This window comes from Azospirillum aestuarii (genome assembly GCF_016632405.1).
Lineage (GTDB): Bacteria > Pseudomonadota > Alphaproteobacteria > Azospirillales > Azospirillaceae > Azospirillum > Azospirillum aestuarii.
Genome location: NZ_JAEPIV010000002.1, coordinates 562481 through 673790 on the forward strand (window position 1 = coordinate 562481; position 111310 = coordinate 673790).

At 70.0% G+C, this 111310-nt stretch carries 105 protein-coding genes and 1 tRNA gene (2 of these 106 cut by a window edge); 58 read left to right on the plus strand and 48 right to left on the minus strand.

The features are described 5' to 3' along the window. Both JJL56_RS07280 and JJL56_RS07285 read left to right on the plus strand, forming a co-directional pair. On the plus strand, positions 1 to 57 hold the 3' end of the coding sequence (locus JJL56_RS07280) for an ATP-binding protein (RefSeq protein ID WP_200484759.1). 3558 nt of this gene lie to the left of the window's left edge; 57 of the gene's 3615 nt are visible here — the last part of the coding sequence; the start codon falls outside the window, past its left edge; its stop codon occupies positions 55 to 57. 87 nt (positions 58 to 144) lie between these two features. Further along, entirely contained in the window at positions 145 to 2550 is a 2406-nt protein-coding gene (locus tag JJL56_RS07285) for a PAS-domain containing protein (RefSeq protein ID WP_200484762.1), read from the plus strand. Between the two features lie 9 nt (positions 2551 to 2559). Here the strand turns inward: JJL56_RS07285 and JJL56_RS07290 are convergent, their stop codons facing one another. From JJL56_RS07290 to JJL56_RS07300, 3 genes are all read right to left on the minus strand, one after another. Beyond that, on the minus strand, positions 2560 to 3921 hold the full coding sequence (locus JJL56_RS07290; RefSeq protein ID WP_145622977.1) for an NAD(P)/FAD-dependent oxidoreductase: 1362 nt from the start codon (positions 3919 to 3921) through the stop codon (positions 2560 to 2562). A gap of 236 nt (positions 3922 to 4157) precedes the next feature. Beyond that, positions 4158 to 5537 (minus strand): ATP-binding protein, encoded by a 1380-nt coding sequence (locus JJL56_RS07295; protein WP_200484765.1) that lies wholly within the window; start codon positions 5535 to 5537, stop codon positions 4158 to 4160. Position 5538: 1 nt separating this feature from the next. Then, the gene (locus JJL56_RS07300; protein ID WP_145622979.1) at positions 5539 to 6264 is read right to left on the minus strand and encodes a response regulator; all 726 of its coding nucleotides are present in this window, start codon (positions 6262 to 6264) and stop codon (positions 5539 to 5541) included. Positions 6265 to 6450: 186 nt separating this feature from the next. Here JJL56_RS07300 and JJL56_RS07305 point away from each other — a divergent pair, with 186 nt between their 5' ends. Further along, positions 6451 to 7029: a Spy/CpxP family protein refolding chaperone gene (locus JJL56_RS07305; protein ID WP_200484766.1), complete on the plus strand. Its 579-nt coding sequence runs from the start codon at positions 6451 to 6453 to the stop codon at positions 7027 to 7029. A 75-nt stretch (positions 7030 to 7104) separates the two neighbouring features. Here JJL56_RS07305 and JJL56_RS07310 read toward each other — a convergent pair whose 3' ends face one another. Then, positions 7105 to 8127, minus strand: coding sequence for an NAD(P)/FAD-dependent oxidoreductase (locus JJL56_RS07310; protein ID WP_200484768.1), 1023 nt, complete (start codon positions 8125 to 8127; stop codon positions 7105 to 7107). A 210-nt stretch (positions 8128 to 8337) separates the two neighbouring features. Here JJL56_RS07310 and JJL56_RS07315 point away from each other — a divergent pair, with 210 nt between their 5' ends. From JJL56_RS07315 to JJL56_RS07355, 9 genes are all read left to right on the plus strand, one after another. After that, entirely contained in the window at positions 8338 to 8775 is a 438-nt protein-coding gene (locus tag JJL56_RS07315; protein WP_200484769.1) for a hypothetical protein, read from the plus strand. A gap of 33 nt (positions 8776 to 8808) precedes the next feature. Continuing rightward, entirely contained in the window at positions 8809 to 9321 is a 513-nt protein-coding gene (gene tsaE / locus JJL56_RS07320) for a tRNA (adenosine(37)-N6)-threonylcarbamoyltransferase complex ATPase subunit type 1 TsaE (protein WP_200484771.1), read from the plus strand. Beyond that, positions 9318 to 10331, plus strand: a complete 1014-nt coding sequence (locus JJL56_RS07325) for a phosphotransferase (protein WP_200484772.1) — start codon at positions 9318 to 9320, stop codon at positions 10329 to 10331. Before tsaE ends, JJL56_RS07325 begins: the two co-directional genes overlap by 4 nt. A 2-nt stretch (positions 10332 to 10333) precedes the next feature. Further along, positions 10334 to 11113: a nucleotidyltransferase family protein gene (locus tag JJL56_RS07330; RefSeq protein ID WP_200484774.1), complete on the plus strand. Its 780-nt coding sequence runs from the start codon at positions 10334 to 10336 to the stop codon at positions 11111 to 11113. A gap of 114 nt (positions 11114 to 11227) precedes the next feature. After that, complete coding sequence (gene addB, locus JJL56_RS07335) at positions 11228 to 14206, plus strand: double-strand break repair protein AddB (protein ID WP_200484776.1); 2979 nt, start codon at positions 11228 to 11230, stop codon at positions 14204 to 14206. 151 nt (positions 14207 to 14357) lie between these two features. Continuing rightward, on the plus strand, positions 14358 to 17828 hold the full coding sequence (gene addA / locus JJL56_RS07340; protein WP_200484778.1) for a double-strand break repair helicase AddA: 3471 nt from the start codon (positions 14358 to 14360) through the stop codon (positions 17826 to 17828). Between the two features lie 211 nt (positions 17829 to 18039). After that, positions 18040 to 18363, plus strand: a complete 324-nt coding sequence (trxA, locus tag JJL56_RS07345; RefSeq protein WP_035669691.1) for a thioredoxin TrxA — start codon at positions 18040 to 18042, stop codon at positions 18361 to 18363. Between the two features lie 321 nt (positions 18364 to 18684). Further along, positions 18685 to 19581: a transcriptional regulator GcvA gene (gene gcvA, locus JJL56_RS07350; RefSeq protein ID WP_145622985.1), complete on the plus strand. Its 897-nt coding sequence runs from the start codon at positions 18685 to 18687 to the stop codon at positions 19579 to 19581. Positions 19582 to 19687: 106 nt separating this feature from the next. Next, complete coding sequence (locus JJL56_RS07355) at positions 19688 to 19885, plus strand: DUF1127 domain-containing protein (protein ID WP_145622986.1); 198 nt, start codon at positions 19688 to 19690, stop codon at positions 19883 to 19885. Between the two features lie 9 nt (positions 19886 to 19894). On the opposite strand, the gene JJL56_RS07360 is transcribed toward JJL56_RS07355, so the two are convergent. Then, on the minus strand, positions 19895 to 20368 hold the full coding sequence (locus tag JJL56_RS07360) for a low molecular weight protein-tyrosine-phosphatase (RefSeq protein WP_145623343.1): 474 nt from the start codon (positions 20366 to 20368) through the stop codon (positions 19895 to 19897). Between the two features lie 97 nt (positions 20369 to 20465). Between JJL56_RS07360 and cobB the strand changes: the two genes are divergently transcribed. Beyond that, a complete protein-coding gene (gene cobB, locus JJL56_RS07365) occupies positions 20466 to 21212 on the plus strand; it encodes a Sir2 family NAD+-dependent deacetylase (RefSeq protein ID WP_186452796.1) in 747 nt (248 codons plus the stop codon). Continuing rightward, a complete protein-coding gene (locus JJL56_RS07370; RefSeq protein ID WP_200484780.1) occupies positions 21209 to 21799 on the plus strand; it encodes a uracil-DNA glycosylase family protein in 591 nt (196 codons plus the stop codon). The genes cobB and JJL56_RS07370 overlap by 4 nt, the downstream gene beginning before the upstream one ends. Positions 21800 to 21801: 2 nt before the next feature. Here JJL56_RS07370 and JJL56_RS07375 read toward each other — a convergent pair whose 3' ends face one another. Next, complete coding sequence (locus JJL56_RS07375) at positions 21802 to 22215, minus strand: metallopeptidase family protein (protein WP_041810830.1); 414 nt, start codon at positions 22213 to 22215, stop codon at positions 21802 to 21804. Between the two features lie 135 nt (positions 22216 to 22350). Here JJL56_RS07375 and JJL56_RS07380 point away from each other — a divergent pair, with 135 nt between their 5' ends. After that, a complete protein-coding gene (locus tag JJL56_RS07380) occupies positions 22351 to 22653 on the plus strand; it encodes a 4a-hydroxytetrahydrobiopterin dehydratase (RefSeq protein ID WP_145622989.1) in 303 nt (100 codons plus the stop codon). Between the two features lie 21 nt (positions 22654 to 22674). Here JJL56_RS07380 and modD read toward each other — a convergent pair whose 3' ends face one another. From modD to JJL56_RS07405, 5 genes are read right to left on the minus strand one after another with little or no spacing between them, the layout of a single operon-like run. Continuing rightward, positions 22675 to 23502, minus strand: a complete 828-nt coding sequence (gene modD / locus JJL56_RS07385; protein WP_200484781.1) for a ModD protein — start codon at positions 23500 to 23502, stop codon at positions 22675 to 22677. A 19-nt stretch (positions 23503 to 23521) separates the two neighbouring features. Continuing rightward, positions 23522 to 24511: a magnesium transporter CorA family protein gene (locus JJL56_RS07390; protein WP_200484783.1), complete on the minus strand. Its 990-nt coding sequence runs from the start codon at positions 24509 to 24511 to the stop codon at positions 23522 to 23524. Beyond that, complete coding sequence (gene folD / locus JJL56_RS07395) at positions 24508 to 25416, minus strand: bifunctional methylenetetrahydrofolate dehydrogenase/methenyltetrahydrofolate cyclohydrolase FolD (protein WP_200484784.1); 909 nt, start codon at positions 25414 to 25416, stop codon at positions 24508 to 24510. The genes JJL56_RS07390 and folD overlap by 4 nt, the downstream gene beginning before the upstream one ends. After that, positions 25409 to 25783: a DUF167 family protein gene (locus JJL56_RS07400; RefSeq protein ID WP_145622993.1), complete on the minus strand. Its 375-nt coding sequence runs from the start codon at positions 25781 to 25783 to the stop codon at positions 25409 to 25411. Before JJL56_RS07400 ends, folD begins: the two co-directional genes overlap by 8 nt. Continuing rightward, positions 25783 to 26067: a YggT family protein gene (locus JJL56_RS07405; protein ID WP_145622994.1), complete on the minus strand. Its 285-nt coding sequence runs from the start codon at positions 26065 to 26067 to the stop codon at positions 25783 to 25785. The genes JJL56_RS07400 and JJL56_RS07405 overlap by 1 nt, the downstream gene beginning before the upstream one ends. A gap of 206 nt (positions 26068 to 26273) precedes the next feature. On the opposite strand from JJL56_RS07405, the gene JJL56_RS07410 reads away from it, so the two are divergent. Then, a tRNA-Ala gene (locus JJL56_RS07410) sits at positions 26274 to 26349 on the plus strand. Between the two features lie 141 nt (positions 26350 to 26490). Here JJL56_RS07410 and JJL56_RS07415 read toward each other — a convergent pair. The 7 genes from JJL56_RS07415 to JJL56_RS07445 form a co-directional block, all read right to left on the minus strand. Further along, positions 26491 to 27528: a DMT family transporter gene (locus tag JJL56_RS07415; protein WP_145622995.1), complete on the minus strand. Its 1038-nt coding sequence runs from the start codon at positions 27526 to 27528 to the stop codon at positions 26491 to 26493. A 206-nt stretch (positions 27529 to 27734) separates the two neighbouring features. Beyond that, positions 27735 to 28424: an ABC transporter permease gene (locus JJL56_RS07420; RefSeq protein WP_145622996.1), complete on the minus strand. Its 690-nt coding sequence runs from the start codon at positions 28422 to 28424 to the stop codon at positions 27735 to 27737. A gap of 3 nt (positions 28425 to 28427) precedes the next feature. Next, positions 28428 to 29132, minus strand: coding sequence for an ABC transporter permease (locus JJL56_RS07425; protein WP_145622997.1), 705 nt, complete (start codon positions 29130 to 29132; stop codon positions 28428 to 28430). 93 nt (positions 29133 to 29225) lie between these two features. Further along, positions 29226 to 30062 carry a transporter substrate-binding domain-containing protein gene (locus JJL56_RS07430; RefSeq protein ID WP_145622998.1) on the minus strand — a complete coding sequence of 279 codons (837 nt, stop codon included), beginning with the start codon at positions 30060 to 30062 and terminating at the stop codon, positions 29226 to 29228. 121 nt (positions 30063 to 30183) lie between these two features. After that, positions 30184 to 30990: an ABC transporter ATP-binding protein gene (locus JJL56_RS07435; RefSeq protein ID WP_145622999.1), complete on the minus strand. Its 807-nt coding sequence runs from the start codon at positions 30988 to 30990 to the stop codon at positions 30184 to 30186. A gap of 139 nt (positions 30991 to 31129) precedes the next feature. Continuing rightward, positions 31130 to 32809, minus strand: coding sequence for a putative transporter (locus JJL56_RS07440; protein WP_200484786.1), 1680 nt, complete (start codon positions 32807 to 32809; stop codon positions 31130 to 31132). A 35-nt stretch (positions 32810 to 32844) separates the two neighbouring features. Next, complete coding sequence (locus JJL56_RS07445) at positions 32845 to 34524, minus strand: putative transporter (protein ID WP_145623001.1); 1680 nt, start codon at positions 34522 to 34524, stop codon at positions 32845 to 32847. Between the two features lie 379 nt (positions 34525 to 34903). On the opposite strand from JJL56_RS07445, the gene ccmA reads away from it, so the two are divergent. The 10 genes from ccmA to JJL56_RS07495 all read left to right on the plus strand — a co-directional run bounded on the left by ccmA (position 34904) and on the right by JJL56_RS07495 (position 43651). After that, positions 34904 to 35578, plus strand: coding sequence for a heme ABC exporter ATP-binding protein CcmA (gene ccmA / locus JJL56_RS07450; protein WP_200484788.1), 675 nt, complete (start codon positions 34904 to 34906; stop codon positions 35576 to 35578). Then, entirely contained in the window at positions 35575 to 36240 is a 666-nt protein-coding gene (gene ccmB, locus JJL56_RS07455) for a heme exporter protein CcmB (RefSeq protein ID WP_014238686.1), read from the plus strand. Before ccmA ends, ccmB begins: the two co-directional genes overlap by 4 nt. 400 nt (positions 36241 to 36640) lie before the next feature. Continuing rightward, entirely contained in the window at positions 36641 to 37360 is a 720-nt protein-coding gene (locus JJL56_RS07460) for a heme ABC transporter permease (RefSeq protein ID WP_094301558.1), read from the plus strand. A gap of 31 nt (positions 37361 to 37391) precedes the next feature. Next, positions 37392 to 37610, plus strand: coding sequence for a heme exporter protein CcmD (gene ccmD / locus JJL56_RS07465; protein WP_145623003.1), 219 nt, complete (start codon positions 37392 to 37394; stop codon positions 37608 to 37610). Next, positions 37607 to 38062 carry a cytochrome c maturation protein CcmE gene (ccmE, locus tag JJL56_RS07470; protein WP_145623004.1) on the plus strand — a complete coding sequence of 152 codons (456 nt, stop codon included), beginning with the start codon at positions 37607 to 37609 and terminating at the stop codon, positions 38060 to 38062. Before ccmD ends, ccmE begins: the two co-directional genes overlap by 4 nt. Before the next feature lie 56 nt (positions 38063 to 38118). Then, positions 38119 to 40110: a heme lyase CcmF/NrfE family subunit gene (locus JJL56_RS07475; protein WP_145623005.1), complete on the plus strand. Its 1992-nt coding sequence runs from the start codon at positions 38119 to 38121 to the stop codon at positions 40108 to 40110. Between the two features lie 13 nt (positions 40111 to 40123). After that, positions 40124 to 40660 (plus strand): DsbE family thiol:disulfide interchange protein, encoded by a 537-nt coding sequence (locus tag JJL56_RS07480; RefSeq protein WP_014238694.1) that lies wholly within the window; start codon positions 40124 to 40126, stop codon positions 40658 to 40660. Positions 40661 to 40683: 23 nt separating this feature from the next. After that, positions 40684 to 41157, plus strand: a complete 474-nt coding sequence (locus JJL56_RS07485) for a cytochrome c-type biogenesis protein (protein ID WP_145623344.1) — start codon at positions 40684 to 40686, stop codon at positions 41155 to 41157. Beyond that, positions 41157 to 42599 (plus strand): c-type cytochrome biogenesis protein CcmI, encoded by a 1443-nt coding sequence (ccmI, locus tag JJL56_RS07490; RefSeq protein WP_145623006.1) that lies wholly within the window; start codon positions 41157 to 41159, stop codon positions 42597 to 42599. Before JJL56_RS07485 ends, ccmI begins: the two co-directional genes overlap by 1 nt. Before the next feature lie 122 nt (positions 42600 to 42721). Continuing rightward, positions 42722 to 43651 (plus strand): DMT family transporter, encoded by a 930-nt coding sequence (locus tag JJL56_RS07495; RefSeq protein ID WP_145623007.1) that lies wholly within the window; start codon positions 42722 to 42724, stop codon positions 43649 to 43651. Between the two features lie 4 nt (positions 43652 to 43655). Here JJL56_RS07495 and JJL56_RS07500 read toward each other — a convergent pair whose 3' ends face one another. Continuing rightward, on the minus strand, positions 43656 to 44084 hold the full coding sequence (locus JJL56_RS07500; protein ID WP_145623008.1) for a YkvA family protein: 429 nt from the start codon (positions 44082 to 44084) through the stop codon (positions 43656 to 43658). A 156-nt stretch (positions 44085 to 44240) separates the two neighbouring features. On the opposite strand from JJL56_RS07500, the gene JJL56_RS07505 reads away from it, so the two are divergent. The 3 genes from JJL56_RS07505 (at position 44241) to JJL56_RS07515 (ending at position 46970) form a co-directional block, all read left to right on the plus strand. Then, positions 44241 to 44645, plus strand: coding sequence for a rhodanese-like domain-containing protein (locus JJL56_RS07505; RefSeq protein WP_200484789.1), 405 nt, complete (start codon positions 44241 to 44243; stop codon positions 44643 to 44645). 1 nt (position 44646) lies between these two features. After that, on the plus strand, positions 44647 to 45081 hold the full coding sequence (locus JJL56_RS07510; protein ID WP_109071831.1) for a VOC family protein: 435 nt from the start codon (positions 44647 to 44649) through the stop codon (positions 45079 to 45081). 218 nt (positions 45082 to 45299) lie between these two features. After that, positions 45300 to 46970: a methyl-accepting chemotaxis protein gene (locus JJL56_RS07515; RefSeq protein WP_200484791.1), complete on the plus strand. Its 1671-nt coding sequence runs from the start codon at positions 45300 to 45302 to the stop codon at positions 46968 to 46970. Between the two features lie 87 nt (positions 46971 to 47057). On the opposite strand, the gene JJL56_RS07520 is transcribed toward JJL56_RS07515, so the two are convergent. From JJL56_RS07520 to JJL56_RS07540, 5 genes are all read right to left on the minus strand, one after another. Further along, positions 47058 to 48293: an argininosuccinate synthase gene (locus JJL56_RS07520; RefSeq protein ID WP_035669763.1), complete on the minus strand. Its 1236-nt coding sequence runs from the start codon at positions 48291 to 48293 to the stop codon at positions 47058 to 47060. Positions 48294 to 48371: 78 nt separating this feature from the next. Further along, positions 48372 to 48683: a hypothetical protein gene (locus JJL56_RS07525; RefSeq protein ID WP_200484792.1), complete on the minus strand. Its 312-nt coding sequence runs from the start codon at positions 48681 to 48683 to the stop codon at positions 48372 to 48374. After that, a complete protein-coding gene (locus JJL56_RS07530) occupies positions 48683 to 48919 on the minus strand; it encodes a DUF805 domain-containing protein (RefSeq protein WP_094301545.1) in 237 nt (78 codons plus the stop codon). Before JJL56_RS07530 ends, JJL56_RS07525 begins: the two co-directional genes overlap by 1 nt. Positions 48920 to 48946: 27 nt before the next feature. Then, positions 48947 to 50116, minus strand: coding sequence for a dual-specificity RNA methyltransferase RlmN (gene rlmN, locus JJL56_RS07535; protein WP_200484793.1), 1170 nt, complete (start codon positions 50114 to 50116; stop codon positions 48947 to 48949). 78 nt (positions 50117 to 50194) lie between these two features. Then, complete coding sequence (locus JJL56_RS07540) at positions 50195 to 50758, minus strand: invasion associated locus B family protein (RefSeq protein WP_145623011.1); 564 nt, start codon at positions 50756 to 50758, stop codon at positions 50195 to 50197. 392 nt (positions 50759 to 51150) lie between these two features. Between JJL56_RS07540 and JJL56_RS07545 the strand changes: the two genes are divergently transcribed. Beyond that, positions 51151 to 51726, plus strand: a complete 576-nt coding sequence (locus JJL56_RS07545; RefSeq protein ID WP_145623012.1) for a sigma-70 family RNA polymerase sigma factor — start codon at positions 51151 to 51153, stop codon at positions 51724 to 51726. Further along, positions 51723 to 52397, plus strand: a complete 675-nt coding sequence (locus JJL56_RS07550) for a ChrR family anti-sigma-E factor (RefSeq protein WP_145623013.1) — start codon at positions 51723 to 51725, stop codon at positions 52395 to 52397. Before JJL56_RS07545 ends, JJL56_RS07550 begins: the two co-directional genes overlap by 4 nt. Before the next feature lie 74 nt (positions 52398 to 52471). Here the strand turns inward: JJL56_RS07550 and JJL56_RS07555 are convergent, their stop codons facing one another. Both JJL56_RS07555 and JJL56_RS07560 read right to left on the minus strand, forming a co-directional pair. Then, complete coding sequence (locus JJL56_RS07555) at positions 52472 to 53257, minus strand: class I SAM-dependent methyltransferase (RefSeq protein WP_200484795.1); 786 nt, start codon at positions 53255 to 53257, stop codon at positions 52472 to 52474. A 54-nt stretch (positions 53258 to 53311) separates the two neighbouring features. Continuing rightward, positions 53312 to 53896 carry an RNA methyltransferase gene (locus tag JJL56_RS07560; protein ID WP_145623014.1) on the minus strand — a complete coding sequence of 195 codons (585 nt, stop codon included), beginning with the start codon at positions 53894 to 53896 and terminating at the stop codon, positions 53312 to 53314. 116 nt (positions 53897 to 54012) lie between these two features. Between JJL56_RS07560 and JJL56_RS07565 the strand changes: the two genes are divergently transcribed. Further along, positions 54013 to 55122 carry an asparaginase gene (locus tag JJL56_RS07565; protein WP_145623015.1) on the plus strand — a complete coding sequence of 370 codons (1110 nt, stop codon included), beginning with the start codon at positions 54013 to 54015 and terminating at the stop codon, positions 55120 to 55122. Positions 55123 to 55230: 108 nt separating this feature from the next. Then, positions 55231 to 56469, plus strand: coding sequence for a class I SAM-dependent methyltransferase (locus JJL56_RS07570; protein ID WP_200484796.1), 1239 nt, complete (start codon positions 55231 to 55233; stop codon positions 56467 to 56469). Positions 56470 to 56574: 105 nt separating this feature from the next. Here JJL56_RS07570 and JJL56_RS07575 read toward each other — a convergent pair whose 3' ends face one another. Then, entirely contained in the window at positions 56575 to 57888 is a 1314-nt protein-coding gene (locus JJL56_RS07575; protein ID WP_200484798.1) for an ammonium transporter, read from the minus strand. A 546-nt stretch (positions 57889 to 58434) separates the two neighbouring features. Here JJL56_RS07575 and glgC point away from each other — a divergent pair. From glgC to JJL56_RS07595, 4 genes are all read left to right on the plus strand, one after another. Continuing rightward, positions 58435 to 59706 (plus strand): glucose-1-phosphate adenylyltransferase, encoded by a 1272-nt coding sequence (glgC, locus tag JJL56_RS07580; RefSeq protein ID WP_145623018.1) that lies wholly within the window; start codon positions 58435 to 58437, stop codon positions 59704 to 59706. A 79-nt stretch (positions 59707 to 59785) separates the two neighbouring features. After that, positions 59786 to 61264, plus strand: a complete 1479-nt coding sequence (glgA, locus tag JJL56_RS07585) for a glycogen synthase GlgA (RefSeq protein ID WP_200484975.1) — start codon at positions 59786 to 59788, stop codon at positions 61262 to 61264. A 142-nt stretch (positions 61265 to 61406) separates the two neighbouring features. Continuing rightward, positions 61407 to 63209 carry a translation elongation factor 4 gene (gene lepA, locus JJL56_RS07590; protein ID WP_145675786.1) on the plus strand — a complete coding sequence of 601 codons (1803 nt, stop codon included), beginning with the start codon at positions 61407 to 61409 and terminating at the stop codon, positions 63207 to 63209. A gap of 166 nt (positions 63210 to 63375) precedes the next feature. Further along, the gene (locus JJL56_RS07595) at positions 63376 to 64116 is read left to right on the plus strand and encodes an outer membrane lipoprotein (RefSeq protein ID WP_247891001.1); all 741 of its coding nucleotides are present in this window, start codon (positions 63376 to 63378) and stop codon (positions 64114 to 64116) included. 8 nt (positions 64117 to 64124) lie between these two features. On the opposite strand, the gene JJL56_RS07600 is transcribed toward JJL56_RS07595, so the two are convergent. Then, the gene (locus JJL56_RS07600; RefSeq protein WP_200484800.1) at positions 64125 to 64289 is read right to left on the minus strand and encodes a hypothetical protein; all 165 of its coding nucleotides are present in this window, start codon (positions 64287 to 64289) and stop codon (positions 64125 to 64127) included. A 144-nt stretch (positions 64290 to 64433) separates the two neighbouring features. Here JJL56_RS07600 and JJL56_RS07605 point away from each other — a divergent pair, with 144 nt between their 5' ends. From JJL56_RS07605 to JJL56_RS07615, 3 genes are all read left to right on the plus strand, one after another. After that, a complete protein-coding gene (locus JJL56_RS07605) occupies positions 64434 to 65354 on the plus strand; it encodes a LysR substrate-binding domain-containing protein (protein WP_200484802.1) in 921 nt (306 codons plus the stop codon). An 85-nt stretch (positions 65355 to 65439) separates the two neighbouring features. Then, positions 65440 to 66399: an SH3 domain-containing protein gene (locus tag JJL56_RS07610; RefSeq protein WP_200484804.1), complete on the plus strand. Its 960-nt coding sequence runs from the start codon at positions 65440 to 65442 to the stop codon at positions 66397 to 66399. Positions 66400 to 66555: 156 nt separating this feature from the next. Further along, positions 66556 to 68142, plus strand: coding sequence for a DUF3369 domain-containing protein (locus JJL56_RS07615; protein WP_200484806.1), 1587 nt, complete (start codon positions 66556 to 66558; stop codon positions 68140 to 68142). 31 nt (positions 68143 to 68173) lie between these two features. Here the strand turns inward: JJL56_RS07615 and JJL56_RS07620 are convergent, their stop codons facing one another. The 7 genes from JJL56_RS07620 to JJL56_RS07650 form a co-directional block, all read right to left on the minus strand. Next, the gene (locus JJL56_RS07620; protein WP_247889236.1) at positions 68174 to 68698 is read right to left on the minus strand and encodes a response regulator; all 525 of its coding nucleotides are present in this window, start codon (positions 68696 to 68698) and stop codon (positions 68174 to 68176) included. A gap of 526 nt (positions 68699 to 69224) precedes the next feature. Continuing rightward, positions 69225 to 71633 (minus strand): phenylalanine--tRNA ligase subunit beta, encoded by a 2409-nt coding sequence (gene pheT, locus JJL56_RS07625; protein ID WP_200484807.1) that lies wholly within the window; start codon positions 71631 to 71633, stop codon positions 69225 to 69227. 13 nt (positions 71634 to 71646) lie between these two features. Continuing rightward, the gene (gene pheS / locus JJL56_RS07630; RefSeq protein WP_145623027.1) at positions 71647 to 72714 is read right to left on the minus strand and encodes a phenylalanine--tRNA ligase subunit alpha; all 1068 of its coding nucleotides are present in this window, start codon (positions 72712 to 72714) and stop codon (positions 71647 to 71649) included. 122 nt (positions 72715 to 72836) lie between these two features. After that, on the minus strand, positions 72837 to 73208 hold the full coding sequence (gene rplT / locus JJL56_RS07635; protein ID WP_014238729.1) for a 50S ribosomal protein L20: 372 nt from the start codon (positions 73206 to 73208) through the stop codon (positions 72837 to 72839). A 21-nt stretch (positions 73209 to 73229) separates the two neighbouring features. Further along, positions 73230 to 73430 carry a 50S ribosomal protein L35 gene (rpmI, locus tag JJL56_RS07640; RefSeq protein WP_014238730.1) on the minus strand — a complete coding sequence of 67 codons (201 nt, stop codon included), beginning with the start codon at positions 73428 to 73430 and terminating at the stop codon, positions 73230 to 73232. A 169-nt stretch (positions 73431 to 73599) separates the two neighbouring features. Continuing rightward, positions 73600 to 74550, minus strand: a complete 951-nt coding sequence (gene pip, locus JJL56_RS07645) for a prolyl aminopeptidase (protein WP_200484808.1) — start codon at positions 74548 to 74550, stop codon at positions 73600 to 73602. Positions 74551 to 74680: 130 nt separating this feature from the next. Beyond that, entirely contained in the window at positions 74681 to 75517 is an 837-nt protein-coding gene (locus JJL56_RS07650) for a thermonuclease family protein (protein WP_247890971.1), read from the minus strand. Positions 75518 to 75802: 285 nt separating this feature from the next. Here JJL56_RS07650 and JJL56_RS07655 point away from each other — a divergent pair, with 285 nt between their 5' ends. Both JJL56_RS07655 and JJL56_RS07660 read left to right on the plus strand, forming a co-directional pair. Next, on the plus strand, positions 75803 to 77239 hold the full coding sequence (locus tag JJL56_RS07655) for a M48 family metalloprotease (protein WP_247889238.1): 1437 nt from the start codon (positions 75803 to 75805) through the stop codon (positions 77237 to 77239). 91 nt (positions 77240 to 77330) lie between these two features. Next, on the plus strand, positions 77331 to 79301 hold the full coding sequence (locus JJL56_RS07660) for an adenylate/guanylate cyclase domain-containing protein (protein ID WP_145623030.1): 1971 nt from the start codon (positions 77331 to 77333) through the stop codon (positions 79299 to 79301). Between the two features lie 120 nt (positions 79302 to 79421). Here JJL56_RS07660 and JJL56_RS07665 read toward each other — a convergent pair whose 3' ends face one another. The 5 genes from JJL56_RS07665 to JJL56_RS07685 form a co-directional block, all read right to left on the minus strand. Then, complete coding sequence (locus JJL56_RS07665; RefSeq protein ID WP_145623031.1) at positions 79422 to 80324, minus strand: RNA polymerase factor sigma-32; 903 nt, start codon at positions 80322 to 80324, stop codon at positions 79422 to 79424. Positions 80325 to 80597: 273 nt separating this feature from the next. Beyond that, entirely contained in the window at positions 80598 to 81413 is an 816-nt protein-coding gene (locus tag JJL56_RS07670; protein WP_145623032.1) for a hypothetical protein, read from the minus strand. A 199-nt stretch (positions 81414 to 81612) separates the two neighbouring features. Next, on the minus strand, positions 81613 to 82113 hold the full coding sequence (locus JJL56_RS07675; RefSeq protein WP_145623033.1) for a CarD family transcriptional regulator: 501 nt from the start codon (positions 82111 to 82113) through the stop codon (positions 81613 to 81615). A 319-nt stretch (positions 82114 to 82432) separates the two neighbouring features. Then, positions 82433 to 82765: a ferredoxin FdxA gene (fdxA, locus tag JJL56_RS07680; RefSeq protein WP_014238741.1), complete on the minus strand. Its 333-nt coding sequence runs from the start codon at positions 82763 to 82765 to the stop codon at positions 82433 to 82435. A 145-nt stretch (positions 82766 to 82910) separates the two neighbouring features. After that, the gene (locus JJL56_RS07685) at positions 82911 to 83834 is read right to left on the minus strand and encodes a LysR family transcriptional regulator (RefSeq protein ID WP_145623034.1); all 924 of its coding nucleotides are present in this window, start codon (positions 83832 to 83834) and stop codon (positions 82911 to 82913) included. Positions 83835 to 83964: 130 nt separating this feature from the next. On the opposite strand from JJL56_RS07685, the gene JJL56_RS07690 reads away from it, so the two are divergent. The 3 genes from JJL56_RS07690 (at position 83965) to JJL56_RS07700 (ending at position 86342) form a co-directional block, all read left to right on the plus strand. Next, positions 83965 to 85155, plus strand: coding sequence for a YbfB/YjiJ family MFS transporter (locus JJL56_RS07690; protein ID WP_145623035.1), 1191 nt, complete (start codon positions 83965 to 83967; stop codon positions 85153 to 85155). Positions 85156 to 85165: 10 nt separating this feature from the next. Then, on the plus strand, positions 85166 to 85780 hold the full coding sequence (locus JJL56_RS07695; RefSeq protein WP_200484810.1) for a DUF938 domain-containing protein: 615 nt from the start codon (positions 85166 to 85168) through the stop codon (positions 85778 to 85780). Positions 85781 to 85910: 130 nt separating this feature from the next. Further along, complete coding sequence (locus JJL56_RS07700) at positions 85911 to 86342, plus strand: CBS domain-containing protein (protein WP_247889240.1); 432 nt, start codon at positions 85911 to 85913, stop codon at positions 86340 to 86342. 73 nt (positions 86343 to 86415) lie between these two features. Here the strand turns inward: JJL56_RS07700 and JJL56_RS07705 are convergent, their stop codons facing one another. The 3 genes from JJL56_RS07705 to JJL56_RS07715 all read right to left on the minus strand — a co-directional run bounded on the left by JJL56_RS07705 (position 86416) and on the right by JJL56_RS07715 (position 90342). Next, on the minus strand, positions 86416 to 87147 hold the full coding sequence (locus tag JJL56_RS07705; protein WP_145623037.1) for a TerC family protein: 732 nt from the start codon (positions 87145 to 87147) through the stop codon (positions 86416 to 86418). 122 nt (positions 87148 to 87269) lie between these two features. Then, positions 87270 to 87701 carry an RNA-binding S4 domain-containing protein gene (locus JJL56_RS07710; protein WP_200484811.1) on the minus strand — a complete coding sequence of 144 codons (432 nt, stop codon included), beginning with the start codon at positions 87699 to 87701 and terminating at the stop codon, positions 87270 to 87272. Between the two features lie 130 nt (positions 87702 to 87831). Then, complete coding sequence (locus tag JJL56_RS07715) at positions 87832 to 90342, minus strand: helicase-related protein (RefSeq protein WP_211111062.1); 2511 nt, start codon at positions 90340 to 90342, stop codon at positions 87832 to 87834. Between the two features lie 172 nt (positions 90343 to 90514). Here JJL56_RS07715 and JJL56_RS07720 point away from each other — a divergent pair, with 172 nt between their 5' ends. Continuing rightward, positions 90515 to 92146, plus strand: a complete 1632-nt coding sequence (locus tag JJL56_RS07720) for a hypothetical protein (RefSeq protein ID WP_200484812.1) — start codon at positions 90515 to 90517, stop codon at positions 92144 to 92146. A gap of 292 nt (positions 92147 to 92438) precedes the next feature. Continuing rightward, complete coding sequence (htpG, locus tag JJL56_RS07725; RefSeq protein ID WP_200484814.1) at positions 92439 to 94328, plus strand: molecular chaperone HtpG; 1890 nt, start codon at positions 92439 to 92441, stop codon at positions 94326 to 94328. Between the two features lie 59 nt (positions 94329 to 94387). Here htpG and JJL56_RS32985 read toward each other — a convergent pair whose 3' ends face one another. Further along, a complete protein-coding gene (locus tag JJL56_RS32985) occupies positions 94388 to 95578 on the minus strand; it encodes an ATP-binding protein (RefSeq protein WP_200484816.1) in 1191 nt (396 codons plus the stop codon). A 103-nt stretch (positions 95579 to 95681) separates the two neighbouring features. Continuing rightward, on the minus strand, positions 95682 to 96623 hold the full coding sequence (locus JJL56_RS07735) for a transglutaminase family protein (RefSeq protein WP_200484817.1): 942 nt from the start codon (positions 96621 to 96623) through the stop codon (positions 95682 to 95684). Between the two features lie 192 nt (positions 96624 to 96815). On the opposite strand from JJL56_RS07735, the gene JJL56_RS07740 reads away from it, so the two are divergent. The 4 genes from JJL56_RS07740 to JJL56_RS07755 all read left to right on the plus strand — a co-directional run bounded on the left by JJL56_RS07740 (position 96816) and on the right by JJL56_RS07755 (position 98905). Continuing rightward, on the plus strand, positions 96816 to 97250 hold the full coding sequence (locus JJL56_RS07740; protein WP_035679968.1) for a Fur family transcriptional regulator: 435 nt from the start codon (positions 96816 to 96818) through the stop codon (positions 97248 to 97250). 161 nt (positions 97251 to 97411) lie between these two features. After that, the gene (locus tag JJL56_RS07745) at positions 97412 to 97654 is read left to right on the plus strand and encodes a hypothetical protein (protein WP_145623043.1); all 243 of its coding nucleotides are present in this window, start codon (positions 97412 to 97414) and stop codon (positions 97652 to 97654) included. A gap of 68 nt (positions 97655 to 97722) precedes the next feature. Further along, positions 97723 to 98406, plus strand: a complete 684-nt coding sequence (locus JJL56_RS07750) for an HAD family hydrolase (protein ID WP_145623044.1) — start codon at positions 97723 to 97725, stop codon at positions 98404 to 98406. 112 nt (positions 98407 to 98518) lie between these two features. After that, positions 98519 to 98905, plus strand: coding sequence for a response regulator (locus JJL56_RS07755; protein WP_145623045.1), 387 nt, complete (start codon positions 98519 to 98521; stop codon positions 98903 to 98905). Here JJL56_RS07755 and JJL56_RS07760 read toward each other — a convergent pair. Continuing rightward, positions 98900 to 99628, minus strand: coding sequence for an SAM hydrolase/SAM-dependent halogenase family protein (locus JJL56_RS07760; RefSeq protein ID WP_200484819.1), 729 nt, complete (start codon positions 99626 to 99628; stop codon positions 98900 to 98902). The two genes, JJL56_RS07755 and JJL56_RS07760, sit on opposite strands and share 6 nt — an antisense overlap. 243 nt (positions 99629 to 99871) lie before the next feature. Here JJL56_RS07760 and JJL56_RS07765 point away from each other — a divergent pair, with 243 nt between their 5' ends. The 5 genes from JJL56_RS07765 to JJL56_RS07785 are packed head-to-tail and all read left to right on the plus strand — an operon-like array spanning position 99872 to position 107296. Then, on the plus strand, positions 99872 to 100822 hold the full coding sequence (locus JJL56_RS07765) for a metal ABC transporter solute-binding protein, Zn/Mn family (protein ID WP_247890972.1): 951 nt from the start codon (positions 99872 to 99874) through the stop codon (positions 100820 to 100822). Positions 100823 to 100841: 19 nt separating this feature from the next. After that, positions 100842 to 101645 carry a metal ABC transporter ATP-binding protein gene (locus JJL56_RS07770; protein ID WP_247890973.1) on the plus strand — a complete coding sequence of 268 codons (804 nt, stop codon included), beginning with the start codon at positions 100842 to 100844 and terminating at the stop codon, positions 101643 to 101645. After that, positions 101642 to 102850 carry a metal ABC transporter permease gene (locus JJL56_RS07775; protein ID WP_200484820.1) on the plus strand — a complete coding sequence of 403 codons (1209 nt, stop codon included), beginning with the start codon at positions 101642 to 101644 and terminating at the stop codon, positions 102848 to 102850. The genes JJL56_RS07770 and JJL56_RS07775 overlap by 4 nt, the downstream gene beginning before the upstream one ends. After that, on the plus strand, positions 102847 to 103833 hold the full coding sequence (locus JJL56_RS07780; RefSeq protein WP_200484822.1) for a metal ABC transporter permease: 987 nt from the start codon (positions 102847 to 102849) through the stop codon (positions 103831 to 103833). The genes JJL56_RS07775 and JJL56_RS07780 overlap by 4 nt, the downstream gene beginning before the upstream one ends. Before the next feature lie 31 nt (positions 103834 to 103864). Continuing rightward, a complete protein-coding gene (locus tag JJL56_RS07785) occupies positions 103865 to 107296 on the plus strand; it encodes a PAS-domain containing protein (protein WP_200484824.1) in 3432 nt (1143 codons plus the stop codon). 7 nt (positions 107297 to 107303) lie between these two features. On the opposite strand, the gene JJL56_RS07790 is transcribed toward JJL56_RS07785, so the two are convergent. Then, a complete protein-coding gene (locus JJL56_RS07790) occupies positions 107304 to 107513 on the minus strand; it encodes a cold-shock protein (RefSeq protein WP_014238764.1) in 210 nt (69 codons plus the stop codon). A gap of 356 nt (positions 107514 to 107869) precedes the next feature. After that, positions 107870 to 109306, minus strand: a complete 1437-nt coding sequence (locus tag JJL56_RS07795) for a sigma-54-dependent transcriptional regulator (RefSeq protein WP_145623051.1) — start codon at positions 109304 to 109306, stop codon at positions 107870 to 107872. 296 nt (positions 109307 to 109602) lie between these two features. Between JJL56_RS07795 and coaBC the strand changes: the two genes are divergently transcribed. Both coaBC and dut read left to right on the plus strand, forming a co-directional pair. Next, on the plus strand, positions 109603 to 110859 hold the full coding sequence (gene coaBC, locus JJL56_RS07800) for a bifunctional phosphopantothenoylcysteine decarboxylase/phosphopantothenate--cysteine ligase CoaBC (RefSeq protein WP_200484825.1): 1257 nt from the start codon (positions 109603 to 109605) through the stop codon (positions 110857 to 110859). Next, a protein-coding gene (gene dut / locus JJL56_RS07805; RefSeq protein WP_200484827.1) for a dUTP diphosphatase crosses the window boundary here: on the plus strand, positions 110856 to 111310 show its 5' portion. It continues 40 nt past the right edge of the window; 455 of the gene's 495 nt are visible here — the first part of the coding sequence; it begins with the start codon at positions 110856 to 110858; the stop codon falls past the right edge of the window. The genes coaBC and dut overlap by 4 nt, the downstream gene beginning before the upstream one ends.

Below are 111310 nucleotides of genomic sequence, written 5' to 3' on the forward strand. Positions count from 1 at the left end.
GCCTACCCGGCGGTCGAATCGGCGATCCGCGCCCTGCGGATCGGGGAGGCGGTGTAGCCGGGAGAAAGGGCCGCACCACCCCGAAAGTGGCACCACTCCCGGCCCGCCTTGCCCCGCCGGGAGGCGTGGACTAGTCTCACCCGCGTGAACGTCCTGACCCGATCATACGCCTTCGCCGCGCTGGGGCTGGCGGTGGGAGTCGGCCTGATGGCCGGACCCTCCGGCTCGCCCGCCGTGCTGGGCTTTGCCGGCGTCCTCGGCGCCGCCGGCTTCGGCGGGCTGTTCTGGACCGGCAAGGAGCGCCGCCGCAGCGACCGGCTGGCGGCCGACGTGGCGCGCCTGGAGGCTTTGCTGGCCGCCTCTCCCCACCCCTGGTGCGCCTGGGACGCCGATGGCGCCGTCAGCGCGGCGCCGGGCTGCGCCGGGCTGCTCGGCGGGGCGCCGGGCCAGGACATCGCGGGTGCCTTCGCCGACTCCGACGCCCCTCGGGTCGCCGAGGCCATCCGCCGCCTGCGCGGCGGGGGCGAGGGCTTCCGAATCGAGGCGACGACCCGCAGCGGGCGGCGCCTGCTGCTGAGCGGGCGGCGGGCCGCCGGGCCGTCCAACGGAACGGAAGGCGCCGGGCATCGGGACGCCGGGCACCAGACCGTCGTCTGGCTGGAGGACATCACCGACCGCTGCACCGAGCGGGAGACGCTCACCCGCGGCCAGCGCGACGCCGAATCGGCCCTGGCCGAGCTGCGCGCGGCGGTGGACGCCCTGCCGCTGCCGGTGTGGCTGCGCGGCTCCGGACAGACGCTGTCCTGGTGCAACCGCGCCTACGCCCGCGCCGTGGATTCGTCCGACCCAGCCGCCATCCCGGAGAGCGGCAAGGAGCTGACCGCGGACGGCGCCGGGCGCGCCCTTGCGCAGCGGGCGCTGCACAGCGGGGTCGCCCAGTCGGAGCGGGTTTCCGCCGTCATCGGCACGGAGCGGCGCCTTCTGGAGGTTACCGAAGCCCCCCTGCCCGCCCCGGACGGCGGCGGCACGCTGGTCGTCGGCTACGCGCTGGACGTCACGGCGGCGGAGGAGCTGCGCGGCGAGTTGAACCGCCACCTCGCCGCCCACGCCGAGGTGCTGGAGCGGCTGGGTGCCGCCATCGCCATCTTCGGCGCCGACACGCGGCTGACCTTCTTCAACCAGGCCTACGCCCGGTTGTGGGACCTGGAGGAGTCCTGGCTGCGCAGCCAGCCCACCCATGGCGAGATCCTGGAGGAGCTGCGCACCCGCCGCCGCCTGCCCGAATACGCCGACTACCAGAGCTACAAGCGCGAACGGCTGAGCCGCTACACCCGCCTGCTGGAGCCGGTCGAGGAGCTGATGCACCTGCCGGACGGCACGACGCTGCGCAGCCTCGCCGCTCCGCACCCGCTGGGCGGGCTGATGCAGATCCTGGAGGACGTGACCAACACGCTGGCCCTGGAATCCTCCTACAACACGCTGATCGCCGTGCAGCAGGAGACGCTGGACAATCTGGCCGAGGGCATCGCGGTCTTCGGCGGCGACGGGCGGCTGAAGCTGTCCAACCCGGCTTTCGCCCGCATCTGGGACCTGGACGACGACGACCTGCTGGGCGAGCCGCACATCTCCAGCCTGTTCGAGCGGATGCGGCCCTTCCTGGAGAATGGCGGCGACTGGGACGGCCTGAAGGACGAGATGATCGGCGCGACGCTGGAGCGCGCCGTGCGCTCGGGCCGTCTGGAGCGGGCGGACGGCTCGGTCGTGGAGTTCTCCACCCTGCCGCTGCCCGACGGGGCGGTGCTGAACAGCTATCTCGACGTCACCGACAGCGCCCGGCTGGAGCAGGCGCTGCGCGCCTCCAACGCCGCTCTGGAGGCCGCCGACCAGTTGAAGAGCGAGTTCATCGCCAACGTCTCGCACCATCTGCGCAACCCGCTGAACGGCATCATCGGCTTCGCCGAGGTGCTGGCGAACCAGTATTTCGGGGAGCTGAACCCGCGCCAGATCGAGTATGTGAAGGGCGTCCTCAACGCGGGCGAGCGGCTGCTGGAGCTGATCGACGACGTGGTCGACATGACCAGCCTGGGGGCCGGGGTGACCACGCTGGACCGCGGCACCGTGGACGTGCCCGACCTGCTGGAGACGGTGGGCGAGCTGACCCGCGAATGGGCGCGGCGCGAGGGGCTGCGCCTCGACCTCACCGCCCCGTCCTCGCTGGGCGAGGTGGAGGGCGACGAGCGGCGGCTGAAGCAGGCGTTGTTCACCCTGGTCGTCGGCGCCATCCGCCACCCGCCGGCGGACCGCCGCATCCTGCTGTCCGGTGAGCGGACCGCCGGCGCCCTCGTGCTGACCGTGGGCAGCGGGGCCGGGCCGGGCGAGGCCGCCCCGCCCTCGCGCTACGACCGCAACGACCCGCGCGGCGCCGCGGCGCTCGGCCTGTCGCTGGTCCGCAACGTCATGGAGTTGCACGGCGGGCGGCTGGAGGTCGAGGAGTGGCCGGGCAACGGCACCCGCTTCCGCTGCGTCCTGCCGCTTCCCCCCGCCTCCTGACGTGCCCGGTCAGCCCTGACCGCGTCTCACCCCTCGAAAGGGCTCGGCCTTCTCCCCATGCGGTGACGTGACCGATTCCGCGACCGCCACCGGACGGTCGGTGGTGATCAGCCGCGCGCCGCGCTGATAGGTGGCCCAGCGCCACAGCCACTGCATGGTGACCAGCATCCGCTTGTGGAAGTTCACCAGCAGATAGACGTGGATGATCGCCCACAGCACCCAGGCGAACCAGCCTTTCAGCTTGCGCGTCCCGAAATCGAAGACGGCGGCGCTGCGCCCGACGATGGCGGTGTTGCCGCGGTTGCGGAAGCGGAAGGGCGCCAGCGGCTGGCCGCGCAGCAGGCTGGCCTCCAGCCCGCCGCCAAGATGCTCGCCCTGCTGCTTGGCGACCTGGGCCAGACCGGGCAGCGGCTTGCCGTCGTCGCCGGTCAGCGCCGCCGTGTCGCCCAGCGCGTAGACGTCGGGCACGCCCGGCACCGACAGGTCGGCGTTGATCGGAATGCGCCCGCTGCGGTCGGTCTCCACCCCCAGCCAGGACCCGGCGGGCGACGCCTTGACCCCGGCGCCCCACACGATGGCCCCCGCCGGGATGAAGCGCCCGCCGACCGTGGCGCCCTCCGGCGTGATGCTCTCCACCGCCTGCCCGGTCAGCACGACGACGCCCAGCTCCTCCAGCTTGCGGCGGGCGTACTGGCCGAGATCGTCGGGGAAGGTGGACAGGATGCGCGGCCCGGCCTCGACCAGCAGGACGCGGGCGGTGCGCGGGTCGATGCGGCGGAAGTCGCGGGCCAGCGTGAAGCGGGCCAGCTCCGCCACCGCCCCGGCCATCTCCACACCGGTCGGACCGCCGCCGACCACGATGGTGGTCATCAGCGCCTTCTGACGGGCTGGGTCCTCGGACATCTCCGCCTGCTCGAAGTTCATCAGCAGCCGGGCGCGTATCCGCCGGGCGTTCTCGATGGTTTTCAGGCCGGGGGCGATCTCCGCCCAGTCGTCGTGCCCGAAATAGCTGTAGGAGGAGCCGGTCGCCAGCACCAGCCGGTCGTAAGGGACGAAACTGCCGTCGGCCAGTTCCACCCGCTTGGCGGCGCGGTCGACGCCGGTCACCTCGCCCATCACCACGTCGATGTTGGGGTGGCGGCTGACGATGCGGCGGATCGGCTCGGCGATGTCGGCGGGCGACAGGGCGGCGGTCGCCACCTGATAGAGCAGCGGCACGAACAGGTGATAGTTGTTCCGGTCGATGATGGTGACGCGGATGTTCGTCCCGCCCAGGGCCTCCGCGCAGGCCAGCCCGCCGAACCCCGCCCCGACGATCACGACATGGGGGCGGCTGTCCACGGGCGCGGGGGTGCGGTCGATCTGCGGCACGGCGGCAACCTCCGGTCAAGACGATCCTGCACCGTTAAACGCCGATGCGCCGCCGATGTTGCGGTGCAATCCGGCGCCAACGGACGCCAATCGTTTCCCCCACCCTAACCCTCCCCCGCTTTGCAGGGGAGGGAACTGCCGCCCATTCGCACCAATCTCCCTCCCCTGCGCAGCGGGGGAGGGCCGGGGTGGGGGCAAAGCTTCCGAGATTGATGCCTGGGCGAAGTCCATGAGGCTCACCGCGGCAGGGTCACCGTCACCCGCAGCCCTCCCTCCGGGCGGTTTGCCAGCGCGATGTCGCCGCCGTGGCCGCGCACCACCGTGCGGGCGGTGGCAAGCCCCAGCCCCACCCCGCCGGTGTCGCGCGAGCGCGAGCGCTCCAGCCGGTAGAAGGGGGCGAAGACCTTCTCGAACTCCGCCTCCGGGATACCGGGACCGCCGTCCTCGATCTCGACCCGCAAATCCCCATCCCCAAGACACAGCCGCACGGTCAAGCCGCCGCCATAGGCGATGGCGTTGTCCATCAGGTTGGCGAAGGCGCGGCGCAGGGCCACCGGGCGCCCGTCCACCGTCGCGTGCGCCGGCCCCTCGTAGGCCGCCTCGTGCCCGGCGTCCACGCGGTCGTCGCACAGGCTCTGCAGCAGGTCGGCGAGGTCGAGCGGGCCGCGCGGCTCGTGCTTGGCGTCGTCGCGGGCGAAGGCCAGCGTGGCGTTGATCATCGCCGCCATCTCGTCGAGGTCGGCGAGCATCTTGCGCTGCATCTCCGGGTCCTCGACCAGCTCGGCGCGCAGGCGCAGGCGGGTCAGCGGCGTGCGCAGGTCGTGGCTCATCGCCGCCACCATCTGCGTGCGGTCAGCGACGAAGCGGGCCAGACGCGCCTGCATCCGGTTGAAGGCGCGGGTGGCGGCGCGCAGCTCCTGGGGGCCGGCTTCGGGCAAAGGCGGCGCCTCGCCGTCCACGCCCAGCCGCTCCGCCGCGTCGGCGAAGCGCGCGATGGGGGCGGTCATGCGGCGCGCCGTCCAGACCGAGACCAGGGCCACCGCCCCGACGATGCCGGCCATCCACAGCGCGAAGCGCAGCAGCCGGAACGGCCCCTCCAGCGGGTCGCCGCCGACGAAGGTCAGCCAGGACCCGTCCTTCAGCCCCACCGACAGCCGGACGTCGGTGCCCCAGCGGTGCTCGTCCACCGGGAAGGGGCCGGGCATCGGGCGCTCCCGCCGGACCTCGACCACCACGGCGCGGTCGGGATCGTCCAGCTCGCCGCGGATGGCGCGGCGCAGCCGGTCGAAGGGAAAGCCTTCGCGCTGGTTGGCGAAGCGCGGCGTCTCGGGGTTCCAGTCCACCCGCAGCACGGGGTCGTCGATCGCCTTCACCAACCGCCGCCGCTCCTGCGGCGGGGTGCTCTCCACGAGCTGGACGATGGCGGTGACGCGCTGGACGAGGACGCGCATGCTGTGGGCGGGCGGTCCCGGGGGACGGTCGGTGAGGTAGACCAGCGCGCTGACCGCCTGGGTCAGCAGCAGCGCCAGAACCACGGTCAGCACCAGCCGCGAGGCGATGCTGTCCGGCAGCCAGCGCCGGGCCACCAGCAGGCGGCTCTTGCGGGCGGTCTCCACCTCAGCCTCCCGTCACCGCCGGGGTGAACAGATAGCCGCCGCCGCGCACCGTCTTGATCATGGTGGGGTCGGCCGGGTCGGGTTCGATCTTGCGGCGCAGGCGGCTGACCTGCACGTCGATGGAACGGTCGAAGGGCACCGCCGAGCGGCCACGCGCCAGATCGAGCAGCTGGTCGCGGGTCAGCACCCGCTGCGGATGCTCCACGAAGGCGACCAGCAGGTCGTATTCCCCGGCGGAGAGCTGCACCAGCACCCCGTCGGGCGAGCGCAGTTCCCGCTTGGCGAGGTCGAGCGTCCAGCCCTCGAAGCCCAGCGTCTTGCCCACCGCACCGCCGGCCACCGGCGGGCCGGAGGCGCGGCGCAGCACGGCCTTGACGCGGGCCAGAAGCTCGCGCGGGCTGAAGGGCTTCGCCAGATAGTCGTCGGCCCCCATCTCCAGCCCGACGATGCGGTCCGTCTCCTCGCCCATCGCGGTCAGCATGATGACCGGCGTCTGCGCCGTCTCCGGCGTGGCGCGCAGGCGGCGGCACAGGCTCAGCCCATCCTCCCCCGGCATCATCAGGTCGAGCACGATCAGGTCCACGCGCGCGCTGTCCAGCGTGCGCATCATTTCCACCCCGTCCTTGGCCCCGGTGACGCGGAAGCCGTGCCGCGTCAGGAACTGCGACAGGAGGGTGCGGATTTCGCGGTCGTCGTCGACCACCAGCAGGTGAGGGGTGCGGTCCATGGAACGCATGATCCGACGCGCGGGCGCCGGGGTGAAGAAGAAATGTGTAACGCCACGTTACGGGGCGGCCGGCTGTTACACAGCGTTACCAATTCACGGAAGGCCGGACATCAACCGGATACGTTGCCGGCCCATTATCGGGGTCATCGGGAACGCAAGACCCCGTCGATAACAAGGAGCATCCCCATGAAACGCGCTATGATGACCACCGCCGCGCTGGTTCTCGGTCTCGGCCTCGCCGTGCCGGTCTTCGCCCAGCAGCAGCCGGGTCCCGGCGCCGGCCCTGGCCCCGGTCCGGACGGCGGCCGGCATTTCTCCCGGATGTGCGAGGACCAGGACGCCCGGCTGGCCGGCATGCTGGCCTACGCCGAGAAGAAGCTGAACATCACCGACCAGCAGCGCGCCGCCTGGACCAAGTTCGCCGACGCCGCGAACGCGAGCCAGAAGCCCACCCAGGACCTCTGCGCCAAGTACAAGGACCAGCCGATGCCCGCCGCCGCCCCGGCCCGGTTGGAGCGCATGGAGGCCATGATGTCGGCCCGCCTCGCCCAGCTTCAGCAGGTGCGCCCGGCACTGACCGACCTCTACGCCCAGCTCACCCCGGACCAGCAGAAGCAGGCCGACCGCTTCCTCGACCGCGCCGGGCACGGCATGATGGGCGGTGGCATGGGTGGTCCGGGCATGCGCCACCACGGTCACGGCCCGATGCACGGCGAAGGCCCCGGCCGCGGTCCGGGTCCGGGTAATGGCCCCCGCGGCGGCTGATCTCCTGCCTCCCGTCAGCCGCTGACGGAGCGGGCCGCCGGTACCCCCGGCGGCCCGTTTCCGTTTTCGGGACGGTCACTCGGCGCCGGGAACGCCCTTGGAGGTCGAGTATTCGAAGTGCAGCGCCTCGCCCGGATGGACCAGCGGGTGGATGGCGTGGGCCGCCTGCGCCGCCTCGGAGAAGCCGCAGAGGATCAGCTTCAGCTTGCCGGGATAGGTGGCGATGTCGCCGATGGCGTAGACGCCGGGGGCGCTGGTGGCGCAGCCGGGCAGGCTGACGCCGATGTGGCTGCGCTCCAGGTTCAGGCCCCACTCGGCGATCGGCCCCAGATTCATCGACAGGCCGAAGAAGGCGAGCAGCGCGTCGGCCGGCAGGTCCTTCTCCTCGCCGTCCAGCGTGGCGACGCGCACGGCGGAGAGCTGGCCGTTCTCGCCCACCAGACCGGAGAGCTGATAGGGCACCACCATCTCCACCTTGCCCTCGCGGACCAGGACGTCCATGCGGGCGACGCTTTCCGGGGCCGCGCGGAACTTGGGCCGGCGGTGGACGACGTAGACCTTCTCCGCCACGTCGGCCAGCGACAGCGTCCAATCCACGGCGGAATCGCCGCCGCCGGCGATGACCACGCGCTTGCCGGCGAAGTCCTGCTTGCGGCGGACCATGTAGAAGACCGACGTGCCTTCATACTGCTCCAGACCGTCCAGCGGCGGGCGGTTGGGGCCGAAAGCGCCGCAGCCGGCGGCGATGATCACCGCCTGGGTGTCGATCTGCGTGCCGATGCCGGTCTCCACCAGCCAACGCCCTTCCTCCGTGCGGGTCAGCTTCTCGACCTGCTGGCCCAAATGATAGACCGGGCTGAAGGGGGCGGCCTGCTCCGCCAGCTTGTCGATCAGGTCGGCGGCCTCGATCGACGGGTGGGCCGGGATGTCGTAGATCGGCTTTTCCGGGTACAGCGCGCTGCACTGCCCGCCCACCATGTCCAGCGCGTCCACCACATGGCATCGCATCTTCAACATGCCGCATTCGAACACGGCGAAGAGACCGACGGGGCCGGCGCCGACGATGACGACGTCGGTGCGATGGACGGTGTGCGACATGGGACGCGCTGCCTTGTGCAAACGGGGGAACGATGACGCCTTCAATTGTCCGGTTTCGCGCCCCCGGTCAACCCCGCCCTGCACGGGGAGAGCGGACGGCGCGCGCAAAATGGGTGCGGTCCCGCCGATTTCCTTCTGGGCGTGCGGTCGCGGTGGGGTAGGATTTGCGCGTTTTCCCCGTGCCGGAGCGGCCGCGATGAAGGACTGGCGATGAAGGAGCTGCGCTGCCTCGTGTTCACCGACCAGGAGGTCGTGAAGGCCGTGCTCGACCGCCGCCGCCGGATGCGCGAGCCGCTGCCCAACGGCACGGTCGGCAAGGTCACCTACCGCCCCGGCCAGCCCGGCGGCGGCGGGGTGGAGACGCTGATCCAGGTGACCGGGGACGAGGGCGACGACCGCAGCATGACCCTGCACGAGTCCGAGGTCGCGGCGGCGCTGGTGTCCTACTGCATGGGGCGCAAGATCCCCCTGCCCGTCGAGTCCGACAAGATGATCCACCTGATCAACGGCGCCCTGACGCTGATGATCACCATGAACTTCAAGAAGCCGCCGCGTCTGGTGGAGGACCGCAGCGAGGCGGCGGAGCCCGCCCCCGCTCCCTCCCCCTCCCCCGGCCCGGTGCCGCGCAAGGCCGCCTCCCGCCGTTGATTGCCGCCGCTGATATGAACCGCATCCCGTGACATGACCCAGACCGATTCCCCCAACGCGCGCGCCGTCACGCTGCCGAGCGAGGAGGCGACCGCCGCGCTGGCCCGCCGTCTGGCCGCGGCGCTGGCGCCCGGCGACCTCGTGGCCCTGCGCGGCGACCTGGGCGCCGGCAAGTCCGCCCTGTGCCGCGCCCTGATCCGCGCCGTGACGGAGGAGGACGCCGAGGTGCCGTCCCCGACCTTCACGCTGGTCCAGACCTACGACACCGACATCGGCCCGGTCTGGCATTTCGACCTCTACCGCCTGTCCGGCCCCGACGAGGTGACGGAACTCGGCTGGGACGAGGCGCGCGCCGAGGCCGTTCTGCTGGTGGAATGGCCGGACCGGCTGGGTCCGCTGCTGCCCGCCGACCGTCTCGACATCGCGATGAGCTTTGCCGGGCCGACCGAACGCCGCGCCACCCTGACCGGCCATGGCGCCTGGGAGTCGCGCTTGCACGCCCTCGACCTCACAGGACTGGGCCTTTCCGGACTGGAGGGGCCGTGACCGACCGCGCTTCGCAGATCGCCGCCTTCCTCGCCCGCCACGGGCTGGAGGGGGCCAAGCGGGAGCCGCTGGCCGGCGACGCCTCGGCACGCCGCTACGAGCGGCTGACGACGCCGGACGGCGGCACGCTGATCCTGGTCGACACCCCCGCCCCGGCGGAGGATCTGGTGCCCTTCATCGCCATCGGCGCGATGCTGGACCGGCTGGGCTTCTCCGTCCCCGCCATCCTGGCGGCGGAGGTCGAGGCGGGCCTCGCCATCCAGGAGGATTTCGGCGACGGCACCCTGACCCGCCTGCTGAACGCAGGGGAGGAGCCGCGCCCGCTCTACGAGCTGGCAACCGACGTTCTGATCGAGCTGCACCGCCGCTTCCCGGTGGAGGAGGCGGCCCGCCTGAACCTGACGCTCTACGACGCGGCCCTGTTCACCGGACAGGTGGCGCTGTTCGCCGAGGTCTACATGCCCGCGGCCACGGGAAAGCCCTTGTCGGACAAGGCCCGGTCCGACTTCGACACGGCCTGGGCCGCCGTCGTTCCGGAGGCCTGCGCCGGGCCGCAATCGCTGCTGTTGCGCGATTACCATGTGGACAACGTGATGCGGCTGCCGCGGCCCGGCCTGCGGGCGGCGGGGCTGATCGATTACCAGAGCGCCGGGCTCGGCCCCGTCGCCTACGATCTGGTGTCGCTGTTGGAGGACGCCCGCCGCGACCTGCCTGCTGGGCTGGAGGGCGTGCTGCTGGACCGCTACCGGGCGGCCTTCCCGGATCGCGACTGGGAGGCCTTCCGCCGCTCCTACGCGGTGCTGGGCGCGATCCGGCACACCCGCATCGTCGCCATCTTCGTGCGTCTGGCGTTGCAGCGCCGACGCGGCTATCTCCTACACTTGCCGCGCGTCTGGCGGCTTCTGGAAGGCCAGCTCGCCAAGCCCGAGCTGGCCCCGGTCGCCGACTGGTTTGCCCGTCATCTGCCGCCGGGAACCCGCGCGGAGCTTGTCGTTCCGGAGCCGGATTGATTATGTCGCCTGTCTCGAAGAAGACCCGTACCAAGACGCCGCCCGTGACAACCGCCCCCGCCAAGGCCATGGTGATGGCCGCCGGGCTCGGTCTGCGGATGCGCCCGCTGACCCTGGAGCGTCCGAAGCCCCTGATCCCGGTGATGGGCAAGCCGATGCTCGACCACGCGCTCGACCGGCTGGAGGAGGCCGGCGTGACCGCCGCCGTGGTCAACAGCCATTACAAGGGCGCGATGATCGCCGCTCATCTGGCGGGACGCATGGCCCCGGCCATCACGCTGTCGCCGGAGGACGAACTTCTGGAAACCGGCGGCGGCGTGAAGAAGGCGCTGCCGCTGCTCGGCACCGACCCGGTCTATGTGGTCAACGCCGACATCCTGTGGCTCGACGGCCCCTCCCCCACGCTGGCGCGGCTGGCCCGCCACTGGAACCCGGACGAGATGGACGCGCTCCTGCTGCTGATGGCGACCACCAAGGCGGTGGGGTACGAGGGGCGCGGCGATTACCACATGGACCCGCTCGGCCGGCTGACCCGGCGCGGCGAGATGGAGATCGCCCCCTTCGTCTACGCCGGCGTCCAGATCGTGAAGCCGGAGCTGTTCAGGCAGGACACCCCCGACGGCGCCTTCTCCACCAACCGCATCTGGGACCGCGCGCAGGAGGCCGGGCGCCTCTTCGGCCTCGCCCACGACGGGCTGTGGTTCCACATCGGCACCCCCGACGCGCTGGCCGAGACGGAGGAGATGCTGTCGATGAGCGACGTGTCGGTGGTCACCACCTGACCGGCCGCCGGACGGTCGTTTTGTGAGAATTTTTGTATTCCTTGACGCTTTGTGGTGTCATTGCCCCACATCTAGTATCCTCGCGCGTCCGACGATACAGCTTCCGGGGCAGGCATGAGCGGCAGGGCGGAGCCCAAGGTCTATTCGATTCCCATCGGCGTGTCCTTCGTGGACCAGCTCGCCGAGGGCATCCTGGACCGCGTGGGGAACGACCCGCTGGCGCTGGCCGGGGTGACCGTCCTGCTGCCGACGCGCCGCTCCTGCCGCTCGCTGCGCGAGGCCTTCCTGCGCCGCTCCGGCGGGCAGCCGATGCTGCTGCCGCGGATGAGCCCGCTGGGCGAGCTGGACGCCGCCTCCCTCAGCCTGACCTCGGCGGAGGAGCTGCCCGGCGTACCGCTGGAGCTGCCCGACCCGATCAGCGGGCTGAAACGCCAGATGATGCTGGCCCGGCTGATCCTCCAGGCGACCGGCGTGTCGGCCACCACCGCGCAGGCGGTGCGGCTGGGCGCCGACCTGGGGCGGCTGATCGACGCGGTGTGGACGGAGAATGTCGCCTTCGACCGGCTGGCCTCGCTGGTGCCGGAGGATTACGCCCAGCACTGGCAGGTGACGCTGGAGTTTCTGAGGATCGTCACCGAGCACTGGCCCGCCATCCTCGGCGCCAGCGAACTGACCGACCCGGCGCAGCGCCGCAACCTCGTGCTGGAAACGCAAGCCGCGCTCTGGCGGGCGGAGCCGCCGCAGGGGCTGGTCATCGCCGCCGGCTCGACCGGCTCCATCCCGGCTTCCGCCGACCTGCTGGCGGTGGTCGCCGCCCTGCCGCAGGGGGCCGTCGTGCTGCCCGGCCTGGACCTGGAGGCCGACGAGGCGAGCTGGGACGCCATCCGCGCCGACGAGGCGCACCCGCAACACGGCCTCGCCCATCTGCTCGACCGGCTCTCGGTCGGCCGCGCCGCCGTCCGCCGCTGGAACGACGCGGAGGAGCCGCGCGCGGCCCGCGCCCGCCTGCTCGCCGAGGCCATGCGCCCCGCCGCCACCACGGAAAGCTGGCGGGAGCTGGAGGGGCTGGACGCCACGGCCCTGGACGGGCTGACCCGCATCGACGCCCCGACGGCGGAGGAGGAGGCGTCGGTCATCGCCCTTCGGCTGCGCCACGCGCTGGAGACGCCGGGCAAGACGGCGGCGCTGGTCTCGCCCGACCGCAACCTCGCGCGCCGGGTCGCCATGGCGCTGACGCGCTGGGGCATCGCGGTCAACGACTCGGCGGGCCAGCCGCTGGTCCACACCGCGGTCGGCACCTATCTGCGGCTGACCGCCGAGCTGGCCGCCAGCCGCGCCCACCCGCTGGCCCTGCTGGCGCTCGCCAAGCACCCGCTGGCCGCCGGCGGGCACGACCCGGCGGAGTTCCGCCGCTCCGCCCGCGCGCTGGAGCGCATCGTCCTGCGCGGCCCCCGCCCGGCGGAGGGCTTCGCCGGGCTGATCGCCGCGCTGAAGGCCACCGACCGCTTCGACCACCCGGACCAGCAGGCCACCCTGCTCGGCTGGCTGGAGAAGCTGGAAAAACTCGCCGCCCCCTTCATGGAGGTGTTGTTCGGCGACGCCCCGCTCGTCGACCTCGTCCGCGCGCACGTCGCCTTCGCGGAGGCGCTGGCCTCGCGCACCGACGCGCCGGGATCGGAGTTCCTCTGGCGGCAGGACGACGGCGAGGAGGCCGCGACCTTCGTCCATGAGTTGCTGGAGGCGGCGGACGGTTTCCCCGCCGTTCCCGGCAAGGACTATCCGGCGCTGCTCGACGCGCTGATGGCGATGCGTCCGGTGCGCCCGCGCTTCGGCCTGCACCCGCGCCTCTACATCCTCGGCCCCATGGAAGCGCGCCTTCAGCATTTCGACCTGCTGATCCTCGGTGGGCTGAACGAGGGGACCTGGCCGCCCGACCCTGGCGCCGATCCCTGGATGTCGCGCCCGATGCGCCGCGATTTCGGCCTGCCCAGCCCGGAACGCATGGTCGGCCTGTCCGCCCACGACTTCACCCACGCCTGCGGCGCCGAGGAGGTCGTGCTGACCCGCGCGGAGCGGGTGGACGGCACGCCGACCGTCCCGTCGCGCTGGCTGCTCCGGCTGGAGACGGTGCTGCGCGCGCTGGGACTGGACGGGCGGATCGAGCTGGCCGGGGAGCCCTGGCTGGCCTGGGCGCGCGGTCTGGACGAGCCGGATACCGTGCGCCCCGTCGCCCCGCCGGAGCCGCGCCCGCCGGTGTCCGCCCGCCCGCGCAAACTGTCGGTCACCAAGATCGAGAAGTGGATGCGCGACCCCTACGCCATCTACGCCGAGCATGTGCTGAATCTCCGCAAGCTCGACCCGATCGCCGCCGATCCCGGCGCCGCCGACCGCGGCCAGTTCATCCACGCGGCACTCGACGCCTTCGTGAAGGCGTTCCCCGGCCACCTGCCCGACGACGCGCTGCACCGGCTGCTGGCGATGGGGCGCGAGTCCTTCGGTCCGCTGCTGCACAGCCATCCCGACGTCTGGGCCTTCTGGTGGCCGCGCTTCGAGCGCATCGCCGAGTGGTTCGTCGGGCAGGAGCGCGACCGCCGCCGCACCTTGAAGCCGCTCGCCACCGAGGTGTCGGGCGAATTGACGCTGAGCGGCCCCGCCGGTCCCTTCCTGCTGACCGCCAAGGCCGACCGCATCGATTCGGGCGGCGAAGGGCTGGTCCTGATCGACTACAAGACCGGCACCCCGCCCTCGACCCGCGAGATCGAGCTGGGCTTCGCCCCGCAGCTGCCGCTGGAGGCCGCCATGGCCGAGGCCGGCGGCTTCGCCGGGGTTGCGAAGAACCGGGTGGCCGAGCTGGCCTTCTGGCGCCTGTCCGGCGGCGATCCGCCGGGCGAGGAGAAGGCGGTGAAGGGCGACCCGGCGACGCTCGCCGCCGAGGCCCGCGCCGGCCTGGAGGAGCTGATCCGCCATTTCGACGACCCCGCCACCCCCTACCGCTCCTGCCCCCGCCCGGCCATGGCCCCGCGCTACACCGACTACGCCCACCTCGCGCGGGTGCAGGAATGGTCGGCGGGTGGCGATGGGGGTGAGGGATGATGGACCAGCGTTCTTGCCCCCACCCTAACCCTCCCCCGCTTTGCAGGGGAGGGCATCACCGCCCTCCCCTGCGCAGCGGGGGAGGGAGGGGACCCATGCGCCGCATGGGGAGGGTGGGAGCGACGAGCACCTCACACCCCACGACCCGCCCATGACCATCCTCGACTTCCCCGTCCGCGAACTCCCGCTGGACCCCAACGTCGCGCAGCGGCTCGCCTCCGACCCGCTGTCGTCGGTGTGGGTGGGCGCCTCCGCCGGGTCCGGCAAGACGAAGGTGCTGACCGACCGCGTGCTGCGGCTGATGCTGTCCGGCACCGCGCCGGCGCGCATCCTCTGCCTGACCTTCACCAAGGCGGCGGCGGCGGAGATGTCCATCCGCATCAACCGCACGCTGGGCATCTGGGCGACCCTGCCCGACGAGGCGCTGGAGGACCGGCTCGCCGACCTCTGCGGCGAGCGGCCGAGCGCCGAGACCCGGACCATCGCCCGGCGGCTGTTCGCCCAGGTGGTGGATTGCCCGGGCGGCATGAAGATCCAGACGATCCACGCCTTCTGCCAGTCGCTGCTGCGCCGCTTCCCGCTGGAGGCCGGGCTCGCCCCGCATTTCGAGGTGATGGACGAGCGCACCGCCGCCGGCCTGCTGACCGAGGCGCGGGACGAGGTGCTGCACGCCGGGCGCGCCGCCCCCGACAGCCCGCTCGGCAAGGCGATGGCCCGGCTGACCGCCGAGCTGAACGCCGAGGAGTTCGCCGACATCCTGGCTGAACTGGCCAGCGAGCGCGGGCGCATCCAGCGCCTGTTCGACAGCGTCCACGGGCTGCAAGGCGCGGTGGACGCGGTTCACGAGGCGCTGGGCGTGCCGCCGGGCATCACCGAGGCCGCGATCCTGCGCGACGCCTGCGCCGACCACGCCTTCGACGGGACGAGCCTGCGCGACGCCTGCCGCGCGCTGTCCACCGGCAGCAAGACCGACGAGGAGCGCGGAGTCGGCATCCAGAGCTGGCTCGACGCCGCGGACAGCCGTGTGCGCGCCTTCCAGATCTACGCCCGCCATTTCCTGACGGCGGAGGGCGGCGCGCGCAAGACCCTGATCACCAAGAAGCCGGCGACATCCTTCCCCGCCGCCCTGACGGCGCTGGAGCGTGAGGCGGAGCGGCTCGTTTCGCTGATGAAACGGGTTCGCTCGGCCGGAGTCGCCGCCTCCACCACCGCCCTGCTGACGCTGGCCGAGGCGCTTCTGAGCGCCTATGAGGCGAAGAAGAAAGCCAAGGCGCTGCTCGACTACGACGACCTGATCCTGTCGGCCAACGCCCTGCTGCGCGGCAAGGACGGCGTCCCCGCCGTGCCCTGGGTGCTGTTCAAGCTGGACGGCGGGCTGGACCACATCCTGATCGACGAGGCCCAGGACACCAACCCGGAGCAGTGGCAGGTCGTCGGCTCCATCGCCGAGGAGTTCTTCGCCGGTCTCAGCGCGCGGGACGGGGGCGAGACGACGCGCACCGTCTTCGCCGTGGGCGACGAGAAGCAGTCGATCTTCAGCTTCCAGCGCGCCGACCCCGCCGAATTCGCCCGCATGCGCCGCCATTTCCACACCCGCGCCAAGGCCGCGGAGCGCGACTGGCACGCGGTGGAGCTTGACATCTCCTTCCGCTCCACCGCCACCGTGCTGCAGACCGTGGACGCGGTGTTCCGGCTGGACAGCGCCAAGGATGGTGTCGCTTCCGAAACGAGCCCGGTGATCCGCCACCGCGCCTTCCGCCGCGGCCATGCCGGGCTGGTCGAGCTGTGGCCCCCGGTGAAGCCGGCGGAGGCCGCCGACCCGCCCGCCTGGGCGCCGCCGGTGGAGCGCGAGGCCGCCGATTCGCCGTCGGCCCGGCTGGCCGCAGTCATCGCCGACACCATCCGCGACTGGACCCAGCGCGGCGAGTCGCTCGAGTCGCGGGGCCGCCCGATCCAGCCCGGCGACGTGATGGTGCTGGTCCGCCGCCGCACCGCCTTCGTGACGGAGCTGGTGCGCGCCCTGAAGGACCGCGCCGTTCCGGTGGCCGGCGTGGACCGTATGGTGCTGACCGAGCAGCTGGCGGTCATGGACCTGATGGCGCTGTGCGACTTCCTGCTGCTGCCGGAGGACGACCTGACGCTGGCCACCGTCCTCAAGGGGCCGCTGATCGGGCTGACCGAGGACCAGCTGTTCGACCTCGCCCACGGGCGGCGCGGCACGCTGTGGCGGGCGCTGGTGGCGAAGGCGGAGGACGATCCCGCCTACCGCCCGGCCCGCCGCTATCTGGGCGCGCAGTTGGCCCGCACCGACTTCCTGGCGCCCTACGAGCTGTTCGCCGGGCTGCTGGCCGCCCCCTGCCCGGCCGATCCGGACGGGTCGGGTCGCCGCGCCCTCCTGAAGCGGCTCGGCCCCGACGCGCAGGACCCGCTGGACGAGTTCCTGGCCGTATGCCTCGCCTTCGAGAAGACCGAGCCGCCTTCCCTGCAGAACTTCCTGGCCTGGCTGGCGGCCAGCGAGGCGGAGATCAAGCGCGAGCTGGAGCAGGGCGGCGGACGTGTACGCATCATGACGGTGCACGGCTCCAAGGGCCTCCAGGCGCCCATCGTCTTCCTGCCCGACACGCTGGGCACGCCGACCCAGAGCCCGCCGATCCTCTGGCCGGACGAAGGCTGCGCCGTACCGCTCTTCGCCGCCCGCCGCTCGCAGGAGGACGCGCTGTGCGCCGAGGCGCGCGCCCGCGCCAACCGCCGCCGCGACCAGGAGTACAGGCGCCTGCTGTACGTCGCCCTGACCCGCGCGGAGGACCGGCTGTACGTCTGCGGCTACCAAGGGAAGAAGGAGCCGTCCGACGCCTGCTGGTACAAGCTGGTCGAGGCCGCGATGGGCGAGATCGGCGTGCCGCACCCCTTCGACTTCTCCACCCTCTGTCCAGACGGCTGGAGCGGCGAGGGCTGGCGGCTGGCCGACCCGCAGACATCCGTTCCCAAGCCGGACGGCGCCGGGGCGGGCCGCGTGCTGGCGGCGCAGGCCGCCCCGCCCTGGCTGACCGCCGCCGCCCCGGAGGAGCCGGAGCCGTCGCGCCCCCTCACCCCCTCCCGCCCGGACGGGGACGAGCCGGCGATGCGTTCGCCGCTCGGCGAGGATGACGGAGCGCGCTTCAAGCGCGGCCTGCTGATCCACCGGCTGATGCAGACCCTGCCCGACCTGCCGCCCGACGCGCGGGAGGCCGCCGCCCGCCGCTACCTCGCCCGCCCCGGTCACGAGCTGACGGCAGCGCGCCAGGATGAGATCGCAACCGAAACGATGCGCGTCCTGACCGACCCGCGCTTCGCCCGGCTGTTTGGCCCCAACTCCCGCGCCGAGGTGGAGGTGGTCGGTCTGGTGACCGGGCGCGCCCTGTCGGGCCGGGTCGACCGGCTGGTGATCGAGGACGACGCGGTGTGGATCGTCGACTATAAGACCAACCGCCCGCCGCCGGTCCGCGCGGAGGACGTGCCGCCCGTCTATGTCCGCCAGATGGAGGCCTACCGCGCGGCGCTGCGCGCCATCTACCCGGACAAGGCCGTGCGCTGCGTCCTGCTGTGGACCGACACCCCGGCCCTGATGGAGCTTCCAGCATGAGGCGCGCGCGATAGTCCGCCCGGGGAACTTTTCACCCCCGGCCGCGTTGCACGGGACGGCGGATTGGGTTGACGAGACCGCATTCGCGCCCCGGCTTGACCGGCGAGGGGGGTCGGTCATACATTTTGCCAAATTCCACCGATGAGGGATGGGTCCGCCGCCGGTGGAAAATCGGCGCGGCGGTGCCCCTGAACCCAGGCATAGAGGTCACATGAGCGATCCCATCAAGGTCACCGACGACAGCTTCGAGCAGGACGTGCTGAAGGCCGACGGTCCGGTCCTGGTCGATTTCTGGGCGGAGTGGTGCGGCCCCTGCAAGATGATTGCTCCCGCGCTCGACGACCTCGCCAAGGAGTATGGCGGCAAGGTCACCGTCGCCAAGCTGAACATCGACGACAACCCCGGCACCCCGACCAAGTACGGCGTGCGCGGCATCCCGACGCTGATGCTGTTCAAGAACGGCAACGTCGCCGCCACCAAGATCGGCGCCCTGCCGAAGACCGCCCTGTTCTCGTGGGTCGACGAGGCTCTCTGAGCCCCGCTCCCCTGGACGATCGAAAAGCCCCGCCCCTCCGGCGGGGCTTTTTGTTTGGGCACTGCAAGACCAATCCCCTCTCCCCTCCGGGGAGAGGGTCAGGGTGAGGGGGCAGCGTGGGCATCAAGCCCACGCCAGGGGATTGCCAAGGGGCAGCATGCCTCTTGGCGGTGCGCGGCAAGCGCACCGGCCCCCTCACCCTCCCCACGCCTACGGCGCGGGTCCCCTCCCTCTCCCCAGGGGGGCGAGGGCTCTTTGCTCCGGTGGTCGCGGGATATCCCCCTTGCGGCCAACCCGCCGGCACCGCAGACTGCACGGGCCATGGCCTACCGACTGCCGCCCCTCAACACCCTGCGCCTGTTCGAGGCCGCCGGCCGCCACCAGAGCTTCAAGGCGGCGGCGGAGGAACTGCATCTCACCCCCAGCGCGGTCAGCCACGGCATCCAGACGCTGGAGGAATGGCTTGGGGTGGAGTTGTTCCTGCGTGGCAACCGCAGCCTGTCGCTGACCCCCGCCGGCCACGCCTATCTGCCCCGCGTGCGCGACGCGCTGCACTCGCTGGCGCTGGCGACGGAGAGCGTGCCGGGCCGCGCGCCCAGCGGGCGGCTGTCGGTCAGCGCCGCCCCGACCTTCGCCCTGCGCTGGCTGATCCCCCGCCTGCCCGCCTTCCAGGAGCGTCACCCGGCGATCACGGTGGCGCTGGACACCGCCCACCGGGTGGTGGAGTTCCCCCGCGACGGCATCGACGCCGGCATCCGGCTGGGCCGCGGCGACTGGCCCGGTCTGGCCGTGCTGAAGCTGATGGAGGAGGACCTCGTCCCGGTGGCCGCCCCCGCCCTGGCGGCGCGCATCGCCTGCCCCGCCGACCTCGCCACCGTCCCGCTGCTCCACGTCGCCGACGTGTCGGAGGATTGGACCGCCTGGGCGGAGGCGGCGGGCCTGCCGCCGTCCGCGTTGGACGGCGGACTGAAGCGCGGGTTGCGGCTGGACGCGATCCACATGGCGGTGGACGCCGCGGTGCGCGGGCTGGGCGTCATCATCGGGCGGCGCCCGACCGTCGACCCGGAGCTGGCGTCCGGCCAGCTGGTCGAGGTGATGGGGCCGCGCCTGCGCGCGAAAAGCGCCTATTGGCTGGTCACCGCCCGCGACAGCCTGCGCCGCCCGGAGGTCGCCGCCTTCCGCGCCTGGATGCGGGCGGAGTTCGCCCAGGGGCGGTGAATAGGTTCGGGTGAAATCCGCTCACCCGACGATGAAAAGGTCCCGTTTGCCGGAGCGGAGGGGATGGCCCGATGCTGGTGCTTCATCGCACCCGCCGGAGGCCACCATGACGCTGCACGTCCTCCCTCGCACCGCGCCGCCACCGGCCCGCCGCCTTCGCGGGCTGCTGGGCTGGATCGCTCGTCTCCGCGAACAGAGCCGCCAGCGCGACGCCCTGCTGTCCCTGTCCGACCGCGAATTGCGGGACATCGGCATCACCCGCTACGACGCCGTCACCGAGGCGCGCAACCCCTTCTGGCGGTGAAGGTCGCGGTTACAGCCGGTCCCGCCGGATCGCCTCCAACAGCCCCTCGGCCCCGGCTTCGCAGAGGTCCAGAACCTCGGTGAAATGCAGCCCCTCGCCGTAATAGGGGTCGGGCACCTCGCGCTTCGGTGCGTCGGGGGCGTAATCGAGGAACAGGGCGACCGTCGACCGGCTGTCCGGCGGGGCCATGCGCCGCAACTGCGCCAGATGCCCGCCGTCCATCGCCAGGACGTAGTCGAAGTCGGCGAAGTCCGCCGCGGTCACCTTGCGGGCGCGCAGGTCCGACAGGTCCACCCCGCGGACCTTGGCGGCGCGCCGGCTGCGCGGGTCGGGTGCCTCCCCCACATGATAGCCGTGGGTGCCCGCCGAATCGGTGCTGATGCGGCTTTCCAAACCGGCTTGCCGAACCCGGTCGCGGAACACACCTTCCGCGGTGGGCGACCGGCAGATGTTGCCCGTGCAGACGAACAGGACCTTGACCATCCCGGCCTCCTCCCCTTTGGTTTCCATCTGTGCTTTACCGGCCCGAGATCTAGCAGCCGTTCCCCGAACCCGCCAGGGCGCCATGACCATCGCCAATATGACCGCCGCCATCACGACCATCGCCAACCATCTGAAACCGACCGACTCCATCGTCATCCTGACCGGGGCCGGCATTTCCAAGGAATCCGGCCTGGACACCTTCCGCTGCGCCGACGGCATCTGGGCCAAGGTCGATCTGGAGGACGTCGCCACGCCGGAGGGCTTCGCCCGCGATCCGGTGCTGGTGCACCGCTTCTACAACGACCGGCGGCGCGGCCTGCGCGATCCCGCGGTGCAGCCGAACGCCGCCCACGCCGCGCTGGCCGAGTTGGAGAGGCGCTGGGAAGGCGACCTGCTGCTGGTCACCCAGAACATCGACGATCTGCACGAACGCGCCGGGTCGCAAACGCTGATCCACATGCACGGGGAGCTGAACGCGGTCTTCTGCCGTCACTGCCGCAGCAAGGTGGAGCGCTGGACCGGCGACCTGTCGGTGGAGGACGTCTGCCCGTCCTGCGCCCGCAAGGGCGGCATGCGCCCCGACGTGGTGTGGTTCGGCGAAATGCCCTACCAGATGGAGCGGATCTACCGCGCGCTGGGCGCCTGCGACCTGTTCGTCTCCATCGGCACCTCCGGCAACGTCTACCCCGCCGCCGGCTTCGTGGCGGAGGCACGCAACGCCGGCGCCCTGACCGTGGAACTGAACCTGGAGCCGTCGGCGGGCGCCAGCCTGTTCGCGGATTCCGTCAACGGCCCGGCGACCGAGCTGGTCCCGGCCTTCGTGACCGAGCTGCTGAGCCTTTGACCGGCGATCTGGAGGACCTGTTCGAACAGGCCCGCGCCTGCCGGCTGTGCGCGGGGGTGTTGCCGCACGGCTGCCGCCCGGTGCTGCGTGGCAGCCCGTCCGCCCGCCTGCTGATCGTCGGGCAGGCGCCGGGCGCGCGGGTGCACGCCACGGGCATTCCCTGGAACGACCCGTCCGGCGACCGGTTGCGCCAGTGGCTGGCCATGGACCGTGACGCCTTCTACGACGAGAGCCGGATCGCCATCGTCCCCATGGGGCTCTGCTATCCCGGCACGGCGCCGAAGGGCGGCGATTACCCGCCGCGCCCGGAATGCGCCCCGCTCTGGCACCCGCCGCTGCGCGCCGCCCTGACCGGGGTGCGGCTGACCCTGCTGGTCGGCAGCTACGCGCAGGCCCACTATCTGGGAAACCGCCGCCGGCGCACGATGACCGACACGGTGGCGGCGTGGCGGGATTACCTGCCGGAGTTCCTGCCCCTGCCCCACCCGAGCTGGCGCAACACCGCGTGGCTGAAGAAGAACCCCTGGTTCGACGCGGAGCTGGTGCCCGCGCTGCGCCGCCGCGTGGACGAGGCTCTGGACGGGTGACTTTACCCCTCCATGGCCTCGATGCGCTCCATATCCTCGTCCGACAGGCCGAAATGGTGGCCGATCTCATGGATCAGGACGTGGCGGACGATGGCGAACAGATCCTCGCCCGTCTCGCACCAGTAGTCCAGGATCGGGCGGCGGTAGAGGAAGATCATGTCCGGCCCGCTGCGCAGGTCGGCGACGCTCTGCCGCGTCATATCGACGCCCCGGTAGAGGCCGAGCAGGTCGAAGGGGCTCTCCAACTCCATCTCGCGCTCGGTCTCCTCGTCGGGAAAATCCTCGACATGGATCGACAGATTGGCGATGGGGGCCAGGAGTTCCCGCGGGATCGTCTCCAGCGCGTCCTCGGCCATCCGCTCGAGGTCGGGGGTGGAGGGCGGAACGCTGTGGGTGTGTGCCGGTTTGCGCATCATACGGGGGAAGGTAGCGCCGCTTGCCGCCCAGGCCAAGCGGCGCTAAACCGGAAGGCAGGCCGGAACACCGATTTGATCCACAATCGATCCGTGCCCGTTACGCCTCGTACAGGCCAACCAACAAAGGGGGAAGGAATGTCGGACAAGCTGGTGGGTGCCAAGCGGCAGACCGCGCTGAAGGAACTGCACGGCTGGGCGGAGGTGCTGGAGCGCGACGCCATCCGCAAGACCTACCATTTCCCCGACTTCCCCGCCGCCTGGGGCTTCATGAGCCAGGTCGCCCTGCTGGCGGAGCGGCTGAACCACCATCCGGAATGGTTCAACGACATGGGCCGGGTGGAGATCATCCTGTGCACCCGCAGCGCCGACGGCCTGACCCAGGCCGATGTCGATTTCGCCCACCGCGTGGACCAGATCGCCCCGAACCGCGACCGCTGATCGTCGCGCGCCCGAAGCGCGTCACGCCGGTTCCAGAACCACCTTCACATCCGCCGGGCGCCCGAAGAAGGGGGCGGTGGTGACCAGCAGCGGGCAACCGGCGGCGGCGTAGGCCGCCGCGTTGTCCTCCGTCACGCCGCCCGCCGCAGCGACGATCGGCGGGCGCGGCAGGCCGCGCGTCGCCTCGACCACAGCGCGGGCCTCCTCCGGCGTGCGCTTCTCCAGCTGCAGCACATCGGCCCCGGCGCGGGCGAAGGCGATGGCGTCCGCCACCGTGTCGACCTCGACCACGATCTTCTTTTCCGGCGCCCGGCGGCGCAGATCGGCGATCCAGGATTCCGGCGATCCGGACAGGAAGGCGCGGTGTTCGGGGAAGACCAGGATCGTTTCCGACAGGCCCAGCCGGTGCATCACCGCCCCGCCGGCCAGCACCGCCTTGACCGACAGGTCTTTGGCGCCGGGAAAGTTCTTGCGGGTGCAGGCCACGGTCACGCCGGGGGCGGCCTCGACGATGCGGCGGGCGCGGGTGGCGATGCCGGACGCGTATTCGACCAGCGTCTGCGCCACCTTCCAGCCGCGGTGCAGGGCGCCCGCCGGGCCGTGCCCCTCCAGAAAGGGCGCCCCGGCCTCCACCGCCGCGCCGCTGGGCCGGACGGACGTCACCGTGCCGCCGGCCTTCTCGATCAGGTGGACAGCCTCCTCCGTCCCGGCCAGCACCATGGCGCCGCGCGCCGTGAACCGGATGCGCGCCGGGGCGGCGGCGATGCCCAGCGAGTCGGTGGTCAGGTCGCCGTAGGGAACGTCCTGGGCGAGAAGCGCGTCGAGCGCGGCATCGGACAGGACGATCATCGGCGATTCCCTTTTTCGGTTAAAGCCACCCGCGGCGGCGGAAGTACCAGAGCGGCACGACGGCGGACAACACCATCAGCACGATCGCCATGGGATAGCCGAAATCCCAGTCCAGCTCGGGCATGTGGTGGAAGTTCATGCCGTAGGCCGACGCGATCAGGGTCGGCGGCATCAGCGCCACGGAGACCACCGAGAAGATCTTGATGATCGCGTTCTGCTCGATGTTGATCAGGCCGAGCGTGGCGTCGAGCAGGAAATTCGCCTCGTGCGCCAGGAAGCCGGCGTGTTCGTTCAAGGACCGCAGGTCGCGCGTCAGGGTCTTCAGCGCCGCCTTGTGCTCCTTGGTCAGCCGCCCGGCGGCGACGGAGGACAGGAAGGCGACCAGCCGGTCCAGCCCGGCGAGGCTGTCGCGCACCTTGTGCGTCAGGTCGCCGGCCCGCCCAATGCCGCGCAGCACGTCCTGCAGCTCGTCCGGCTTCTTGGAGCTTCCGATCCCCTTGCTGTTCAGCGAGTCGGTGAAGATGCGCGCGGACAGCCCGTCGATGCGGGCGCCGATCAGTTCCAGCACGTCGGCCACCCGGTCGATGACCGCGTCCAGGATGCCCAGCAGCGCGTCCTCCGCGCTGGCCAGAAGCTCCGGCTGGCGACTGGTGCGCGCGGCGAAGGTGGCGACGGAGCGCGGCTCGGTGAAGCGAACCGTGATCATGTGCCGGGGGGTCAGGACGAAGGTGACCTCGCCCTGCTCCGGCATCGGCGAATCGGCCCGCGCGATCACGGAGGAGGTGAGATAGACGGCCTCCCCTTCCGTGTAGAGCTGGCTCGACGCCTCGATTTCCTTCATTTCCTCGCGCGTCGGCAGGTCGCAGCCGGTGACGGCGCCGACATGCGCGCGCTCCGCCTCGTCGGGGCGGAGAAGATCGATCCACACCGTGTTGGGCGGAAGCGGCTCGCCGAGGGCGAGCGGCTGCTCGACCACGCGGCCGCCCACCTGGGCGTGGACCGTGATCATGCAAGAGCCTCGGCGGGGACCGGCGCGCCGGCGGCGCGGCAGGCGGCGGCCAGCGTGTTCAGCATCAGGCAGGCGATGGTCATCGGCCCGACGCCGCCCGGCACCGGGGTGATGGCGCCCGCGACCTTCACGGCCTCGTCGTAGGCCACGTCGCCGACCAGCTTCGTCTTGCCCGGCTCGGTCGGATGCGGCACGCGGTTGATGCCGACGTCGATGACCACGGCGCCCGGCTTGATCCAATCGCCGCGCACCATCTCCGGACGGCCCACCGCGGCGACCAGGATATCGGCGCGCCGGCATTCGCCGGGCAGGTCCTGGGTGCGGGAATGGGCAACGGTGACCGTGCAGTCCTGCTGGAGCAGAAGCTGCGCCATCGGCTTGCCGACGATGTTGGAGCGGCCCAGCACCAGCGCCCGCTTGCCCTTCAAATCGCTGCCCAGCGTGTCGCGGAGCAGCAGCAGACTGCCCAGCGGCGTGCAGGGCACGATGGCGCCGGGGCTGCCGGTCGCCAGCAGGCCGGCGTTGACGACATGGAAGCCGTCCGCGTCCTTTTCCGGAACGATGCGGGCCAGAACCTTTTGGGTGTCGATGTGCTTGGGCAGGGGAAGCTGGACCAGGATGCCGTGCACCGCCGGATCGGCGTTCAGCCGGTCGATCAGGGCCAGCAGCTCCGCCTCGCCGAGGTCAGCGGGCATGTGGTGGTCGAAGCTGTTCATGCCGAGGTCGGCCAGGGCCTTTTCCTTGGACCGGACATAGACCTGGCTCGCCGGGTCCTCGCCCACCAGCACGACGGCGAGGCCGGGGGTGACGCCGTGGCTGGCCTTGAGCGCGGCCACCCCCTCCGCCACGCGGGCGCGCAGCCCCGCGGCGAACGCCTTGCCGTCGATGATCTTCGCCTCAGCCATCGCTCTTCCCACCATTACTGCTCACCGGGTCACCGGTCGCGGTTTCCACCAGCGCCGTCAGCCGGCGCATCAGGTCGGCCGGGTCGCCGGCCACATGGACAATCTTGTTCCGGTCGGTGGCGCCGGCCACCACCGTCAGGCTGGTCTTGGGCAGTTTCCACGCCTTGGCCAGCAATTTCACCACCGCCTCGTTCGCCTTGCCGTTCTCCGGCACGGCGGTGACGGTCACCTTCAAAACCGTTCCTCCGGACGCGGTGGCGGCCAGCCCGGCGATGGCGTTGCGCGACGCCTTGGGCGTCACCCGCAGCGCCAGCCGGACGCCGTCCGCCACGGCCTCGATGGGCACGGCTTCCGAAGGTCCGGGCATCAGAAGCGCGGCCAGTATTCCGCCAACAGGTTGCGGATGAAGAAGATCAGCAGGATCAGCGCGATCGGCGACAGGTCCAGGCCGCCCATGTTCGGCAGGACGCGGCGGATCGGACGCAGCACCGGTTCCGTGACCCGGTAGAGGAAGTCGCCGATGACATAGACCGCGCGGTTGCGGGTATTGACGACGTTGAAGGCCACCAGCCAGCTCAGCACCGCCGAAGCGATGAGCAGCCAAACGTAGAGGCTGAGAACGGTGTCGATCAGCAGGTAGAGCGCAATCATGCCCGGCCCGTCCCTTTATTGTCCGATTTTGCGGGGCACCCTAAGCACAAGCGGCGAGTGCTGTCCAGTGCCGCGCGGCGGGCCGCCATCATCCCCTTTGCCATCCCCTTCCGCGAACCGCCGATGCCCGCGATCGGGCGCGTTCAGAGGGCTTGACAGGCCTCCTCCGCATCACCATTATCCGCCGCACGCCGGTAACGGTGTGTGGGGCCGTAGCTCAGCTGGGAGAGCGACGCGTTCGCAATGCGTAGGTCGGGAGTTCGATCCTCCTCGGCTCCACCAATCCTCCTCAAGACATTGATGCGACACAGGAATTCGCCAGGAAGCGGCGGAATTCCCCGCGGTGTGACACCGCCTTGTCGCACGCGGCGTCGGCCGAATCTTCCTATTCTATTTAAGACGTTCGCCGATCCGGCCCCTGCCTCAGTGCCTGTGCGCGTGGTGGGCATCCGGAAAGTGGGCGTGCCGATGCCGCAGGCGCACGTGACGATGCCGGTGGGTGTGCGGCTCGGTCACCGGGCCATCGTGATGGTGCCGGTGGTGCTCGTCATGCACATGCGGGTGGTCGTGCTCCATCTCGTCATGGTCGTGCTCATGGTCATGGTCCTCGGTCAGGTGCAGCCAGACGCCGAGTCCCATTAGGGCCGCGGCCACGGCCAGCCCGACCGTCAGCGGCTCCCCGAAGATCGCCAGGGAGGCGATGCCCCCGACGAAGGGGGCCGTCGAGAAATAGGCCCCGGTGCGAGCGGCGCCGATGTGGCGCAGAGCGACCACGAACAGCACGAGGCTGACACCGTAGCCCAGCAACCCGACCAGCATCGCCGCCGCCGCGGTCGGCGCCGCGGGCAGGCCGTCGCCGAGCGCCAGGGCGATCCCGACATTGACGCTGCCGGCCACCAGCCCCTTGATCGTGGCGATGTCCGCCGGGTTCGCCAGGGACACCTTGCGGGTCAGGTTGTTGTCCACCGCCCACATCAGGCAGGCGGCGGCGACTGCGGCCGGTCCCCAGCCGCCGGCGATGTCCACCGTTCCGCCCCAGGACAGAACCGCCGCTCCCGACACGATGGCGACCATCCCGGCGACGAGGCGCCGGTCGACGCCCTCCCGGAAGACGAACCACGCCAGCAGGGCGGTGAAAACCCCTTCCAGATTGAGCAGCAGCGAGGCGGTCGATGCCGGCGTCGCCGTCAGGCCGGCCATCAACAGCACCGGTCCGGCGATACCCCCGGCAGCGACGGCGGCCAGCAGCCAGAGCCACTCGGCGCCGTGGAGGCCGCGTTCGCCGCGCTTCCGCGATCCTGTCAGCAGACGGACCAGCCCCAGCCCGATGCCGGAGCCGAGATACAGCAGGCCCGCCAGCATCCAGGGCGACAGGTCGTGGACCAGCAGCTTCGCCAGCGGCGTGCTGATGCCGAATAGGACCGCGGCCAGGATGGCGGTCATCGCGCCGGTTCGGGGCATAGCGCCTCGCACGCCTGTTGAGTGGGGGAAGAACCCTTGCCCCCACCCTAACTCTCCCCCGCTTCACAGGGGAGGGGACTGCCGCCGCTTCGCGAAATCCCCCTCCCCTGTGTCAGCTCTCGCGCAAACCAAAGGTTTGCGCTGACGCGGCAAGCGGACCATAGGTCCGCTGAGAGCGGGGGAGGGCCGGGGTGGGGGCCGGCAGCTTACCCCCGCGCCCGCAGGTACGGCGTCATGCGCCATTCCGCGTAGCGGATCAGGCGCGAGGCGAGGAAGTTCAGCAGCAGGTAGATGCTGCCGGCCACGATGAACACCTCGAACACCGCGAAGCTCTGCGCGATGATCTTGCGGGCGATGCCGGTGATCTCCAACAGCGTGATGGTGCTGGCGAGCGAGCTGGCCTTGACCATCAGGATCACCTCGTTGCCGTAGGCCGGCAGCATCTGGCGGATCGCCACCGGCATCACGATTCGCCGGAACAGCAGCGTGCGCGACATGCCACAGGCCCGCGCCGCCTCGATCTGGCCCTGCGGCACCGACAGGATGGCGCCGCGCAGGATCTCGCTGGTGTAGGCGCCGGTGTTCAGCGTCAGCGCCAGGATCGCGCACCAGAAGGGCTCACGCAGATAGATCCAGAGGAAACTGCTGCGCACCAGCTCGAACTGGCCCATGCCGTAATAGATCAGGAAGATCTGCACGAGCAGCGGCGTGCCGCGGAACACGAAGACGTAGGCAGCCATCAGCCGCTCGGTGACGCGGTTGCCGTACAGCCGCAGCAGCGCCACCGCGAAGGCCACCGCCGCGCCGAACAGCAGCGCCAGCCCGACCAGCTCCAGGGTCACCGGAACGCCGCGCAGGAGGGTGGGCACGCTGTCCCACATCAGTTCCCAGTTCATGGGTCAGGCCCTCCGCACGCCGCGATTGGCGTAGCGTTCCGCCCGCTCGAACGCCACCGTCGAGACGGTGGTGAGCAGGAGGTAGAGCACCGCCGCGGTGGTGTAGAACAGGAACGGCTGGCGGGTCGACCCCGCCGCCACATGCGACACGCGCATGATCTCGGCCAGCGCCGTCACGGAGATCAGCGCGGTGTCCTTCAGGGTGAGCTGCCAGACGTTTCCCAGCCCCGGCAGGGCGTAGCGCAGGGTCTGCGGCACCAGGATGCGGCGCAGGATCAGCCAGCGCGACATGCCGCAGGCGCGCGCCGCCTCGATCTGGCCGTGGGGCACCGCCTGGACCGCGCCGCGGATCACCTCCGTCGAATAGGCGCCGGAGATCAGCCCGACCGCCAGCACGCCAATGGAGAAGGCGTTCAGTTCGATGTAGCCGTCGTAGCCGAAGACCCGGCCAACGGCCATGACCATGCCGCTGCCGCCGAAGAACAGCAGGTAGATGACCAGCAGTTCGGGGACGCCGCGGACGACGGTGGTGTAGAGCTCCGCCACGCCGGTGAGGGCGAGGTTGCGGCTGAGCTTTGCCGACGCGCCGAGCGACCCGAAGACGAGGCCGAAGGCGAAGGCCGACACCGACACGGCGACCGTCATCGCGGCCCCGCCGAGAAGCTGGCCGCCCCACCCGTTCGGGCCGAAGGAGAGAAGTTCGAACATGCGCTCCGAAATGGGCTCCGAAATGGGCTCCGAACCGGGTTCCCCTCTCCACCCGACGGAGGAGAGGGGGACATCCCTTCACATGATGACCGGTTACTTGATCGAGATGTCGTAGCCGAAGTGCTGGGTGCTCAGCTTCGTGATGGTGCCGTCCTGGTTGGCCTCGGCGATGGCCTTGTTGAACAGCTCCTTCAGGTCGCCGTCGGCCTTGCGCAGGCCGACGCCCACGCCCTTGCCCAGCACGCCGCGCGCGAAGGCCGGACCGAACAGGGTCATGCCGTTGCCGGCGTCCGCCTTGAGGATGGCGTCCACCGCCGACCGGTCGCCGAAGATGGCGTCGACGCGGCCGGCGGCCATGTCGATGCCGGCGTTGTCCAGCTTGTCGTAGGTGCGGACCGCCACCTGCGGCAGAAGCTTCTCCATGAAGTTCGCCTGGATGGTCGAGGTCTGCACGCCGACCGTCTTGCCCTTCAGCGCGTCGGCCAGGGCGGCGATGGCGGCCTTCGGGTCGTCCTTGGACAGGTCATAGCGCTCGCCGGGGAAGGTCGCCTTGGCGAGCGGCGAATTCTTCATGGTGCCGAACATCGACGGCTCAGTGCCGTAGGGGCCGGCGAAGGCAATGACCTTCTCACGCTCGTCGGTGATCGACATCGCCGCCATGATGGCGTCGTACTTGCCCTGCTGGATGGCCGGGATCATGCCGTCCCAATCCTGGGCGACGATCTCGCACTCGGCCTTGATCCGCTTGCAGAGTTCCATGGCGAGGTCCGGCTCGAAGCCGACCAGCTTGCCCGACGGGTCCGTCGCGTTCCAGGGGGCGTAGGCGCCCTCGGTGGCGATGCGGATCTTCTTCCAGTCCTTGGCTTCGGCGGCGGTGCCGGCGACCGCCACAATGGCGCCGAGCGCCAGCGCCGCAACGATCTTCTTCACGGGAAAACCTCCTCTGTTCTGATGCCCTTATGGATGGCTCTTATGCTCGGGCAGGCTCTGAGGTTTACGGTTTTACAGCGCCAGTCAAGGGAATTGAGCGGGCCGTCCTCGCGCGATCGATTCAGCCGCCGCCGGACAGGTGGCGCGACAGGAACTGTCGCACGCGGTCCGATTCCGGATTGACCAGAACCCGGTCGGGCGGCCCCCGCTCCTCGATCCGGCCCTGGTGGAGGAACACCACCTCCGACGCGACCTCGCGGGCGAAGCCCATCTCGTGCGTCACGAGAATCATGGTGTTGCCCTCCTCGGCGAGCTGCCGGATGACCAGCAGCACCTCGCCCACCAGCTCGGGGTCGAGCGCGGAGGTCGGCTCGTCGAACAGCATCACCTTGGGCTGCATGGCCAGCGCGCGGGCGATGGCGGCGCGCTGCTGCTGCCCGCCGGAGAGCTGCACCGGGTAGGACTCGGCCTTGGCCAGGATGCCCACCTTGTCCAGCAGCTTGCGGGCGCGGTCCACCGCCTCCGCCTTCGGGACGCCCAGCACATGGACCGGCGCCTCGATGACGTTCTCCAGGATGGTCATGTGGGTCCAGAGGTTGAAGCTCTGGAACACCATGCCGAGCCGGGTGCGGATGCGGTCCACCTGCCGGGAATCGGCGGGGACGGTCTGGCCGCCGCGCGCCTTCTTCAGGCCGATGGCCTCGCCGCCGATGACGATCCGCCCCTCGTCCGGCACCTCCAGCATGTTGATGCAGCGCAGAAGCGTGCTCTTGCCGGAGCCGGAGGAGCCGATCAGCGTGATGACGTCGCCTTCGCGCGCGGTCAGGGAGACGCCCTTCAGCACCTCCAGCGGGCCGAAGCGCTTGTGGACATTCTCGACGAGGACGGCTTCGGGGGCGTGGGGATTCGTGGGCGGGTGTCGGTGCATGCGGGGCTTGTCGGCGGGGAGCGGTCTGGACCGGCCAACCATGGACGGTGCCGCTAGGCTAGACCGCCGGACAAACTCCCGCAACGCGGATTTTGCAGGCCTCGGGGCAACCGCGCGACGGGGTAAGCTGATGTGTTTTTCACCACAGCATCAGCACCAGAAGCTGCGGCGCCAGGATGCGCAGGCACATGGCCAGCGGGTAGACGGTGGCGTAGGCCAGCGCCGGCGCCTCCGATGCGACGACCGCGTTGGCGTAGGCGAGGCCCGGCGGGTTGGTCTGCGCCCCGGCCAAAACGCCGCAGATGCTGAGGAAGTTCAGCTTCATCACGCCGCGCGCCAGCAGCCCGGTCAGCAGCAGCGGCACCAGCGTGACCAGGACGCCCCAGGCCATCCAGGGCAGCCCGGCGCCGCTCGCCATCGTCTCGACGAAGCGGTCGCCCGACGCGATGCCCAGAACGGCGAGGAACAGGACGATGCCGATCTCGCGCAGGGCGAGGTTGGCGGCGGGCGGCATGAACCAGACCAGCGGCCCGATGTGGCCGATGCGCGCCAGGACGATGGCGGCGATCAGCGGCCCGCCGGCCATGCCCAGCCGCAGCGGCGCCGGCATGCCCGGCAGGAACAGCGGGATGGCCCCCAGCAGCGCCCCCAGCGTGATGCCGACGAAGACCGGGATCATCTCCACCGTCTGCAGCCGCCGTTCGGAGTTGCCGATGATGCAGGCGGCCGCCTTGAGGTCGTCGGGCTTGCCGATCACCGTCAGGATGTCGCCGAACTGCAGCTTCAGCGCGGCGTTGGGCACCAGCTCCACACCGGCGCGGTTGACGCGGCTGACCACCACGTCGCAGGCCCCCTTCAGGTTCAGCGCGGCGATGGACCTGCCCAGCACCGGGTTGGCGGTGACGACGATGCGCTCCCACCGCAGGTCGCTGCCCTTGGTGGTCAGCCGGACGTCGGCCTCGCGCCCCATCAGCAGGCGGACCTGCTCCAGCTTCGGGCGCGGGCCGACCACGTGCAGCACGTCGCCCTCCTCCAGCCGGGTGTCCTCGCCGGGCACGCGGAGCTGGCCGCCGCGCAGCAGCCGCGACGCGCAGACTCCCAGGCTCGGCAGCAGGGTCAGGTCGCCCAGCCGCACCCCGCGCAGGGCCGGGTTGGTGACGGCGATGTCCATGGTGTCGAGCGCCGCGACCTCGGCCCGGCGGGCGGCCTCGAAGGCCCTGGCCTCCTCCTGCGGGTCGATGCGGAAGACGATCCGCACCACCGCCATGGCCAGCAGGTTGCCGGCGATGCCGAAGGGATAGGTGACGGCGAAGGCCAGACCGGGCAGGGCCATCACCGCGGCGCTGGCCCCGACCTCCTTCAGCACCTGCTGCGAGGCGGCCAGCGCCGGGGCGTTGGTCACCCCGCCCGCGAAGACGCCGAGGCCGGAGCCCAGCGGCACGAGGTCGAACAGCACCAGGATCGCGGTCAGCAGGATGCTCGACCCGACCATCAGCAGCGCCAGACCGTTCAGCGCCAGCCCGGACTTCTTCAGCGCCGCGAAGAAGCCGGGGCCGACCTGGATGCCGATGGTGTAGACGAACAGGATCAGGCCGAAGTCGCGGATGAACTCCATCATCTCGGCGTTGAGCGTCACCCCCGCCTGCTTGGCGAAGTGGCCGACCGCGATGCCTGCGAACAGCACGCCGCCGATGCCCAGCCCGACCCCGCGCAGCCGTATGTGCCCGAGCGCCAGCCCCAGGGCCGAGGTGACGCCCAGCATGAACACCACGCGCGCGATCGGCGGCATGGCCAGAAAGAGATCGATGAGCGCGTGCATGGCCGCGTCTCCTCACGCGAGGACAGACCGCCCTCCTACCAGAGGAACAGGACGATCAACTGCGGCGCAAGGATACGCAGAAACATAACCATAGGGTAAACAGTGGCATAGGCGAGGGCGGGAGCCTCCGATGCGCTCATTGCGTTTGCAAATGCGAGCGCGGGCGGGTCCGTCATGCTGCCGGACAGCAGCCCGCAGATCGTCAGGTAGTTCTGCCGGGCGAAGGCCCGCGCGATGAAGCCGACGACGAGCAGCGGGATCAGCGTCACCAGCACGCCGCAGCCGATCCACAGCAGCCCGTCGCCGTGCACCAGCGTCTCCACGAAGCGGTCGCCGGACATCAGCCCGACCACCGCCAGGAACAGGACGATGCCGATCTCGCGCAGCGCCATGTTGGCGGCCGGCGGCATGAACCAGACCAGCGGCCCGATGTGGCCGATGCGCGCCAGCAGGATCGCCGCCACCAGCGGCCCGCCGGCCAGACCCAGCTTCAGCGGCGCCGGCATCCCCGGAATGTAGAAGGGGATGGAGCCGAGCAGCACGCCCAGCAGGATGCCGATGAAGACCGGCACGAACTCCACCTGCTGGAGCCGCCGCGCCGAGTTGCCCATCAGCGCCGCCACCCGCTGGAGGTCCGACGGCTTGCCGATGGCGGTCAGGATGTCGCCGAACTGGAGGTGCAGCGCCGGGCTGGGCACCAGTTCCACGCCGGCGCGGTTGACCCGGCTGACCACCACGTCGTAGGCGTCGGCGAGGTCGAGCTGGCCGATGGCCTTGCCCAGCACATGCTCGTTGGTGACGACCAGCCGGTCCCAGCGCATGGCGGTGCCCTTGGTGGTCAGGGTGATCTCCGCGGCCTCGCCGAGCAGGCGCTTCGTCGCCTCCAGCTTGACCCGCGGCCCGACCAGATGCACGACGTCGCCGGTGCGCAGGCAGGTGTCCGGGTGCGGCACCTGGAGCCGCCCCTCGCGCAGCAGGCGGGACACCATCACCCCCTGGTCGCCGAACAGCTCCATGTCGCGCAGCGGCAGGCCCATCGCCGACCGGTTGCGCACGGCGACGTCCAGCGTCTCCAGCGTCTCCACCTGGGCGCGGCGCTTGCGTTCGAAGGCTTCGGCCTCCGCCACCGGGTCGATGCGGAAGACGACGCGGATCAGCCCCATGGTGATGAGGATGCCGACGATGCCGAAGGGATAGGCGACGGCGTAGCCGAGGCTCGGCGTGTTGATCTCCGCCGCCGAGGCCCCGACCTCGCGCAGCATCTCCTGTGCCGCACCCAGCGACGGCGTGTTGGTCACGGCGCCGGAGAAGATGCCCAGCACCGCCGGCAGCGGCACCTCGCCGATCTCGTGGATCGCCACCGCCACCAGCACCCCCAGCCCGACCAGCGAGGCGGCCAGCAGGTTCAGCGTCAGGCCCGACTTCTTCAGGGCGGCGAAGAAGCCGGGGCCGACCTGCACGCCGATGGTGTAGACGAACAGGATCAGCCCGAATTCCCGCATGAAATGCAGGACGTGATGGTCGAAGGTCAGGCCCAGCGCCTTGGCGACGTGCCCCGCGGCGATGCCGGCGAACAGCACCCCGCCGATGCCCAAGCCCACGCCGCGCACTTTGATCTGCCCCAGCGCCAGCCCCGACGCGGCCACCACGCTGAGCATCAGCATGATGCGGGCGATGTCGGGAAGGCCGTTGAACAGGTCGATCAGCACGGTCATGGAAGGCACCCGGTCCGGTTGAGCATTGAGGGAGCAAAGGCGCCTATGAATGCCCGCTCCGCTTCGCCTCGGCAATGCCCTGGAATGGAAAGGGACATTCGTCGGATCAAAATTTCGCCACTTTCTGGCCCTAAACCGGAGGAAGCCTTACGGCGTCAAGTGGCTGGCCGGACCCGTGAACCCCTGCGGCCCGGCCCCTAAGCGACGATCAGGGCTCCGGTTTTCCGGCGCCCCCAGCCAGGCCCCGGCTGGATCGGCGGCCATCGCAAGAACCCCCTTGCGATGGCCGTTTCTTTTTGGGGCCGTTTCTTTTTGGCACCCGGACGGGCTGTGCTATAGCTCCCCCCGCCCCGTCCACCGCAAGAGCCCGCCCGCCGCCATGCCCGTTTTCGCCGGTTCCGCGCTGACCTGCCTCCGTGGCGACCGGCTGGTCTTCACCGGGTTGGACTTCCGGATCGCGCCGGGGGAGGCGCTGTTCCTGCTCGGCCCCAACGGCAGCGGCAAGTCCAGCCTGCTGCGCGTCATGGCGGGACTGCTCAAGCCGATCCGCGGCCGGCTCTCCTGGGACGATGTGGCGGTCTCCGACGACCCCGACGGCCACCGCGGCCGCATCCATTACGTCGGCCATCTCGACGCGGTGAAGCCGGTGCTGAGCGCGGTGGAGAACCTGTCCTTCTGGGCCACGCTGGGCGGTGCCGCCGACCCGCGGGGCAACGCGCTGAAGGCGCTGGACCGGCTGGGCGTGCCGCACATCGCCAACGTGCCGGGGCGCTACCTGTCGGCGGGGCAGAAGCGACGCCTGAACCTCGCCCGCATCATCGCCGCCCCCGCCGCCCTGTGGCTGCTGGACGAGCCGACCGTGGCGCTCGACCGCGCGGCCATCGCCCTGTTCGAGGGGATCATCGCGGAGCATCGGGCCGCTGGTGGCATGGTCGCCGTCTCCACCCATGTGGACATCGCCATGCCCGGCGCCCGTAACCTGCATCTCGACGACTTCACCCCCGTCCCCCACGACGAGGGCGACGACGTTTTGGAAGAGGAGGACGCGGCGTGACCCGCTTCCTGCGCCTGATCGGGCGCGACCTGCGGCTGGCGCTGCGCCAGGGGTCGGACGCCAGCATCGCCGTGATGTTCTTCGTTCTGTGCGTGGTGCTGTTCCCCTTCGGTGTGGGGCCGGAGCCGAACATCCTCGCCCGCATTGCCGCCGGGGTGATCTGGGTGGCGGCCCTGCTCGCCTCGTTGCTGTCGCTGGAGCGGCTGTTTCAGAACGACTACGAGGACGGCTCGCTGGAGCTGCTGTCGCTGTCCACCCTGCCGATGGAGGCGGTGGTGCTGGCCAAGACGCTGGCCCACTGGCTGGTGACCGGCCTTCCGCTGATCGCCGCCGCCCCGCTGCTGGCGCTGCTGCTGAACATGGACGCGGAGGGGTTCGGGGTGCTGGTGCTGACCCTGCTGGTCGGCACGCCGATCCTCAGCCTGATCGGCAGCATCGGCGCCGCGCTGACGCTGGGCGCCCGGCGCGGCGGCGTGCTGCTGTCGCTGCTGATCCTGCCGCTCTACATCCCCGTGCTGATCTTCGGCGCCGGGGCCATCGACGCCGCACTGAACGGCCTGACCCCGCGCCCGCATCTGCTGCTTCTGGGCGGCCTCCTGGCCGGCGCCTTGCCGCTCGCCCCCTGGGCCAGCGCCGCCGCCCTGCGTCAGGCGGTGGAGTAGGACCGGGATTCTCGACGGACAACGGAATCTTCACGAATTTGGACACGGATTTTTCCATGCGTGCCCGGCGAAAGGCCGCTCGAACGGCGAGCGCTGGGCAAGTTCAAAGAAAATCCGCGTCATCCGTGCTTGAATCCGGGAAATCCGTGTAAACCCCGTTGTCATCCAAGAATCCCGCCCCTCACACCGGGCCCCGGACTTTTTTGCCCATCCCACACCAACGTAGCATGGAAAGGCCGCGTCAACCCGTCGTACCGTCAGTGCGACAGGCCGCCGCACCGTCCTGAAAACACCACGGTGTGCGGCCATGTTTCCTGACCAAGATCAAGGCGAAACCCCTCGCGCTGGGGCATCACTGAGCTTATATCGTCCGCAGCACGACCAGAGGCCCATAGGTCCTATGCATCGATTTGCAAATCCTGCCCGCTTCCAGCGCCTTTCGGCGGCGATCCTGCCCTGGACGGCGGGGGCGACCGTGATCCTGCTGATCGTCGGGCTCTACATCTCGCTGATCGGGTCGCCGCGCGACTATCAGCAGGGCGACACCGTGCGGATCATGTACATCCATGTCCCCGCCGCCTGGATGAGCCTGTTCGTCTACGTCAACATGGCCATCGCCGCCGCCTGCGGTCTGGTGTGGAAGCATCCGCTGGCCGACCTGTTCGCCAAGGCCGCCGCCCCGGTCGGCGCCGGCTTCACTCTCATCTGCCTCGTCACCGGCTCGCTGTGGGGCGCGCCGATGTGGGGGACGTGGTGGGTGTGGGACGCGCGGCTGACCAGCGTGCTGATCCTGTTCTTCCTCTATCTGGGATACATGGCGCTGGTGAACGCCTTCGACGACCCGCAGCGCGGGACGCGGGCGGGCAACGTGCTGCTTCTCGTCGGCATCGTGAACGTGCCGATCATCAAATTCTCGGTGGACTGGTGGAACACCCTGCACCAGCCGGCCAGCGTCATCCGCATGGGCGGACCGACCATCGACGGGTCCATGCTGGTCCCGCTGCTGGTCATGGCGCTGGGCTTCACCGCCTATTTCATCACGGTGGTCCTGCTGCGCCTGCGGGCGGAGATCGTGCAACGCAAGATCCAGACGATGCGCCTGACCGAGGCGCAGGGCTGAGGCACGGGAACAGGCTGGGCCGGAGGCAAGGATGACAGAGTTTTTCGCGATGGGCGGCTACGCCGCGTATGTCTGGTCGTCCTACGCGCTGGCGGCGCTGGTGATGGTCGGCCTTCTGGCCGCCACGCTGAAGGCGCTGCGCAGCGCCGAGACGACCCTGAAGGCGCTGGAAGGCAGCCGCCCGCCGCGGCGGCGCCGGGCGCGCAACGGAGCCGCGGCGTCGCCCGCGGCGGAGGTTGGTGAAGGATGACCCGCAAGAAACGGCGCCTCTACATGCTGGGCCTCGCCCTGCTGGGCCTTGGCGCGGCCACCGCCCTGACGCTGACGGCGTTCGAGGACAACATCGTCTTCTTCTTCAGCCCGACGCAGTTGCAGACCCAGGACATCGGCGACCGCAACTTCCGCCTGGGCGGTCTGGTCGAGGAAGGCAGCGTGAGCAAGATGCCCGACGGGGTGACGACGCGGTTCCGCGTCACCGACACCGTGCACACCGTCGCCGTCAGCTACCGCGGCCAGCTTCCCGACCTGTTCCGCGAGGGCCAGGGCGTCATCACGGAAGGCCGCATGATCAACGGCGTCTTCCAGGCGCGCGAGGTGCTGGCCAAGCATGACGAGAACTACATGCCCCCGGAAGTCGCCGACGCGCTGAAGGAAGCGGAGCACTTCAAGGCGAATTCGAAGGAGCAGAAGCCCAGCTCGTGACGCTGACGGCTTCCTGACCCCTCTTCATCATTCCGTTTCAAGGGAGCATCGGGCCCGTGATTCCCGAACTCGGCCATTACGCGCTGGTGCTGGCGCTGTTCGTGGCGCTGGTGCAGTCCGGCGTCCCCCTGGTGGGTGCTGCCACCGGCAACGCCGCCTGGATGGGCGTCGCCCGCCCCGCCGCCATCGCGCAGTTGCTGCTGGTGCTGGTCGCCTACGGCGCCCTGACCTGGGCGCATGTGGTGTCGGACTTCAGCGTGTCGAACGTGGTCCAGAACAGCCACTCGATGAAGCCGATGCTCTACAAGGTGTCGGGCGTGTGGGGGAACCACGAAGGCTCGATGATGCTGTGGGTCGTCATGCTGACCGCGTTCGGCGCGGCGGTCGGGATCTTCGGGCGCAACCTGCCACCCTCGCTGAAAGCCCGCGTCATCTCCGTCCAGGGGATGATCGGCGTCGGCTTCCTGCTGTTCATCCTGATCACCTCCAACCCCTTCATCCGCGTGGTTCCGGCGCCGCTCGACGGCAACGACCTGAACCCGCTGCTCCAGGACCCCGGCCTCGCCTTCCACCCGCCCTTCCTCTACGCGGGCTATGTCGGCTTCTCCATCGCCTTCTCCTTCGCGGTCGCCGCCCTGATTGAGGGCCGCGTGGACCCGGCCTGGGCGCGCTGGGTGCGGCCCTGGACGCTGGCCGCCTGGTCGACCCTGACCGCCGGCATCGCGCTCGGCTCCTGGTGGGCCTATTACGAGCTGGGCTGGGGCGGCTGGTGGTACTGGGACCCGGTCGAGAACGCCTCCTTCATGCCCTGGCTGGCCGGCACCGCGCTGCTGCACTCCGCCATCGTGGTGGAGAAGCGCGACGCGCTGAAGACCTGGACCATCCTGCTGGCGATCATCACCTTCTCACTGTCACTGATGGGCACCTTCCTGGTGCGGTCGGGCATCCTGACCTCGGTCCACGCCTTCGCGGTGGACCCGGCGCGCGGCGTCTTCATCCTGGTCCTGCTGGCCATCGCCACCGGCGGCTCGCTGCTGCTCTACTCCGTGCGGGCGCCCAGCCTGAAGACCGGCGGCCTGTTCGCTCCGGTCAGCCGCGAAGGCTCGCTGGTGCTGAACAACCTGCTGCTGTCCACCGCGACGGCGACGGTCTTCATCGGCACGCTCTACCCGCTGTTCCTGGATGTTCTGGAGCTGGGCAAGGTGTCGGTCGGCCCGCCCTTCTTCAACGCCACCTTCATCCCGGTCGCCATCCCGATGGTGATCGCCATGGTGGTCGGCCCCTTCCTGGCCTGGAAGCGCGCCGACCTGCTGGGCGCCCTGACCCGGCTGTGGACGGCGGGCGTGGCGACCGTGGCCTGCGTCGCCATCGCCGCCTACGTCACCAACGGCGGCGGGCCACTGCTGGCGCTGGTCGGGGTCGGGCTGGCCGCCTGGGCCTTCTTCGGCTCGCTGGCCGAGTTCGCCGAGCGCATCCGTCTGTTCCGCATCCCGGTGAAGGACAGCTGGAACCGCGCGGTCAACCTGCCGCGCAGCGCCTGGGGCATGACCATCGCCCACGCCTCCATGGGCATCGCCATCGCCGGCATGACCGGCACCTCGGCGTGGCAGAGCGAGACCATCCAGGCGATGAAGCCGGGCGACAACGCCACGGTCGGCGCCTACGCCGTGCATTTCGACCGCGTCGGCGCGGTGCAGGGGCCGAACTACAGCGCCGAGCAGGGCGTCTTCACCGTCACCCGCGACGGCAGGCACATCGCCACCCTGGCGCCGCAGCGCCGCAGCTACCCGGTCACCCGCATGACGACGACCGAGGCGGCGATCCACACCACCTGGCTGTCCGACGTCTACGTCGCGCTGGGCGACCCGACGCAGAACGGCACGGCCTGGACCGTGCGGCTGTACCATCACCCGCTGGTGCCGTGGATCTGGATCGGCTCGCTGGGGATGATGCTGGGCGGGCTGGTCAGCCTGTCCGACCGCCGCTTCCGCGTCGGCGCCCCGGAGCGCCGCCGCGCCGCCAAGGGCAGCCTTCAGCCCGCCGAGTAAGGACAAGCCCACGATGCGCCGCCTGATCTACCTGTTGCCGCTGCTGCTGTTCGTCGGTGTCGGCGTGGCCTTCCTGCGCGGGTTCGACCGCGACCCGCGCGACATCCCCTCCGCCCTGATCGACAAGCCGGCGCCGGAATTCTCCCTGCCGCCGCTGCCGGGCCACAAGGAAGGGCTGTCCAACGCGACGCTGAAGGGCGACGTCACGTTGGTGAACGTCTTCGCCTCCTGGTGCATCCCCTGCAAGGCCGAGCATCCGATCATCACCCGGCTGGCCCGCGAGCAGGGCGTGACGGTGCGCGGCATCAACCACAAGGACAAGGCGGAGGACGCCATCGCCTGGCTCAACCGCAACGGCGACCCCTACGCCAGCATCGGCGTCGACTTGGACGGCCGCGTGTCCATCGACTGGGGCGTCTACGGCGTGCCGGAGACCTTCCTGCTCGACCGCCAGGGCCGCATCCGCTTCAAGCATGTCGGCCCCCTGACCCCGCAGGTGGTCGAGGAGCAGATCCTGCCCATGGTCAAGCATCTGCGGAGCGCGTCGTGAGAGCCCTTCTTTCCACGACCTTGATGGCCGTCCTGCTGGCGTTGACCCCGGTCACCGCCTCCGCCGTCCAACCCGACGAGGTGCTGAAGGACCCGGCGCTGGAGGGCCGCGCGCGGGAGATCAGCAAGGATCTGCGCTGCCTCGTCTGCCAGAACCAGTCGATCGACGATTCCAACGCGCCGCTCGCCCGCGATCTGCGCGTGCTGGTCCGCGAGCGGCTGACCGCCGGCGACAGCAACCAGCAGGTGCTGAGCTTCGTCACCGACCGCTACGGCGACTATGTGCTGCTGCGCCCGCCCTTCAAGGCGACGACGCTGTTCCTGTGGATCGGCCCCTTCGTGATCCTGGCCATCGGCGGCGTCGTGACGGCCCTGTACCTGCGCGGGCGGAAAGGGGCTGCCGCCGATGGCCCGATGACCGCGGGCGGCGACACCGCCCCGCTGACCGAGGACGAGCGGCGGCGCCTGGACGCCCTGCTCCGCAAGGACAAAGCCTGATGCTGTTCTGGATCGTCGCCGCCGCCCTGACGGCGGCCGTGGTGCTGCTGATCGTGCCGCCGCTGCTGAGGAAGCCCGAGGGAGCCGCCGAGGAGCGCGCCGCCTACGACCTGGAGGTCTACCGTGACCAGCTGGGCGAGCTGGAGCGCGACCAGGGCCGCGGCCTGATCAGCGAGGCGCAGGCCGCCGCCGCACGCGCCGAGATCGGCCGCCGCATGCTGGCCATCGCCGACCGCGGCAAGGGCGGTGCAAAGGCCGGCGCGAAGGGCAAAGTCCCCGCCGCCCGTGCCCCGCGCAGCGCGATGGCGCTGGCCGCCCTGCTGGCCGTCCTGCTGCCGCTCGGCACGCTGGCCGTCTATGGCAAGCTGGGCCGTCCGGAGCTGCCGGCCCAGCCGCTGGCCTCGCGCAATCTGGACCATGAGCGCGGCGGGCCGCCGAAGAACGTGCTGGCGGCGATGGACAAGCTGAAGGCCCAGCTCGCCGAGACCCCCGACGACCCGCAGGGCTGGGCCATCCTCGGCCAGGCCTACGCCAAGATGGGCCGCCTGCCCGAGGCCGCCGACGCGCTGGGCAAGGCGGTGGCCCTGGCCGGCGACGATCTGGAGCTTCTCGGCAGCTACGGCGAGGTCCTGATCTCGGCCAACGGCGGCACCGTGCCGGACGAGGCCCGCAAGACCTTCGACCGCGTGCTGGCGAAGGACCCGACGGAGCCGCGCGCCCGCTTCTACGCCGCGCTGGCCCGCTTCCAGGCCGGCGACACCAAGGACGCGCTGGAACGCTGGAGTGCCCTGCTCGCCGAGTCCCACGCCGACGCCCCCTGGGTGCCGGTCGTCCGGACGCAGATCGCGGAGGCCGCCAAGGCGCTGAACCTCGATCCGGCCAAGGTGACGCCGGAGCCCCTGCCCGCCCAGCAACAGCCGCCGGTCGCCCAAAACCAGGGCCAGAATCAGGGTCAGGGCCAAGCGCAGGGCCAGACCGAGGGCGAGGATCAGCAGCAGATGATCCGCGGCATGGTCGATGGGCTGGCCGCCCGGCTGGAGGCCAACCCGGACGATGTGGACGGCTGGCTGCGGCTGTCGCGCTCCTACGGCGTGATGGGCGAGTCGGCGAAGGCCATCGACGCCGCCCGCAAGGCGCGGGAACAGGCGCCCAAGCGGCCCGATGTGCTGATCGCCTACGCCTCCGCCCTGCTGTCGGCGGAGCCGCGGAGCAGCAAACCCGGCCCGATGCCGGAGGAGGCCGTCGCCGCGCTCCGTCAGGCGCTGGCGGCCGAACCCGACAACCGCGACGCGCTCTGGCTGCTCGGCCTGAACGCCGCCGGCGTCGGTCAGACCGCGGAGGCCACCGATCTGTGGACCCGCCTGCTGGCCCAGTTCAAGCCGGAGGAGCCGGAATACACGCTGATTCGCGCCCGCCTCGATTCGCTGAAGGCCGGCGGCTGATCCTCTCCCGAATGTCCCTTGCACCCTGGCCGGTCCGAAGAGCAGGATAGCGATGCACGCTGGGGTGGCGTTTCCGGCAATGGAGCGCCACCCGCAGGCCGATCCGCCAGGGACGCGACCGATTGCCCACCCACGCGCTCACCGCCAAAGGTCCCGCCACCGGCCCCGGCATGGCGGGAAAACCGCTGGAGGCGGCCTTCTGGATGCTGGGAGCCGCCCTGTTCATCGCCATCGGCAACGCGATGATCCGCCATGTCAGCGGCGAGCTTCATCCCTTCGAGATCGTCTTCTTCCGCAACCTGTTCAGCCTGATGTTCATGCTGCCTTGGATCGCGGCGGTGGGGCTGGGGCGGCTGCGCACCGGCCGGGCGGGGCTTTACGCCTCGCGCTCGGCGACCAGCCTGGTGGCGATGCTGTGCTGGTTCTACAGCGTCACCCACATGCCGCTGCCGGACGCCACCGCACTCAGCTTCACCATTCCCCTGTTCGTCACCGCCGGAGCCGCGCTGTTCCTGAACGAGACGGTGCGGGCGCGGCGCTGGGCCGCCGTCCTGGTCGGGCTGGCCGGGGTGATGATCGTCATCCGCCCCGACGACGCCACCCTGGACCCGACGATCCTGGTCATGCTCCTGCATTGCGTCGCCGCCGCCATAACCACGCTCCAGGTGCGGGCGCTGGCGACCTCCGACGGGGTGATGGTGGTGGTCGCCTACATGGGGCTGTTCCTGACCCCGATGGCGCTGGTGCCGGCCCTCTTCGTGTGGGAATGGCCGAGCTGGACGGCGCTCGGCTGGCTCGTCCTGCTGGGCGGCGTGCTGACGCTGGGGCAACTGGCGATGACCCGCGCCTTCAAGCTGGCACCGGCCTCGGCGATGATGCCCTACGACTACGCCCGCCTGCCCTTCACCGCTCTGCTCGCTTGGCCGCTGTTCGGCGAGGCCATGGACCTGTGGGGCTGGGTCGGCGCCGGGGTGATCGCCTCCGCCGCCCTCTACACCGCCCACCGCGACGCGGCGCAATCGCGGGCCGAACGGGGCTCTGCCAAGGCGTGAGCCGTCAGCCGCCAGCCGCGGTCTTCATTTCCGGAGGCTTCATCTGTTGCTCCTTGCGCAGGGCGGCGCGGGCGCGGTCCTCATGCTGGGGCTTCAGATTGGTCCGCACCGCATGGACGGCGGTGGCCAGCACCGCCGCGTCGTCGACGAAGCCGACCGCGATCAGCCAGTCCGGGATGGAATCCGCGGGCAGCACGAAATAGGCCAGCGCCGCCATCAGGATCGCCTTCGCCTTGAAGGGCGTCTGCGGGTCGGTCGCGCAGAAGAAGGCGGCCAGCGCCTGCTCCAGGAAGGGAATGCGGTGCAGGTTGGCGCGCAGCGTGTTCCAGAAGCGGCGGCGGACGTAGCGCTCGTTCCGCTCCACGCGGACGGGATCGATGACGGTCGGCAAAGCGGCGGCGGCTTCGGTGGTTCCGTCGGTGGCAGTCTGCATGGCTTTCCCTGGGCTCCCCCCGCACCGGCCGCCCTTCCCGGTGGACCGGGCGGGGCGGCCTGTTGCACAGTTGCGTAGAGTGACAACAGCGCAGACGCGCCAACGGTCCCGCCAAGGGTTCGACTACGGCCAAAGGGTCAAAAGGAGGAAACCGCCATGCCGATGAAGAAGGGCTACAAGGAGTTGCTGGCCGAAGCGAACGCCCGCATCCAGGCGATCACGCCGCAGGAGGCGTTGTCCCTGCACGGCGACCCCGACGTGGTCTTCGTCGACATCCGCGACCCGCGCGAGCTGACGCGCGACGGCATGATCCCCGGCGCCTTCCCGGCCACCCGCGGCATGCTGGAATTCTGGGTGGACCCGGACAGCCCCTATCACAAGCCGGTCTTCGCGTCGGGCAAGCGCTTCGTCTTCTACTGCGCCAGCGGTTGGCGCTCGGCGCTCGCCACCGACACCGTGCAGTCGATGGGGCTGGAGAACGTCTGCCACCTCGAAGGCGGCTTCAAGGGCTGGAAGGAGGCCGGACTGCCCGTCGCCACGGTCGAACGCAAGGAGAGCTGAGATGGAACAGCGAGTCAGCCTGATCACGCTGGGCGTCGCCGACCTCGCGCGCAGCCGCCGCTTCTACGAGGAGGGGCTGGGCTGGACCCCCTCCCCCGTCAGCCAGGACGCCATCACCTTCTACCAGCTGGGCGGCGTCGCGCTCGCCCTCTTCGGGCGGGAGGCGCTGGCCGAGGACGCACATCTGGCGGAATCGGGCCCGACCTCGGGCTTCGGCGGCATCACGCTGGCCCACAACCTGCGCAGCAAGGCGGAGGTGGACGCGGTGATGGCCCAGGCCGAGCGGGCCGGCGGACGCATCCTGAAGCCGGCGCAGGACGTCTTCTGGGGCGGCTACAGCGGCTATTTCGCCGATCCGGACGGCCACCCCTGGGAGGTCGCCTGGAACCCCTTCGCCGCGCTGGGCGAGGACGGGAGCTTCCGGCTGGAGGGGTGAGGAAGAGATCCCTCCTGCAATCTCTGCTCGAACAGACGCGGGAGGCGTCTGGCGCTGATCAGAGCAAGACACCGTCATGACCGTCATGGCGGTGTCGCTTGTTGATGAAAGTTGTAACTTTCAGGCGAAATATATATTCGCCAAAATGTAGCTTAATATTAATATGTTTCGCCCACGATGCAATGACCTGCAACGTCAACGCATCGTGGAATGAGCCGATGTCTACGGTCAAAGCACGCCTTTTGGTTGCCCTCTCTGTTCTGTGCTTCTTTCTTTTCGCGATTGCGGCCACCGGCTGGCTGGCCCTGGGGCAGGCGCATCGGGGCATGGAAACGGTGTTCAAGGACCGCGTCGTCCCGTTGCGCGACTTGAAGGTCGTTTCCGACATGTTCGCCGTCAACATCGTCGATGCCACGCACAAGGTGCGCGGGGGCGCCGAGACGTGGGAGAACGGTCTCAAGTCCATCGATGCCGCGCTCGGCGAAATCGCGACGCGCTGGTCGGCCTTCACGGCCACCTCGATGAACGCCCGCGAAAAGGAGTTGGCGAACGAGGCCGAGCGCCACATGGGCAAGGCGCGCGACGCCGCGACGACCGCCCGCAGGCTCATGCAGGCCAAAGATCAGGCCGCGCTGGACACCTTCGCGGTGTCAACGCTCTATCCCAGCATCGACCCGGTGGCGGCGGCCGTCGGAAAGCTGGTCGACCTGCAGTTGAAGGAAGCCGAGGCCGAATATGGGCGGACCAACGCCGCTTACGACGCCTCCCGCTGGATTTTGGGGATCGCGGTGCTGTTCGGCGTGATCGCCGCGGCCTTTGCCGTGACGACGACGCTGTTCCGCGTGGTCGGCCCGCTGCGCGCCATGGCCGAACTCATGCAGCGCCTCGCCAAGGGCGATCTCGGCATCACCGTCGACGGCACGGACCGGAAGGACGAGGTCGGCACGCTTGCCCGCTCGCTGGCGGTGTTCAAGGACTCCGCCGTCGCGAACCGCCGGATGGAGGAGGAGCAGCGCCAGGAGCAGGCTCGCAAGGAAGCCCGGCAAACGCTCGTGGAGACATACATCGTCGGCTTCGACAACACGGTGCACGCGACGCTGAAGATGCTGGCCTCCGCCGCCACCGAGATGCGCGCCACCGCGGAGTCCATGTCGTCCACCGCGGAGGAAACCAGCCGACAGGCGTCGACGGTAGCCGCCGCGTCGGAGCAGGCGACCACCAACGTCCAGGCGGTTGCCGGAGCCACCGAGGAACTGTCCGCGTCCATCACCGAGATCGGGCGGCACGTCGCGACCTCCACCACCATCGCCGGCAACGCCGTGGAGGAGGCGGCCCGCACCGACCAGACGGTCCAGGGCCTGGCGGAGGCCGGTCAGAAGATCGGCGAGGTCGTCGGGCTCATCAAGGCCATCGCCGACCAGACCAACCTGCTGGCGCTCAACGCCACCATCGAAGCCGCCCGCGCCGGGGAGGCCGGAAAGGGCTTCGCCGTGGTGGCTTCGGAGGTGAAGTCGCTGGCCAACCAGACGGCCAAGGCGACCGAGGAGATCGCCACCCAGATCCAGACCATACAGGGGGTGACCACCGAAACCGTCCGCGCCATCAAGACCATCGGCGGGACAATCGGCGAGCTCAACGGCATCGCCACCACCATTGCCGCCGCCGTCGAGGAGCAGGGGGCCGCCACGGGAGAGATCGCCCGCAACGTCCAGCAGGCCGCCCATGGCACGACGGAGGTGTCGGGCAGCATCGTCCAGGTCCATCAGGCCGCGGTGGAAACCGGGTCGGCCGCTTCCCAGGTGCTGTCGTCGGCCGAGGAACTCAGCCGGCAGGCGGAAACGCTTCGCCTGGAGGTCGAGCGCTTCCTCGTCAACATCCGGGCGGCGTAAGCGGACGCGCCGCACCACGCAGCCTTTGCCCGAAACGAAACGAGGGGGCCGAAGCCCCCTCGTTCCACATTCAAAACGGCTTTGCGCTTACTTCACGTTCGCCCGCGCCATCGCGCCGAGGCGCAGACGGAGCGCGTTCAGCTTGATGAAGCCTTCCGCATCCTTCTGGTTGTAGACGCTGTCTTCCTCGAACGTCACGTAGTCCATGCGGTAGAGGCTGTTCGGCGACTTGCGGCCGACGACCGTGACATTGCCCTTGAACAGCTTCAGGCGGACCACGCCGTTCACCGGCTCCTGGGTCTGGTCGATCAGCGCCTGGAGCGCCAGACGCTCCGGGCTGAACCAGTAGCCGCAATAGATCAGCTCGGCGTAGCGCGGCATCAGCTCATCCTTCAGATGGCCGGCGCCGCGGTCGAGCGTGATGCTCTCCATCGCGCGGTGGGCGGCCAGCAGGATGGTGCCGCCCGGCGTCTCGTACACGCCGCGCGACTTCATGCCGACATAGCGGTTCTCGACGAGGTCGAGGCGGCCGATGCCGTTCTCGCCGCCCAGGCGGTTCAGCTCGGTCAGCAGGGCCGCCGGCGACAGGGCCTTGCCGTCGATCGCCACGGCGTCGCCGCGCTTGAACTCGACCTCGACGTAGGTCGGGGTGTCCGGGGCCTTCTCCGGGGCGACGGAGCGGGTGTACATGTCCTCGAACGGCTCGACCCACGGGTCCTCCAGCGCCTTCCCCTCGTAGGAGATGTGCAGGAGGTTGGCGTCGGTCGAATACGGGGCCTCGCCGCGCTTGTCCTTGGCGATCGGAATCTGGTTCTTCTCGGCGTAGTCGATCAGCCGGGTGCGGCTGTTCAGATCCCACTCGCGCCACGGGGCGATGATCTTGATGTCCGGGCGGAGCGCGTAGTAGCCCAGCTCGAAGCGGACTTGGTCGTTGCCCTTGCCGGTGGCGCCGTGGGCCACGGCGTCGGCGCCGACTTGGTTGGCGATCTCGATCTGGCGCTTGGCGATCAGCGGCCGCGCGATCGAGGTGCCGAGCAGGTAGGTGCCCTCATAGAGGGTGTTGGCGCGGAACATCGGGAACACGAAGTCCCGCACGAACTCTTCGCGCAGGTCGTCGATGAAGATGTTTTCCGGCTTGATGCCCAGAAGCTCGGCCTTCTTGCGCGCCGGCTCCAGCTCCTCGCCCTGACCGAGGTCGGCGGTGAAGGTCACCACCTCGCATTGATAGGTTTCCTGAAGCCACTTCAGGATCACCGAGGTGTCGAGGCCGCCCGAATAGGCGAGCACCACTTTCTTGATCTGTTTGCCGGACGCACCGCTCATGGGACTACTCACGCGGATGGGGAAAAATATCGGTGCCGGACAGTAGCCCTACGGCAGGTGCGAATCAATCGGTCCCGCTCAATCCGTCCCGGCGTCGGCCGCAACGGTGCTCTCCGTGGCGGGGCGGGCGGGCGCCCGGTCCACGAAGGGCCAGCGGATGTAGGCGTAGAGCCACATCGCCAGGATGTCCGCCCCGTTGATCAGCAGCACCAGCGCCCACAGCGGGCTGCGCCCGCCCTTGGCCAGCACCCAGCCGCCGAAGATCAGCTTCAGCATCAGCAGGATCGCCATGACGAGGTTGGCCGTCCACGGGTCGGTGGACATGATCGCCGCCCAAGGCTGCCAATAGACGGCGTTGAGCAGGGCCACGACGGAATCGAGCATCTCCATCACGCGGCCCTCCGCGCCTTGCGCGGCCGCGCCGGCCCGTCGACAAGGACCCGCGCCGGCCAGCGCCGCATCGTCAGCAGGCCCAGCACGCCGACCAGCCCGATCACCGGCACGAAGATCACCAGCGCCCACCAGGGCGAGAAGCCCGCCCGGCGGAAGATGCGCATCAGCGGCCAGACCGCCGCGGCGTTGAACAGGAACAGGATCAGGCCGGGATCGACGGCAAACTCAGGCACGGAGCACTCCCAGGGATAGGTCCGGCCTTATCCGGCCAGCGCCGCGTCCTTCTCGGCCAGCACCTTCTCGATGGCGGCGCGGTCGGCGGCGGACAGGCGGACGGACGCGCTCTTCAACTGGCCGCAGGCGGCCATGATGTCCTCGCCGCGGGTGGTGCGGACGGGGCTGGCGTAGCCGGCGTTGTTGACGATGTCGCCGAAGACCTGGATCGCCCGATCGGTCGAACGCTCGTAGGGGGCGCCCGGCCAGGGGTTGAAGGGGATCAGGTTGATCTTCGACGGGATGCCCTCCAGCAACTTCACCAGGGCGCGGGCATCCGCCGGGCTGTCGTTGACGCCCTTCAGCATCACGTATTCGAAGGTGATGCGCCGCGCGTTGTTCAGGCCGGGGTAGGTGCGGCAGGCATCCATCAGCTCCTTCAACGGATATTTCCGGTTGATCGGCATGATGATGTCGCGCAGTTCGTCGGTCACGGCGTGCAGGCTGACGGCGAGGTTGACGTTCAGCTCCTCCCCGCAGCGCTTCATGGCCGGGACGACGCCGGAGGTCGAGAGCGTGATGCGGCGCTTCGAGATCGAGATCCCGTCGCCGTCCATGACGATCTTCAGCGCCTTGGCGACGTTCTCGTAGTTAAAGAGCGGCTCCCCCATCCCCATCATGACGATGTTGGAGAGCATCCGCCCGTCCGGCGGCGCCGGCCACTCGCCCAGCGCGTCGCGGGCCAGCATGACCTGCGCCACGATTTCCGAGGCGTCGAGGTTGCGCACCAGACGCTGCGTGCCGGTGTGGCAGAAGCGGCAGGTCAGCGTGCAGCCGACCTGCGAGGAGACGCAGAGCGTGCCGCGGTCCTCCTCGGGGATGTGAACGCTCTCCACCTCCTGCCCGTCGGGCATGCGCAGCAGCCACTTGCGCGTGCCATCCACCGACTTCAGGTCGCGCACGACCGTCGGGCGGGCCACGGCGTAGCTCTCCGCCAGCTTTTCGCGCACCGGCTTGGCGAGCGTGGTCATCACCGCGAAGTCGGTGGCTCCGCGGTGGTAGATCCAGTGCCAGAGCTGGCGGGCCCGGAATTTCTCCAGGCCGGCGGACAGCATTTCGGCTTCCAGCTCGTCGCGGGACAGGCCGACAAGGTTCTTGCGCCCGTCGGCGTCAACAGCCGGCAGGGCAAAGGCAGCAGCATGGTTGGAGGCGCTCATGGCCCCCTAAATAGGGCCATGAGCGTCCGGAGTCAAAAGACGAAACGAGGAACGGGCAAGTGAAAAGAGCAGCGCTGCTCAGCGCTTCACGCCGCAGGCCTGGTTGATGGCGTCGTAAGCCTGGGCGAAGCCGTCGGTGCCGTAGGTGTCGGTGGTTTTCGTGCCGCGGGCCGAAACACCCTTCACCACCATGGACTTGCCCTTGGCGTCGCGCATCGCGGCGGTGACGGCCTTGTCGGTGTCCGCGTCGCGCGCCCAGGCGGTCTCGCCGTCGGTGAACAGCTTGAAGGACTTGCCGGCCACGTCCAGCGTGGACTCGCTGTCCTTCTTCAGGGGGTAGCCGACGACGACGCTGACGACGTCCAGCGCCTTTTCCGCCGGGCGGTGGGTGACCAGCACATAGATGTCCCCGCGCTTGGCCGCGGCGGGTTCCTTCTTCTTGGGCTGGCTGGACAGGTAGCAGACCTTGTGCCCGCCCTCGTCGAAGGCGAAGGCGTTCCAGTCCTTGAAGGTCCCCAGCAGGCGCGGGTCGGCGGCGGCGGCCGTGTTGACCGTGGCGACGGCAAGCGTGGCGGCGAGGATCGGACCGGCCAGAAGCAGAGCGGCGCCGGCGGTACGACGGATGGTGCGGATGGGCAACATCGGTTGGCGAAGGCTCGAATGGTTTCGCGGACGGGTTCGGGAGTAGGCGGACCCTACCCCAATTCGGTGAGGCTTTCCAGGGCCGCCGCCCCATCCCGGCGGCGAAGTCACGGGTTGTTCCAAAGACCGGTCCTGCAATCGATCGCTCGATTTCGCATCGAAAGCCGGTGATCCGATGGGGGGCGGGGCGCGTAGAAGGCCCATCGAACGCCGGACCGAACACCATGCCCCCCTTGGCCGCCCGACCGCATGACGGTGCACACGACACGGAGAAGCGCCAAACACGCTTTGCAGCGGGGCGCTCCGCGCACCATGTGTTGCGGGGCTTGCCGTTGTGCGCGACGCCCCCGTGCGCAAAGACGGCGCCCCCGAAGACGTGCCCGAAGGCGTGGATGCAGGATCTCGGTTCCCCAGCCGCCGGCGCCGACCGGACGTTCGAAGACCTGCTGACCGCGGTCGGGCGGGACCGCGACCGCGCGGCCTTCGCCGCCCTGTTCGGCCATTTCGCCCCGCGGCTGAAGGCCTATCTGCGCCGCCAGGGCTGCGACGAGGGTGGTGCGGAGGAGTTGGTGCAGGACGTGATGCTGTTGGTGTGGCGCCGCGCGGAGACCTATGACCCGACCCAGGCGTCCGCCGGCACCTGGGTGTTCACCATCGCCCGCAACAAGCGGATCGACGCGCTGCGGCGGGAACAGCGGCCCGAGATCGACCCCGCCGACCCCACGCTGGTGCCCGACCCGGTGGAGAGCGCCGACGACGGGGTGGCGGCGCGGGAGACCGCCGGACGCCTGAAAGCGGCGCTGAAGACCCTGCCGCCGGAGCAGGCCGACCTGCTGAGACTGGCCTATTTCGAGGACAAGCCGCACAGCCAGATCTCCGTCGAGCAGGGCATTCCGCTGGGCACCGTCAAGTCGCGCCTGCGTCTGGCCATGGAACGGCTGCGCAAGGCCATGAGGGATTCCCGATGACCGTGCCCACCCACCATCCCGGCGACACCCTGCTGATCGACTATGCCGGCGGCGCTCTGGGCGAGGCGGCGTCGCTGATCGTGGCGACCCATCTGGCGCTGTGCCCCTGCTGCCGCCTGAACGTCGCCGAGATGGAGGCGGTCGGCGGCGCCCTGCTGGAGAGCATCGAGCCGGAGGAGGTCGATCCCGCTTGCCTGGAAACGGTGCTGGCCCGGCTGGACGACCTGCCCCCCCTGCCCCGCGCGCCACGGCCGAAGCTGGTCTGCCAGCCGGCCGAGGTGCCGCTGCTGCCCGAGCCGCTGCGCCGCTACGTCGGCAACGACCTGTCGCGCCTGCCCTGGAAGCGGCTGATGCGCGGCATGGACTGCTACGACATCCCGCTGGCCTCCGGTTCCGAAAGCCGCGGCAAGGCCCGGCTGATGCGGCTGGCGAGCGGCGTCGGGCCGCCCCACCACACCCACCGGGGGATCGAGCTGACCCTGGTGCTGGACGGCGGCTTCACCGACGATCCGGGCCAGTTCGCCCGCGGCGACTTGTCCGTCGCCGACGACTCCGTGCGCCACCGCCCGGTGGCCGACGAGGAAGGCTGCCTGTGCCTGGCGGTCACCGACGCGCCGCTTCGTTTCACCGGCGCGCTGGGGCTGATCCTCAACCCCTTCGTGACGTTCTGAGCGGGACGCCCGGCCGGTCCGTGCGACGGCCGGATTTCACGGGTGCAACGTGATGGAAGCGATCGTCAATCGCATCAGTCGATGCGCACGATGTTCACCGACCCGTCCGCCCCCTTGTCGAAGCGATAGCTGCCGCCCTGCGCGGCCATCTGGTTGAAGACCTCCACCACCCGCTTCGACCGGGCCGCCTGACGGGCGTGGAGGGCCAGCAGTTCCGGATGGACGAGCCCCATGCAGGACAGCGGCAGCCCTCGCCCCCGCATGGCGGCCAGACCCGGGTTGGCGGCGATGCCATCCGGACTGGCGAAGATCACCGTGTTCTGGCGGTACCAGAATTCGACGGACGGATCGGCCCACAGGATTGGCCGCAGGATGTCGAACGCCTCGTAGCCGCGGGACAGGAACTTCCCGGCCCAATGGCTCTGCCACTGCTCGTTGATGTGGCCCTTGCCCCCCTGGCCGGGGATGGCGGCCCCGAACAGCACCACGTCGCCATGGCGGCAGAGATCGTCGACGAAGCCTTCAGCACGCTCTTCCGGCAGATGCTCGGCCACCTCCAGCGACAGGACGAGGCCGAACCGCCGCCCCAGATCGAAGGGCTGCGACAGGTCGTGGGCGCGGAAGCGGGACGGATCGATGCGCAAACGGTCGCGGCGCACATAGTCGCCGTCCACCCCCTGGATGTCCGCGATCCCCGTCTCCGCAAAGGCCCTGAGGAAGGTGGCGACCCCGCACCCGACGTCGAGGACCGAGTCCGCCCCCACCCAGCCCAGCACCAGCGGCGCGATGACCCGCGCGGAGCGGAGCGACCCTTCCTCCTGGATGTCGTAGAAGCGGTCGTCGTAGAGCGGGTCGGACATAGAACGTCTCCTTCGCGGCGTGGCGGTTCCTGGACTGTGAAGCCTCGTTCCGGATCACTCGTCGTCGCGGACGATCACCGGCTTCTGGATGCCGCGCATGCGGCGGCGGCGTTCCGGGTTGCGCATGATCTGGCGGCCGTGCTGGTGATCGCGCAGCGGCTCGGTCGGGCCGCCGACGCGCACCGGGCGTTCGGCGAAGCGGCCCAGGCTGATCATCCGGTCGTACATCACCAGGGCGCCGGCCACCCCGACGTTGATGCAGAACTTCATCGGGATCTTCACGGTGAAGTCGCAGCGCTCCAGCAGCGGTTCGGACAGGCTGCCGCGCTCCGGCCCCAGCACATAGGCGGCGCGGGTCGGGTGGCGGAAGCTGGGCAGCTCCACCGCGTCCTCGGTCAACTCCACCCCGACGAGCTGGCAATCCTTGGGCAGGGCCAGATCGGCCACCCGGTCGTAGACATAGAGCGGCAGATGCTCCGACGCGCCGGACGTGTCCACGATGTGCGCCTCGTGCAGGTCGGGCTCCGGGTCGATGGCGAAGAAGAAGGAGGCGCCGAAGGCATGGGCGGAGCGCATCAGGTTGCCGACATTGCCCGGCTTGCTGATCCGCTCCACCCCGATGGCGAAATATCCACGCATGGCTGCACAATCACTCGTAGTTTCGGCCCGCGCATAGCGCGAATCGGCCGTGATCCGGCGGGTCCGACGGTGCGACACCTTGCCTCGCGCCCCGGAGAGAGGCAAGCTCTCCACCCATGAGCCACGACCATTCCTCCTGCTGCGGCGGCCACGGTGACCACCACGGCCACGCCGACCATCACACCCCCGCCGAGGGGCACGCCGACCTCTCCGGACCGCCGGAGGCGCCGATCCTCGTCGAGGTGACGCGTGGTGGCATGGTGGAATCCGTCCATCGCGGGCGCGCCTGCATCGTCGATTCCGACGGTCGTGTGCTGGCCCAGTGGGGCGACATCCAGGCGCCGGTCTACCCGCGCTCCGCCATCAAGGCCATCCAGGCGATCCCGCTGGTCGAGACGGGCGCGCTGGACGCCTACGAGTTGGGCGACCAGGAGCTGGCGCTGGCCTGCTCCTCCCACCATGGGGAGATCCGCCACACCCGCATCGCGGAGGCTTGGATCAAGCGCATCGGCCTGACCGTGGGCGATTACGAGTGCGGGGCGCATCTGCCGACCGACACCGAGACCGCCCACGAGATGATCCGCCACGGCGAGACGCCGACCGCCTTCCACAACAACTGCTCCGGCAAGCACGCCGGCTTCCTGACCACCGCCCTGCACAGGGGCGAGCCGACCAAGGGCTACGTCCGCTTCGACCACCCGGTGCAGCAGCGCATCCTCGGCGTGATGGAGCAGATGACCGGCCAGGACCTGTCCCAGGCCCCCTGGGGTGTCGACGGCTGCGCCATCCCGACCATCGGCATCCCGCTGGGCGCCATCGCCTACGCCATGGCCCGCATCGGCGACCCCAAGGATCTCCCCGACTCCCGCGCCGAGGCGGTGGCCCGCATCCGCCGCGCCTGGCGGTCGCACCCGCACCTGATCGCCGGCAAGGACAGCTTCGACACCGGCATGATGCAGGCGGCGGGCGGGCTGGTGCTGGTCAAGGGCGGGGCCGAGGGCGTGGGCTGCGCCGTCCTGCCCAAGCAGGGCCTGGGCATCGCCCTGAAGATCGACGACGGCACCCCGCGCGCCCGCGAGGTCGCCCTGGCCGCCCTGATCCGCGCCACCAAGGTCCTGTCGGACGAGCAATGGAGGCGGGCGGGCCAGCTCATCAACCAGCCGGTGACCAACCGCAACGGCCTGGAGGTCGGCGTGGTCCGCCCGGCGGAGGCTGCGGCGGGGTAAGGCCGGAGGGTTGGGTGGGGGCCGGCGCAACCACTCCCCAACTCCCCCACCCTCCCCCGCGATGATGCTATGGTCCGGCACCCGTCCACCTGACCGGTTGCCCGATCCATGAGCATCGACACCCTGCGCGCCCAGTACGAAGCCTTCCCCTATCCCGCGCGCAACCCCGCCGACGAGAAAAAGCGCCTGATCACCGGATCGCCCAGCCATCTGGACGAGGTGAACCACAACGTCTTCGGCGGGCGCATCGACCACGCCAAGCCCCTCAGGGTGCTGGTGGCCGGCGGCGGGACCGGCGACGGGACGATCATGATCGCCCAGCAGATGGCCGACGCCGGCAATCCGGGGCGCGTCACCTATCTCGACCTCTCCGACGCCGCGCGGGACATCGCCGAGGCGCGGGCCAGGGCGCGCGGGTTGAGCAACATCGACTTCCGCCGCGGCTCCCTCCTCGACCTCGGCGGTCTGTTGGAGGAAGGGGAGCCGTTCGACTACATCGACTGCTGCGGCGTGCTGCACCATCTGGACGAGCCGGCGGCGGGCGTCCGCTCGCTGGCCGGGGCGCTGAAGCCGGGCGGCGGGATCGGGCTGATGGTCTACGCGCCGTATGGGCGCACCGGCGTCTATCCCATGCAGGCGGCGCTGCGCACCATCACGGCGGACCTGCCGCCGAAGGAGCGGGTGGCGCTGGCCCGCCGGCTGATCGAGCGCCTGCCGACGTCCAACTGGCTGCTGCGCAACCCCTTCATCAACGACCACAAACAGGCCGACGCCGACCTCTACGACCTGTTGCTGCATTCCTGCGACCGGCCCTTCACCGTGCCGGAGCTGGCGGAGCTGGCCGCGGCGGGCGGGCTGGCCATCGCCGCGCTGGTGGACCCCCACCGCTACGACCCCGCCGTCTGGGTAAAGGACCCCCGCGTGCTGAAGCGGCTGGACGGGCTGTCCCGGCTGGAGCGCGCCGCCTGGGCCGAGCAGGTCACCGGCAGCATGACCAAGCACATCGCCTATCTCGTCCGTCCCGAGGACGCGGAGGGCGCGGTCGCCCGCCCGGACGGGCCGGAGGTGGTGCCGGTGCTGCGCGACCTCGACGGTGCCGCGGTGGCCAAGGGCCTGCCCCCCGGCGGCGTGCTGGAGGCCGAGCTGATGGGCGCGGTCGTCCCCATGCCCCTGCCCCGTCTGGCCGGGCCGATCCTGGCGCGGGTGGACGGGCGGACCAGCCTGGGCGCCATCCATCAGGCGGTGGCGGAGAAGGCCGGCCCGCTGGCCTGGGACGCCTTCCTGGCGCAGTTCGCGCAGCTGTTCACGGCGCTGAACGGCGTGGGCAAGATGTATCTGCGCCGCTGAGCGCTTCACGGGTTCTGACGTCAGGGCTCCGACATGAAAAATCCGCCGCCGGGAGGCCCCGGCGGCGGAAGTTCATGGAGGAAACAACCAGGCTGCAAAGGGTGCTTAGTGGATGGTCTCGCCGTGCAGGGCGAGGTCCAGGCCGTCGCGCTCGACGTCCTCGTCGACGCGCAGGCCCATCACCACGTCGATGACCTTCAGGATGATGAAGGAACCCACCGCCGAGTAGACGACGGTGGCGAGGATGCCGTAGACCTGCGTCCAGATCTGGCCGACGTTGCCTTCCAGGGCGCCGGCGGTGCCGCCGATGGCTTCCTGGGCGAAGACGCCGGTCAGGATGGCGCCGACGATGCCGCCCACGCCGTGCACGCCGAAGGCGTCCAGCGAGTCGTCATAGCCGAGGGCGCGCTTCAGGCCGGTGGCGCCCCAGTAGCAGATCACGCCGGCGGCCAGACCGATGACCAGGGCGCCGGTCGGACCGACGAAGCCCGAGGCCGGGGTGATGGCGACCAGGCCGGCGATGGCGCCGGAGATGATGCCGAGCACCGAGGGCTTGCCCTTGGTGGCCCACTCGACCAGCAGCCAGGACATGGCGGCGGTGGCGGCGGCGATCTGCGTGACCAGCATGGCCATGCCCGCACGGCCGTCGGCGGCCACGGCGGAACCCGCGTTGAAGCCGAACCAGCCAACCCACAGCATCGAGGCGCCGATCAGGCTGAGCACCAGGTTGTGCGGAGCGAAGTTCTCGTTCGGGTAGCCCTTGCGCTTGCCCAGCACGATGGCGGCGACCAGACCGGCCACACCCGCGTTGATGTGCACGACGGTGCCGCCGGCGTAGTCGAGCACGCCGTCACCCATCAGATAACCGCCCGGACCCCAGACCCAGTGGGTGATCGGCGCGTAGACGATCAGCGACCACAGGCCCGTGAAGACCAGCATCGAGGAGAACTTCATGCGGTCGGCGAAGGCGCCGGTGATCAGGGCCGGCGTGATGATGGCGAAGGTCATCTGGAAGACGACGAAGATCGTCTCGGGAATGACGCCCGACAGGCTGTCCTTGGTGATCCCGGCCAGCATGAACTTGGACAGGCTGCCGAAATACGGGGTGCCTTCGGTGAAGGCGATGCTGTAACCGGCGAAGAACCACAGGATGCTGACCAGGCAGCAGATCGCGAAGCTCTGCATCACGACCGACAGCACGTTCATCTTGCGGACCATGCCGCCGTAGAACAGGGCCAGACCGGGGATGGTCATGAACAGGACCAGCGCGGTGGCGACCAGCATCCAAGCCGTGTCGCCGCTGCTCAGGGTGGGCTCGGCCGCGGCGGCCGCATCCTGGGCCAGGGCGGCGGCAGGCAGACCGGCCAAGCCCAGAATCGCCGCCATCATCGGCGCGGCGAGAGTGAAGAGACGGCTCATCGAGGCTCCTCTTTATTCGAATGCTTCTGGCCCGGTTCGCCCCGTCCCCGGTACAGACGGGGCGGCGGAAAGGGGCCGTGTAGGCCGATTTGTCTTCAAGAAGCGTGCCAACCCAAAAGGGCTAGGAATCGCGGTGGTTGCGGCCTTTCGGATGACCGCAAAGCAGCATAGGCCCCGAGTCGCGGACCTTGAATGCTCAGAAATTGAGCAGAATGTTGCCTCTGTCGATGCCCCGCATTCTGGCGGGATTCGCCCGTGGATTGTGGACCGGTTGCCGTCCCCTCAGGCTCCGCACGCCCGTTTCCCGCGCGCTTGCCTGTTTCTTGTGCACAAAACTGCGTCCGAATTCCGCACAACCCTTGGGCAGACCCCCTATTTCCGGCCTGTTCCCCTCGGCCTATTGGCCCGCCCCGGTGAAATGTGGCACGGTCACGCTCTCTACCGGCGGGACTGGCGGGACCGCGGACAAGCGGCCCCCGCCCAGGCGTCTCCGCCGGACGCTTCCGGATGGCCGACGGCAAAAAAGAGAACCGAAAGGGGAGACAAATGCTCGACAAACGGGATCTGCGGCTGGCGCCGCGCCGCGCTGTGGCCCTCGTCCTGGCCGGTGGCCGGGGCAGCCGGCTGAAGCAGCTGACCGACCGTCGCGCCAAGCCCGCCACCTATTTCGGGGGCAAGTTCCGGATCATCGACTTCGCGCTGTCGAACTGCATCAACTCGGGCTTCCGCCGCATCGGCGTGCTGACGCAGTACAAGTCGCACAGCCTGCTGCGCCACCTGCAGCGCGGCTGGAACTTCTTCCGCGGCGAGATGAACGAGTTCTGCGACCTGCTGCCGGCGCAGCAGCGCATCAGCGAGACCGCCTGGTACCAGGGCACCGCCGACGCGGTGTACCAGAATCTGGACATCCTGCGCGACCACGAGCCGGAATACATCCTGATCCTGGCCGGCGACCACATCTACAAGATGGATTACGGCGCGCTGCTGCTCGATCACATCGCCAAGAAGGCCGACGTGACGATCCCCTGCATCCAGGTGCCGCGCGCCCAGGCCACCGGCTTCGGCGTGATGCATGTGGACGAGACGCAGCGTGTCATCGACTTCGTCGAGAAGCCCGCCGACCCGCCGCCGATGCCGGGCAACCCGGACAAGTCGCTGGCCAGCATGGGCATCTACGTCTTCAACGCGCAGTTCCTCTACGACCAGCTGGAGCGCGACTTCAACGAGCCGGGCTCGTCCCGCGACTTCGGCAAGGACATCATCCCCCATCTGGTGACGAGCGGGGCGCGGGTGATGGCCCACGACTTCGCCGACTCGGTGATCCTGAACGGCCATGAGTCCGAGCCCTACTGGCGCGACGTCGGCACCATCGACGCTTACTGGGAGGCCAACCTCGACCTCTGCCACGTGACGCCGCAGCTCAACATGTACGACCGCGAGTGGCCGATCTTCACCTACCAGGAGCAGCTGCCCCCGGCGAAATTCGTCTTCGACGACGAGAACCGGCGCGGCATGGCGGTGGACAGCCTGGTGTCGGGCGGCTGCATCGTTTCCGGCTCGCTGGTGAAGAACTCGCTGCTGTTCAGCGAGGTGCGCGTCAACTCCTTCAGCGAGCTGCATCAGGCGGTGGTGCTGCCGGACGTCGACATCGGCCGCCATTGCCGTCTGACCAAGGTGGTGATCGACCGCGGCGTGGTGATCCCCGAGGGGTTGGTCGTCGGCGAAGACCCGGAACTGGACGCCAAGCGCTTCCACCGCAGCGAGGGCGGCGTCTGCCTGATCACCCAGGACATGATCGACCGCCTGCCCAAGGACTGACCCTTCCCATCCCCCTTCGCCCCCCTGGGGCGAGGGGTTGGTGAGCAAGACCAAGAAGAAACCGAAAGACCCCGCCTCCATGCGCGTCCTGTTCGTCACGCCGGAATGCTATCCCCTGGTGAAGACCGGCGGGCTGGCCGACGTTTCCGCCGCCCTGCCCCCCGCCCTGAACCGCGCCGGAGCCGAGGTCCGCCTGCTGCTGCCCGGCTATCCGGCGGTGCTGAACGGGCTGACCGACCTGCAGCCGGTCGGCAAGCCCCTGACTGATCTGCCCGGCGGCGCCCCGGCGACGCTGCGGATCGGACGGATGCCGGACGGGGTGCTGGCCTATGTTCTGGACGCGCCGACGCTCTACGACCGCCCCGGCAACCCCTATCTGGGGCCGGACGGCAAGGACTGGCCCGACAACGCGGAACGCTTCGCCGCCCTGTCCTGGTGCGCGGCGGGCTTCGCGGCGGAGGACGGCCTCGATCCCTGGTGGCGTCCCGACGTGCTGCATGGGCACGACTGGCAGACCGGCCTGATCCCGGCCTATCTGGAGTTGCGCCCCGACCGCTTCGCCGGGCCGTTCCGGCCGGGCACGGTGACGACGATCCACAACATCGCCTACCAGGGCCTGTTCGGCGCCTGGATGATGAGCGACCTCGGCCTGCCGTCGGCCGCCTTCCGGATCGACGGGGTGGAGTATTACGGCGGCGTCGGCTTCCTCAAGGCCGGCTGCTTCTACTCCGACCGCCTGACCACGGTCAGCCCGACCTACGCCCACGAGATCCAGACGGCGGAGCACGGCGCGGGCCTGGAAGGGCTGCTCGCCACGCGGGCCGAGGCGCTGACCGGCATCCTCAACGGCGTAGACTATGAAATCTGGGACCCCGCCGCCGACCCGCACATCGCCGCCCGCTACGGCGCCGCGGACCTCGGCGGCAAGGACCTGTGCAAGGCCGACCTCCAGGCGACCTTCGGTCTGGACCGCCGGGCGGACGCCCCGCTGGCCGCGGTGGTCAGCCGCCTGACCGGCCATAAGGGGCTGGACCTGGTGCTGGAGGCGGCGTCGCAGTGGATCGCCTGGGGTGGCCAGCTCGCCGTTCTGGGCAGCGGCGAACCGGCGCTGGAGGCCGGCTTCCGCCACCTCGCCACTTGGTACCCGAAGTCGGTCGGCGTGCGCATCGGCTATGACGAGGCGCTGTCCCACCGCATCCAGGCCGGCGCCGACCTGTTCCTGGTGCCCTCGCGGTCGGAGCCCTGCGGCCTGACACAGATGTACGCGCTTAAGTACGGCACCCTGCCGCTGGTCCGCCGCACCGGGGGCCTCGCCGACACCATCGTGGACGCCAACCCGGCGGCGGTGAACGACGGCAGCGCGACCGGCTTCCAGTTCGTCAACGCCAACGTCCAGGAGCTGACCTGGGCGCTGCGCCGCGCCGCCACCCTCTACCGCAAGCCGGAGCGCTGGCACGCCATGCAGCAGCACGCGATGACCCGCGACTTCGGCTGGCATGGTCCGGCGGAGGAGTACATGGAGCTTTACCGAGCGGTGGCGCCGGTTCTGGTGGCGTAAAGGAGCGCGGGGCCGCCCCCCGCGTTTCCCGCGAAAGGAGTGGAACGGGGATGGGGCCTTTCCTTAGGGCCTGTCCACGCCGCCATTGCGCGCATCGTCCGTCCGCCCTATGTTCCGCCCCAAACCAGGGCTCCGGGCACCGATGACTGACCTTTCGCACATCCGCAATTTCTCGATCATCGCGCACATCGACCACGGCAAGTCGACCCTTGCCGACCGGCTGATCCAGCAGTGCGGCGGCCTCGATTCGCGCGAGATGCGCGAACAGGTGCTCGACAGCATGGACATCGAGCGCGAGCGCGGCATCACCATCAAGGCGCAGACCGTCCGCCTGCTCTACAAGGCCAAGGACGGGCAGCAGTACACGCTGAACCTGATGGATACGCCGGGCCACGTCGATTTCGCCTACGAGGTCAGCCGCAGCCTCGCCGCCTGCGAGGGCTCGATCCTGGTGGTGGACGCGAGCCAAGGCGTTGAGGCGCAGACGCTCGCCAACGTCTATCAGGCGATCGACAACAACCACGAGATCATCCCGGTCCTCAACAAGATCGACCTGCCGGCGGCGGAGCCCGACCGCGTGAAGCAGCAGATCGAGGACGTGATCGGCCTGGACGCCACCGACGCCGTGGAGATCTCGGCCAAGACCGGCCTGAACATCGACGCCGTGCTGGAAGCCGTGGTGCAGCGCCTGCCCGCGCCCAAGGGCAACGCCGACGGCGAGTTGAAGGCCCTGCTGGTCGACAGCTGGTACGACCCGTATCTCGGCGTGGTCATCCTGGTGCGCGTGGTGGACGGGCGGCTGAAGGTGAACCAGAAGGTCCGCTTCATGGCCGCCGGCAGCGCGCACGAGGTGGACCGCGTCGGCGTCTTCACCCCGAAGGCGCTGCTGACCGGCGAGCTGGGGCCGGGCGAGATGGGCTTCATCACCGCCGCCATCAAGGACATCACGCTGACCAAGGTCGGCGACACCATCACCGAGGACCGCCGCCCGGCGGCGGAGCCGCTGGCCGGCTTCAAGCCCTCCATCCCCGTGGTGTGGTGCGGCCTGTTCCCGGTCGACGCCGCCGATTTCGAGCGGCTGCGCGACAGCCTGGGCAAGCTGAAGCTGAACGACTCCAGCTTCCATTACGAGGCCGAAACGTCGGCGGCGCTGGGCTTCGGCTTCCGCTGCGGCTTCCTCGGCCTGCTGCATCTGGAGATCATCCAGGAGCGGCTGGAGCGCGAGTTCAACCTGGACCTGATCACCACGGCGCCGTCGGTGGTCTACAAGCTGCACATGACCGACGGCACGGTGATGGATCTGCACAACCCGGCGGACATGCCGGACGTGATGAAGATCGACCGCATCGACGAGCCGTGGATCAAGGCCACCATCATGCTGCCCGACGAGTATCTGGGCGGCATCCTCCAGCTCTGCACCGAGCGGCGCGGCCAGCAGATCGAGCTGACCTACGCCGGCGCCCGCGCCATGCTGGTCTACCGGCTGCCGCTGAACGAGGTGGTCTTCGACTTCTACGACCGGCTGAAGTCGATCAGCCGCGGCTACGCCAGCTTCGACTACCAGATGGACAGCTACGAGGAAGGCGACCTCGTGAAGATGTCGATCCTGGTGAACGCCGAGCCGGTGGACGCCCTGTCGATGATCGTCCACCGCTCCCAGTCGGAGCGGCGCGGCCGCCAGCTCTGCGAGCGGCTGAAGGAGCTGATCCCGCGCCAGCTCTTCAAGATCGCCGTGCAGGCGGCCATCGGCGGCAAGATCATCGCCCGCGAGAGCATCGGCGCGCTGCGCAAGGACGTGACGGCCAAGTGCTACGGCGGCGACATCAGCCGCAAGCGCAAGCTGCTGGACAAGCAGAAGGAAGGCAAGAAGCGCATGCGCCAGTTCGGGCAGGTCGAAATCCCGCAGAGCGCCTTCATCGCCGCCCTCAAGATGGGCGACGAATAAGCGGCGGCCTCGCGGCGGCATGACGGAAGGCGGGTCTGACGAGGCCCGCTTTCTTTTTGTCCGCCCGGCGCGGCGGATCAGCAGCCCAGAGCCCACAAAAAGTCGAATGACTCCCCGCGCGGAATCGCCTATCACCGCGATCAGGCTTCCAAACGGATGATGTCCCGTGACGCGCACTATCATGTTCGGCCTGCCCGCCGCCGCGATCGTCGTCGGCATCCTTGCAGGCTGCACCCCGAACTACTCGCCCAACACCTACGCCGCCACCGCGACCCAGCAGGCGAACAAGGTGGAGCGGGCGGTCGTCATCGGGTTCCGTCAGGTCAAGATCAGCACCAGCGGCACCGTCGGCGCCGTCACCGGCGGGGCTGCGGGCGGCGTGCTGGGCTCGCAGTCCGGCACCTTCGGCATCAACGCGGCGCTGGGCGCGGTCGGCGGCACGGCCATCGGCGGGCTGATCGGCACCTCGATCGAGCATGTGACCGGCGACACCACGGGCTGGGAATACATCGTCCGCAAGCCGGACGGCGAGCTTCTGTCGGTCACCCAGCGGGAAGAGAAGCCCATCGAGATCGGGCAGAAGGTTCTGGTCATCGCCGGCAACCAAGCCCGCATCGTCGCCGACTATTCGACGGACCCGGAGCCCGCTCCCGCCCTGAAGGACGTGGCGAAGGACGCCCCGAAGGACGCCAAGCCCGCCGAGACAATCGAGGCGAAGGAGCTTCCCGCCCCGCCCCCCGCGGAGGCCCCCGTGGAAGCACCGGCGGAAGCTCCGGCGGCCTCGGCTCCCGACAGCGGCGGGCCGGCGCCCATCCGCCTCACCCCGCCAGCAACGCCGGCTCCCGAGCCTACGCCGGCCGCCGAGGCCCCGGCGGACAAGCCCGCCGACGGCGCGCCCGCCACCTGACCCAGCGCTCACACCACCAGAATCGTCAGCAGCAGCACAGGCAGAGCCGGCATCCGCGGCAGCCGGAAGCGCCACGGCGTCGGCACTGCCACCGCCACCGGGCGGCACTCCTTCTCGCGGTCCAGCCGTCCGGCCGCCAGAACCACCGTCGTCATCGCGTCGAACACGCCCATCGCTCCGTCCTCCCAAGATTGGAGGGCACCCTGCGCCCGCAGGAAAAATCTTGGAAACGAATAGGCTTTATGAGGATCATCACAGATCGTGATGGTCCTTTCGCGCGTTGAACCCGCGCGCCCCCTCTGTTTGAATGCGTGACCATGCCGGCCAACCTCGACACCGACCTTCTGCGCGCCTTCGTCGCCGTCGCCGACGCGCGCAGCTTCACCCGTGCCGGCGACACGCTGGGCCGCACCCAGGCCGCCGTCAGCCAGCAGGTCCGCCGGCTTGAGGAGGTGGTGGGCACCCGCGTCTTCCAGCGCGACACCAAGAGCGTCCACCTGACCGAGCAGGGCGAGCTTCTGCTGACCTACGCCCGGCGGATGCTGACCCTGAACGACGAGGCGCTGGCCCTGATGCGCCGGCCCGCCACGCTGGCCAGCGTGCGCATCGGCACGCCGGACGATTACGCCACCATGCTGCTGCCCGGCGTGCTGGCCCGCTTCGCCGCCGCCTATCCCGACGTGCCGGTCGAGGTGATCTGCGACAACAGCCCCGATCTGGTGGCGGAGATCGACAAGGGCCGCTACGACCTCGCCTTGGTCACCCGCCACCCCGACAGCCGCAGCGGCGAGTTGGTCCGGCGGGAGCCGGTGGCCTGGGTCGCCCCGCCACGCTCTCCGGCGCCCGACGCCACACCCATCGAGCGCGAGGACCCGCTGCCGCTGGCCCTGTTCCCCAAGGGCTGCGTGGTGCGCGACCTCGCCGTGGCGGCGCTGGAGGGTATTGGGCGCGGCTGGCGCGTCGCCTTCATCAGCAAGAGCGTCGTGGCGGTGCACGGCGCCGTGCTGGGCGGGCTGGGCGTCACCGCCATGGAGAAATGCACCGTCCCGCCCAGCCTGCGCCGGCTGACCGCCGCCGACGGCTTCCCCGACCTGCCGGACATCGACATCGCGCTGCACCGCGCCCCCGGCATGGCCGCCAAGCCGGTCCGCCTGCTGGCCGAGGCCATCCACGATCTGGTGGGCGGGGAGCGGGGCGGACGGGCAGCGGGCGGGCTGACCGGCATTGCCGTTCCGTGACATCCGCACCGGCGCGCACGCGCCGGGTTGCCCCGGCGGGCCGGACCGATGCAAAATGGCCCCTCCTCCATGGGGGCCAACCGCCGTGCGCACGCGTTCCACCACCGCCTTCCGCGCCCTGGCGCTGCGGCTGATCCTGGCCACGGCGACGATGTGGTTCGCCCCGGACGCTGCCCTGGCGCAGAGCCCCGTCGCCATCGGCGCGCCGCTGACCGGCGAGGTGGTCCTGAACCGCGACATCGAGGTGCGCATCGGTCCCAACGCCGACGCCCGGATCATCCAGACCCTGCCGCGCGGCAAGGCGCTGAACGCGCTGGGCACGCCGCGCGGCACCAGCTGGACGGAGGTCGCCATCGGCGGCCAGCCCATCGGCTACGTGCCCTCCGACTCGCTGGACCCGGCGTTGATGGTGTCGCGCTCCATCACCGCCGCCATGGGTGCCACCGCCGCCGGGGCCAACGCCGGTGGGGCGCCCCCCTCGACCGGCAAGCCGCCGGTCATCCACCGCAGCGCCGCCGTGGTGCCGCGCAGCGCCTGGGAAATCGCCGCCCAGGTGCCGGCCCAGGGCTATGTCGTCGCGGCGGACGCCATCAAGGCGACGGAGATCCTCGACAACAAGAAGCGGCGGAGCTTCACCCTGCGCAAGGGCGACGTGGTCAGCCTGATCGATTCCGCGAACGGGCGGGTGACGCTGGGCATGCCCGGCCGGACGCGGGCGGTCGCCACGGCGGAGGGGCTGATCGGGGTGGTCGCCCCCTACCCGCTGCCCGGCATGCCGCCGATCGAGCCGGGGGCGCTGTTCGCCGCGCGGCTCGGCGAATATGTCAGCCACGCCGAGGGGCTGCGCGCCTGGCAGGAGTTCACCTACGGACCCGGAACGGCCTACCGCGACCTGCCGCCGATGGTCTGGCCGGTCTTCCGCGGCGCCCGCACCATCTACCAGATGGGCGTCGGACCCTTCACCCGGACCCAGGTGGACAACGTCTGCGGCGCGCTGGCGCAGCGCTCCATGGACTGCTGGGTGATCGAGCTGGAAACCTTCTGATCCCCACGCCGCTTTCCACCAAGCGAAACAGTCCCTGCGCTCAATGCGAATTATCGAGATTTTTCGTCGAAAATGCATCGATCGTGGCGGTAGGCGTGCGCGGCCATGCCATGTTAATCTTTGTTACTCCCGCCCGCTCCGCCCCAGGCTTTGCCCATGACCGACTCCGACGACGAGTTCCTCTTTCTGGACGACCAGGACGGCGACGGCAACGGCGATTCCGGGTCGCCGGCCACCGGGAACCGGTGGAAGATGATGATCGTGGACGACGAGCCGGAGGTGCACTCCATCACCAAGCTCGTCCTGGCCGATTTCTCCTACAAGGGCCGCTCCGCCCAGTTCATCTCCGCCTATTCCGCCGCGGAGGCGCGGACGATCCTGGAGCGGGAGGAGGACATCGCCATCATCCTGCTGGACGTGGTGATGGAAACCGACGACGCCGGGCTGCAGCTCGTCCACCACATCCGCGAGGAGCTGAAGAACCGCCACGTCCGCATCATCCTGCGCACCGGCCAGCCCGGCCAGGCGCCGGAGCGCGCGGTGATCCTCGACTACGACATCAACGACTACAAGGCCAAGACGCAGCTCACCGCCCAGCAGCTGTTCACCACCACGGTCGCCGCCCTGCGCTCCTACGAGGACATCATGGCGATCGAGATGAACCGGCGCGGGCTGGAGAAGATCATCGAGGCGTCGTCGTCGCTGTTCCAGGCGCGCTCGATGAAGCTGTTCGCCGCCGGCGTGCTGACGCAGCTGTCGGGCATCCTCGGCGTCGGGCCGGACGCCATCCTGTGCGTGCAGCGCGGCCCGGTCATCAGCGGCGCGGCGGACGGGCTGTATGTCCTGGCCGGTTCCGGCCGGTTCGAGACGCTGATCGACGAGCCGGCGGCCAACCATGTCGAGCCCGCCGTGCTGGCGGAGGTGAAGCGCTGCCTGGAGTCGCGCAGCAACCGCTACGCCGCCGACCATTGCACGCTCTACATCCGCACGCCGAACGACCGGGAGAACGTGGTCTATCTGAGTTCCGACCGGCCGCTGTCGGACCTCGACCGCAACCTGATCGAGGTGTTCTGCCGCAAGATCTCCGTCGGCTTCGACAATCTGCACCTCTACGAGCAGTTGCGGCGCAGCCAGGAGCACACGGTCATTGCCATGGCCGACCTGGCGGAACGCGCCGGTCATCCGAGCGCGGAGGCCGAAACCGGTCCGCGCATCGCCATGGTGACCGACCGCATCGCCCGCCGGCTGGCCGAGGACGGGCACCATCCCGCCATCCTCGACACGGTGTTCCTGGAGTCGGTCGGGCTGGCCGCCATCCTCCACGACGTCGGCAACGCCACGCTGGACCCCGCCATTCTCGGCAAGACCGGTCCACTGACCCCCGAGGAGCGGGCCGTCATGCAGGCCCACACCATCACGGGCTGGGATCTGCTGGACCGCGCCAGCCAGCGGTCCGAGGGACGGACGCATCTGCATCTGGGGGCGGAGATCGCCCGGTCGCATCATGAGAATTGGGACGGCACCGGCTATCCCGACCATCTGCGCGGCGACGCCATCCCGTTGAGCGCCCGCATCGTCGCGGTGGCCGACAGCTTCGACGCCATGACCCGCGACCGCCCTTACCGCAAGGCGCTGGACCATGATGTGGCGGTGGGGGAAATCCGGCGCCTGTCCGGCAGCCGGTTCGATCCGGTGGTCGTCGACGCCTTCCTGGCGGTTTCCGGCAGCCTGCGCCGGGAATGACTGCGGCGCAGGCCGGAAGGCGCGGAGGCGGTCAGCCGGCGCCGCTCATCAGCGCGTCCACCATGTCCTTCAGCGGACCGATCTGCACCGGCTTGTGCAGCAGCCGGCAGCCCATGGCGGCGGCTTCGGCCTGACGCTCCGGCATCGTGTCGCCGGTCAGGATCAGAGCGGGCACCGGACCGCCGACATGGGCGCGCACCATCTCCACCGCCTGGGCGCCCGTACCGCCGGCCGGTAGGAAATGATCGGCCAGGACCAGCCCCGGACGGCCGGGCGCCTGCGGCAGCCGCTGCGCCAGTTCGCTCAGCGACAGGGCGGTCAGCACGTCGTAGCCCCAGGCTTCCAGAAGCAGCGCCAGCCCTTCCACGATCGACCGGTCGTCGTCCACCACGATGACCAACCGGCTGGCCTCGTCCGGCGCCCCGCCATCGCCGTCTTCACGGCGCAACGCACCACCGCCATCCACCGGACCGCCATCCCCTGAACCGCCACCGGCATCCCCCGTCATGGCGAGAACAGAAGCGGTTTTGGCGTTGTCGTTCGTTAAGCTCACCATCGGATTTTTCACCAGGGCTGAGGGCGGCGGGATCAGGACACCCCGCACCGTTTCCAACATGACCAATTCAAAAAAGAACAAAAAATATTAAAAAAATCGAAATATCAGTCTAACGAATTTTTGGGAATGCCTGCCATGTATCGCGGAAAGAAAACATTCCATTTCTGAAATTTATAGGCAGCGATGCGCAGCATCGAGACAATACGAACGCGTGATTTGCAAACTTATGTTCATTCGCTTTATCTGATGGACAAACTCTCTTCAACTCTGAAAAAGCGCATATGAGGCACGTCCGGATGCGACACCGAAACGCGGTCCAAACAACGGACCACACCGTCCTCTGCGAATCCAGACGTGTCGACTCCGGAACAATCCTTTGAACTGTCCACATCGGGAGCCGTTCCATTCGGACATGGAAAAACAATGGGCCCCCGCCTTGCGGCGGAGGCCCAATCTTTGTCTCACTAAATTGAACCCTTTTCCGGGTCCGCAGCCTTTGGATGCGCCTGCTTCAGGAGCGTAAACGTCAGCTGCGCAAACTGCCGCCCGTCGCCTTGGCGACCGCGGCGACGATCTTCTGGCCGATGGCCTCGATCTCCGGCTCGGTCAGGGTCCGCTCGGTCGGCTGGAGCGTGACGGACAGCGCGACGGACTTCTTGCCCTCTTCCAGGTTCGCGCCCTGGTAGACGTCGAAGACGGTGACGTCCCTGACCAGCGCCTTGTCGGCGCCCTTGGCGGCGCGGATCAGCTTGTCGGCCTCCACGTCCTTGCCGACGACGAAGGCGAAGTCGCGCTCCAGCGGCTGGAAGGGCGAGAGCTGGACCAGCGGACGCGCCGTGCCGCCCTTCTTCTTGGGCAGCGGGATGGCGTCCAGGAAGACCTCGAAGCCGACCACCGGCCCCTTGACGCCCAGCGTGCCCAGCACGGTCGGGTGGATCTCGCCGAAGCGGGCCATCACCGTCGGGCCGAGGCGCAGCACGCCCGAGCGGCCGGGATGGTACCAGCCCGGCGCGTCGGTGGTGACCTGCAGGTTGGTCACCGGCGCGCCGGCGGCCTCCAGCACGGCCATCGCGTCGGCCTTGGCGTCATAGGCATCGACGCCGCGGGCCTTCTCCGCCCAGTGGCGCGGCACCGCGTTGCCGGCGCGGATGCCGGCGGCCACGATGTCCTGCCCGTCCGGTGACGGCTTGCGGAAGGCCGGGCCGACCTCGAACAGGCCGACGTCGGCGTAACCGCGGTCGGCGTTGCGCCCGGCGGCCTGGATCAGGTTGCCCAGGATCGACGGGCGCATCACGTCGAGGTCGGCGCTGATCGGGTTGACCAGCGTCAGCCCCTCGCCAACCCCGCCGAACAGCGCGGCCACCGGACCGGCCATGAAGGACCAGGTGACGGCTTCGGACAGGCCGCGGACGGCCAGCGTGCGCTTGGTCAGCCCGACGCGGCGCTGTTTGGTGGTCAGGGCCGGGCGGGTCAGAACGCTGTCGCGCGGCAGCGGGGTCGCCGGGATGGCGTCGAAGCCGTGGATGCGCAGCACCTCCTCCACCAGATCGGCCTCGCCGTGGATGTCGGCGCGCCAGGAGGGGGGAACGACGCGCAGGGTGCCGCCAGATTCCCCGGTGGCGTCCTCGCCGACGATCTCGCAGCCCAGATCGATCAGGATTCGGGTCTGCTCGTCGCGCGGCACCTCGACGCCGCCCAGCGCGGCGACGCGGCCCGGACGCAGCGTCAGGGTGCGGCGCCACTGCGGCTCCTCGCCGGCGATCACGAGGTCGGAGGCCTCGCCGCCGCAGATCTCCAGGATCAGGCGGGTGGCCCGCTCCATCCCCGACACGACCGCCGCCGGATCGACGCCGCGCTCCAGCCGGTAGCGGGCGTCCGACTCGATGCCCAGCTTGCGGCCCGTCTGCGCCGTGCGCACGGTGTCGAAGATCGCCGCCTCAAGGAAGACGTTGACCGTCGTCTCGGTGCAGCCCGACGCCTCGCCGCCGATGATGCCGCCCAGCGCCTCGGCCCGCTCATGATCGGCGATGACCGTCATGCTCGGGTCGAGCGGGTATTCCTTGCCGTTCAGCGCCGCCAGCGTCTCGCCCTCGCGGGCCATGCGCACGACGATGCCGCCCTTCACCTTGTCGGCGTCGAAGGCGTGCAGCGGGCGCGACAGGTCGAAGGTGATGAAGTTGGTGATGTCCACCAGCGCCGAGATCGGGCGCAGGCCGATGGCGACCAGCTTGTCGTGCAGCCACTTCGGCGACGGGCCGTTCTTCACGCCGCGGAAATAGCGGCCGACATACATCGGGCAGGCGTCCGGCGCCTCGATGGTCACGCCGAACGGGCTGGCGAAGGCGCCCTTGACCGGCTCCGCGGCCAGTGGCCTCAGCCGGCCCAGACCGGCGGCGGCGAGGTCGCGGGCGATGCCGCGCACCCCGGCGCAATCGGCGCGGTCCGGCGTCAGGCTGATATCGATGACCGGATCGCCCAACCCCGCATACTCGGCGTAGGCGACGCCGACCGGCGCGTCCTCGGGCAGCTCGATGATGCCGTTATGCTCCTCCGACAGCTTCAGCTCGCGCTCGGAGCACATCATGCCGTTCGACTCGACGCCGCGGATGACGCCCTTCTTCAGCGTGATGTCGGAGCCGGGGATATAGGCCCCCTCCGGCGCGAAGACGCCCTTCAGGCCGGCCCGCGCGTTGGGCGCGCCGCAGACGACCTGGAGCTTTTCGGTGCCGGTGTCGACGACCAGGACGCGCAGCTTGTCGGCGTCCGGGTGCTTCTCGGCGGAGACGACGTGGGCGACGCGGAAGGGCTTCAGCTCCTTGGAGCGGTCCTCCACCCCTTCGACCTCCAGGCCGAGGGCGGTCAGCTTCTCCACGATCTGGTCGAGCGTGGCGTCGGTCTCCAGATGGTCCTTCAGCCAGGACAGCGTGAACTTCATGGGTCCGGCTCCTTTAGCGCGTCAGGCCCTGGGCCATGCTGGGAACGTCGAGCGGCACGAAGCCGTAATGCTTCAGCCAGCGGAGGTCGGCTTCGAAGAAGGTGCGCAGGTCGGGGATGCCGTATTTCAGCATCGCCACGCGCTCGATCCCCATGCCGAAGGCGAAGCCCTGGTACCTGGTGCTGTCGATGCCGCAGGCTTCCAGCACGTTGGGGTGCACCATGCCGCAGCCCAGGATCTCCAGCCAGTCGCCGTAATTGCCGAGCTTCAGCTCGCCGCCCTTGCGGGAGCAGCCGATGTCCACCTCCGCCGACGGTTCGGTGAAGGGGAAGAAGCTGGGGCGGAAGCGCAGCGGCAGGTCGTCCACGTCGAAGAAGGCGCGGCAGAACTCGATCAGGCAGCCCTTCAGGTGCCCCATGTGGGTCGCCTCGTCGATGACCAGCCCCTCGATCTGGTGGAACATCGGGGTGTGGGTCATGTCGTAGTCGGACCGGTAGGTGCGGCCCGGCGCGATGATGCGGATCGGCGGCTTCTTGTTCAGCATGGTGCGGACCTGCACCGGGCTGGTGTGGGTGCGCAGCAGCATCTTCTTGTCCCCCGCGTCCGGGAGATAGAAGGTGTCGTGCATGTCGCGGGCGGGGTGGCCCGGCGGGAAGTTCAGGGCGGTGAAGTTGTGGAAGTCGTCCTCGACGTCCGGCCCCTCGGCGACGCTGAAGCCCATCTCGGCGAAGATCGCCACCATCTCGTCGATGGTCTGGCTGATCGGGTGGATGCGCCCTTCGGTCTCCGGACGGACCGGCAGGGTGACGTCGATGCGCTCGGCCTGGAGGCGGGCCTCAAGATGGGCGCGGGCGAGGTCGGCCTTGCGGCTGTCGATGGCGGCGGCGATCTCGTCCTTCAGCGCGTTGAGCTGCTGGCCGCGCTCGCGCCGTTCGTCGGGCGACAGGCCGCCCAGCTCCTTCATGAAGCCGGTGATGCGCCCCTTCTTGCCGAGCGCGGTGACCCGCACCTCTTCGAGGGCCGCGAGGTCGCCGGCGGCGTTGACCTGCGACAGGAGTTCGTCTTTCAGCGCATCGAGCATGTCATTTCCCGCGAGCCATAAGGAAGTGCGAGCGTAAAGAAAAAGGGAGCCGGCCCAGAGGCACGGCTCCCTTCTTTCATGTCCGGCGCCGGACCGGGGTTTCCGCTTTCGCGGCGAACCCTTTAGGCGGCGGCCTTGGAGGCGAGAGCGGCCTGGGCCTGATCGACGATGGCCTTGAAGGCCTCCGGCTCACGGGCGGCCAGATCCGACAGGACCTTGCGGTCGATCTCGATGCCGGCCAGCTTGATGCCGTTGATGAAGCGCGAGTAGGTCAGGCCGTACTGGCGCACACCGGCGTTGATGCGCTGAATCCACAGGCCGCGGAAATCGCGCTTCTTGTTGCGGCGATCGCGGTACGCGTATTGAAGGGCCTTTTCGACCTTCTCGATCGCGATGCGGAAGTTCTTGGAATTGCGACCCCGGTAGCCCTTGGCGAGCTTGAGGATCTTACGGTGACGGGCGTGCGTGGTGACGCCGCGCTTAACACGAGCCATGGTTCAGATTCCCTTACGATATCAAGCGTTGCGCAGCCAGTTCTTCAGCACGATCTTCTGGTCCGGCTCGGCCAGGGTCATCATGCCGCGCGCATTGCGCTTCATATTCGGGCTCTTCTGCTCCAGGCAGTGGCGCTTGAAGGCCGCCTGGGCGCGCACCTTACCGGACGCGGTCACCTTGAAGCGCTTCTTGGCGCCGCTCTTCGTCTTCAGCTTGGGCATTTTCGATCCTTGCGTTGGATGTTCCCGACTGACGGTTGGGCATGCCCTGGGTCTCGGACCCGGCCTCGCCGCCCGTTGGAGCGCAGGGTTATACGCGCGGCCACGCCACAACGCAAGGGGGAGCGAACGCGGGAGGGGTGGGTGGTCGCGCAGTGAAACCACTCTCCCCCTACCGGTACTCCTTGAACCGCTCCGTCGCCTGGACCAGGGCGGCGCGGATGCCCGGCTCCATGGCGGAATGGCCGGCGTCGGGCACCACGCGGTAATCGGCCTCCGGCCAGGCGCGGCGCAGCTCGTCAGCGCTGGCGATGGGGCAGACGATGTCGTAGCGGCCCTGGACGATCGCCCCCGGCAGGTGCCGGATGCGATGCACGTCGCGCAGCAGCTTGTCCTCCGGAGTGAAGCGGTTGGAGCGGAAGTAGTGCGCCTCGATGCGGGCGAGGCCCAGCGCGTGGGTATCCTCCGCGCTCGTCGCGATCAGCTCCGGCGAGGGCAGCAGCGAGGAGCAGGAGCCCTCGTACAGGCTCCACACCCGCGCCGCCGCCATGCGGGTCGCGGCGTCGGGCGCGTTGAGCCGCCGCCAATAGGCTTCCAGCAGGTCGCCGCGCTCCTCCTGCGGGATGTGGCCGGCGAAGGTGGCCCAGGCCTCCGGGAAGATCGTGCGCATGGAGTGGAGGAACCAGTCGATCTCCGTCTTCCGCATCAGGAAGATGCCGCGCAGGATCAGCCCCAGGCAGCGTTCCGGATGGGTCTGCCCGTAGGCCAGCGCCAGCGTCGATCCCCAGCTTCCGCCGAACAGCAGCCAGCGCTCGATTCCCAGATGGCGGCGCAGCCGTTCGGCGTCCTCCACCAGCAGCTCGGTCGTGTTGCGGCGCACCTCGCCCAGCGGAATGGAGCGGCCCGCCCCGCGCTGGTCCATCACGACGATGCGGTAATGGCCGGGATCGAAGAAGCGCCGGTGCGTCGGCGAGGCGCCCGCCCCCGGCCCCCCGTGCAGGAACAGCACCGGCACGCCGCGCGGGTTGCCTGACTGCTCCCAATAGAGCGTGTGGATGTCGTCCACGGGCAGGAAGCCGGTCTGGTAGGGGTCGATGGGCGGGAAAAGCTCGCTGCGGGGCATGAAGAGGTCCTGTCAGTCCGGGCCGGGTCGTCCGGCCCACAGAGTAGCCGATCCAGGGAATCCGGCCCAATCATTCCCGACGCCGGTCCACAGGCGAGTGTAGGGCGCCGGCCCGGCCTCCGCCACCGGCTCACTCCCCGTCCTCGTCGGCGGGACGCTCCGGCGGCGGGACTGCGGCGCGCGACGCCGTGGGGGCGGATGGGCCGGGACCGTCCAGCCGCTCGATCTGTTCGGGGTGGGTCGCCTCGATCAGCGGGCCGGCGCGCAGGCCCACCCAGCCGCGCACCCGGACGACCCGCCCCTCGTAGGACAGCGGGTCGATGCCGGCGGCGACGAAGGCCGGGAAGGCGGCCCGCCCGATGTGCACCGTGACGTCGGTCCGCCAGTCCTCGCCGAAATCCAGATAGGCGTCGCCGCCCGCCTTGCTCACCCGCAGCACCCGCCCCTCGACAATCTGGAAGCTGTCGCGGTCCCGGCGCAGCGCCTCCGGGTCGGCGGCACGCAAGGCGTAGGCGCGGGTCCGCCAGATGCCGCGCTCGGCCGCCCGCGCGCCGGCCTCCGCCGCCAGCATCTCGCGGGCCAGGGCGCGGGCGTCGGGCCGGGTGTGCACGCGGGCGAGGCCGCGCGCCAGCAGCTCCCCCTGGAGCCACAGCCCGTCGCCGCGCACCAGCTGGGCCAGCAGGCGCCCGTGCCGGTCGGTCCGCGCCTCCCCCCGCACCGTCAGGCGCTGCCCGACGGCCAGTTCCGTCAGCGCCTGCCGCGCCGCTTCGGCCAGCGGCCAGTGGTCGCCCGGCTCCGCTCCCATGGGCGGTGCGGCGGGCTCGATGCCGGCCAGACGCAGGCTGCGCCCGTCCTCCAGCAGCAGCGTGGCGCCGTCGGTCACCGCGGCGACGCGCAGCTCCGGCGGCCCGGCGGTGTTCGCCATCAGCAGGGCGGACAGCATCAGCGAAGGAATGCGGCGCGGCATGGCGGGTGTGGGGATGGAGCGGTGGAACAGGCGGAGCGGATGGGGAGTTTGATCTCTGCCAGCCCCCTTCCGATATGACGACTCATGACGCCCGAACCGACGCCCGAACGCAAGCCGTCCTCCCCGTTCCCGCCAAAGCAACCGTTTTCGGCCGACTCACCCCTCTCCCCTCTGGGGAGAGGGGGGCCCAAAGGGCCGGTGAGGGGGTTGCGCATGGTGGGAGGTCCGGCAGAAGCGCACCCCCCTCACCCTAACCCTCTCCCCAGAGGGGAGAGGGGATCGCGAATGCTATCATCATACCCACTGCGCCGGATCGCCGCCGCGGGGCTGGCCGTCCTGCTGCTCACCTCGGCCTGCGCACCGGCCAGCGCCCAGCTCCTCGGCGGCAGCGAGGAGTCGATCGGCGCGCAGGAGCATCCCAAGATCCTCGCCCAGTATGGCGGTGCCTACCCCGACCAGCGGCTTCAGGCCTACGTCACCGGCATCGGCAACCGGCTGGCCGCCCAGACCGACCGCTCCGGCCCCTGGACCTTCACCGTGCTGGACAGCGACGTGGTCAACGCCTTCGCCCTGCCCGGCGGCTACGTCTACATCACCCGTGGCCTGCTGGCGCTCGCCAAGGACGAGGCGGAGGTGGCCAGCGTGCTCGGGCACGAGATCGGCCACGTCATCGCCCACCATGGCCGGGAACGGCAGACCAACCAGACCATCGCCGGGCTGCTCGCCGCCGGGATCGGCCTCGTGCTGGGCAGCCCGGAGCTGGCGCAGATCGCCAACATCGGCGGCACCGCCCTGCTCGCCCGCTACTCCCGCGGCCAGGAGACGGAGGCCGACCGGCTGGGCATCGAGTATCTGCACCGCGCCGGCTACGACCCCTTCGCCATGGCGACCTTCCTGGAGACCATGCGCCGCGACACCCAGTATTCCGGCCTACGCTCCGGCAAGGGCGCCGGGGAGGGCGGCTTCGACTTCTTCGCCACCCACCCGCAGACCGCGTCGCGCGTCGACGAGGCGGCGGCCCTCGCCCGCGAGCTTCCCCGCGGGGCGCGGCCCGTCGATCCCTACATGGCGGCGATGGACGGGGTAATCTACGGCGACAGCCCTGAGAACGGCTTCGTCCGTGGCCGCAGCTTCGCCCACCCGCAGCTGGGCATCGCCTTCGACGTGCCGCAGGGCTTCAGCCTGCTCAACGGGGCGGAGCAGGTGATCGCCAAGGGGCCAAACGGCGGGGCGATCGTGTTCGACGGCGGCAAGGCGCCGGGCGTGCGCGACCCCGCCGCCTATCTGACCGGCAGCTGGGCGCAGGGGGCGCCGTTGCGGGACCTGCAATCCTTCACCGTCAACGGCATGCCGGCGGCCACCGCGCTGACCCAGGGCAAGACCGACGCCGGGGCGGTGGACGTGCGGCTGGTCGCCATCCGCGCCGACTCCGGCACGCTCTACCGCTTCACCTTCCTGGCCCCCGGCGGCGCGCTGTCGCGCTTCGACGCCGATTTCCGCCAGACCGCCGGCAGCTTCCGCCGGCTGACCCGGCAGGAGGCCGCGTCCTACCAGCCCCGGCGCATCCGCGTGCAGACCGCCCGCCCCGGCGACAGCGTGGAATCCTTTGTGCGCCAGATGCCACGGGAGCCCTACGCGGAGGAATTGTTCCGGATCATCAACGACCTGCCGCCGGGCGCGCCGATCCAGCCCGGACGCCCGCTGAAGATCATCACCGATTGACAACCGCCCGGTTGAAGGCGGGGTGACCGTTGCGGGACGCGGCGCGATGGCCGATTGCCGATGGCCGCGTGCGTCCTGTAGGCTCCGCGCCATGGCTGACCACCCCACCAAACGGCGTTTTCCGCGAACCGGCTTGCGCGTCTCCGGGCTGAAGGAGGCCGTGCGCAAAAAGGGTGGTCCGCGCCGGACGCGCGCCCCGGCGCTGGGCCGTCCACGCCTGCGCCTGCCTATCGCGGCGGTGCTGGTGGCGGGCTTCGGGTCGCTGATGCTGCTGGCGGTGGCCAGCGTGCTCGTGCTCGGCCTCGTCAGCGCCAGCCGCAACACCTTCGCCCTGCTGAACGACCGCGCCGACCTCGCCCTGTCGGGTGTGGAGGTGCGCATCCGCAACCAGCTCAACCCCGCGCGGGACATGGCCCGTTTCGTGGCCGGACTGATGGAGCGGGGGGAGCTGGACCCCGCCGATTCCCGCTCGCTCCAGGACACGCTGCGCGGCGCGCTGGCCGGGGCGCCGGACGTCACGGGCATCGCCTTCTTCCACCCCGATCGCACCGGCCTGCGCGCCGACCGGCTGGGCAACCAGCTGCACATCGGGCGGGAGGATCTGCGCCACGAGCCGGAGCTGGGGCCGGAGCTGCGCAACGGCGCCGACCGCACCACCGCCGTCTGGGCCGATCCGCTGTGGTCGAAGGAGGCGGGGACCAGCTTCGTCACCCTGTTCCAGCCGGTGCGGCGCAACGGCGCCTATCTGGGGCAGGTGGTCGTCGGGGTGTCGCTGGGCGATCTGTCGCGCTTCCTGTCCACGCTCTATGTGGAGCAGGGTCTGAACGCCTTCGTCCTGTTCGACCGGCAGCATGTGCTGGCCCACCCGTCGCTGGCCGGCATGAAGTTCGATTTCTCCAGCAAGACCGACGGCCCGCCCCTGCCCCGCATCGATCAGGTGGCCGACCCGGCGCTGGCGGCGCTCTGGCAGACCGGCCAGCCGGTGGACGCCCTGAAGAAGCGGGTGGAGGGCCGGATCGTCAACGTGCTGGACGAGGATTACCTGTTCCTGATGCGCAGCATGGCCGGCTATGGCCAGCAGGACTGGATCATCGGCATCGGCTTCCGCGCCAACGAGGCCAGCGCGGAGGTCCGCCGCCTCTACACCACCGGCCTCGCTGGGCTGGGCATCCTGCTGATCTCGGTGGCGGTGGCGCTGATCGTCGGGCGGCGCATCAGCACCCAGGTGGCCCGTCTGGCCGAGGCCGCCGACCGCGTCCGGACCTTCGAGTTCCGTGAGATCGCCGAACTGCCCGATTCGCGCCTGCGCGAGCTGGCCCGCGCCAACAGCGCCTTCAACGCCATGGTCGCCGGCCTGCGCTGGTTCGAGACCTATGTGCCCAAGGCCCTGGTGCTGCGGCTGATGCACCGCCGCGGCGGCCTGACCAGCTTCCAGTCGGAGGAGCGGGAGGTGACCGTGATGTTCACCGACATCCGCGGCTTCTCCCGCATGGCCGAACATATGGGGGCCGCCGATACCGCCGCCCTGCTGAACGAGCATTTCACCCTGCTCGCCAACTGCATCGAGGCGGAGGGCGGCACGGTGGACAAGTTCATCGGCGACGCCATCATGGCCTTCTGGGGCGCGCCGGAGGAACAGCCGGACCACGCCGCCCGCGCGCTGCGCGCCGCCCACGCGATCACCCGCGCGGTGCGCGAGGGCAACCGCCGCCGCGCGGCGGAGGGGCTGCCGCCGATCCGCGTGCGCATCGGCCTGCATTCCGGGCCGGTGGTGGTCGGGAACATCGGGTCGGTGAGCCGGATCAACTACACGATCGTCGGCGACACCGTGAACGTCGCCGCCCGCATCGAGGAGCTGGCCTCCGCCCTGCAGGGGGACGAGGAGGTCATCGTGCTTTCGAGCGCCGCCACCGCCTTCCAGGGCGATGGCGCCGCTCCGCTGGACTGCGTCGGCGACCGGACGCTCCGTGGCCGCACCGGCACGACGGAGGTCTGGCGGGTCACTCTGGATGGCGATGGCGGGGATGGCGCTGGGGCGGTGCGGGAGGAGGAGAAGGCGTAGGCGGGCTTTGCCCCCACCCCAGCCCTCCCCCGCTTCGCAGGGGAGGGAGATGATCGCGAAGCGGCGGCAGTCCCCTCCCCTGCGAAGCGGGGGAGGGTTAGGGTGGGGGCACGCGGTCTGCTACGCATCCGCCAGCAGATCCCCGAACCCCTCCACCCGCTTCAGCATCGACTGGCGCAGCTTCAACAGCGCGCGGTGTTCGAGCTGGCGCACGCGCTCCTTGCTCACCCCCAGCTCGCGGCCCAGCTGCTCCAGGGTGGCGCCCTCCTCGCGCAGGCGGCGCTCCTGGATGATGGTGCGTTCGCGCGGGCTGAGTTCGCCCAACGCCTCCGCCAGCCATTGCGACCGGGTGTTGCTGTCGCGCATCCCGATCACCACCTCCTCCGGCGAGGGGCGCTGGTCGGCCAGGAAGTCCTGCCAGTCGTCGTCGGAGCCGTCGGCAACCGGAGAGTTCAGCGACTGGTCGGAGGCGGACAGGCGCATCTCCATCGCCTCCACCTCGGTCACGTCGACCTGGAGTTCGCCGGCGATCCACTCCCGCCCTTCCTTGGTCAGGCCGTTGCCGGGGCCGCTGCCGCCCTGGCTGAGGCTCTCGATGCGGGCGCGCAGGCGGCGCAGGTTGAAGAACAGCGACTTCTGGGCGGCGGTGGTGCCGGTGCGGACGATCGACCAGTTGCGCAGGATGTAGTCCTGCATGGCCGAGCGAATCCACCAGGCCGCGTATGTGGAGAAGCGCACCTCGCGGTCCGGCTCGAACCGGCTGGCCGCCTGCATCAGCCCGACATTGCCCTCCTGCACGAGGTCGCCCATCGGCAGGCCGTAATTGCGGAACCGCGCGGCGGTCGCCACCACCAGCCGGGTGTAGGCGCGGACCAGCTCGTGAAGGGCCCGTTCGTCGCCGCCCTCGCGCCATTTGCGGGCCAGATCGAATTCGTGGTCGCGCGTCAGCAGAGGCTCACGCATGGAAGCCTTGATGAAACTCAGGTTCGCGCGCTGAGTCTCGGGATCGTCGATGTAGGCCATACGTCCCTTCCTTCCCGTCTGGGCGGCCGCGTTTCAGGCTGCTCGTGCCCTGTGCTGCGGAGTCCGAAGGGACAGGCCCCCTCAGGTCCAATGATCCGTCGGTTCATCACGGCCGGTTCGCCGTGGGGTGCCGACGGTTGGGACAACAGCCGTTCCCCTCGCCCTGTTGCACGTCATACGCAGCACAAGACGTTTCGGATCATCCGCACCGGAAGGGATTCGGTGACGGAGGCCGAAGGGATGGGTAAGACGGGTAGGAAAAAGGGAGATGGGTCAGACCTGGAACAGGTCCAGGATCTCACCCGAAGGCGACAGGCATCCACAGACGAGGTGCCCACCCAACCCGCAATTGCCGTCCAGGGTCGCCACGCGGTCGGTCACCGCCACGCCCTTGCGGGCCGGGTCGCAGCCCCGCACGACGCGGGCGAAACCACCGTAAGGCTCTGACATCTGGGCGAAACCGGGCGCCCCCCACCAGAAGGCGTCGCCCTGGTGGTTCAGCGGGCGGCGGATGTCCACACCGGCGCTGACCAGCAGCACGCCGCCCTCCCCCTGCTCCGGGCCGGTGCAGTAGGCGGCGCGGCGCAGGGTGTTGAACACATTTTCGTGACCGGGCTGCGCGTGCATCGCCTGACGCAGCCCCTGGGTCCAGCGGCCGAGCGTCATGGTGCCGCCGCGGGCCGCCGCCATGCCCTGCTCCACCGTGCCGCCATAGGCGGCCAGCGTGGTCCCCGCCCCATGGCGGGTCATCCAGTCGAGCACCTGCTGCGGATCGGGGGCGAACTGGAGCTGGAGCAGCTTGTGCCACATCTCCTCCTGCGCGCCGCGCAGATAGACGATGTCCCCGGCCTCCATGCCCCGCCAGCTGAGCAGCCAGGTGCGGAAGGACAGCAGGGCGTCCACCGTCTCCAGCACCCGTTCGCCCCAGCCGACCATGTTGCCGAGATAGACGAGGCGGTCGCCGGGCAGGAAGCGCGCCGCGATCACCTCGTGCACGGCGTGGAGATGATCCGTCTGCGCGTGGATCGAGCCGACGGCCCAAATGCGCCGCGGATTCCGGAGATCGATGAATTTCTGCGCTTCAGACATGCCGGAGACGCTCACCCCATCCAGCGGTCACTGACCGGCCCAGAACAGGCCGGGGGCGGGAGTGTAGGCGCCGCGCGGACCCGGCGAAAGACGAAAACTTAAGACAAAGGCGCGGCCAAAGCGCCGCGCCTTCATCGTCAACATCACACTCTGAAACCGGTTCCCTCTCCCGTCCGTGGGAAAGGAGGCCGAACCGGCCTCAGGCGGCCTTCTTCAGGACCAGCTCCAGCCGCTCGGTGGCCTTGGTCTCGTCGATCTTCTCGACGGCGGCCAGCTCGCGGGCCAGACGCTCCAGGGCGGCCTGATAGATCTGGCGCTCGCTGTAGGACTGGTCGGACTGGTCGGCGCCACGGTACAGGTCGCGCACGACCTCCGCGATGGACACCGGATCGCCGGAGTTGATCTTGGCCTCGTACTCCTGGGCGCGGCGGCTCCACATCGTGCGGCGGACGCGCGAACGGCCCTGCAGCGTCTCCAGGGCGACCTTGATGCGGTCCTTCGTGCTGAGGCGGCGCAGGCCGGCGGCCTTGGCCTTGCCGACCGGAACCTTGAGCGTCATGCGCTCTTTTTCGAACGTGATCGCGTAGAGCTGAACATCCATGCCAGCGATGCTGTGGGTCTCGATTCCCTCGACCCGACCGACGCCATGGGCCGGGTAGACGACGAAGTCACCGGCCTCGAAGTCAAGCTTGTTCGACATTTGGGTTGGCTCTCACTTCTCGCGATCGCGCCATTTTGCCGCCCCGGTGGAGGGGGCGAAAAAGGCCCGGTGACAACGACACACCGTGGGGATGGGGTCCTCCACGCCGCGCACTGTTGCACTGAGCCCTTGGTCGATGGGAAATCCGGCAATGACGCTGAGGCCGGCTCCGGGCGCGTATTATAGCGATGTTACGGCCGGGTTACAAAGGCTACGCGCGGGCAGCCGTCCGGATTCTGACGTTGCCCGCCGATGGCCGACCTGTCGTTTTTGCATGGCGGCAAAAGCCCGCCATGCACAGCAATAGTCCCGACTCCGCTTAGCCGCCGGCCTTCGGAGAGAAGAACTTGTCGAACTTACCGTCCACGCCCTTCATGGCGTCGGCGTCGGGCAGGGCGTCCTTCTTGCGGGTCAGGTTGGGCCACTGCGCCGCGTAGTCGCGGTTCAGCTCCATCCACTTCTCGGCGCGGCCGTCGGTGTCGGGCACGATGGCCTCGGCCGGGCATTCCGGCTCGCACACGCCGCAGTCGATGCACTCATCCGGGTGGATGACCAGCATGTTCTCGCCCTCGTAGAAGCAGTCCACGGGGCAGACCTCGACGCAATCGGTGTACTTGCACTTGATGCAGTCTTCCGTCACGACGTAGGGCATGATTTGTTCTCCGCTGTTCTCGCCAGTTCCGGCGGTGTTCACGCGCCGGGGTTCGAGTCGCTTCGATGGACGCTTCGACTGACGTGCTCGCGCGTGGGCGCGGAAGGACAAAGGTTGAGGACCATGGCCCGACCGCGGCGCTTGCCTAGCACGCCGCCCGAGACGGGATCAACCCTGCCGGTTGTGTGGGCGCTTGCGACGCAGCCCCACCCCCCGGATTGCCCTCCATGACCGCCTCCAGGAAGGTGCGCAGCGCCACCGTCTCCATGGAATCCACACGCCGGACGAAACGGGTGGGCATGCGCGCCAGTTCCGGCGGCAGCGGGCGGGAGACGAACAGGCCGCGCCAGGGCTCCCGCTCCACCACCACGCGGGGCAGCACGGTGACTCCCATGCCGGCGCCGACGCAGCCCAGGATGGCCTCCAGCGCCCCGAACTCCATCACGCGGTAGGGAACCCGTCCGGCCTCGCGCATCGCCGTCTCGGCCCGCGCGCGGTAGGCGCAGCCGCGCCGGAAGGCCAGCAGGGTGTTCCGCCCGGACTCGCTGGTGATGCCGCTGGCCGGTTCGACCAGCACCAGCTCCTCCTCGAAGACGGGCCGGCTGACCAGTTCGGGATGCTCCACCGCTCCGGAAACGAAGGCGCCGTCGATGCGCCCGGCCAGCACCTCTCCCAGCATGGTTTCGGTGGGACCGGGGACGATGGTCAGATCGACGTCCGGATTCTCCGCGTGGAAGCGGGCGAGGATCGGCGGCAGCCGCACGGCGGCGGTCGTCTCCATGGTGCCGACGGACAGCCGCCCTCCCCGCCCCGCCGCGTCGGCCACCGCGTCGCGCGCCTGGGCGACGAGGCGCAGCACGCGGTCGGCGTAGTCGGCCAGCACCCGCCCGGCGGGCGTCGGGGCCATGCCGCGGCTGAGCCGCAGGAACAGCGGCACGCCGAGATTCTCCTCCAGCCGCTTCAGCCGCGCCGTCACGTTGGACTGGACGCAATTCAGCGTCTCCGCCGCCCGGCTGACGCTGCCGGTGTCCGCCACCGCCTTCACCACCCGCAGGCCCGCGAGGTCCATCGCCACCCTCCCCGATCCGGACGTATCCCATCACTCACAGTGAACCATAGCATCGAAACAAATCATTAGAAATGAGGGTTCCGTCGCGCGAGGATGGCGCACACGAAAAAAGAGCCTGCGGGAGGAAACCATGGTCCGGGTGCTGATCGGCGGCGTGCTGGTGCTGGTCATCTCGATGGGGGTGGGGCGCTTCGCCTTCACGCCGATCCTGCCGGCGATGCAGGCGGCCACCGGGCTGGGCACCGACGCCGCCGGCCTGCTCGCCTCGCTGAACTATCTCGGCTATTTCCTGGGGGCGCTGGGCGTCGGGCTGGTGCCGCACGGCGCGGTGCGCACCGCCGTGTTCCGCACCGCGCTGATCGCCAGCGTCACCTCCACCGCCGGCATGGGCTTCACCGAGGGCATGACGGGCTGGGCCGTGCTGCGCTTCGTCTCCGGGCTGGCCAGCGCCGGCATGTTCATCCTGGGCATCGCCATGACGCTGGACGCGCTGGCCCGCGCCGGGCGGGAGGCCTGGACCGGCTGGCTCTACACCGGGGTCGGCATCGGCATCGCGTCGAGCGGCCTGTTCGTCGCCGTGATGGGCGACCGGCTGGGCTGGCGCGGCGATTGGCTGTGGCTGGGGCTGGCCTGCCTGGGCTTCGGCACCCTGTCCTGGCTGTGGGTGACCGACCCGCCGCGCGAGCCCCGGCACACCGCCGCCGCCCCATCCTCCGTCCGCATCTCCGCCCCACCCTCCGCGCCGATGATCCTGCTGACGCTGGCCTATTTCCTGGAGGGCGCCGGCTACATCGTCACCGGCACCTTCCTGGTCGCCATCCTGAAGACCATGCCGGAAACGGCGCAGCTCGGCGCCGCGGCCTGGATGGTCACCGGTCTGGCGGCCATGCCGTCGGGCATCGTCTGGGCGGCGGCGGGACGCCGGCTCGGCCTCTGGCGGGCGCTGATCCTCGCCCATGTCGTGCAGGCGGTCGGCATCCTGCTGCCCATCACCGGCTCCCCGGCGGCGGCCCTGCTGTCGGCCGTGCTGTTCGGCGGGACCTTCGTCGGCATCGTCACCCTGTCCTTCACGCTGGGGCGCCACCTGTCGGGCGGGGCGTCGGCCCGTGTCATCGGCGCGCTGACCGCCGTCTACGGGCTGGGGCAGATCATCGGGCCGGTGCCGGCGGGGCTGGTGGTGGCGCGCACCGGCAGCTTCGATTCCGCCCTGCTGGGGGCCGCCGCCGCGGTGCTGGCCGGCGCGCTTCTCCTCGCCGCCGGGGCCTGGATGGCCGGGCGCCGCGACCCCGCCGCGGTTGCCCTGGGCGCCGGGCGCGGGTAGCCTGCCCGGCATGTTCGATCCGCTGCACCCCGAAGAATTCCGCCGCCACGCCCCCGCGGCGGAGCGCAACCGCGCCCCCATCCTGGAGGTGCTCCGCCGCGTCCTGCCGCCGCAAGGTCTGGTGCTGGAGGTGGCGAGCGGCACCGGCCAGCACGCCGCCGCCTTCGCCGCGGCGCTGCCCGGCGTGACGTGGCAGCCGAGCGACCCCGACCCGGACCTGCGGGACAGCGTCCGCGCCTGGGCTGCCGCGGCGGCGCTGCCCAACCTGCGCGACCCGCTGGCCCTCGACGCCGCCGCTTCCGACTGGCCGGTCGAGGCGGCCGACGCGGTGGTCTGCATCAACATGATCCACATCGCCCCGTGGGAGGCGGCGCTCGGCCTGTTCGCTGGGGCCGCCCGCCTTCTGCCCACGGGTGGACCGCTGCTGCTCTACGGCCCCTTCACGCGCGGTGGGCGGCACAGCGCGCCCAGCAACGCCGCCTTCGATGCCGACCTGAAGGCCCGCGACCCCGCCTGGGGCGTGCGCGACCTCGACGCGGTGGAGCGTGCCGCCGCCGGCTTCACCCTCGCCGAGCTGGTGGAGATGCCCGCCAACAACCTGACCGTCGTCCTGCGCCGCAACTGACCCCCGCCCGATCCCCAATCCGGACCACCCCATCCGAGGTGCGGTCTTCTGCCGCAGTTTCGCACCCGCGAGATTTGCTATTGTTTCCCTACAGCGCTTGAGTTTGTAAACAAATTATAAATTGGGGGAAATGATGAAGCGGAAGCTGGTTCCGGACGTGGTGAAGTCGCAGGAACTCATCCTGGTGCCGGAGGACACCTCCGTCCTGACCGTGTCGAAGCTGATGGCGGAGAAGAACATCGGCGCCGTGCTGGTGGTGAACCACGGCGACCTCGTCGGGATCGTCACCGAGCGCGACCTGAACAACAAGGTGCTGTCCACCCAGATCGACGCCTTGGAGACCGAGGTGTCGGCGATCATGACCCGCAATCCGGACACCCTGCCTCCGGATGCGGACGCCATCGAGGCGCTGACCCTGATGCAGTCGAAGCACTACCGCCACCTGCCGATCACCCAGGGCAAGCGCGCGGTCGGCATCGTCTCGATCCGCGACCTGTTCAAGCTCGCCTACGAGCATCTGGTGGAGGAGGTGGAGTTCCGTGACGGTCTGATGCGGACCTGACCCCAAAAGGCGAACGGGCCGCCCCCGATACAGGGACGGCCCGTCGAAAGACCTGCTCAGAAGGGCCGGAGCGTCAGTGCGCTTCGGCCTTCTTCCGTTTGCGGCGGGCGGCGGCCATCAGGTTCAGCGCCTCGACCAGCGTCGAGAAGGCGATGGCGAAGTACAGATAGCCCTTCGGAATGTGGAAGCCGAAGCCGTCGGCGATCAGCGCCACGCCGACCAGCAGCAGGAAGGACAGGGCCAGCATCTTCACGGTGACGTGGCGGTTCACGAAGTCGCCCACCGGGCGGGCGGCGAACAGCATCACCGCCATGGCGATGACGACGGCGGTGACCATCACCGGCAGGTCGTTGGACATGCCGACCGCGGTGATCACGCTGTCCAGCGAGAAGACGATGTCCAGCACGATGATCTGCCCGACCACCGCGCCGAAGCTGGCGACCTTGGGGGCGGCGCCGCCCTCCTCGTGGCCTTCCACGGTGTTGTGGATCTCGATGGTGCCCTTGGCCAGCAGGAACAGGCCGCCGCCGAGCAGGATCAGGTCGCGGCCCGAGAAGCCCATGCCGAGCACGGTGATCAGCGGTTCCGTCAGGGTCGCCACCCAGGAGATGGAGGCAAGCAACAGAAGCCGCATGACCAGCGCCAGCGCCAGACCGAGCTGCCGGGCCTTCTGCTGCTGGTGGACCGGCAGCTTGGCCGCCATGATCGAGATGAAGATGATGTTGTCGATGCCGAGCACGATCTCCAACGCGGTGAGCGTCAGGAGGCTGGCCCAGACCTGCGGGTCGGAGAGCAGTTCGAGCATGAGGGCGGCGGGCTCCGAAAAAGTCGGCCGTTGCGGGACTATTTTGCGCAGATGAGGTTGCGGCCCCTGAATGGCAATGGCCCGGCCCGCGCTTCGCCGCCGCTTTCCCCGGCTGTTCCGGCTTACTCCTCTCCGTACAGCTGGTCGAGCGCCCGGCGGTCGCGCTTGGTCGGGCGCCCGGCGCCGGGCTCCCGCGGGGCCGGCGGCGCCCGGTAGGGGTCCTGGATCGCCTCCTCGCGCACCGGCGGGGCGAGGTCCTCGTAGAGGGCCTGCGCCTCCGTCGCCGGGCCGCGCCGGCTGCCGAGCGCGACCACCTTGATGACGCGGATGTGCCGCCCCTGCGCGAAGGTCAGCACGTCGCCGGGCTTCACCGCGTAATGCGCCTTGTTCACCACGGTGCCGGACACCCGCAAGCCGCCGCCGTTGCACAGCTTCGCCGCGAGGCTGCGCGTTTTGAAGAACCGCGCGAACCACAGCCACTTGTCGATCCGCAGGCGGCCCGCCGGGGTGGGGTCGGAGCCGGAGTCGGAGAAGTCGTCGTCGAGGTCGGTCATGCGAGGCCCCCACCCTTCCCACGGCTGACGCCGTGGGCCCCTTCCCTCCCCCGCTTCGCAGGGGAGGGCGTTATCCCCTCCCCCGCCCAGCGGGGGAGGGTCAGGGTGGGGGCAAGTGCGTATCCGTTCATCACGTTCCCGAAAGCTGGCGCAGCTTGGCGAAGGGGTGGTCGGCGTTGACGGGGGTATCGCGGCGGGGCTTGTGGCGCGGGTTGCGGCGGCGGCGCCAGGAGACCGCCCCATCCTCCGCCACGGAGCGCGTGTAGCCAAGCCCCTTCATCACCGCGCCCAGCTCGTCCGGCTTCGCGCCGATCATCTGGGCCAGCGCCGGTTCGGCCACCGCCCGGCCCTCCTTGGCGGCGGTCAGCAGCTCGGTCTCCAGCCGGTCGAGCATGTCCACGCGCAGCGCCCGCGGCCCAGCCGCCGGGTAGCCGATGGCTTCCCAGAAGGCGGGCGGCGCGCCCGTCGCCTCCACCGAGACGCGGCCCGGCGGCGGGATCGGCACCGGCAAAGGCAACCGGTGCTTCACCGCCCACAGCAACCCGCGCAGTTCCACCGCCCCCGGCTTGGCAAGCGCCGTCAGATAGAGATGCGACACGCCGAGCCGCACCCCGTGGCGGGACAGCGCCTTGCGGTCGGCCCTCTCCAGCCCCTCCACCATCGGGGCGACCGGCGCGCGGGGCATCGCCCCCATGTTCTCGACGAGTTGGAAGGCCAGCCCCCGCGCCGCTCCCGTCAGATCCGCGGCGTCGCGCAGCGCCAGCAAGGGGCGCAGCCGGGCGGCGACGCGGTCCTTCAGCCAGCGCTCCAGCCGGGCGCGCACGCGGTCGAGCTGTCCCTGGTCGAGCAGACCCTCGTCGAAGGGCAGAACCGCCGGGGTCAGCACCGACGGGCCGGGACCGAGCCGGGCCACCGGCAGCCCATCCGCCGTCAGCACCCCGTCCGGCCCCAGGGCGAACACGTCGTCCGGCTCCTGTTCGAAGGCGCGCAGGCGGGACGCCACCTCCTCGCGGAGCGCGCGGCGGGCGGCGGTCAGCAGGGACTTGGCCTCCTCCGACCGTTCGGGGGCGTCGGGGACGAAGCGGAAGCCCTCCAGCCGGCCCACCGGGTGACCCTCCACCACCACCTCGCCGTCGGCGCGCACGCCGCCGATCAGCTCCCGCCCGTCCTTCAGCGTGCGGGCCAGCGTGGCCGAGCGGCGGTCGATGAAGCGCTGCGTCAGCCGCTCGTGCAGGGCGTCGGACAGCTTGTCCTCGATGGCGCGGGTGCGCGCCTGCCAGTGCACGGGATCGGTCAGCCAGGAGGGCCGGTTGGAGATGTAGGTCCAGGTGCGGATGTGGGCGATGCGGGCGACCAGCGCGTCGATGTCGCCCTCGGTGCGGTCAAGTCGGGCGATCTGCTTGGCCGCCCAGTCCTCGTCCAGCCGCCCGATGCCGGTGCGCAGCTGCCGGAAGATCTGCCCGAGCAGCCGGGTGTGGGCGTCCGACAGCACCTTGCGGAAGTCGGGGACCTGACAGACCTCCCACAGCAGGCGCACGTTGTCGCGGCCCTTGGCGAGGTCCATCACCTCATGGTCGCGGACCAGCGCCTGGAGCGCCAGATGGTCGTCGGCGTCGCGGGCGCGCAGCAGCTCGGGGATCGGCGGGCGCTCCTCCAGCGATTTCAGCAGGAAGCCCGGCGTGTCGAAGCGCAGCTTGCTGTTGCGCCACATCAGCGTCTTGATCGTCTCGAACTGGTGGTTCTCGACGCGGTCGACCACGTCGGCCTCCAGCTCGCCCACCTCGTCGGTGGTGCCGAAGGTGCCGTCGCGCATGTGCCGCCCGGCGCGCCCGGCGATCTGCGCCACTTCCGGCGCGCGCAGGCGGCGCGGGGCGAAGCCGTCGAACTTCACGATGCGGGCGAAGGCGACATGGTCGACGTCCATGTTCAGCCCCATGCCGATGGCGTCGGTCGCCACCAGATAGTCGACCTCCCCCGCCTGATAAAGCCCGACCTGGGCGTTGCGGGTGCGCGGGCTGAGCGCCCCCAGCACCACCGCCGTGCCGCCGCGCTGGCGCCGGATCATCTCGGCCAGCGCGTAGACGTCGGTCGCCGAGAAGGCGACGACGCAGGAGCGCGGCGGCAGGCGCGTCAGCTTGCGGTAGCCGGCGTAGGTCAGCTGCGAGAAGCGCGGCCGGCTGATGAACTCGGCCCGCGGCACCAGCCGGCGGATCAGCGGCTGCACCGTGTCGGAGCCGAGGAACATCGTCTCGACCAGCCCGCGCGCGTTGAGCAGCCGGTCGGTGAAGATGTGCCCGCGCTCCGGGTCGGCGCAGAGCTGCACCTCGTCCACCGCCAGGAAATCCACCGCCCGGTCGAGCGGCATGGATTCCACCGTGCACACCCAGTAGGACGGGTTGGGCGGCAGGATCTTCTCCTCCCCCGTCACCAGGGCCACGGCGTTCTTGCCCTTGATCGACACGATGCGGTCGTAGTTCTCGCGGGCCAGCAGGCGCAGCGGAAAGCCGATCATCCCCGTCCGGTGGCCGAGCATGCGCTCGATGGCGAGATGGGTTTTCCCGGTGTTGGTCGGCCCCAGCACGGCGACCACCCGGCCACCCGCACCCAGACCGCCCCCGGACGAAGAAAGGACAGAGGTCATAAGCGTAAGTTTTGGGCCTGGGGACCGGCAATGCAAGCGTCAGGGCGGCCGTGCGATGCTGCAAGGACCATCCGGGGCCGAACTCTTCCGGGAATGGTATAAAACCTCGGGCCGATGGACGGGCGCCGGTTATCCCGTCTACCCTGGCGCGCTCCACCCTAAGGGATTCCTCATGCGCCGTATTCCCGCCCGTCCGCTCGCCGCCGCGCTGATGCTCGCAACCCTGGCGCTGCCGCCCGCCACCGCCCGCGCGGAGGCGCCCCCGGTGACCGAGGATGGAGCCAGGGCGCTCGCCGCCGCGCTGAAGGACGGGCTGGCCCGCTGGTTCCCCAAGAGCGGGGACGACGAGACCGAGCTGCGCTGGAGCGGCGAGCCGGTGGCGACCCCGGCCGGCGACCATTACAAGGTGGCGCTGCCCGCCCTGACCGCGGTGTCGGACGACGGCACCACCGCCGACATCGGCACCATCCACCTGACGGTGAAGCCGCAGGACGGCAACACCCACGCCGTCACCGCCACCCTGCCCGACCGCGTCGCCATCCTCGACAACGGCAAGCCGTCGGCCACCGTCAAGCTGGGCCGCCAGCGCATCAGCGCCCTGTGGTCCGGCGCCTACGAGACGGCGCTGTCCATGGACGCGGAGCTTGGCGACCTGTCGGTCACCAGCGACCGCAAGGGCAAGAAGGGCAAGAAGGACGAGAGCGCCCTGACCGTCGGCGCCATCACCGTCGCCGGGGAGTTGAAGCCGGACGGCACCGCCGCCGCCGGCACCCCGCTGTGGAGCGGCCCCGGCGCCCTGTCGATCAGCAACCTGCGCTTCCTCGACGAGACGAAGAAGGAGGTGCTGAACCTCGGCGGCCTGACCATGGAGGGCACCTACACCCGCGTCGATCTCGCCCGCGCCGACGCCATGCAGCGGCTGACCCAGGCCCACGCCCTGGCCGGCACCCAGCCCCCGGCGGCGGAGCTGATCCCGCTGATGCAGAACCTCATGGCCGGCGCCAGCGGGCGCGTCCGCCTGTCCGGCCTGACGGCGCTGAACCCGGAGGACGGCACCCGCCTCGCCCTCGGCCAGCTCGTCCTGCGCGGCAGCACCGAGGATCTGGACAAGCCGATGGCCTCCACCACCTTCGGGATCGAGTCCAGCGGCCTGACGCTGGAGCCGGAGATGGTCCCCAAGGCCTTCATGCCGGACAAGCTGGACATCCAGCTCAGCACCGCGAAGCTGCCGACCGCCTCGCTCTGGCGGGCCTTCGCCGACCTCGCCACGCTCGCCGAGTCCCAGGCCGCCTTGGGCGAGGAGGACGAGGAGGACGAGGAGGACGGCGAGGAGGAAGCCACCCTGCCGGACGACGGAACCGATGAGGCCGAGATGTCGGCCATCGGCAACCGCCTGATGGGCGCCATGGCGGAGGTCGGGACGGAGTTGCGCATCGACCGCTTCGTCGTCAACACCCCGGCGACCTCCGGCACCATGACCGGCGCCATGCGCATGGCCGCCAACTCCGCCTTCGGCGCGGTGGGCAGCAGCACCGTGCTGCTGCGCGGGTTGGACGCCGCCACCAAGGCGATGCAGCCCAAGCCGGGCAGGAAGGCCGACGAGAGCACCCAGAACGCGCTGGGCGTGATCGCCATGCTCCAGGCCTTCGGGCAGGCGTCCAAGGACGACGCCGGCAACGATGTGCGCAGCTACAAGATCGACGTGACCGAGACCGGCCAGTTCCTGCTGAACGGGGCGGACATGAGCGCGCTGATGGGCATGGGCCAGCCGGAGCCGGAGCCGATCCAGGGCAAGAAGCGCTGAGGCATGGGGGCGGGTTGCCCCCACCCTTCCCACGGCTTCGCCGCGGGCCCCTTCCCTCCCCCGCTAAAGCAGGGGCGGGAATTTTAGTCCCCTCCCCTGCTTTAGTGGGGGAGGGTTAGGGTGGGGGCCATACTCCCCACACCCACTCCGGTTGCGAAACTCCACTACAACGCCAGCCGATCGCTCTTGCATGGGGCGGTGCGCTCGCACATATCTGCGCCGTCCTTCGGACCCATCGGCAAGCCCACCACCAACAAGCCCACCACCAACAAGAACGATCAAGGATGACACCATGACCGAGGAACGGCTCAGCTTCCAGGCCGAGGTCAGCCGCCTGCTCGACATCGTCGCGCACTCGCTCTACAGCGAGAAGGAAGTCTTCCTGCGCGAGCTGGTCTCCAACGCCTCCGACGCCTGCGACCGGCTGCGCTATGCCGCGCTGACGCAGCCCGAACTGTCCGCCGACGACCCGAACCTGAAGGTCCGGCTGATCGTGGACAAGGAGGCGCGGACCCTCACCGTGGCCGACAACGGCATCGGCATGAACCGCGAGGATCTGGTCGAGAACCTCGGCACCATCGCGCGCTCCGGCACCGCCGCCTTCATGCGCAACCTGAAGGACAGCGCGAAGGAGGGCGACGCCAAGAAGGACGTCAACCTGATCGGCCAGTTCGGCGTCGGCTTCTACTCCGCCTTCATGGTCGCCGACCGGGTGGAGGTGCTGACCCGCAAGGCCGGGGAGAGCCAGGGCTGGCGCTGGCTGTCGGACGGCAAGGGCGAGTTCACCATCTCCGACGTCGCCGACCTGCCGCGCGGCACGCAGATCACGCTGCACCTGCGCGAGGGCGACGACGAGTATCTGGAGGAGCATCGCCTCTCCGCCATCGTCCGCAAGTATTCCGACCACATCGCCATCCCGATCCTCTTCGGCGAAGGCGAGGAGGCCAAGCCGCTGAACAGCGCGTCGGCCCTGTGGATGCGCTCCAAGACCGAGATCACGGCCGACCAGTACAAGGAATTCTACCACCATGTCGGGCACGCCTTCGACGATCCGTGGCTGACCCTGCACTGGCGGGCGGAAGGCGCCATCGAATACACGAACCTGCTGTTCGTGCCGTCCTCCAAGCCGTTCGACCTGTTCGACCCCAAGCGCGCCCACCGGGTGAAGCTGTACGTCAAGCGCGTCTTCATCACCGATTCGGCGGAAGGTCTGCTGCCGCCCTACCTGCGCTTCCTGCGCGGCGTGGTGGACAGCGAGGATCTGCCGCTGAACATCAGCCGCGAGATGCTCCAGCACAACCCGATGCTGGCGAAGATCCGCGCCGGCATCACCCGCCGCGTCCTGTCGGAGCTGGGCAAGAAGGCCCGCGACACCGAGAAGGCCGAGGAGTACGCGGCCTTCTGGGAGAATTTCGGCGCCGTCCTCAAGGAAGGCCTCTACGACGACTACGAGCACCGGGACGACCTGCTGAAGCTGATGCGCTTCCGCAGCACCGCCGGTGACGGTCTGGTCTCGCTGGAGGAGTATCTGGGCCGCATGAAGGAGGGCCAGGAGGCCATCTTCACGATCAGCGGCGACGACATCGAGACGCTGAAGCGCAGCCCGCAGCTCGAAGGCTTCAAGGCCAAGGGCGTCGAGGTGCTGTTGCTGACCGACCCGGTGGACGAATTCTGGGTGCCGTCGGTCGGCAGCTTCCAGGACAAGCCCTTCAAGTCGGTGACCCGCGGCGGCGCCGATCTCGGCAAGATCCAGGGCGGCGAGGAGAAGCCGGCCGAGGAGAAGGCCTCCGAAGGCGAGCTGACCGACCTGCTGGTTCTGCTGAAGCTGACGCTCCAGGACGTGGTGAAGGACGTCCGCCCGTCGGAGCGCCTGACCGACAGCGCCGTCTGCCTCGTCGCCGACGAGAACGACATGGACATGCATCTGGAACGCCTGCTGAAGCAGCACAAGCAGCTCGGCATGGACGCTCCGGCGGCCAAGCGCATCCTGGAGGTCAACCCCGCCCACCCGCTGATCAAGCGCCTCGCCGAGCGCGCCAAGGCGAGCGGTGCCGCGACCTCGCTGGACGACGCGGCGTGGCTGCTGCTCGACCAGGCGCGCATCGTGGAAGGCGAGGCCCTCCCCGACCCCGCCGCCTTCGCCCGCCGTCTGGCGAGCGCGATGGAGAAGGGGCTGGCGTAACCCGCCTCCTCCCTAACCCTCCCCCGCTTCGCAGGGGAGGGCCGGGGTGGGGGCAGTGCTTATCCCCCCACCCGCTCCGCCGGGAAGACCAGCGTCATGGTGGTGCCGCGGTCGGGCGCCGTGTCGATGTCCAGCCTCCCCCCGTGAAGCTCCACCAGCCGCTTTGTCAAAGGCAGGCCGAGGCCGGTGCCGATGTGGTTGCGGCCCAGCGCGCTGTCGATCTGGCCCCAGGGCTCCAGCGCTTTCTCCAGCTCGTCGGCGGTCATGCCGATGCCGGTGTCGTGCACCGACAGGCACAGCGTCCCGTCCGCCGCCAAACGGCCGTTCAGAGTGACCACCCCGTCGCGCGGCGTGAACTTCACCGCGTTGGACAGCAGGTTCAGCAGCATCTGCCGCACTTTGCGCTCGTCGGCGCGCAGCGGCGGCAGGTCGGGCGGCAGGTCCGTGTCGATGCCGACCCCGGCCCGCCCGGCGCGGTCGGACAGCAGGCGGGCGCTGCCCACGGCGACGCGCGGCACGTCCACCAGGGATTCGGCCAGATCCAGCCGCCCGGCCTCCGCCTTCGACAGGTCGAGCAGGTCGTTGATCAGGTCCATCAGGTAGCGCCCGCTTTCCGCGATGTCGCGGGCGTAGTCGCGGTAGAGCGGGTTGGAAATCGGCCCCAGAACCTCCTGCTCCAACAGCTCCGCGAATCCCATCATGGCGTTCAGCGGGGTGCGGATCTCATGGCTCATGCAGGCGAAGAAGGCGGTCTTGGCCCGGTTGGCGCGCTCCGCGGCGCGGCGGGCCTCGTCAAGCTGGCGGGTCCGCTGGATGATCTGCTCATCCGTCCGTGCCAGCAGGTCCAGCCCCGAACCGATGCCGAGGTAACGCCCGTTCTCCAGCACGACGAAGCCAGAGGCCAGCGCGCCCGGCTTGTCCTGCATGATCCGCCGCGCGACCTCGCAGAGCGGAAGGTCCGCGTCGACCAGCAGCGGCGCCGAATCCATCGCCATCCGCGCCGGAGCCTCCGGATCGGCCATCCCCGCCAGCGCCAGACGGTCCACCAGCCCCAGAACGCGCCCGTCCTCCGCCGTCACGGCGAGCGCCGGCAGGCCGGGTTGGGCGGCCAGCCGGTCCCGCAAGACGCGGCAAGGTGCATCCGGCCCGGCGGGCGGCTCACGGACGGCCAGCAGGGCCGCCGCCAGAGGAGCGACCTCCGTTTCCGGCGTGCCGCTGGGGGCGGAACTGGACGGATCGGACTCGAGCACGGGGTGACGCAGCCTCGTCTGTCGGATGGGACGGTCGGTGCGGAACCGACGCGGCCCCGGACCCTCCATTCTGCCAGACGTTCGTTTGCAATTGGTTGCCGCGTCAAACGGCTCCGGACGCCGGCACCGGGTTTTCCGCCACGCCGTTCCCGCCAGGCCCGCCGGTCGCGGTGACCTGCACATCCACCGTCATGCCGAGGAAATCCGAGGGCGCCCCGGTCCAGGAACCGCCGAGCGGCACCGCCTGCGAGGGGTCGCGGGCGACGGCGACGCGGATCAGGTTCTTGCCGCCGACGATGCCGTTGGTCGGGTCGAACTCCACCCAGCCGCAGCCCGGCAGGTAGATCTCCACCCAGGCGTGGGTCGCCCCGCCGCCGGTCATCGCCCCTTCCTGCCCGTCCCGCGCGGGATCGTAGAGGTAGCCGGAAACGAAGCGCGCCGCGAAGCCCAGCGAACGCACCGCCTCCATCATCAGAAGCGCGAAGTCGCGGCAGGAGCCGCTCTTCCACGTCAGGGTGTCCACCGGGCTCTGGGTGCCTTCAAGGTCGCGGGCCTGATAGGTGAAGGTCTCCTTGATGATCCGGGTCATCGACACCAGCATGTCCTGCGTGTCGGGCGGCCCGCCCTCGCCCAGCGACACGAACTGCCGGGCCCACTCGTCCACCAGATGGTCGGGGTCCGGATAGTGCCGCTGGGTGGTCAGCGCCAGATCCGGCACCTCTTCCGCGGAATAGCTGAAGGGATAGGAGCGCGCGTAATCCTCGATGGGGAATTCCAGCTCGCCCATCGGGTAGTGATCGACCCGGATGTGGCTTTCGAAGCGCAGCTCGGTCGCCGGCTGGTCGAAGTTCACCACCGCGATGGAATTGCCGAACACGTCGTGCAGCCAACGGACGGAGGCCGGCGGCGGGCTGATCACCAGACCCGTTTCGATCAACCGCAGATCGTGGCTGTCGCGGGGCCGGAACATCAGGCGATGGTCGCCGAAGGTCACCGGGTTGGCGTAGCGGTAGGTGGTGGTGTGGTGGATGTCCAGGGTCATCATGGCGCGCGCCCTTTCGGTAAGCCGACACCAAACGTCGGCGTTTGTGAATGGTTCCGAATCACAGTATGGTGCTCGGGCATTCGGGTGGCCGTGCCGGGGAGGGACGGCGGCCAGCGCGCGGCCGGGGCCACACATGCCAAGCCATACGGGCCGGTCCACGCGCGCCAGTGAGACGACAACAAGGGGACTTCCATGCCTTCGCGCCTCGAACAGCTCTGCATCGAGAAAGGGCTGAAGATGACCGACCAGCGCCGGGTGATCTCGCGCGTGCTGTCGGAGGCCGCCGACCACCCCGACGTGGAGGAGGTGCATCGCCGGGCATCCACCATCGACCCGCGCATCTCCATCGCCACCGTCTACCGCACGATGCGCCTGTTCGAGGACGCGAACGTCATCGACCGGCTGGACTTCGGCGACGGCCGCGCCCGATATGAGGAAGCCGGGTCGGAGCACCATCATCACCTGATCGATCTCGAATCCGGAAAGGTGGTGGAGTTCCAGAATGAAGATCTCGAACGGCTGAAGGAAGTCATAGCCCGCGAACTTGGCTATGAACTGCTCGGCCATAGGCTCGAATTGTATGGTGTTCCGTTGCGCCGCCGCACCACCACGTCGGAGGGGGAGTAACGCTCGGGCGTGCCCGGCCTTGAGTCCTTTGGACTCGTCGGGCACCATCCGGACGATAATCCCATCAATTGCGGGTTGCGCCGGGCGCGGGTCTGTCCAGAGGCGGTGCGTGGTCCTAGCTTCAGGAACGCACACGAATCACCGACGGACCAACCGCCGCCATGGACGACACGAACAACGACCCGGTTCTCGCCCGCCTCGATCGGCTGACCGACAGCGTCACCCGCCGTCTGGACAAGCTGGAGGAGCGCCTGCGCATCCTGGAGCAGGACAACGGGGAGATCATCAACCTCCTGATCGCCGTGAAGGCCGGGCTGGAGGAATGCGCCGGAGAACTCGCCGTGGGCGAGATGCTGATGGAGGCGGAGGAGACGGACGATTCCCCCAGCCCGTCGCTGCACTAAGTTGCGTCGGACGGGCCTCCTCAACGCATTTGGCTTGTGACTCGGCGCGTTCCACCGGATAAGGGCGCATGCAGACCAGCGCCATTCCCATTCCTGACGTCATCGTCTCCAGCCCCTCCACTGGAGGAATCGGCCCCCTGGCGTCCATCGCGCCGGGGGTGGCCTTCTTCGACTTCGACGGGACGCTGATCCACGGCGACAGCCTGCTGATGTTCATCGGCGAGGTCATCGGGCGCAACCGCGCCCGGCTGGCCTTTCTGGACGCCTTGCGCTCGGGCCTGCACCGCCACGCGCGCGGGCGCGGGCCGGGGGTGGATTTTCCGGGCTCGGTCAAGACCATCCTGCTGCGCCGGACGCTGCGCGGCGTCCCGGTGGCCGACGCGCTGGCCGCCGCGGAACGGCTGGTCCACCGCGTCCGCTGGCACGCTCCACTGGTCGAAACCCTGAAGATGCACCGGCGCGAGGGGCGCCGGGTGGTCGTCGCCACCGGAGCGCTCGACGTCTACATGCCGGCCCTGCTGCGCGGGTTGAACGTCGATGACCTGCTCGCCACCGGAATGGAGGTGGAGGACGGCACCCTGACCGGGCGGCTGTGCACCGGCAACTGCGTGCGGCTGGACAAGCTGGAACGGGTGCGCGGCTGGATCGCCGCCAACGGCCCCTTCGGCGAGACCTGGGGCTACGGCAACCGGCCGAGCGACCTGCCCATGCTGTCCATCGTCGACCGCCCCACCGTCGTCAAGATCCGCTGACGTCAAGATCCGCTGATCGGACGGCGCGTGCTGCCCACGGGGATTTGCAACCGCGGCCCGCGTGGCGTAAAGAAGCCCTTCAGGTTCAAGGGAAGCCCGTGGTGACACCCCCATGACGACCGGCTTTTCCATCGACGCCGACATCCGCCCGCCCGGCCAGGGGGGCCGCCATGCCGTCGTCGCCGATGACGATCCCGGCCAGCGGGACGAATTGGCCCGTCATCTGGCCGAACGCGGCTTCACCGTGTCCACGGTGTCCGGCGGCTTCGAGGCGCTGAGCCTCATCGGGGCGGAGGGTCCCGCCGTCGCCCTGCTGCGGCGGCGCCTGTTGGAGGACGAGGGGGACCGGGCCGCGGCGCTGGCCTGCATGCTCTACCCGCACACCCGGATCATCCTGACCGCCGGCGCGCCGGACGCCCAGCCCGGCAACAGCCCGGTCACCGTGCTGGTCCGCCCCGTGGATCTGGCGCTGCTCGACCGCTGCCTGGACGGGCTATAGGACCAGTTCGACCGGCATCCCCACAGCCAGCCCGGCATCGCGGTCGGCGCGGCCCCGGTTGACGGCGATCTCCGCCAGACCGCTGGAGTTCGCGTACCACAGCGCCTCCCCCACCGGGACGTCGGCGAAGGTCCGGCCACGGCGCACCGTGCGCCCGCCGGCCCGCAGCACCGCGTCCTCCGGCAGCCGGTCGGCGCGCAGGCCGGTCATGGCGTTGCCGTAGACGTCCACATAGACGATCCGCGCGAGATCGTCCGGCCAGTCGGGCCGCGCGAGGCCGGCCGGAGCGACGGGCTCCAGCGCGACCGGGTTTCCCATGGCGAGGCTGGCCGCCACCGGGGCGAACAGGTCCCGCCCGTGGAAGCTGGCCGACAGCCGCTCGGGCCGCCAGCCGATGGTCCAGGCCCGCACCGTCCCGGCCCGCCGCCGCACCAGTTCGAACAGGCCGTTGTCCGGACCGACGAAGCGGCGCCCGTCAGCCTCCATCACCAGCGGGCGGCGGTCGGTCCCGACGCCAGGGTCCACCACGCAGAGGAAGACACCGTCCACCGGGAATTCCGGAGCGTAGGCGGCCAGCAGATAGGCCGACAGCTGCGGGTCGAAGGCGGGCGCGTCGGCGAACAGGTCGATGACCGGCAGGCCCGGCGCCATCCGCGCCAGCACCGCCTTCATCTGCCCGGTGTAGGGGCCGGACAGCCCGAAATCCGTAAAGAGCACGATCATCCCACCACTGTAGCGCACTCCACCCCATTCGGTAAGACACGGATCATCACGAGCCGCCTTGCAAGGCCGGAGAGGCGCTTCATATATTCATGGAACGCAAATGCATTCCGAGCCGTTTACTTGGTCCGCCCGCCCTAACCTTGCCGATCTTTGTCGGGACCAATGAATATGAACATATGTTCACAAACCTTCACGACGAAGAGCCTGACACAATTTATCGCGACCGCCATTTTGGCGATCGGCTTGGCCGCCGCCCTCCTCCTGCCGGGAGCGGCGCGGGCCGAGGGTGAACGGCCTCAAGGCGAGCGCCCAAGGATCGTCGCCACCACCGGCATGGTCGCCGACCTCGTGCGGGCGGTGGCCGGCGACCGGGCGGAGGTGGAGGCGCTGATGGGCGAAGGCGTCGATCCACACCTGTTCAAGCCCACCCGCTCCGACACGGTGAAGCTGCTGCGGGCCGACGCGGTGTTCATCAGCGGCCTGCATCTGGAAGGCAAGATGACCACCGCCTTCGATCGGCTGCGCGAGTCCGGCAAGCCGGTGGTGGCGCTGGGCGATGCCGTGCCCAAGGAGCGGCTGCTCAGCCCGCCGGAGTTCGAGGGCGCCCACGACCCGCACATCTGGATGGATGTGGGGATCTGGGCCGGCACCCTGCCGGCCATCCGCGACGGGCTGGCGCGGCTCGACCCCGCGGGTACGGAGACGTACGCCCGCAACGCCGACGCGTACGGGGCGGAACTGGCCCGTCTCGACACGTACGCCCGGCGCATCCTGTCCTCCATCCCCGACGCGGCCCGCGTGCTGGTCACCGCCCACGACGCCTTCAACTATCTGGGCCGCGCCTACGGGATCGAGGTGCGCGGCATCCAGGGGATCAGCACGGAGTCCGAAGCTGGTCTTCGAATCATCGAAGAATTGGCCGCGCTGCTGGCGGACCGCGGCGTGCCGGCGGTCTTCCCGGAAACCAGCGTGTCCGACCGCAACGTCCGCGCCCTGGTCGAAGGGGCGGGGGCGCGCGGCCACCGCGTGACGCTGGGCGGCGCCCTGTTCTCCGACGCCATGGGCGCGCCGGGCAGCTACCAAGGCACCTACATCGGCATGATCGACCACAATGTGACGACCATCGCCCGCGCGCTGGGCGGCGAGGCGCCGGCCGACGGCTTCCAGGGCAAGCTCGCCCTGGCGCAGCGCTGAGGCGGAGGAGAAACGGACCATGCAGTATCTCTGGCGCACCCCCGGCAGCCGCACCGCCCCCGAAGAGGCCTCGCCCATCGGGCCGCCGCCCCTGGAGATCCGCGGCCTGACCGTTGCCTACCATCGCCGGCCGGTGCTGTGGAACATCGACTACGCCGCCCCGCCGGGCGGGCTGATCGCCGTGGTCGGGCCGAACGGGGCGGGCAAATCGACTCTGATCAAGGCGTGCCTCGGGCTGGTCCCGCGCGTGTCGGGAACGGTGGAGGTCTTCGGCCGCCCGATCGCCAGGCAGCGCCGCCTGATCGGCTATGTGCCGCAGCGGGAAAGCGTGGATTGGGACTTCCCCGTCTCGGCGCTCGACGTGGTGGCGATGGGCCGCTACGGGAAGATCGGCTGGTTCCGCCCGGTCACCCGCGCCCACAAGGAGGCGGCGCTGCACGCGCTGGAGCGGGTGGGCATGGCCGACTTCGCCCGGCGCCAGATCGGCCAGCTGTCCGGCGGCCAGCAGCAGCGCGTCTTCCTGGCCCGCGCGCTGGCCCAGGAGGCGCAGCTCTATTTCATGGACGAGCCCTTCGCCGGGGTGGACGCGGCGACGGAGCGCGCGGTGCTCCAGGTGCTGCGCGACCTCGACGCCGCCGGGCGGACGGTGATCTGCGTCCACCACGACCTCCAGACGGTCAGCGACTATTTCGACCACGCCCTGCTGCTCAACACCCGCGTGGTCGCCCAGGGGCCGGTCAGCCGGGTGATGACGCCCGACCTGCTGTCCCGCACCTACGGCGGGCGGCCCATGCCGGCTCCGGCGGCGGCGGAGGCGTCATGATCGACCCCATGTTCGAGGAGGCGTTGCGCGTCCTGACCTTCCAGTCCGGCTTCAACAGCGCCGTGGTGGTCGCCGGGACCGCCGCGCTGGGGCTGGCCGGCGGAACGGTCGGCACCTTCCTGCTGCTGCGCCGCCGCGCGCTGGTCAGCGACGCGCTGAGCCACGCCACCCTGCCCGGCATCGCCGTCGCCTTCCTGGTCGGGGCGGCGCTCGGCCTGCCGGAGCGCTCGCTGCCGCTGCTGCTGGCCGGGGCGGTGGTCAGCGGGGTGGTCGGGCTGCTGACCGTGCAGGCGCTGTCCCGCTTTACCCGGCTGACCGAGGATTCGGCGATCGGGGCGGTGCTGTCGGTCTTCTTCGGGCTGGGCGTCGTGCTGCTCAGCGTCATCCAGAATCTGGAGTTGGGCGGGCAGGCCGGTCTGAAGACCTTCATCCTGGGCCAGACCGCCGCCATGGCGCAGGGCGAGGCCATCGCCATCGGCCTGCTGGCCGCCGGGGCGGCGCTGGCCGTCGCCCTGCTGTTCAAGGAACTGCGGGTTCTGGCCTTCGACCCCGGCTTCGCCGCCGTGCAGGGCTGGCCGGTGGGGGCGCTCGACCTCGTTCTGATGGGGCTGGCGACGCTGGTGACGGTGATCGGGCTTCAGACGGTGGGGCTGATCCTGGTGGTCGCGCTTCTCATCATCCCGCCCGCCGCCGCCCGCTTCTGGACCGACCGGCTGCCCGCCCTGACCGTCGCCGCGGCGGTGATCGGCGCGCTGTCCGGCTGGCTCGGCGCCACCCTGTCGGCCCTGCTGCCCAAGCTGCCGGCGGGGGCGGTGATCGTCCTGGTCGCCGGGGGCTTCTTCCTGCTCAGCTTCCTGTTCGCCCCGGCGCGCGGGCTGGTCGCCGCCGCGCTGCGCCAGGGGCGCCTGCGCCTGACCTTCGCGGAGCGGCGCGCCCTGACCGACCTTCTGGACGGCCAGCCGGTGGAAGGCTCCGTGGCGCTCTGGCTGCGCCTGCGCGGCTTCACCCGTGGCAACAGCGTTCTGACCCCCGCCGGGCAGACCGCCGCCCGCGCGGCGGCGCGCGACCGCCGGCTGTGGGAGCGGTTCCTGGCCGACTACCCGGCCCTGCTGCCCGCCCACGCCAACTGGGGCGTCGACCCCATCGACTCGGTCCTGCCCGGCGACATGGTCCGGCTGCTGGAGGAGCGGAGCGCTTCGTCATGATGCCCGACGTCCAGGAATTCCTTCAGATCGACGCCCCCGCCTTGCTCGCCGCCGTGCTGGCCTGCGCCGCCTGCGCGCTGGTCGGCAATTTCCTGGTGCTGCGGCGCCAGGGGATGATGGGCGACGCGGTCAGCCACGCCATCCTGCCCGGCATCGTCGGCGGCTTCCTGGTCGCCGGCACGCGGGAGACGCTGCCGATGATGCTCGGCGCGCTGGCCGCCGCGGCGCTGGCCGGCCTGCTGATCGAGGCGGTGCGGCGGCTGGGCCGGCTGGAGTCCGGCGCCGCCATGGGCGTCGTCTTCACCGTGATGTTCGCCGCCGGCGTGGTGATGATCGAGCAGGCGTCCGCCGGTGGGATCGATCTGGACGCCGACTGCGTGCTCTACGGCCAGTTGGAGACCATCCTGTGGCTGGCCCCCAAGGGCTGGGAATCACTGGGCGACCCGGCGGTGTGGGCCGCCCTGCCGCGGGAGGTGCTGACGCTCGCCGCCGTCTTCGCGCTCTGCGTCGCCCTGGTCGGGCTGTTCTACAAGGAGCTGAAGATCACCACCTTCGACCCGGCGCTGGCCTCCACGCTGGGCATCCCGGCGGGGCTGTTCCATTACGGGGTGGTGCTCCTGGTCGCCGCCACGGCCATCGCCGCCTTCGAGGCGGTGGGGTCCATCCTGGTCATCGCCATGCTGATCGCCCCGCCCGCCGCCGCCCGCCTGCTGACCGACCGGCTGGCCGCGCAGATCCTGCTCAGCGTCGCGCTGGGGGTGCTGGCGGCGCTGGCCGGCTATGGCGCCGCGGCCTTCGGGCCGATGCTGCTGGGGGCCTCCCACTCGCTGAACGCGGCGGGGATGATCGCGGTGGCGTCCGGGCTGATCCTGGCGCTGGCCGTCCTGTTCGGGCCGCGCCACGGCCTGCTGGGGCGGCGCCGCGCCGTCGGCCGGCTGCGCGCCGCCCCCGGATTCGTTGCTCCGGAGGCGCAAAAGCCGTAACGTTTTCGCTTCGTCCGATGCGGAGCGCCGAATGCCGTTCCCCCACCGCCGGCTGCGCCGTTGGAGCTGGCTCACCCTGGTCGCGTTCCTCCTCCTGATGGCGAGCGCGCTGCACACGCTGCAGCATCTTCTGGAGCATGGGACCGACGAGCTGATCTGGCCCTTTTTCGGGATCGGGCTGGCCGGTGCGGTGATGGGTCTGGCGGTGCTGCGCGAGCGGGAGGCCACCCGGCGCGCCCAGGCGGAGGCCCGCGCCGCCGACAGCCGGGCGGCCGACGCCCACCGCCGCCTGTCCGAAGCCATCGAGGTCGTCAACGAGGGCTTCGCCCTGTTCGACGCCGACGACCGGCTGGTCCAGTGCAACGCCCGTTTCCGCGAAATCTACGCCCTGCTGGGGCCGCTGGAGCCCGGCATCACCTTCGAATCGCTGATCCGCCGCGCCGCCGCCGCCGGCCATTACCCCGACTGCGGCCCCGGCGACATCGACCGCTGGGTCGAGCGGGAGATGGAGCGGCACCGCAACCCGCAGGGGCCGCAAGTGCTGCGGATCGGCGACGGGCGCTGGTTCAAGATCGAGGAGCGGCGGACCAGCGACGGCGGCTATGTCGGGCTGCGCACCGACATCAGCGAGCTGAAACGGCGCGAGCAGGAGTTGGCCCACAAGTCCGACCTGCTGGAGGCCACCTTCAGCGCCATGTCGCAGGGCCTCGTGGTGTGGAGCGCGGACGGCCGTTTCCTGACCTGCAACCGGCGCCTGCGTGAGATGCTCGACCTGCCGGACGAGGCGGTCCGTCCCGGCCTGAGCATGGCCGGCTTCCTGCGCTTCCTGGCCGAGCGCGGCGAGTTCGGCCCCGGCGATCCGGCGGAGATCGTCGCCCGCCACCTGACCAACCTGCGCCCCGAAGGCGTCAGCCGCATCGAGCGCACGCGCCCCGACGGCCGGGTTCTGGAGATCACCGCCAGCTTCCTGCCCGACCGCTCGGTCCTGATGACCTACACGGACATCACCGACCACCGCCGGGTGGAGCGGGCTCTGCGCGAGAGCGAGGACCGCTTCCGCAAGCTGTCGGACGCCGCCATGGACGGCATCCTGGTGCATGAGCAAGGAGTGATCGCCGACGCCAACCGGGCCGCCGCCACCATCCTGGGCTATGCGCCGGACGAGCTGACGGGGCTGTCGATCACCACCCTGATGGTGCCGGAGGACCGTGAACTCAACTGGCAGCGCATCCGCGCCCACGACGAAACCCCCTTTGAAACCATCTGCCTGCGCCGCAACGGCGAACGGCTAACGGTGCAGGGGGAGACCCGCTACGTGCCCTACCGCGGGCGGACGATGGCGATGGTGTCCTTCCGCGACATCACCGCCCACCGCCGCACCGAGGCGCAGCTCCGCCTCGCCAAGGAGCAGGCGGAGCTGGCGAGCCGCGCCAAGTCGGAGTTTCTGCGCACCATCAGCCACGAGATCCGCACCCCGATGAACGGCGTCCTCGGCATGCTGGGGCTGCTGCTGGACGGCCCGCTGGGGGAGGAGCAGCGCGCCTACGCCCGCACCGCCCGCGAGTCGGCGGAGGCGCTGCTGTCCATGCTCAACGACATCCTGGACATCTCCAAGATGGAGGCGGGAAAGCTGACCCTGGAGTCGGGCCGCTTCTCCCCCGCCGGGGTGGTGGAGAGCGTGGCCGAGCTGCAGGCCGCCCGCGCCTTCGCCAAGGGGATCGAGCTGGCCGTCTGCATCCCCGGCGGCCTGTCGGCGGCGCTGCGCGGCGACTCGGGCCGGGTGCGGCAGGTCCTGCTGAACCTCGTCGGCAACGCCGTGAAGTTCACCGACCGCGGCGGCGTCGCCGTCACCCTGTCGGAACTGGACGGCGACGACCAGGCGCCGCCGCGCCTGCGCTTCGAAGTGACCGACACCGGCATCGGCATTCCGCAGGAGGCGCAGGCCGACCTCTTCACCGAATTCTCGCAGGTGCATCCCCGCCTGTCGCGCCGCCACGACGGCGCCGGTCTGGGGCTGGCGATCTCCAAGCGGCTGGTGGAGATGATGGGGGGAAGCATCGGCTTCGACAGCGCCGCCGGCCAGGGCAGCCGCTTCTGGTTCACCCTGCCGCTGGAGTCAGGGCCGCTGGAGTCCGGGCCGCTGGAGTCCGGGCCGCTGGAGTCCGGGCCGCTGGAGTCCGGGCCGCTGGAATCCAGGACGGGGCGGGCGGGAGTCGCCGAACCGCCGCTGGCCGGGGAGACCGTCCTGCTTCTGGAATCCAACCCCGTCGCCCGGCGGGCTTTGGCCGAGCAGCTTCATTCCTGGGGGGCCACGGTCAGCGCGCCGGACGTGGCGGCGATGGTGGCCGGGCTGGACGCCGGCACCCTGCCCGCCGCCGGTATCGCGGTGATCGGCAGCGTGGAAACCCCGGTCGCCGGCTCGCTGCCCGACCGGCTGCGCGCGCGGGGGGTGGGGCGGATCGTCCGCCTCGTGCTGCCGCACCGGAGCGTGGGCGGCGACGGCGACGGCGCCGACGCCACCGTAACGAAGCCGGCCCGGCCCTCCCGCCTGCTCGCCGCCGTGACCGGGCGAAGCGAGGCGGAGGCGCCGCCCGCAGCTCCGCCGCCTGCGCAAAGCCCGGCCGCCCCGTCCACCGCCGGAACGGGCCGGCGGATTCTCCTGGTCGAGGACAGCCCGACGAACCAGATGGTCGCCGCCCTGCTGCTGCGCGGCGCCGGCTATCGGGTCGACATCGCCAACAACGGGCGGGAAGCGCTGGAGGCGGTGAAGGCCGCGGCGCCCGGCCCGTCGCCCTACGGGCTGGTCCTGATGGACCTCGCCATGCCGGAGATGGACGGGCTGACCGCCACCCGCCGGCTGCGCGCCCTGCCGCCGCCGGCCGGCAGCGTCCCGATCATCGCCATGACCGCCGACGCCATGGACAGCGACCGCGAACGCTGTCTGGCCGCCGGGATGAACGGGCACGTCGCCAAGCCCATCGACCGTCCGCATCTGCTGGAGACGGTCGCCCACTGGCTGGACACCGCCCCGTTGGAGTCCGCCGCGCCCGCCGTTCCAGCGGACGCTCCCGCTCCGGTCACGGCCGACGTGCCGGAGCTGGGCGTTCTGGACATGGAGGTCCTGCAACAGCTCGCCCGGGATCTCGACGCGGAGCTTCTGGCCGACGTCCTCCGACAGTTCGTGGAGGAGACGCTGGAGCGGGCCGAGAGGATCGCGCACGGCGGCGCGGAAGCGGCGGTCGGAGGCCCGGCCGATCTCGCCGGATTGGCAAAGGAGGCCCACACGCTGAAGAGCACCGCGGGGACCTTCGGCGCCCGCGACCTGTCGGCGGCCGCCCGGGCGCTGGAGCTGGCCTGCCGGAGCAACGCGGTGGGTGAGGTGACGTCGCTGTGCCGCGACATCCCCCGCCTCACCCGGGAAGCCGTGGAGGCCTACCGGCTCCGCGGCTACGTCACGTCATGACGCGGCTTCACTCCATGACGCTGATGTTGACCGCGGCGTCCTTGCCGTTGTTGCCGCGCGCGACCTCGAACTCGACGCGCTGGCCCTCGGACAGGGCGTGAAGACCCGACTTCTGCACGGCCGTGATGTGCACGAACACGTCCTTGGCGCCGGCTTCCGGCGCGATGAAGCCATATCCCTTGGTGGTGTTGAACCATTTGACGGTGCCGGTGGTCATAAGGCGAACTCCTGCTCCTCGGTCGGGGTCCGCCGCCGATCCGCGCCGCGGGGCGCAAGGGACCGGCGAAGGACGATGGGCTGTGCGGCGGCCATGCGCGGCGCCACGCGGAAGCGCAAGCAAAGCAACGCGAGGGGAGGCTAGCCGGACGGCACCGGAACCGGCAAGGCGGCTTCACGGCATATACCCAATGTGGCCGAATCGGTCATTTTGAAATAAGCCGATGGCGGCGGGTCCCGGCACGGCAAGACTTTCGATGGTCTTGCGTGAATTGAACGCACACGAAGCCTATGCTTCGGCAGGACCAGCGGCGTGGGACCGGAGCGGGGGAGTGGGACTTCCGGAGCGGCCGGAAATCACAGCTTTCCTTCGGCCTGCCAAGCGAGGCGCTTGCGGTAGATGGTCGAGGCGCTGATCTCCAGCAGGGCAGCGGCGCGGGGGATGTTGCCGTCGCAGGCGGCGATGGCCTCCTCGATGGCGTCGCGCTCCACCTCCCACAGCGGCTTCACCGTCTTGGGGGATGGCGCGTGGGCCACGGGTCCATGGCCGGCGGCATGCCCGCCGCCATGGCCGTTTCCGCCGCCACTGGCGGGAAACGGCGCGACGGCCCCCGCCGGGCTGCCGAGCGGAGCCGGCAGCATGGCCGGCGTCACGGTGTCGCCGTCGTGCAGAACCACGATGTTGCGCACCACGTTCTGCACCTGCCGCACGTTGCCCGGCCAGTGGTAGGTGCGCAGCGCCTGCTCCGCCGCCGGGGAGAAGCGGACGAAACCCTTGCCCTCCTCCCGCGCGTAATCGCTCAGGAACTGGCGGCAGATCTCCAGCACGTCGTCCTCGCGCTCGCGCAGCGGCGGCAAATGGATGGGGATCACGTGCAGCCGGTAATAGAGATCCTCGCGGAAGCGCCCCTCCTCGACCTCGCGCAGGGGATCGCGGTTGGTCGCGCAGATGATGCGCAGATCGACCTTCTCCACCCGGCTGCCGCCGACCGGCGTGAAGGTGCCGGTCTGGATGAAGCGCAGCAGCTTGGTCTGGAGGTCGGGCGCCAGCTCGCAGATCTCGTCGAGGAACAGGGTGCCGCCGTTGGCCCGCGCCGCGGCGCCCTCGCGGTCGGCCACCGCCCCGGTGAAGGAGCCCTTCATGTGGCCGAAGATCTCGCTCTCCATCAGGTCCTTGGGGATGGCCCCGCAGTTGATGGCGATGAAGGGCCGGTCGGCCCGCGGGCTCTGCCGGTGGATGGCCTCGGCGCAGACCTCCTTGCCGGTGCCCGACTCGCCGGTGATGAAGACCGTCGCGCGGGAGGAGGCGGCGCTGTCGATGATCCGGTAGACGGCCTGCATCGCCAGCGAGGAGCCGAGGAAGCCGTGGTAGCGGCTGCGCCCCAGGTCCTTCTCGAAGCTGTCGACGAGTTGGGCTAGGCGCAGCCGCTCCATGGCGTTGCGCACGGTGACGGTCAGCCGCTCCGCCGAGAAGGGCTTCACCAGGAAATCATAGGCGCCGTAGCGCATCGCCTCCACCGCGACCCCGACCGACCCGTGGGCCGTGATGATGATGACGGCGCAGGGCAGCGCCTGGGCGCTGATCCGCTTCAGCACCTCCATCCCGTGCATGTCGGGAAGCTGAAGATCCAGCAGCACGATCCGCGGCACGCCGTCGGCGAGCTGCTCCAACGCCGCGGCCCCGGTCTCCACCGTGATGACGGCGGTGCAGTCCTTCTTCAGGAACTCCGCATAGACGCGGGCCAGCGACGGCGTGTCTTCGACAAGAAGGACTGGCGTGGAGCGCGGGGGCATGGACCGTATGGATTCGAAAGAAAATCACGACGGAGGCGGTCGGATTGAACTGGTTATCAGCAAATCCTTAAAAATGCACTCTACGCGATGACGGGCTGTGGACGAAAGACCTGGAATGCGGCCGCGCAACGAAATATCCCATCCATGGTTTCACACGCCGGTCATGGATGTGCATTTCACACCGGATTTGCTGTGAGGATGAGCGAAGGACGCTTGTACCCGGCGCCGTGATGGAATATCTGAATTCTACAGATTTCATCGCCTGCACAATCCATAGCAAGGAGCGGCGGACCCCCGTGGCCGAAACATCAGTGCTGTCCGGCAAGCGCATCCTGCTCGTCATCGCGGGCGGCATCGCGGCCTACAAGAGCCTGGAGCTGATCCGCCGCCTGAAGGAGCGGGGCGTGCGCGTGCGCGCGGTCCTGACCCGGGCGGGGGCGCAGTTCGTCACGCCCCTGTCCGTGCAGGCGCTGACCGAGGACACCGTCTATCAGGACCTGTGGTCCCTGACCGACGAGTCGGAGATGGGGCACATCCAGCTGTCGCGCGACGCCGACCTGCTGGTCGTCGCCCCGGCCACCGCCAACCTGCTGGCCCGCATGGCCGCCGGCATGGCCGACGATCTGGCCGCCACCGTGCTGCTGGCCACCGACAAGCCGGTGCTCGTCGCCCCGGCGATGAACGTCCGCATGTGGGAGCATCCGGCGACCCGCGACAACCTCGCGCTTCTGGAGAAGCGCGGCGTGCGCCGGATCGGCCCGAACAAGGGCGAGATGGCCTGCGGCGAGTACGGGTTCGGGCGCATGGCCGAGCCGATGGAGATCGTCCAGGCCATCGCCGCCCATTTCGAGGAACTGGACGCGCCAAGGCCGCTGGCCGGCAAGCGCGCGCTGGTCACCAGCGGCCCGACCGTCGAACCGATCGACCCGGTTCGCTACATCGCCAACCGTTCCTCCGGCAAGCAGGGCCACGCCATCGCCGAGGCGCTGCGGCGGCTGGGCGCCGAGGTGACGCTGGTTACCGGCCCGACCCACCTGCCCGATCCGCCCGGCTGCACCGTGCGCGCCATCGAAACGGCGCGGGAGATGCTGGCGGCCTGCGAGTCGGCCCTGCCCGCGGACATCGCGGTCTGCGCCGCTGCCGTCGCCGACTGGCGCGTGGCCGGCGAGTCGGACCGCAAGCTGAAGAAGGACGGCGGCGGCCCGCCGAGCCTGGCCCTGACCGAGAATCCCGACATCCTGGCGACCCTGTCCCAGCCGGGGCCGCGCCGTCCGGCGCTGGTCGTCGGCTTCGCCGCGGAGACCGGCAATGTGGTGGACTACGCGACCGCCAAGCGCGCGCGCAAGGGCTGCGACTGGATCGTCGCCAACGACGTGTCGCCGGGCACCACCACCTTCGGCGGGGCCGACAACACCGTCCATCTGATCCGCGCCGACGGCGCCGAGGACTGGCCCACCATGGGCAAGGACGCCGTGGCCGCCCGCCTGGCCGAGGCCATCGCCCGGCATTTCAACCCACCCCCTGCACCCACCCCCCAGGAGACCATTCCGTGAGCGCAACGGCATCCGCCATTCCCGTTCCCATCGTCCGGCTCGCCCACGCCGCGGGGCTGGACCTGCCGACCTACGCGACGGAGCATGCGGCGGGCATGGACCTGCTGGCCGCGCTGGCGGAGCCGGTCGTCCTGGAGCCGGGCCGCCGCGCGCTGATCCCCACCGGCGTCGCCTTCGCCCTGCCCGACGGGTATGAGGCGCAGGTGCGGCCGCGCTCCGGTCTGGCGCTGAAGCACGGGGTCACGGTGCTGAACAGCCCCGGCACCATCGACGCCGACTACCGCGGCGAGGTCGGGGTGATCCTGATCAACCACGGCGACCAGCCCTTCACGGTGGAGCGCGGGCAACGCATCGCCCAGCTGGTGATCGCCCGCTACGAACGCGCCGCCTGGGCCGAGTCGGCCGCCCTGCCCGACAGCGCCCGCGGAACGGGCGGCTTCGGCTCCACCGG

Bases quoted from the DNA above. Each gene is read 5' to 3' on its own strand.
- JJL56_RS07300 (WP_145622979.1), bottom strand. From the start codon at position 6,264: ATGGACCGCACCCCTCACCTGCTGGTGGTCGACGACGACCGCGAAATC.
- JJL56_RS07305 (WP_200484766.1), top strand. From the start codon at position 6,451: ATGAAACGCGCTATGATGACCACCGCCGCGCTGGTTCTCGGTCTCGGC.
- JJL56_RS07310 (WP_200484768.1), bottom strand. From the start codon at position 8,127: ATGTCGCACACCGTCCATCGCACCGACGTCGTCATCGTCGGCGCCGGC.
- JJL56_RS07315 (WP_200484769.1), top strand. From the start codon at position 8,338: ATGAAGGAGCTGCGCTGCCTCGTGTTCACCGACCAGGAGGTCGTGAAG.
- tsaE (WP_200484771.1), top strand. From the start codon at position 8,809: ATGACCCAGACCGATTCCCCCAACGCGCGCGCCGTCACGCTGCCGAGC.
- JJL56_RS07330 (WP_200484774.1), top strand. From the start codon at position 10,334: ATGTCGCCTGTCTCGAAGAAGACCCGTACCAAGACGCCGCCCGTGACA.
- addB (WP_200484776.1), top strand. From the start codon at position 11,228: ATGAGCGGCAGGGCGGAGCCCAAGGTCTATTCGATTCCCATCGGCGTG.
- addA (WP_200484778.1), top strand. From the start codon at position 14,358: ATGACCATCCTCGACTTCCCCGTCCGCGAACTCCCGCTGGACCCCAAC.
- trxA (WP_035669691.1), top strand. From the start codon at position 18,040: ATGAGCGATCCCATCAAGGTCACCGACGACAGCTTCGAGCAGGACGTG.
- gcvA (WP_145622985.1), top strand. From the start codon at position 18,685: ATGGCCTACCGACTGCCGCCCCTCAACACCCTGCGCCTGTTCGAGGCC.
- JJL56_RS07355 (WP_145622986.1), top strand. From the start codon at position 19,688: ATGACGCTGCACGTCCTCCCTCGCACCGCGCCGCCACCGGCCCGCCGC.
- JJL56_RS07360 (WP_145623343.1), bottom strand. From the start codon at position 20,368: ATGGTCAAGGTCCTGTTCGTCTGCACGGGCAACATCTGCCGGTCGCCC.
- cobB (WP_186452796.1), top strand. From the start codon at position 20,466: ATGACCGCCGCCATCACGACCATCGCCAACCATCTGAAACCGACCGAC.
- JJL56_RS07375 (WP_041810830.1), bottom strand. From the start codon at position 22,215: ATGATGCGCAAACCGGCACACACCCACAGCGTTCCGCCCTCCACCCCC.
- JJL56_RS07380 (WP_145622989.1), top strand. From the start codon at position 22,351: ATGTCGGACAAGCTGGTGGGTGCCAAGCGGCAGACCGCGCTGAAGGAA.
- modD (WP_200484781.1), bottom strand. From the start codon at position 23,502: ATGATCGTCCTGTCCGATGCCGCGCTCGACGCGCTTCTCGCCCAGGAC.
- JJL56_RS07390 (WP_200484783.1), bottom strand. From the start codon at position 24,511: ATGATCACGGTCCACGCCCAGGTGGGCGGCCGCGTGGTCGAGCAGCCG.
- folD (WP_200484784.1), bottom strand. From the start codon at position 25,416: ATGGCTGAGGCGAAGATCATCGACGGCAAGGCGTTCGCCGCGGGGCTG.
- JJL56_RS07400 (WP_145622993.1), bottom strand. From the start codon at position 25,783: ATGCCCGGACCTTCGGAAGCCGTGCCCATCGAGGCCGTGGCGGACGGC.
- JJL56_RS07405 (WP_145622994.1), bottom strand. From the start codon at position 26,067: ATGATTGCGCTCTACCTGCTGATCGACACCGTTCTCAGCCTCTACGTT.
- JJL56_RS07415 (WP_145622995.1), bottom strand. From the start codon at position 27,528: ATGCCCCGAACCGGCGCGATGACCGCCATCCTGGCCGCGGTCCTATTC.
- JJL56_RS07420 (WP_145622996.1), bottom strand. From the start codon at position 28,424: ATGAACTGGGAACTGATGTGGGACAGCGTGCCCACCCTCCTGCGCGGC.
- JJL56_RS07425 (WP_145622997.1), bottom strand. From the start codon at position 29,132: ATGTTCGAACTTCTCTCCTTCGGCCCGAACGGGTGGGGCGGCCAGCTT.
- JJL56_RS07435 (WP_145622999.1), bottom strand. From the start codon at position 30,990: ATGCACCGACACCCGCCCACGAATCCCCACGCCCCCGAAGCCGTCCTC.
- JJL56_RS07440 (WP_200484786.1), bottom strand. From the start codon at position 32,809: ATGCACGCGCTCATCGATCTCTTTCTGGCCATGCCGCCGATCGCGCGC.
- JJL56_RS07445 (WP_145623001.1), bottom strand. From the start codon at position 34,524: ATGACCGTGCTGATCGACCTGTTCAACGGCCTTCCCGACATCGCCCGC.
- ccmA (WP_200484788.1), top strand. From the start codon at position 34,904: ATGCCCGTTTTCGCCGGTTCCGCGCTGACCTGCCTCCGTGGCGACCGG.
- JJL56_RS07460 (WP_094301558.1), top strand. From the start codon at position 36,641: ATGCATCGATTTGCAAATCCTGCCCGCTTCCAGCGCCTTTCGGCGGCG.
- ccmD (WP_145623003.1), top strand. From the start codon at position 37,392: ATGACAGAGTTTTTCGCGATGGGCGGCTACGCCGCGTATGTCTGGTCG.
- ccmE (WP_145623004.1), top strand. From the start codon at position 37,607: ATGACCCGCAAGAAACGGCGCCTCTACATGCTGGGCCTCGCCCTGCTG.
- JJL56_RS07480 (WP_014238694.1), top strand. From the start codon at position 40,124: ATGCGCCGCCTGATCTACCTGTTGCCGCTGCTGCTGTTCGTCGGTGTC.
- JJL56_RS07485 (WP_145623344.1), top strand. From the start codon at position 40,684: ATGGCCGTCCTGCTGGCGTTGACCCCGGTCACCGCCTCCGCCGTCCAA.
- ccmI (WP_145623006.1), top strand. From the start codon at position 41,157: ATGCTGTTCTGGATCGTCGCCGCCGCCCTGACGGCGGCCGTGGTGCTG.
- JJL56_RS07500 (WP_145623008.1), bottom strand. From the start codon at position 44,084: ATGCAGACTGCCACCGACGGAACCACCGAAGCCGCCGCCGCTTTGCCG.
- JJL56_RS07505 (WP_200484789.1), top strand. From the start codon at position 44,241: ATGCCGATGAAGAAGGGCTACAAGGAGTTGCTGGCCGAAGCGAACGCC.
- JJL56_RS07510 (WP_109071831.1), top strand. From the start codon at position 44,647: ATGGAACAGCGAGTCAGCCTGATCACGCTGGGCGTCGCCGACCTCGCG.
- JJL56_RS07515 (WP_200484791.1), top strand. From the start codon at position 45,300: ATGTCTACGGTCAAAGCACGCCTTTTGGTTGCCCTCTCTGTTCTGTGC.
- JJL56_RS07520 (WP_035669763.1), bottom strand. From the start codon at position 48,293: ATGAGCGGTGCGTCCGGCAAACAGATCAAGAAAGTGGTGCTCGCCTAT.
- JJL56_RS07525 (WP_200484792.1), bottom strand. From the start codon at position 48,683: ATGGAGATGCTCGATTCCGTCGTGGCCCTGCTCAACGCCGTCTATTGG.
- rlmN (WP_200484793.1), bottom strand. From the start codon at position 50,116: ATGAGCGCCTCCAACCATGCTGCTGCCTTTGCCCTGCCGGCTGTTGAC.
- JJL56_RS07540 (WP_145623011.1), bottom strand. From the start codon at position 50,758: ATGTTGCCCATCCGCACCATCCGTCGTACCGCCGGCGCCGCTCTGCTT.
- JJL56_RS07545 (WP_145623012.1), top strand. From the start codon at position 51,151: ATGCAGGATCTCGGTTCCCCAGCCGCCGGCGCCGACCGGACGTTCGAA.
- JJL56_RS07550 (WP_145623013.1), top strand. From the start codon at position 51,723: ATGACCGTGCCCACCCACCATCCCGGCGACACCCTGCTGATCGACTAT.
- JJL56_RS07555 (WP_200484795.1), bottom strand. From the start codon at position 53,257: ATGTCCGACCCGCTCTACGACGACCGCTTCTACGACATCCAGGAGGAA.
- JJL56_RS07560 (WP_145623014.1), bottom strand. From the start codon at position 53,896: ATGCGTGGATATTTCGCCATCGGGGTGGAGCGGATCAGCAAGCCGGGC.
- JJL56_RS07565 (WP_145623015.1), top strand. From the start codon at position 54,013: ATGAGCCACGACCATTCCTCCTGCTGCGGCGGCCACGGTGACCACCAC.
- JJL56_RS07570 (WP_200484796.1), top strand. From the start codon at position 55,231: ATGAGCATCGACACCCTGCGCGCCCAGTACGAAGCCTTCCCCTATCCC.
- JJL56_RS07575 (WP_200484798.1), bottom strand. From the start codon at position 57,888: ATGAGCCGTCTCTTCACTCTCGCCGCGCCGATGATGGCGGCGATTCTG.
- glgC (WP_145623018.1), top strand. From the start codon at position 58,435: ATGCTCGACAAACGGGATCTGCGGCTGGCGCCGCGCCGCGCTGTGGCC.
- glgA (WP_200484975.1), top strand. From the start codon at position 59,786: ATGCGCGTCCTGTTCGTCACGCCGGAATGCTATCCCCTGGTGAAGACC.
- lepA (WP_145675786.1), top strand. From the start codon at position 61,407: ATGACTGACCTTTCGCACATCCGCAATTTCTCGATCATCGCGCACATC.
- JJL56_RS07600 (WP_200484800.1), bottom strand. From the start codon at position 64,289: ATGGGCGTGTTCGACGCGATGACGACGGTGGTTCTGGCGGCCGGACGG.
- JJL56_RS07605 (WP_200484802.1), top strand. From the start codon at position 64,434: ATGCCGGCCAACCTCGACACCGACCTTCTGCGCGCCTTCGTCGCCGTC.
- JJL56_RS07615 (WP_200484806.1), top strand. From the start codon at position 66,556: ATGACCGACTCCGACGACGAGTTCCTCTTTCTGGACGACCAGGACGGC.
- JJL56_RS07620 (WP_247889236.1), bottom strand. From the start codon at position 68,698: ATGGTGAGCTTAACGAACGACAACGCCAAAACCGCTTCTGTTCTCGCC.
- pheT (WP_200484807.1), bottom strand. From the start codon at position 71,633: ATGAAGTTCACGCTGTCCTGGCTGAAGGACCATCTGGAGACCGACGCC.
- pheS (WP_145623027.1), bottom strand. From the start codon at position 72,714: ATGCTCGATGCGCTGAAAGACGAACTCCTGTCGCAGGTCAACGCCGCC.
- rplT (WP_014238729.1), bottom strand. From the start codon at position 73,208: ATGGCTCGTGTTAAGCGCGGCGTCACCACGCACGCCCGTCACCGTAAG.
- rpmI (WP_014238730.1), bottom strand. From the start codon at position 73,430: ATGCCCAAGCTGAAGACGAAGAGCGGCGCCAAGAAGCGCTTCAAGGTG.
- pip (WP_200484808.1), bottom strand. From the start codon at position 74,550: ATGCCCCGCAGCGAGCTTTTCCCGCCCATCGACCCCTACCAGACCGGC.
- JJL56_RS07650 (WP_247890971.1), bottom strand. From the start codon at position 75,517: ATGCCGCGCCGCATTCCTTCGCTGATGCTGTCCGCCCTGCTGATGGCG.
- JJL56_RS07655 (WP_247889238.1), top strand. From the start codon at position 75,803: ATGCTATCATCATACCCACTGCGCCGGATCGCCGCCGCGGGGCTGGCC.
- JJL56_RS07660 (WP_145623030.1), top strand. From the start codon at position 77,331: ATGGCTGACCACCCCACCAAACGGCGTTTTCCGCGAACCGGCTTGCGC.
- JJL56_RS07665 (WP_145623031.1), bottom strand. From the start codon at position 80,324: ATGGCCTACATCGACGATCCCGAGACTCAGCGCGCGAACCTGAGTTTC.
- JJL56_RS07670 (WP_145623032.1), bottom strand. From the start codon at position 81,413: ATGTCTGAAGCGCAGAAATTCATCGATCTCCGGAATCCGCGGCGCATT.
- JJL56_RS07675 (WP_145623033.1), bottom strand. From the start codon at position 82,113: ATGTCGAACAAGCTTGACTTCGAGGCCGGTGACTTCGTCGTCTACCCG.
- fdxA (WP_014238741.1), bottom strand. From the start codon at position 82,765: ATGCCCTACGTCGTGACGGAAGACTGCATCAAGTGCAAGTACACCGAT.
- JJL56_RS07685 (WP_145623034.1), bottom strand. From the start codon at position 83,834: ATGGACCTCGCGGGCCTGCGGGTGGTGAAGGCGGTGGCGGACACCGGC.
- JJL56_RS07690 (WP_145623035.1), top strand. From the start codon at position 83,965: ATGGTCCGGGTGCTGATCGGCGGCGTGCTGGTGCTGGTCATCTCGATG.
- JJL56_RS07695 (WP_200484810.1), top strand. From the start codon at position 85,166: ATGTTCGATCCGCTGCACCCCGAAGAATTCCGCCGCCACGCCCCCGCG.
- JJL56_RS07700 (WP_247889240.1), top strand. From the start codon at position 85,911: ATGATGAAGCGGAAGCTGGTTCCGGACGTGGTGAAGTCGCAGGAACTC.
- JJL56_RS07705 (WP_145623037.1), bottom strand. From the start codon at position 87,147: ATGCTCGAACTGCTCTCCGACCCGCAGGTCTGGGCCAGCCTCCTGACG.
- JJL56_RS07710 (WP_200484811.1), bottom strand. From the start codon at position 87,701: ATGACCGACCTCGACGACGACTTCTCCGACTCCGGCTCCGACCCCACC.
- JJL56_RS07715 (WP_211111062.1), bottom strand. From the start codon at position 90,342: ATGACCTCTGTCCTTTCTTCGTCCGGGGGCGGTCTGGGTGCGGGTGGC.
- JJL56_RS07720 (WP_200484812.1), top strand. From the start codon at position 90,515: ATGCGCCGTATTCCCGCCCGTCCGCTCGCCGCCGCGCTGATGCTCGCA.
- htpG (WP_200484814.1), top strand. From the start codon at position 92,439: ATGACCGAGGAACGGCTCAGCTTCCAGGCCGAGGTCAGCCGCCTGCTC.
- JJL56_RS07735 (WP_200484817.1), bottom strand. From the start codon at position 96,623: ATGATGACCCTGGACATCCACCACACCACCACCTACCGCTACGCCAAC.
- JJL56_RS07740 (WP_035679968.1), top strand. From the start codon at position 96,816: ATGCCTTCGCGCCTCGAACAGCTCTGCATCGAGAAAGGGCTGAAGATG.
- JJL56_RS07745 (WP_145623043.1), top strand. From the start codon at position 97,412: ATGGACGACACGAACAACGACCCGGTTCTCGCCCGCCTCGATCGGCTG.
- JJL56_RS07750 (WP_145623044.1), top strand. From the start codon at position 97,723: ATGCAGACCAGCGCCATTCCCATTCCTGACGTCATCGTCTCCAGCCCC.
- JJL56_RS07755 (WP_145623045.1), top strand. From the start codon at position 98,519: ATGACGACCGGCTTTTCCATCGACGCCGACATCCGCCCGCCCGGCCAG.
- JJL56_RS07760 (WP_200484819.1), bottom strand. From the start codon at position 99,628: ATGATCGTGCTCTTTACGGATTTCGGGCTGTCCGGCCCCTACACCGGG.
- JJL56_RS07770 (WP_247890973.1), top strand. From the start codon at position 100,842: ATGCAGTATCTCTGGCGCACCCCCGGCAGCCGCACCGCCCCCGAAGAG.
- JJL56_RS07775 (WP_200484820.1), top strand. From the start codon at position 101,642: ATGATCGACCCCATGTTCGAGGAGGCGTTGCGCGTCCTGACCTTCCAG.
- JJL56_RS07780 (WP_200484822.1), top strand. From the start codon at position 102,847: ATGATGCCCGACGTCCAGGAATTCCTTCAGATCGACGCCCCCGCCTTG.
- JJL56_RS07785 (WP_200484824.1), top strand. From the start codon at position 103,865: ATGCCGTTCCCCCACCGCCGGCTGCGCCGTTGGAGCTGGCTCACCCTG.
- JJL56_RS07790 (WP_014238764.1), bottom strand. From the start codon at position 107,513: ATGACCACCGGCACCGTCAAATGGTTCAACACCACCAAGGGATATGGC.
- JJL56_RS07795 (WP_145623051.1), bottom strand. From the start codon at position 109,306: ATGCCCCCGCGCTCCACGCCAGTCCTTCTTGTCGAAGACACGCCGTCG.